This window comes from Streptomyces sp. Root1304, from assembly GCF_001426405.1.
In the GTDB taxonomy this organism is placed as follows: domain Bacteria; phylum Actinomycetota; class Actinomycetes; order Streptomycetales; family Streptomycetaceae; genus Streptomyces.
The window spans coordinates 112,579-227,240 of sequence record NZ_LMEP01000002.1; the positions used below are offsets into that span (position 1 = coordinate 112,579).

The window sequence follows — 114,662 nt, forward strand, 5'->3', positions numbered from 1 at the left end:
CGTGACCTTCGAGCCGGACGCGGTGATCCTGCCGGGCACCCAGCTCCTGGGCGCCACGCACATCGGCGAGGACGCCGAGGTCGGCCCCAACACGCGTCTGACGGACACCACCGTGGGCAAGGGGGCCCGTGTGGACAACACCGTGGCCTTCTCCGCCGTCATCGGCGACAGCGCCTCCGTGGGCCCCTTCGCGTACCTCCGTCCGGGCACGAACCTCGGCAGGAAGGCCAAGGCCGGCACGTACGTCGAGATGAAGAACGCGACGATCGGCGAGGGCACCAAGGTCCCCCACCTGTCGTACGTGGGCGACGCGACGATCGGCGAGTACTCGAACATCGGCGCCGCCAGTGTCTTCGTGAACTACGACGGCGAGGCGAAGCACCACACCACGATCGGGTCCCACTGCCGGACCGGTTCGGACAACATGTTTGTGGCTCCCATCACGATCGGGGACGGCGCCTACACCGCCGCCGGGTCCGTGATCACGAAGGACGTACCGGCCGGCTCGCTCGCCGTGGCCCGGGGCCAGCAGCGGAATATCGAGGGTTGGGTGGCCAGGAAGCGGCCCGGAAGCGCCGCCGCGCAGGCCGCCCAGGCCGCGACCGAGGACTCCGCCGGCGAGAGCTGACCGGAAACAGGTACGCCGAACTCGGCGTACCGTGATACGTGCACACAAATTCGGCTGGCTCGCACACGCGCACGACAGCTCGTGGAACGCGGCCAGACAACACGTCTGAGGAGACAGTGCTGTGACCGGGATCAAGACGACCGGCGAGAAGAAGCTGATGCTCTTCTCCGGCCGCGCCCACCCCGAGCTGGCCGAGGAGGTCGCGCACCAGCTGGGCGTCGGTCTCGTTCCCACCAAGGCCTTCGACTTCGCCAACGGTGAGATCTACGTCCGCTTCCAGGAGTCGGCCCGTGGCGCGGACTGCTTCCTGATCCAGAGCCACACGGCTCCGATCAACAAGTGGATCATGGAACAGCTGATCATGATCGACGCTCTGAAGCGGGCCTCCGCCCGGAGCATCACCGTGATCATCCCGTCGTACGGCTACGCCCGTCAGGACAAGAAGCACCGCGGCCGCGAGCCGATCTCGGCGCGTCTGGTGGCGGACCTGCTGAAGACCGCGGGCGCCGACCGCATCCTGACGGTCGACCTGCACACGGACCAGATCCAGGGCTTCTTCGACGGCCCGGTCGACCACCTGTCGGCGCTGCCGGTCCTCGCGGACTACGTGGGCGCCAAGGTCGACCGCGACAAGCTGACGATCGTCTCCCCGGACGCCGGCCGCGTGCGCGTCGCCGACCGCTGGTGCGACCGCCTGGACGCCCCCCTGGCGATCGTGCACAAGCGCCGCGACAAGGACGTCGCCAACCAGGTCACCGTGCACGAGGTCGTCGGTGACGTGAAGGGCCGCGTCTGCGTCCTGGTGGACGACATGGTCGACACCGGTGGCACGATCGTCGCCGCCGCCGACGCCCTGTTCGCGCACGGCGCGGAGGACGTCATCGTGACGGCCACGCACGGCATCCTGTCGGGCCCGGCCGCGGACCGCCTGAAGAACTCCAAGGTCAGCGAGTTCGTGTTCACGGACACGCTGCCGGTTCCCGGCGCCCTGGAGCTCGACAAGATCACGGTGCTGTCGATCGCGCCGACGATCGCGCGCGCGGTGCGCGAGGTGTTCGAGGACGGTTCGGTGACGAGCCTCTTCGAGGAGCACTGAGCCGTAGCGCCACAGCGGACCCGAGGGCCGCTTCCCCGTTCGGGGGAGCGGCCCTCGGTCGTGTTTCGGTGATCGAATTGGGTGGTAGGGCGGTGGGCCGGTAGACTGCCGTAGTTGCTCGGCGAGGGAGGCCGTACCCGTACGGATGTACAGGGTCACGGCGGTCCGTTATCGACGCGCTCTTCGTAGCAGGCCATCGCCAGTCGTGGCCGGGTGACCCAAGTCTTTCGTCACCTTTCCACGAGGAGTGCACCATGTCCGAGGTCAAGCTCGCCGCTGCCGTCCGTACCGAGTTCGGCAAGGGCGCCGCCCGTGCGATCCGCCGCAACAACCAGGTTCCCGCGGTCGTCTACGGCCACGGCTCCGAGCCGGCGCACGTGACCCTCCCGGCCCACGACCTTGCCCTGGCGCTGCGCACGCCGAACGTCCTGCTCTCCCTGGACGTGGACGGCAAGAACGAGCTGGCGATCCCGAAGGCGATCCAGCGCGACGCCATCAAGGGCTTCCTGGTCCACGTCGACCTGCTGCTCGTCAAGCGCGGCGAGAAGGTCACGGTCGAGATCCCGGTCCAGGCCGAGGGCGAGCTCGCCGCCGGTGGCAACCTGCTGGAGCACGTGCTGAGCACCCTCTCCATCGAGGCCGAGGCCACCCACCTCCCCGAGGCCGTCACGGTCTCCGTCGAGGGCCTGGCGGCCGGCGCCTCCGTCCTCGCCAAGGACATCACCCTGCCGAAGGGCGCCACCCTGGTCACCGACGGCGACGCCGTCGTCCTCCAGGTCCTGGGCGCGCAGGCCGAGGAGCCGGCCGCCGAGGCCGAGGCCACCGAGGGTGCCGAGGCCTGAGCCGTAGGCTCTGCCTGACGTGACGGGGTGACGGGCCACGCGGCCCGTCACCCCGTTTCCCTTGTACGGGTACGGAAGTACGCACGCGCGTGGACGGATACGAGGAGACCTGACGCAGATGACGGACGACGCGAACGCCCCCTGGCTGATCGTCGGCCTCGGCAACCCGGGGCCCGAGTACGCGGCCAACCGGCACAACATCGGCTTCATGACGGTGGATCTGCTCGCCGAGCGGATGCGCGGTTCGTTCAAGCGCGCGCAGAAGGCGCAGGCGCAGGTCGTCGAGGGCCGGATGGGCCCGCCGGGACCCGCGAGCCGCCGGGTGATCCTGGCGAAGCCGATGTCGTACATGAACCTGTCGGGCGGTCCGGTGACGGCGCTGCGGGACTTCTACAAGGTGCCGACGGCGAACATCGTGGCGATCCACGACGAGCTGGACATCGACTACGGGGTGCTGCGGCTGAAGATCGGCGGCGGGGACAACGGTCACAACGGCCTGAAGTCGATGACGAAGGCGATGGGTCCCGAGTACCACCGGGTCCGGTGCGGGATCGGGCGCCCGCCGGGCCGGATGCAGGTGGCGGACTTCGTCCTGAAGGACTTCTCGTCGACGGAGCGCAAGGACCTGGACTGGTTCGTGGACCGGGCTGCGGACTCGGTGGAGTGCCTGGTGGCGGAGGGCCTGGAGCGGGCCCAGTCGGCGTACAACTCCTAGGAGCGGTCCGACGGGTCCGGCCCCCTGGCGGTCGGAACGTACGACTGTACGATCGCGGGTCATGACGCACGTCCGTAACGCCGCCATGGCCCTGGTCGCCCTTCTTCTGCTCGTCGCGGGTGGGTGGGCCTCCTGGAACTCGGCCCAGCACGTCCTGCTCGGCAAGGGGCGGGAGCACGGGACGCTGACCGTGACGGGCTGTACGGAGGAGAGGTGCAGCGGCCGGTTCGCCCCTGACGACCCGTCGTCGACGCGACGGACGCTGACGATCGAGCGTTCGGTGGCGGCGGAGCCGGGGGTGACGATCCCGGTGGTCGTGAAGCCCGGTACGGACGAGGGCGTACGGACGGGCTGGGGCGGTGGTCTGCACGCGTGGCTGCCGTTGGGCGGGGCGCTGCTGCTCGCGGCGCCGCTGGTCGGCGGCGGGCTGCGGCTGCCGAGGACGGCGTGGTCGATGGCCGGTGCGGGTGGGTCGCTGCTGGTGGCCGCGTTCTTCGCGCTCTGATCCAGCTTGTTCACAGTTCCGGCCCGTTGACACGGGTTTCCTGGTGCGATCGTTACCGACCTCTGGCTCAAGGCCCGCTCAAAGCGACGGATAGGCTGCCCCCGCCACCTCCCACGGCATCCCTCATCCCACAGATGGACGACTGCACATGCGACGCTCCTTCATACCCGCCGCCGCGCTCGTCGCGGCCATGGCGGGTTCCCTCGCCCTCGCGCCGGTTGCTTCCGCGTCGGAGGGCCCGAAGCCGCTTCCGCTGCACCAGGCCGACAAGCTGCCCCTGACCGCCTCGGACTGGAAGGAGACCGAGAAGGTCTGCGGGAACGTCCCGACCGACCAGGACGGTTGGCACTTCGTGCTGCCGGGCCGCAGCGCCACCTTCTCGAAGCTGACGGTGGAGTTCCAGCCGGGTGGCGTCCAGACCGTCACGGTCTTCGGTCCGCCGGACGCGAAGCACGCGTACGTCGGGTCCGAGCCGGGCGCGAAGCTGATCTCCGCCTCGGCCGAGATCAACGGCACCGTCACGCAGGGCTGGTTCAACCTGTCCCACACCTGCCCGACGGCCGTGAAGCCCACCCCGACCGGCACCCCGAGCACCACCGCGCCGACGCCGACGGACACGCCGACGACCGAGGCGCCCACGGGCACCCCGTCGGGCACCCCCTCCCAGACCCCGTCGTCGACCGTCTCCCCGACGGACAGCCCCTCGTCGAGCGTCTCCCCGACGGACAGCCCCTCGTCGAGCGTCTCGCCGACGGCGACCAACAGCGCGGGCCAGCCCGTGCCGAGCGCCTCCGGTTCGTCGTCGACCGGTGGTGACCTGGCCGAGACCGGCTCCAGCACCCCCGTCGGCCTCCTCGCCGCCGTGGCCCTCGCCCTCGCGGGTGCGGGTGCGTACCTGGTGACGCGTCGTCGCAAGGCGCAGCAGCACTGACGTACCCCCGTCATGACGGAAGCCCCCGCCGGAGACCGGCGGGGGCTTCTGTCGTACGGGCGGGGTGTCAGCCGGTGTTGCGCAGGCCGGCCGCCACGCCGTTGACGGTGAGGAGCAGGGCCCGTGCGAGCAGCGGGTCGGGCTCCGCGCCGGCCTCGGCGTCCGCGCGCTGGCGGGCCAGCAGGGCGACCTGGAGGTAGGAGATCGGGTCCAGGTAGGCGTCGCGGATGGCGAAGGTCTGCTGGAGCACGGGGTTGGAGTCGAGGAGCTTCTCGCCTCCGGTGATCTTGAGGACCTCGGCGACGGTCAGCGCGTGCTCGGCCTCGATGGCGTCGAAGACGTGCTTGAGGTCGTCGGGGACGAGGGTGTCGACGTAGTGGCGGGCGATCCGCAGGTCCGTCTTCGCGAGCGTCATCTCGACGTTGGAGAGGAAGTTGCGGAAGAAGTGCCAGCGGTCGTACATCTCGCCGAGGACGGGGTCGAGGCCGGCCTCGCGGAGGGCCTTGAGGCCGGAGCCGACGCCGAACCAGCCGGGGACGATCTGGCGGGACTGGGTCCAGCCGAACACCCAGGGGATGGCGCGGAGTCCGTCGAGGGAGACGCCGGAGCCGGGGCGGCGGGAGGGCCGTGAGCCCAGGTGCAGGTCGGCGAGCTGGTCGACGGGGGTGGAGGCGAGGAAGTACGCCGGCAGGCCGGGGTCCTCGACGAGCTTGCGGTACGCGGTGTGGGCGGCGTCCGAGACGGTGTCCATGGCCGCGTCCCAGCGGGCGAGGGCCTCGTCGGACTGGCGCGGCGCGGTGTGCAGGGCGGAGGCCTGCAGGGTGGCGGCGACGGTCAGTTCGAGGTTCTCGCGGGCGAGGGACGGGATCAGGTACTTGTCGGAGATGACCTCGCCCTGCTCGGTCACCTTGATCTCGCCCTCCAGGGTTCCCCAGGGCTGGGCGAGGATCGCGTCGTGCGAGGGGCCGCCGCCGCGGCCGACGGTGCCGCCGCGGCCGTGGAAGAGGCGCAGCCGCACGCCGTAGCGGTGGGCGACGTCGCGCAGCCGGCGCTGGGCGCGGTGGATCTCCCACTGGGAGGTGGTGATGCCGCCGAACTTGGAGGAGTCGGAGTAGCCGAGCATGACCTCCTGGACGTCGCCGCGGAGCGAGACGAGGCGCCGGTAGGAGGGGTCGGCGAGCATGCCGTCGAGGATGACGTCGGCGGCCTTGAGCTCGTCGGTGGTCTCCAGGAGGGGCACGATGCCGATCTTGGCCCAGCCGCCGTGGAGGTCGATCAGTCCGGCCTCGCGGGCGAGGACGGCGGCGGCGAAGACGTCGTCGGCGCCCTGGCACATCGAGATGATGTAGGACTCGATGACCTCGGGGCCGAAGCGCTCGAAGGCCTCCTTGACGGTGTGGAAGACGCCGAGGGTCTTCTGCCCGGCCGCGTCGAGCGGGGCGGGGGTGGGCGCGAGGGGGCGGCGCGAGCGCAGCTCCTTGGCGAGCAGCTTCTGCCGGTAGTCGCGCGGCATGTCGGCGTAGCGCCAGGACTCCTCGCCGAGGCGGTCGAAGAGCTGCCCGAGGGCGTGGTGGTGGGCGTCGGCGTGCTCGCGTACGTCCATGGTGGCGAGCTGGAGGCCGAAGGCCGAGAGGGTGCGGATGGTGCGGTCCATCCGGCCGTCGGCGAAGAGGCCGCCGCGGTGCTCGCGCAGCGAGGTCTGGATCAGGGTGAGGTCGTGGACGAGTTCGGCGGTGCCGAGGTAGTCGCGGCCGTCCTGGTGGGGGGTGCCGGAGGCGAGGCGCTCGCGGGTGTTGAGGAGCTTCTGCCGGATGCAGGTGGCCTTGAGCCGGTAGGGCTCCTCGGCGTTGAGGCGCTTGTAGCGGGGGCTGATCTCCGGGAGGAGTTCCAGGTCGCGCTGGAGGGAGTCCAGGAGTTCCTGGGTGGCTCCGGTGTAGCGGATGGAGTTGGAGAGGAGTCCGCGGAGGTAGTCGACGAGTTCGAGGGCGTCGGTGATGCCGTGCTCGTGCTGGAGGATCAGGACGTCCCTGGTCACCTGGGGGGTGACGTTGGGGTTGCCGTCGCGGTCGCCGCCGATCCAGGTGCCGAAGGTGAGCGGGCGGGTGCCGGCGGGCAGTTCGACGCCGACGCGCTCCAGCTCGGCGGCGAGGTCCTCCAGGACGTCGCCGACGGCGTTGGCGTGCAGTTCGTCGAGGTAGTAGATGGCGTTGCGGGCCTCGTCGGCGGGCTCGGGGCGGACGACCCGGAGTTCGTCGGTCTGCCAGATGAGGTCGATGTTCTCGGCGAGCCTCAGGTCGTGGCGGCGCCGGTCGGCCTCGATGACCGGGGTCTCCAGGAGGACGGCGATCCGGCGGAGCTTGTTGAGGACGGAACGGCGGGCGGCTTCGGTGGGGTGCGCGGTGAAGACGGGCCGGACGTTGAGGTTCTTGACCGTCTCGCGGACGTGCTCGGGGTCTCCGTCCTTGAGCATGTCGGCGGTGCGGGCGAGGAGGCTGCCCTCGGCGGCGCGCTTCTCGCGCATCTCGCGGCCGCGGTGGACCTGCTCGGTGACGTTCGCGAGGTGGAAGTAGGTGGAGAAGGCGCGTACGAGCTTGGCGGCTGTCTCCAGCTCGACGCCGCTCAGCAGCTCGGCGGCGGCCTCTCCGTTCTCGCGGGTGAGGCTGCGGACCCGCTCGACGAGGTCGAGGAGTTCGTGGCCCTCCTGGCGGACGAGGGTCTCGCCCAGCAGGTCGCCCAGTCGGCGGATGTCGGCGCGCAGCTCGGCGCTGGCGGTGGGGGTCTGGTCGGCACTGCTCACAGGTGCGGCTCCTTGCAGTGTTTGAGCACGTCTGGAGGGGTTCTGGAGGCTTGCGGACCGCGCTGTCCGACGCACCCAGGATAGGTGTCCGTCTTCTCGGTGACGGCCCTGCCCCTGTTGTGCCCTCTTGCCGCGCGCCCCGGCGCTGCCATACTTACGACGCCGTAGGTTACGGAGGCGTAGCCACGGCCGTGTCTGCGCGTACTTTTTCGCGTCTTTCCCGCAGTTTTCCCCCACCCTCACCCTCACCCCCAGGGGACATCCATGACCATGAGCCCCGAGGTGACCTCGCCCGAGGCACCCGAGCTGTCCGACGGCGACCCCGTCCTGCCCTCCGCCACGCTCGGCGGGGACAGCAAGGGTTCGGTCGAGCAGGTCGCGCTGCTGCTGTTCATCACGGTGCCGTTCGTGGCGCTGCTCGCGGCGGTGCCGCTGGCCTGGGGCTGGGGGGTGAGCTGGCTGGATCTCGGGCTGATGGTGGCGATGTACTTCATCGGCTGCCACGGGATCACGATCGGTTTCCACCGGTACTTCACGCACGGTTCCTTCAAGGCGAAGCGGCCGCTGCGGATCGCGCTGGCGATCATGGGCTCGCTCGCGGTGGAGGGTCCGGTGGTGCGCTGGGTGGCGGACCACCGCAAGCACCACAAGTTCTCGGACGCGGAGGGTGACCCGCACTCGCCGTGGCGGTTCGGCGAGACGGTCCCGGCCCTGATGAAGGGCCTGTGGTGGGCGCACATCGGGTGGATGTTCGACGAGGAGCGGACCCCGCAGCACAAGTACGCCCCCGATCTGATCAAGGACCCGGCGATCCGGGCGATCTCCCGCCAGTTCGTGCTGTGGACGGTGCTGTCGCTGGCGATCCCGCCGCTGGTGGGCGGTCTGGTCACGATGTCGTGGTGGGGCGCGTTCACCGCGTTCTTCTGGGGCTCGCTGGTCCGGGTGGCGCTGCTGCACCACGTGACGTGGTCGATCAACTCGATCTGTCACGCGGTGGGCAAGCGTCCGTTCAAGTCGCGGGACCGCTCGGGCAACGTGTGGTGGCTGGCGGTGCTGTCCTGTGGTGAGTCCTGGCACAACCTGCACCACGCGGACCCGACCTCGGCCCGGCACGGGGTGCTGCGCGGGCAGGTCGACTCCAGTGCGCGGCTGATCCGCTGGTTCGAGCTGGCGGGCTGGGCGTCCGACGTGCGCTGGCCGGCGCAGGCCCGCATCGAAGCCCGCCGCCAGAGCGCGTCCGCAGACGCGGCATGATGGAAGACGTGGCGAACGACGGCAGGACCAGTGGCACCGGCAGCGGCGAGCAGAAGCCCCGGCGCGGGCGCCGGGTGCGGATGACGGGCGCGGAGCGCCGGGAACAGCTGCTGGACATCGGCCGCACGCTCTTCGCCGCGAAGGGTTTCGAGGGCACGTCGGTGGAGGAGATCGCGGCGAAGGCCGGGGTCTCCAAGCCGGTGGTGTACGAGCACTTCGGCGGCAAGGAGGGGCTGTACGCGGTGGTCGTCGACCGCGAGATGCGGCAGCTCCTGGACGGGGTGACGGGGGCGCTGACGGCGGGGCATCCGCGGGAACTCCTGGAGCAGGCGGCGTTCGCGCTGCTCGACTACATCGAGAACTACACGGACGGTTTCCGGATTCTCGTACGGGACTCCCCGGTGGCGCAGTCGACGGGCACGTTCGCGTCGCTGATCAGCGACATCGCCACGCAGGTGGAGGACATCCTGGGTCTTGAGTTCAAGGCCCGCGGCTTCGATCCGAAGCTGGCGCCGCTGTACGCGCAGGCGCTGGTGGGCAGTGTGGCGCTGACGGGTCAGTGGTGGCTGGACGTCCGGAAGCCGAAGAAGGCGGAGGTCGCGGCGCATCTGGTGAACCTGGCGTGGCACGGTCTGGACGGTCTGGAGCCGAAGCCGCGGTTGATAGGGCACCGGAAGAGCTGAGGGCCGCGCCGGAGGAACGGACCGGACGGTCCGGTTCTCCGGGTCGGAGGGGGGTTAACCCCTGGCGTCCGGCCGGGGCACGAGTAGGATCGGCTTCAACATCCGTGGGGGTGTTCCCGTTGTCGGGCGAAGCCGTTCGCGTGCCCTGTGGCCTGCGCTGATGCCGTTCGACGCCGCTGTGAACCCCCCGTGCTCGGATTCCTTTGGACCTCTGATCCCTGGGGGGGATCTTTTTGTCTTTCCTGCGTTCCACGCGCGCACGTCGTGTGGTCACCTGCACCGCCCTGCTGCTCTCCACGGGCATGCTGCTCAGCCGGCCGGCCATGGCCGGTACGCCCGCCCCGCCGCTCTCGGCCGCGAAGCCCGCGCCGGCGGCCGGCCCGAAGCTGCTGATGCCGTCCCTGCCCGCGTCGGGTGCCCGTGCGGCGGGCGCCGAGGGCGCCGCGGCCGCGGGTTCCGCGCCGCGCGCCGACTTCGACGGCGACGGCCGGAGCGACCTGGTCTACCGGGAGCTCGACGGCTCCCTCACGCTCTCGACGCAGACGACGGCGGTCGAGTTCTCGCGGACCGGCGGCTCGAAGGACTTCGTCAAGGACATCATCCCGGTCGGTGACCAGGACCTGAACGGCGGCAGGCCCGAGGTCCTGACGCTGACGACGCTGGGCCGCCTCGAACTGTACGGAAACGCCTCGACGACGGCCTCGGCGAACCTGCGCTGGTACGGCAACGGCTGGAACATCTACAACAAGGTGTTCTCGCCGGGCGACGTGGACGGCGACGGCCGCGCGGACCTGATGGGCCGCACGCCCGAGGGCGACCTGTACCTGTACCTGGCCTCCGGCACGCCGGCCACGCCCTTCCAGGGCCGGACGAAGGTCGGCTACGGCTGGCAGGTGTACGACCAGATCGTCGGCATCGGCGACAACGACGGCGACGGCAAGGGCGATGTCATCGCCCGCAAGCCCGACGGCTCCCTCGACTTCTTCGGCAGCACCGGTGACCCGGGGGCGCCGTTCAAGCAGGCCACCGGCATCGGCGCCATGTGGGACGTCTTCAACCAGATCCTGGGTGTGGACGACCAGGACGGCGACGGTGACACCGAGGTCTACGCGCGCCGGAAGAACGGCACGCTGATGGTCTACACGGGCTCGGGCACCGGCGGCTACGACACCCGGGAGACGCTCGGCGCGACCGGCGAGTGGGCGCCCGTCGCCCAGTTCGGCGGCGCCGGCAACCTCCCCGCCCACGGCAAGGAGGAGCTGCTCGCGATCGACAAGCGCGGCGCGCTCTACTGGTACCACGCGGTCAACAACGGTGGTCTCAGCGCCCGTCAGTGGATCGCCAACGGCTGGGGCGGGGTGAACCTCACCAACGTCTCCTCGGTCGACCCGAACGGCGAGTCGGACGTCGTGGAGATCTACAACAACCGCCTCTACATCGAGAGCAAGGACATGGGAGGCGGCTGGAACGCCTTCAACCTGCTCGCGGGCCCCGGTGACCTGAACGGCGACGGCTCGGGCGACCTGCTGGCGCGGGACCGCTCCGGCAACCTGTACCTGTACCCGACCACGGTGACCGGTTCGGCGCTCCGCGCCCGGACCCTGGTGAGCGGTGGCTGGCAGACGTACAACTGGTTCTTCGGCGCGGGTGACTACACCAACGACGGCCGGAACGACCTGCTGGCGCGCACCACGACCGGCACGCTCTACCTCTTCCCGGGCACGGGTTCGGCGACCAAGCCGTTCCAGGGCCGGATCAAGCTGGGCGAGGGCTTCAACGCGTACGCGAAGCTGGTCGCCACGGGTGACCTGACGGGTGACGGCAAGGGCGACTTCGTCGCCGCGACGCCCGGCGGCGACCTGTACCGCTTCGACGGCGGCGCCGCGAAGAACTACTTCGGCCCGCGCGCCAAGATCGGCTACGGCTACCAGACGTACAGCGGCATGTACTAGTCGCACCGCGGCCCCTACGGGTCGCGGCGCGCGGGGCGCCCCGCACCGGAGTTCCGGTGCGGGGCGTCCGTGCGTCACGGGCCCGTGCGAGGTCAGGAGGGCTTGCGGGCGAGGGCGAAGATGCGGCGGAACGGGAAGACGGTGCCGTGCGGGCCCGGGGGGTAGGCCTCGCGGAGGAGGGCGCGGTACTGCCCGAGGAAGGCGTCGGCCGCCTCCCGGTCGTCGGCCAGGGTCGTGAGGACGGGCCGCAGGGCGGTGCCCTTGACCCAGTCGAGGACGGGGTCCTCGCCCTGGAGCAGCTGGCAGTACGTGGTCTCCCAGACGTCCACCTCGCAGCCGAGGTCGGTGAGGCGGGTGAGGTAGTCGGCGGAGTCGAGGATGTGGACGAAGCGGCGGCCCTGGTCGCCGAGGCGGGCGCGCCATTCGGGGGTGTCGCAGAGTTCGCCGAGCAGGGCGTGGCTGGGCGAGGTGAAGTTGCCGGGGACCTGGAAGGCGAAGGTGCCGCCGGGGTGGAGTCCGTCGATCCATCCCGCGAAGGACTCGGGGTGGTTGGGCACCCACTGGAGGGCGGCGTTGGAGACGATGAGGTCGTAGGGCTCGGTGGGGGTCCAGTGGGCGGCGTCGGCGGGCCGGAAGTCGATCCAGCCGCCGCCGCGGGTGGTGCCGGCCCAGTCCTTCTCGGCCCGCTCCAGCATGTCGGGCGAGAGGTCGTAGCCGGTGATGTGGGCGTCGGACCACCGGTCGGCGAGGAGGGCCGTGACGTTGCCGGGGCCGCAGCCGAGGTCGGCGATGCGGGCCGGGCGGTCCTCGGCCGGGAGATGCGGTATTCGGGCGAGCAGGTCGAGGAAGGGCCGGGTGCGATGGCCGGAGTGTCGGAGGTACTGCTGTGGGTCCCAGGTCGGTGCGGTGGGTACGACGGTTTCCACGGAATGCATGTTCGAAGCCCCCTTGCTGGCACGAGTTGCCGAAGCGGAACGTAGTTCCGGCCGGGTCCCTTCCCCATAGTCCAGGGAAATATATCTTGACTCCAAGATACTCGATATCGAGAAACTTGACCCCAAGAGACTTTATGTCAACAGACCCTCTACACTGATCGTCATGGAGGACGAGGTCGACCGACTGGTCGCAGCATGGCGCCGCGAGCGCCCCGACCTCGACGTGGAACCGCTCGAGGTGCTCAGCCGCGTCTCGCGGCTCGCCCGGCACCTCGACCGCGCCCGTCGGCTCGCCTTCTCCGAGCACCAGCTGGAGCCCTGGGAGTTCGACGTCCTCACCTCCCTGCGCCGCGCCGGAGCGCCGTACCAGCTCTCCCCCGGCCAGCTCCTCACCCAGACCCTGGTCACCTCGGGCACCATGACCAACCGCATCGACCGGCTCACCAAGAAGGGCCTCGTCGAGCGGCTGCCCGACCCCAGCGACCGGCGCGGGGTCCTCGTCCGGCTCACCCCCGAGGGCCGCGACCGCGCCGACGAGGCGCTCGCCGGACTCCTCGCCCAGGAGCGGGCCATCCTGGCCCAGCTCTCCCGCGCCCAGCGCGGCGAACTGGCCGGACTGCTACGCCGGCTGACCGCCCCGTTCGACAACGTCCCCGGCTAGTCCGGACCCCGGCACCCCGACCGGCTGCGCGGGACCCACGCCCGCCCGGCGGGCCAGCGCCACCGCCGCCAGGGTCGAGTGCACGCCCAGCTTCCCCAGCACGTTCTGCATGTGCGTACGGACCGTGTGCGGCGACAGGAACAGCCGCTCCGCGACCGCCTTGCGGCCGAGACCCGCGACCATGCAGCGCAGCACCTCCCGCTCGCGCGGGGTCAGCGACTCCACCAGCCGCTCGCTGTCCGTCCGGTGCTTGCGCACCTCCGTCAGCTCCCGCAGCACCCCGGTGAGCAGCGCGGGCGGCAGATGCGTCTCGTCCCGCAGCACCCCGCGCACCACGGCCAGCAGCCGTTGCAGCGAACAGTCCTTCGCCACCCAGCCGGAGGCCCCGGCCTGGAGGGCGAGCGCCGCCCGCCGCGGGTCGTCCCTCTCCGCGAGGACGACGGTGCGGACCGCGGGCTGCGCCCGGCGCACCCCGGCCACCAGCGAGAGCCCGTCGACGGCACCGACAGCACCGACGGCGCCCTCGGCGTCGTCCGGGACGGCGCGGGCCGCGGCCGCGCCCGGCGGGCCCGCGCCCAGCTCGGCGTCGACGAGCAGCACGTCGAACCTGCGTCCCTCCGCCGCACCGCGCTCCAGGCAGCGCAGGGCGGCCGGGCCGCTTCCCGCGGCCGCGACGTCGACGTCGGGCTCCGCCGCGAGTGCGGCGGCCAGCGATTCGGCGAAGACGCGGTGGTCGTCCACCACCAGGACACGGATACGTGCCACGGACACCCCCAAGTGTCGAGGAACGGAACCGACGCGGGCACGGCGCCGGAGGCGGGTCCGTCGGATGCGCGGCCGCCGCCGTGCGTTGACTGTTACCCCGCTTCCGGCGCCGTACCCGACCGGGTCACGCCCCCTGAACAGCACCGGCCCCCACCGGCGCCGCCCCTCAGCGTAGGGGCGGGGCGTCACGGTGGGGGCCGATTCGCGGAACTGTCCGAAGTCGCGCGTGCGCGCGGCGGGTTCAGAGCCTGCGCGCGCCTGCCGAGGGGACGGCCGGGAAGATCCCCGGAGGGGCGTACCCGGCCCCGGCGAAGGCCTTCTCCACGGCGGCGGCGACCGCGTCCGCCCGGTCGGCCCCGACCAGGACGACGGCCGAGCCGCCGAAGCCGCCGCCGGTCATCCGGGCACCCAGCGCGCCTGCGGCGTTCGCCGCCTCGACGGCGAGGTCCAGCTCGGGGCAGGAGACCCGGAGGTCGTCCCGGAGGGAGGCGTGCCCCTCGGTGAGCACCGGGCCGACGGCCCGGGTGTCGCCGGCGTCGAGCAGCGCGAGGGTCCGCTCCACGCGCGCGTTGTCGGTGACGACGTGCCGGACGTACCGCCGCACCGTCTCGTCGCTCAGGCGTGCGAGGGTTTCGGGTAGGTGTACGGCGCTCACGTCGCGCAGGGCACGGGCGCCGAGCGCCCGCGCACCCGCTTCACACCCGGCGCGCCGCTCCGCGTACGCGCCGTCCCCGAGCGCGTGCTTCACGCGGGTGTCGACGACGAGCAGCCGCAGCCCCTCGCGGGCGAGGTCGAAGGGGACCTGACGGTACGAGAGGTCCCGGGTGTCCAGATGGAGGGCGTGGCCCTCCTCGGCGCACGCGGAGGCCATCTGGTCCATGACCCCGCAGGGCACGCCGACGAAGGCGTTCTCGGCGCGCTGCGCGAGCCGGGCGAGCTCGGGCCGGGTGAGCCCGAGCCCGAACAGGTCGTTCAGGGCGAGCGCGGTGACGACCTCCAGGGCCGCCGAGGAGGAGAGCCCGGCACCGGTCGGCACGGTCGAGGCGAGGTGCACGTCCGCGCCCGTCACCGGGTGGCCGGCCTCCCTCAGCGCCCAGACCACACCGGCCGGATAGGCCGCCCAGCCGCCGCCCGAGAGCGGCTCCAGGGTGTCGGCCGCGAGCTGGACGACACCGCCTCCGACGTCGGCGGAGTGCAGGCGCAGCACGCCGTCGTCACGGCGGGAGACGGCGGCGACGGCGGTGTGCGGCAGCGCGAGCGGCAGCACGAAGCCCTCGTTGAAGTCGGTGTACTCCCCGATGAGGTTGACCCGCCCGGGGGCCGCCCAGACACCGTCGGGCGCGGCGCCGTACAGCGCCTCGAAGTCCTCGGCGACGCTCACGCGGAACCCTCCTCGCGGCGGAGCCGGGCGAAGGCCCAGGCGTCGGCGACGACGGCCGCCAGGTCCGGCCGGGACGGCGTCCAGCCGAGCCGCTCGCGGGCCGCGTCGGCGGAGGCGACCAGGACGGCCGGGTCGCCGGGGCGGCGCGCGGCGGTGATCTCGGGGACCGGGTGCCCGGTGACCTTCCGCACGGTCTCGACGACCTCGCGGACGGAGAATCCGTTGCCGTTGCCGAGGTTGCAGACGAGGTGCTCCCCGGCCGGCACGGAACCGGCCGTCATCGCGTCGAGCGCCAGCACATGGGCCTCGGCCAGGTCGGCGACGTGGATGTAGTCGCGGACGCAGGTGCCGTCCGGGGTCGGGTAGTCCTCGCCGTACACGGATATCGCCTCGCGCTCGCCCACGGCGACCTGGAGGACGAGCGGGATCAGGTGCGACTCGGGTGCGTGGCGCTCGCCGAGCGGGCCGTACGCCCCCGCCACGTTGAAGTAGCGCAGCGACACGGCGGCCAGGCCGTGGGCGGCGCACTCGCCGGCGATCATGTGGTCGACGGCCAGCTTGCTCGCCCCGTAGGGGCTGGTGGGCGCGGTCGGCGCGGTCTCGGTGATCGGCACGGTCTCCGGCTCGCCGTAGGTCGCGGCGGTGGAGGAGAAGACGAGCCTGCGCACTCCCGTGGAGCGCATGGCCGCCAGCAGGGCCATGGTGCCGCCGACGTTGTTCTCCCAGTACTTCTCCGGCCTGGCGACGGATTCGCCGACCTGGGAGAAGGCGGCGAAGTGCAGGACGCCGTCGTAGGAGTCGTCCAGCCACTTCGCGGCGTCCTGGACGCGGCCCTCGACGAACGCGGCGCCCGCCGGGACCGCCTCGGCGAAGCCGGTGGAGAGGTCGTCGAGGACGGTGACCCGGTGGCCCCGCTCCAGGAGGTGGGCGGCGACGACGCTGCCCACGTATCCGGCCCCACCCGTCACCAGGTACTTCTTCGTGTCCGCGCTCACTCGGCGGTCGCCACCTCTCGCAGTCGTCGGGCCGCGTCCTCCGGCCGTACGTCGTTCATGAACGCGCCCATGCCGGACTCGGTGCCCGCGAGGAACTTCAGCTTGCCGGAGGCCCGTCGGACGGTGAAGAGCTCCAGGTGCAGTCCGAAGTCCTCCCGCCGGGCGTCCGTGAACGGCGCCTGGTGCCAGGCGGAGATGTAGGGCGTCGGCGGCTCGTCCGGGCCGAAGATCCGGTCGAAGCGCCTCAAGAGTTCCAGGTACACCTGTGCGCACTCTGTGCGGGCCGCCCCTTCGAGGGCGAGGAGGTCCGGCACCCGGCGCTTGGGGTGCAGGTGCACCTCGTACGGCCAGTGGGCGGCGTACGGCACGAAGGCGATCCAGTGCTCGGTCTCCAGGACCACCCGCTCGCCGTCGGTCCTTTCCCGCTCGACCACGTCGTCGAAGAGGTTCCGGCCGGTCTCGGCGCGGTGCTCGTCGAGGCGGCGCCGCATGGCCGCCGTCCGGGGCGTCACGTAGGGGAAGGCGTAGATCTGGCCGTGCGCGTGGGGCAGGGTGACGCCGATCTCCGCGCCCCGGTTCTCGAAGCAGTAGACCTGCTCGACGCCGGGCAGCGCGGAGAGTTCGGCGGTGCGGTCGGTCCAGGCGTCGAGGACGAGGGCGGCCCGCTCCTCGGTGAGGTCGGCGAAGGAGTCCGTGTGGTCGTCGGTGAAGCAGACGACCTCGCAGCGGCCGACGCCGCCGGAGAGCGAGGGGAAGCGGTTCTCGAAGACCACCACCTCGTAGCTCTCCTCGGGGACCTCGCTCTCGCGTCCGTCCCTGGCGGGGCAGAGCGGGCAGGCGTCGGCCGGCGGGAGGTAGGTGCGGGACTGCCGGTGCGAGGCGACGGCGACCGCGTCGCCGGTGAGGGCGTCGTACCGGATCTCGGAGCGGGAGACGACGGGGGTGAGGGGGCGCGGGTCGACGGCGGTGCGGACGGTGTCGTCGCGCGTGTCGTAGTAGATCAGTTCGCGCCCGTCGGCCAGCGTGGTGACGGTCTTCTTCACGGGGGTGCCCTCCGGGGCGGATCAAACAGAACCACACACAAGGAAGCACATTCCAACATCACCGTCAACGGTGAAGCCCGGTCCCGCACATGAACGGAACCGGACGGAACGAAGAAGCACCGCGCCAGGCCTTCGCGCCCCGGCGCGTCAGGCGCCCGTCACCCCGGGCCCGCGCGGCCCCGGCAGCGCCCGGTCCAGCAGCCCCGTACGGGCCGCCAGCGCCGCCGCCTCCAGGCGCGAGCCGACCCCCAGCTTCATCAGGACCCGCTGCACGTGCGTCCGCGCCGTGCTCGACGCGATCCCCATCCCCGCCGCGATCAGCCGGGTGTCCTCCCCCTCCGCGACCCGGACGAGGACCTCCACCTCCCGCTGCGTCAGCAGCCGCAGCAGCCGCTGCCCCTCGTCGTCCGGCTGCGCCGAAGGGTTCAGCAACTCCTCGAAGGCCGATCTGAGCAGTTGCGGCGCCACCGCCGACTCCCCCGCCCTGGCCTTCACCAGGGCGCGTTCCACGCCCTCGATCCGCTCGTCGTGCCGGACGTACCCGGAGGCGCCGGCCGCGAACGCCGCCGCGATCCCGCGCGGCGAGGGCACCGGGCCGAGCACCACGACCGCCACCTGCGGCCGCTCCCGCTTGATCCGCACGACCGGGTCGAAGACCCCCGGCAGGTCCGGCGTCGCCGTGCCCAGCAGACAGACCTCCGGCGCCCGGCCCACCACCAGCTCCGCCGCGCCCGCCACCGGCGCCGCCGCCGCGAGCACCCGGTGCCCGCGCAGTTTGAGCGCCGAGGCCAGCGCCTCCGCGAGCAGACGGTGGTCGTCCACCACCACCAGGCGTACGCCCATCCCGGTCATCCCCCTCGTCCGCGCCCGCCGTCCCCCGGCACGCCTGACCCGGCAAGGTACACGCTCCCCCGCCCCCCATCGCCCCAACCGCGGGCAGGAGACCCGTCCCGGTGCGGAATTCCCCCCTTCCCGGTGACGGTCACGGCCGGGGCGGGACGCGCGTGGGCCCCTCCGGATCACCGGAGGGGCCCACGACGGTCGTGCGTCGGTCGGTACCGCCGTCAGCGCGGGACGGCGAAGGAGACCACCAGGTACTTCTTGTCCGTGGCGCCCTCCCTGGCCTTGCTCACCAGCGTCTGCGCGATGAACAGCCGGCCGTCCCCGTAGAGGACCTCCGCACCGGTGAGGCTGGTGTTGGTCTCCATCGCGCGGATCGAGCGCTCCCCCGGGTTCTCCAGGAGCAGCGTCTCCTTCATCGTGCCGGCGTTGATCGACACGATCCGGCCGCCCTTGTCGTACGGCGGCTCCTTGTACGCGATGAGGTCGCCGCCGTCCATGCGGAGCGGGACCAGGGTGTAGCGGTCGCCCGCGTCCGCCTTCTCCGGCACCATCTTCCCGGTGGCCAGCTCGAAGGCGATGATCTCGTTCGTCTCGTCGCCGTACTCGCCGGTGGAGCCCTCGTGCTCCTCGGTCGGCACGTAGAGCCGGTTGTTGCCGACGAGCACCTGCTGGCAGGACTCGACCTTGGTCGAGCGGCAGCGGCCCGCGTACTGGTCGGCGTCGGCCGTGATCTTCGCCTTGAGCTTCCCGGTCTTCTCGTCGATCGAGAAGAAGTCCGAGATGCCGCTGCCGTCACCGGCGGTGTCGCCGACGTCGGCCGCGACGACCAGCGGCTTGGAGGAGACCACCGACGCGTACTTCACACCGGTCGGCATCTTGTACTGCGAGACCGGGGCGCCCGTCATCGGGTCGAGGTTCTGAATCAGCACGTACTGGCTGTCGTACGAACCGCACTTGCGGACCGCGACCAGGCCCTCGCCGCCGCCGTAGCCCAGGTCGTAGCAGTTCTGGTCGTTGGCCTGCGGCTTCCAGCGCGCGTTGCCGTTGGCCAGGTCGAAGGCGGCGCCGCCGTCGGTGCCGCCGGCCGCGACCGTCTTCCCGCTGAGGGTGACCTCGGAGAAGCGGACCTTCTGGTCGCCGCCGGTGCCGCCGGTGACCGAGGAGGTCCACAGCAGCTTGCCGGTGTTCAGGTCGACCAGGCCGACCTCGGTGCACTGCTGGTAGTAGCGCGGGGCGACCCTCTTCTTGGCCTCGAAGAGGACCGGCACCTTGTTGTCGGCGGTCTTGTGCCGGGAGGCACCGCAGACCTGACCGGCCAGCGGCAGGGTCCACAGGACCGTGCCCTTGTCCAGGTCGTGCGCGACGATCGAGTTGACCCCGGTCTTCACGTACGCCTTGTCGGTGATCCAGGAACCGGAGACGTCGGTGACGTCCGGGACCTTCGGCTCGTCGATCGAGAAGGCCAGCTTCGCCTGCGTGTTCGCGGACGCCTTCTCCTTGCCGTCACCGCCCAGACCGCTGGTGCCGCCGGTCTTCCCGCCGTCGCCGCCGGTGCCCTGCGAGGTGCCGGCCGAGCCCTTGGCCTCGTCGTCCTTGCCGCCGCCCTCGGAACCGGCGTACCAGATGCCGACGCCGACGATCAGCACGACGGCGACGACCGCCGCGATGATGATCTGGAGCTGCGCCGACAGCTTCTTGCCGCCGCCGGGCGCCGGCGGCGGGGTGGGCTGCTGGTACCCGCCGTAGGCCTGCTGCGGCTGCGTCGGGTAGCCGTACGGGGGCTGCACCGGCTGCTGCTGCGGCTGGGTGCCGTACGGGGGCTGCTGCGGCGGCTGCTGCGGCTGGGCGCCGGGGTAGCCGTACGGCTGCTGCGGCTGCTGCCCGTAGCCCTGGCCGGGCTGCTGCGGCGGATAGCCGTACGACTGGTCCGGGGCCGGGGCGTGCTGCGGGTAGCCGTAGCCCGGCTCCGGCTGCTGCGGCGGGGGCGTCGGGGCCCCGAAGCCGCCCTGCGGATCCGGCGGCTGGTTCGGCGGCGGGGGTGGCTGCGTCATCGGTCCTCGTACCTCACTTGCTGAACGCCATCATCGTCTTGACCAACTTCTCTTCCTTGTCGTTCGAGGCGGAGACGCGTCCGCTCGCCACGACGAAGGTGCCACCGCCGTAGGCGTAGCCGGGGCTGTAGAAGCTGTTCTCGATCTCGGACGTCGACGCCGGGTGCTGGAGCAGGATCTTCGGCGCACCACCGGTCGGGGCGATCGTCGCGACCGCGCCGCCCTTGTCGTACGAGGAGTCCACGTACACCAGGACCTCGGAGCCCTCCATGCGCAGCGGCGTCATGGACTGGCCCTCGGGGGCCTTGGAGCGCCACTTGGCCTTGCCGGTCTTCAGGTCGAAGGCGACGACCTCGTTGGACTTGCCGTAGCCGACCTCGGTCGCCATGTAGAAGTTGTTCGCGTCGGCCGCGACACCCGTGCAGCCCTCCAGGTTGCGCCCGAAGATGACGAACCCGCCGCCGCAGGACGGGGCGAACTTGTCCTTGCCGCCCTGGATCTGGGAGCGGAGCGTGCCGTTGGGGTTGAGCGTGAAGATGGTCCACTTCTTCGGCTCGCGCTGGGTGGCGGAGACGACCAGCGGGTCGACCGAGTAGACCTTGTCGACCTCCCAGCCCGCCTCCAGCTTGAAGCTGTACTTGGGCTTGCCGGTGGCCGGGTCGACCGGGCCGACGGCCTGGACCTTCTTGGAGCCGCTGCCCGAGCCGCAGTCCATGGCGGCGATCAGCCTGCTGCCGCCGGCGAACGCGAAGGGCTTGCAGCCGCTCGTCGGACCGGTGAACAGCTGCTTGCCGTCGGCGAGGGAGAAGCCGTAGGCGCTGCTGGTGCCGGCCACGGTCAGCGTGTTGCCGCTGATGGCCAGGGTGTTGTCCGAGAACGCGAAGAGGCCCTTGGGCTTCGGCACGGACTTCTTCCAGCCCGCCTTGCCGGTCTTCAGGTCGACCTGCTGGAGCTCGCTGCACTTGGCGCCGTCCTTGGCGCTCTCGGCGTAGCCGAAGACCATGACGCCGGTCGCCGAGGGGTTCGCGGGGGCCGCGCACAGCTCGAAGGGCACGTCGACGTGCCACTTCGGCGAGCCGTCCGTGAGGCTGTAGCCGTCGATGCCCTTGTACATGGCCTTGACGACGGTGTCGCCGACGATCCAGGGGCCGTACACGTCGGCGCCGTTGCGGGGCAGGTCGACGTCGTTCTTCAGCAGCCAGTTGACCTTGGCCTCGCCGTCCTTGCGGCCGGCGTTGAGGTCCTCCTCGCCGTTGGATCCGTCACCGGAGCCGTCGCCCTTGTCGACCGACTCGGTCGGCTTGGGGATGCCCGACGAGGACGAGGCGCTGGTGGTCGGCGCGGCGATCGGTTCCTCGTCGTCGCCACCTCCGACGACCGCCCAGGTGGTGACGGCGGCCACCAGGACGGCGGCGGCGGCCACGGCCGCGACGACACCGGTCCGGCCCTTGAGGGGCCCGCCGCCACCGGCCGGCGGCGGGGTCGGGGCGCCCTGGTACATCGGCTGGGTGGGGTAGCCACCGCCGCCGTACGGGTTCTGCTGCTGGCCGTACGGGCCGGGCTGCTGCGGCTGCTGCTGCTGCCCGTAACCGGGCTGCTGCCCCTGCTGGGGGTAGCCGTACGGGGGCTGCTGGCCGTACGGGCCGGGCTGGCCCTGCTGCGGGTAGCCGTAGCCGGGCTGCGGCTGCTGCCCGTACGGTCCGGGCGCGGCCGGAGGCGCGGTCGGCGGCATCCCGGGCGGACCGGCCGGCGGCGGCGGGGTCTGCGGTGCCTGCGGCGGGACGGGCGGCGTGCCCGGGGCCTTGTCCAGGTTCGGGCTGCCCTGGTTCTGGCCCGGGGCCTGGTTCGGATCCTGGGGAGCTCCGAAGCCCCCCGGCGGCTGGTTGCTGGGCGGCTGGGTCATCAGCGGTTCCCCCTTGACGTGAGCGGCTTTTCTTTCTACCACTCGCGTGATGGCGCAAAAGCGACCGGTCCGCCCCTTGTACCCAAGGGAGGACCGGCCTGTGATGCCCTCGTTATGCGTCCTCGGCCAGTTCGAGCCAGCGCATCTCCAGTTCCTCGCGCTCCCCGGCGAGTTCGCGGAGTTCCGCGTCGAGCTTCGCCACCAGCTCGAAATCGGTGGCGTTGTCGGCGATCCGGGTGTGCAGCTTGGCCTCCTTGTCGGAGACCTTGTCGAGCTGCCGCTCGACCTTCTGCAGCTCCTTCTTCGCGGCGCGGGCGTCGGCGGCGGAGACGCCCGGCTTGGCCTGCGCGGGCGCGGCGGCGGGCGTCGGGACGGACGCCTCGATCATCGCCCGGCGGCGCTCCAGGTACTCGTCGATGCCGCGCGGCAGCATCCGCAGGGTCCGGTCGCCGAGCAGCGCGAGCGTCTTGTCGGTGGTGCGCTCGATGAAGAACCGGTCGTGGGAGATGACGACCATGGAGCCCGGCCAGCCGTCGAGGAGGTCCTCCAGCTGGGTCAGGGTCTCGATGTCGAGGTCGTTGGTGGGCTCGTCGAGGAAGAGCACGTTCGGCTCGTCCATCAGCAGGCGCAGCAGCTGGAGGCGGCGGCGCTCACCGCCGGAGAGGTCGCCGACCGGCGTCCACTGCTTCTCCTTGGTGAAGCCGAACTGCTCGCAGAGCTGGCCGGCCGTCATCTCGCGGCCCTTGCCGAGGTCGACGCGGTCGCGGATCTGCTGGACGGCCTCCAGGACCCGCAGGGTGCCGGGGAGTTCGGTGACGTCCTGGGAGAGGTAGGCGAGCCGGACGGTCTTGCCGACCGTGACGGAGCCGGCGGCGGGCTGGATCTCGCCCTGGCTGACGGCGGCGTCCGCGAGTGCGCGCAGGAGTGAGGTCTTGCCCGCGCCGTTGACGCCGACGAGACCGATGCGGTCGCCGGGGCCCAGCTGCCAGGTGAGGTGCTGGAGCAGGGTCTTGGGTCCGGCGGTGACGGTCACGTCCTCCAGGTCGAAGACCGTCTTGCCGAGCCGGGCGTTGGCGAACTTCATCAGCTCGGAGGTGTCGCGCGGCGGCGGCACGTCGGCGATCAGCTCGTTGGCGGCCTCGATGCGGTAGCGGGGCTTGGAGGTGCGGGCGGGGGCGCCGCGCCGCAGCCAGGCCAGCTCCTTGCGCATCAGGTTCTGCCGCTTGGTCTCCTCGGTGGCGGCGATGCGCTCGCGCTCGGCACGGGCGAAGACGTAGTCGGAGTAGCCGCCCTCGTACTCGTGGACGGCCCCGCGCTGCACGTCCCACATGCGGGTGCAGACCTGGTCGAGGAACCAGCGGTCGTGGGTGACGCAGACGAGCGCGGAGCGGCGCTCCTGGAGGTGCTTGGCGAGCCAGGCAATGCCCTCGACGTCGAGGTGGTTGGTGGGCTCGTCGAGGACGAGGAGGTCCTGGTCCTCGATGAGCAGCTTGGCGAGCGCGATGCGGCGGCGCTCACCGCCGGAGAGCGGGCCGATGACGGTGTCGAGGCCGTTCTCGAAGCCGGGCAGGTCGAGCCCGCCGAAGAGCCCGGTGAGCACGTCGCGGATCTTGGCGCTGCCCGCCCACTCGTGGTCGGCCATGACGCCGATGACCTCGTGCCGGATGGTGGCCTTCGGGTCGAGCGAGTCGTGCTGGGTCAGCACGCCGAGGCGCAGCCCGCCGCTGTGGGTGACGCGGCCGGTGTCGGCCTCCTCCAGCTTGGCGAGCATCCGGATGAGGGTGGTCTTGCCGTCGCCGTTGCGGCCCACGACCCCGATCCGCTCCCCTTCGGAGACGCCGAGCGAGACCCCGTCGAGGAGGGCACGGGTGCCGTAGACCTTGGTGACGGCCTCGACATTGACCAGATTGACGGCCACGTTGACTCCTGTACGGGGTGATCGATCGACGTCCCAGGGTACGTCCCCGCGCGGACCGGCCCCGGCCCCGGCGTCAGGCCCCCGGGCGGCGCCCGGCCCTCTCCACCAGCAGCCAGCCCGCCAGGGCCAGGGCGACGGCCGCCGGGGCGGTGACCGGAACGGCGATCAGGGTGGCCGAGTGGCCGGTCAGGAGACCGCCGAAACCGGTCAGGGAGAGCCCGAGGACGCCGAGCAGGGCGAGGGTGATGCCGACGGCGGCGGCCGGGCCGCCGGTGCCGTTCGCCGGGGCGGCCGGGCCGGGGGACTCGAAGCGGCGGAACACGGCGACGAGGACGGCGGTGAGCAGGCCCGCCGCCGCGAACCGGAGCGGCACCTGCGCCCACCACGCCCCGGTCGCCGGGGCGGGCAGCTCGACGCCGAGGCCGAGCATCGCCCCGTACACCCCGAGCATCGCCGTCAGGTGCCAGAGGAACGCGGTCATCGCGATCCCGTTGGCGGCGACCACCCCGCGCCACACCCCGGCGCGGGCGACGAGGCGGGTCCCCGGCCTCTTCAGCAGCTCGACCGCGCCGACCAGCCACAGGCCGTGGCAGAGCAGGGCCAGGGTCGGCGGGGCCATGTTGGAGACCTTCTCGCCGGGCATCCCCACCATGGACAGCGGGTACGGCCCGAGGGCGACGAGCGCGGTCGCACCGAGCAGGCCCGCGCCGGCGAGCAGGGCCGGACGGCGGATCATGCCGTCGGCGCGGAGGAAGCCGAGCTGGTGGACGGCCAGCCAGACGAACGCGAAGTTCAGGAACTCGACGTACGGCACGTGCGCCGCGAACCGCAGGACGTCCACGGCGACCGCGCCGCCCACGAGCGCGGCGAAGGCGCCCCAGCCCCAGCGCTCGTGCAGCCGCAGCAGCGGCGGGGTGAAGGCGACCATCGCGAGGTAGATCCCGATGAACCAGAGCGGCTGGGTGACGAGCCGCAGCGCGACGCCGGTGAGCCCGCCGTCCGCGCCGGACAGCTGGAGCACCAGCGCGGCCGCGCCCCAGACCCCGACGAAGACCATCGTCGGCCGCAGCAGCCGCTGGAGCCGGGCCCGCAGGAAGGCCGCGTACTGCGGGCGCGAGCGGTGGGCGAGGGCGTGCGAGAAGCCGCCGACGAAGAAGAACACCGGCATGACCTGGAACGCCCAGGTCACCACCTGGAGCTCCGGCACGACGGCGAGCAGGTTGCCGACCTGTCCGTCGGCGGTGACGGCCGCCATCAGCCAGTGGCCGAGGACGACGACGGCGAGCGAGGCGACCCGGAGCAGGTCGACGTACCGGTCCCGCGTCGCCGGTGTGGCGGCGGCGAGTTCACGCGCGCTGATTCCCATGCTCGTACGGTCCCGCGACGGCCCGGTGCGGCGTCAGCGCGCGGATACTCAACCGGCGGCTGAGTACGGCGCCGGCGCCGGTCCTCCGGTCGGCACCCACAGGACCGTCCTCACCGCGGCGGACGGCCTCGAGAACCCGACCTCGGTGGCGGTGCGCGCCAAGTCCGTCCACATCCCCGGCGCGGCCTGCTTCACCACCCCGGACCCGGACCCGAACCTGCTCCTGGCGCGGATCTCGAAGAACAAGCGCCAGGTCGCGTTCAGAGGACGGTCGCGCCTGCCGCCGGTGAGGTCGCCACCCTCGCCGTGCGGCAGGTGCCGGAGGCGATCAGGGCGGCGGCGACGGCGGCCGCCGTCTCCGGGTCCTTCACCAGGAACGCCGTCGTCGGGCCCGAGCCGGAGACCAGGGCCGCGAGGGCGCCCGCCCCGGTGCCGGCGGCCAGGGTCGCGGCGAGCGAGGGGCGCAGGGAGAGCGCGGGGGCCTGGAGGTCGTTGGCGAGGGCGCCCGCGAGGGCGGCGGTGTCACCGGTCCGCAGGGCTTCCAGGAGGGCCGGGGACGCGGCCGGCTCGGGGACGTCCACGCCCTCGGCGAGGCGGTCGAACTCGCCGTACACCGCCGGGGTCGAAAGACCGCCGTCGGCGACGGCGAACACCCAGTGGAAGGTGCCGCCGACCGGCAGCCCGTCGAGCTTCTCGCCGCGCCCGGTGCCGAGCGCCGCCCCGCCGACCAGGCTGAACGGCACGTCGGAGCCGAGTTCGGCGCAGATCTCCAGGAGGACGTCGCGGGGGGTGTCCAGGCCCCACAGCGCGTCGCAGGCGAGCAGGGCGCCCGCCCCGTCCGCGCTGCCGCCGGCCATGCCGCCGGCGACCGGGATGTCCTTCCTGATGTGCAGGTGCACGTCCGGTGCGATGCCGTGCCGGGCGGCGAGCAGTTCGGCGGCGCGCGCGGCCAGGTTGGTGCGGTCGAGCGGCACCTTGTCGGCGTCGGGGCCCTCGCAGGTGACCGTCAGCGCCTCGGCGGGGGTCGCCGTGACCTCGTCGTACAGGGAGACGGCGAGGAAGACGTTGGCCAGGTCGTGGAAGCCGTCGGGGCGGGCCGCGCCGACCGCGAGCTGGGCGTTGACCTTGGCGGGGACGCGGACGGTGACGTCTCGGGGAGCGCTCACGCCTTCGCCTCCGCGATCCGGGCGAACTCCTCCACCGTCAGCGCCTCGCCGCGCGCCTGCGGCGAGATCCCGGCCGTCACGAGGGCCTCCTCGGCCGCCGCGGGCGAGCCCGCCCAGGTCGCGAGGGCGGCGCGCAGGGTCTTGCGGCGCTGCGCGAAGGCCGCGTCGACGACGGCGAAGACCTCCTGGCGGCTCGCGGTGGTCGCGAGGGGCTCGGTGCGGCGGACCAGGGAGACGAGGCCGGAGTCGACGTTCGGCGCGGGCCAGAAGACGTTGCGGCCGATGGAGCCGGCCCGCTTGACCTCCGCGTACCAGTTGGCCTTCACCGACGGTACGCCGTAGACCTTGTTCCCCGGCTTGGCGGCGAGGCGGTCGGCGACCTCCGCCTGGACCATGACGAGGGTCCGCTCGATGCTCGGGAACCGCTCCAGCATGTGGAGCAGGACCGGCACGGCGACGTTGTACGGCAGGTTGGCGACGAGCGCGGTCGGCGCCGGGCCCGGCAGCTCCTGGACCTGCATGGCGTCCGAGTGGACGAGCGCGAAGCGGTCGGCGCGGGCCGGCATGCGGGCGGCGATCGTGGCGGGCAGCGCGGCGGCGAGGACGTCGTCGATCTCGACGGCCGTCACCCGGTCCGCGGCCTCCAGGAGGGCCAGGGTGAGGGAGCCGAGTCCGGGCCCCACCTCCACGACCACGTCGTCGGGCCGCACCTCGGCCGTGCGGACGATCCGCCGGACGGTGTTGGCGTCGATGACGAAGTTCTGGCCCTTCTGCTTCGTGGGGCGCACGCCGAGGGCGGCGGCCAGCTCACGGATGTCGGCGGGGCCGAGGAGGGCGTCGGGGCTTTCGGGGCCGGTGGTGGTGCTCACCGGTACAGCCTAGGGCCTGCGCGACCGGGTCTCACCGGCACGAGCCGGGGGCTGCGCAGCGGAGCCCGCGTCGAGCCCGGGGCTGCGCGGCAGGACCCGCCCCTCACCCCGACGGGCCGGGGCCGCGCGGCGGAGCCCGTACCGCCCCGCCTCACCCGTACAGCCTTCGGCCGCAGTGGGGCCACGGGCTCGCGCCCCGCTGCACGTACAGCTTCTTCGCCCGGAAGGTCTGCTCGGCGGCGGGCGCGTTCTGCGCGACGCCGCTGCCGCCGAGCGCCCGCCAGGTGCCGGGGTCGAACTGGTAGAGCCCGCCGTACGTCCCCGACGGGTCGACCGCGCCCGGCCGGCCGCCGGACTCGCAGGCGGCGAGCGCGCCCCAGTCGAGGCCGTCGGCCCCGGCGACGGAGCTGGGCAGCGGCCGGGTGCCGACCCGGACCGTGCGGCTGACGGGCTCGCGGACGATCTCCTCCCCGGTGCGGCGGGGCCGCTGCCGGACGCCGTTGACCGTTCGGAGGCTGTACGTGACCCGGCGGACCCCGGGAACCCCCTGCCGTTCGACGACCTCGGAGCCCGCGAACAGCTCCGGGTCGCGGACCGTCTCCACCGCGTACGGGATCGCCTCCTCCCGCACCTGCCGGGAGCCGGTGATCCGCAGCACGTTGACCGTCTGGCCGTCGCGCGGGAAGGAGCCGGGGGCGACGGAGGTGACGTCCTGCCCGGTGAGGGTGATCCCCGCCTCGGCCAGGGCCTCCCCGACGGTCGCGGCGTTCGTCCGGACGGTCCGCTCGCGCCCGTCGGCGAGGAAGGTGATGCTCCGCTCGGTGCGCACGTCGAGGGCGAGGCCCTGCCGGGAGATCGCGGCCCCCCGCGAGACCGAGAGGAACGCGCCCTCCGCGCGGACGCCGAGCTGCCGCAGCGCCCCCTCGACGGTGTGGGCGGTCGTCCACACCTGGCGGCGCTGCCCGTCGAGGGTGAGGGCGACCGGCCGGCCGTACCGGACGACGATCTCGTCGCCGCTGGCCAGGGCCGCCGCGGGGGCGGGCGCGACGATGTCGTGCGTGCCGACGGCCACGCCCTCGTCGGCGAGGAGTTCGCCGATGTCGTCGGCGAAGGTGTGCAGGGTGCGGGGCACGCCGTCCACGGTGAGCCGGACGGCCTTGTCGTCGGCGACGAAGGCGCTGGTGCCGCCGGCGAGGAAGGCGACGACGAGGGCCTGCGGGACGAGCCTGCGCAGCCCCTCCCCGGCGGGCCCGGAGGCCCTGCGGCGGCGGGCGGCGCGCCGGGACCCGGCCCGGGAGCCCTGCCCGGGGACGGCCGCCCCGGGCCCGGGGGCGGTCTCCGGGGCGGGCGCCACGAGGGGCGCCGCCATCGTCGGCTGCTCGTGCACGGGCAGCGTCGCGGCCGCGCCCCGCCGTCCCGCTCGGTGACTGCCCTGGGAAGTGCTCACGAGGCCGGGACCCTAGCCCCGGTCGTCGTCACTCAGCCGGACGACCCGACCACGAAACGTAATCGTTATGGAGCGCCGGGCGGCGGCCGGGTCAGTAGTCGAACGCGCGGGCCGTGTTCACGGCGATGGCCTCGGCCAGCTCGTTCTCCCCGATCCCCCGCACCTGCGCCATCGCCCGGAGCGTGACCGGGATCAGGTACGGGGCGTTCGGGCGGCCCCGGTAGGGCGCCGGGGTGAGGAAGGGGGCGTCGGTCTCGACGAGGACCAGGTCCAGCGGGGCGACGGCGAGCGCGTCCCGCAGGTGCTGGGCGTTCTTGAAGGTGACGTTGCCGGCGAAGGACATGTAGTAGCCCTTGGCGGCGCAGATCTCGGCCATGGCGGCGTCGCCTGAGTAGCAGTGGAAGACGGTCCGCTCGGGGGCGCCCTCCTCGTCCAGGACCCGCAGCACGTCGGCGTGGGCCTCCCGGTCGTGGATGACGAGCGCCTTGCCGTGCCGCTTGGCGATCTCGATGTGGGCGCGGAAGGAACGCTCCTGCGCGGCGATGCCCTCGGGGCCGGTACGGAAGAAGTCGAGGCCGGTCTCGCCCACGCCGCGGACGTACGGCAGGGCGGCGAGGCGGTCGATCTCGGCGAGCGCGTCGTCCAGGGCGGCGTCCCCGCCGCCCTCCCTGGCCCCCTGCCGGGACCAGCCGTCGGGGTCCCCGAGGACGATCCGGGGCGCTTCGTTGGGGTGCAGGGCGACGGCCGCGTGGACGTGTTCGTGTGCGGCGGCCGTCTCCGCGGCCCACTGCGAGCCCTTCACGTCGCAGCCCACCTGGACGACCGTGGTCACGCCGACGGCGGCGGCCTTGACGAGGGCCTCCTCGACGGTCCCGGACTGGAGGTCCAGATGGGTGTGCGAGTCCGCGACCTCCACCAGGAGGGGTTCGGGCAGCGGCGGCGGGGCGTCCTTGGCACTCATGGCCCCGATCGTACGAGGCTCATGAGCGCCCGCGCGCATGGTTACCCGTGCCGTCGGCAGCCGTTCACTGATGGCGCCGGAACGGGTGCAGGAGGTCCGAGAGGTGCCAGTGGTGCGGCACCGGAGGCTGCTCCGGGCCGCCCTCGGTCAGCTCCTGGCCGATGGGTCCGGCCGGTCCCACGGGCCTCGTCTCCTTGGATCCCTGCCGGTGCTTCTCGGTCGCGGCGATCAGGTCGAGCACCGACGACACCTGCCCCGCGCGCATGATGCGGACGACGTGTCCGCCGCAGTTCATGCAGGTGGGGCTGGACAGCGGGGAAGGCACCCGCTCCCCGTCGGCCTTGTAGACGACGAATTCGTGGCCGGCGGCGTCGACGTGGTGTTCGATGTCGTACGCCTGCTCCCAGCCGTATCCACAGCGCATGCAGGCGAAGGCGTACGCCTCATGGGCGACGGAAATGCCGGTGCCGGTGATCTCGCTCATGCCAGCTCCTCTCCACTGATCAGTGGACGCCTTTTCGGGCCGGAGCGCATCAGCGCGGAAGGAACCATGGAAGGCTTTTGGCTCTTCCCTTGCCAAGCACCCTGCGGAGTGTCCCGGCACCGGTTTCGGCTTTGCCTTTCAGGTTAGTCCTTTACCGTTTCCGGGGACCGGACCAGCCGCATTCTTTGCCGCCACGACGGCATCGAACACCTCCCGCTTGGGAAGTCCCGCGTCCGCCGCGACGGCCGCGATGGCCTCCTTGCGGCGCTCCCCCGCCTCCTCGCGCACCCGCACCCTGCGCACCAGCTCCTCGGCGTCGAGTTCGGCCGGGCCGGTCTCCGGGGCGCCCTCGACGACGACCGTGATCTCGCCGCGGACCCCCTCGGCCGCCCAGGCGGCGAGCTCGGCCAGCGGGCCGCGCTTGACCTCCTCGTACGTCTTGGTCAGCTCGCGGCAGACGGCGGCCCGGCGCTCGGCGCCGAAGACCTCGGCCATCGCGGCGAGCGTGTCGTCCAGGCGGTGCGGGGCCTCGAAGTAGACGAGGGTCCGCTTCTCGTCCGCGACCTCGCGGAGCTTCCCGAGGCGCTCGCCGGCCTTCCTCGGCAGGAAGCCCTCGAAGCAGAAGCGGTCCACGGGCAGCCCGGAGAGGGCCAGCGCGGTGAGCACGGCGGACGGGCCGGGGACGGCCGTCACCTTGATGTCCTGCTCGACGGCGGCGGCGACCAGCCGGTAGCCGGGGTCCGACACGGACGGCATGCCCGCGTCGGTCACCAGCAGCACCCGGGCGCCGCCGACCAGCGCCTCGACCAGTTCGGGCGTACGGGCGGACTCGTTCCCCTCGAAGTAGGAGACGACCCGGCCCGAGGTGTGGATGCCCAGCGCGCGGGTCAGTCCGCGCAGCCTCCGGGTGTCCTCGGCGGCCACGATGTCCGCGTTCTCCAGTTCGGTGGCGAGTCGGGGCGGAGCGTCCGCGATGTCACCGATGGGGGTCCCTGCGAGTACCAGCGTTCCTGTCACACGGACCATCCTCCCAGCCCGGACAGGCGACGCGCACAGGCGCGTTCCCTACGATGGCGCGGTGACCAGTACCGCACCCGAGGCCCTGGAGGGCCGGCACGCCGTGGCAGAGCCCTCTTCGTGGCAGAAGCGGCTCCGTCGTTTCGGCTACGCGCCGCCCACCGGAAGCGCCGCGCCCATCGGGCTGCGCGAGCGGCTCGTCCCCCCGTTCGTCCGCCCGTCCGAGCGCCTCATGTCGCTGATCGGCATCGGCCCCGACCGGTCCGAGCGGCTGTGGCGGCTGATGGCCTGGGGCGGTCCGCTCCTGGTCACGGCGGTCGCCGGGCTGCTGAGGTTCTGGAACCTCGGCAAGCCGCACGCGGTGATATTCGACGAGACGTACTACGCCAAGGACTCCTGGGCCCTGATCAACCAGGGGTACGAGGGGGCCTGGCCGAAGGACATCGACAAGACGATCCTGACGGACCCGGGCGCGGTGCTCGTGCCGACCGAGCACGGGTACGTCGTCCATCCCCCGATGGGCAAGTGGGTCATCGGCGTCGGCGAGAAGATCTTCGGCTTCGAGCCCTTCGGCTGGCGCTTCATGGTGGCGCTGCTCGGCACCCTGTCGGTGCTGATGCTGTGCCGGATCGGGCGGCGGCTGTTCCGCTCGACGTTCCTGGGCTGTCTGGCGGGCCTGCTGCTCGCCGTCGACGGGCTGCACTTCGTGATGAGCCGCACCGCGCTGCTCGACCAGGTGCTGATGTTCTTCGTGCTCGCCGCCTTCGGCTGCCTCGTCCTGGACCGGGACCGGACCAGGAAACGGCTCGCGGGGGCGCTCCCCGAGGACGAGGAGGGGGTGCTGCGGCCCGACGCGGAGATCGCGGAGACCCTGCGCCTGGGGTGGCGGCCGTGGCGGATCGCGGCCGGTGTGATGCTGGGCCTGGCGGCGGCCACGAAGTGGAACGGCCTGTACGTGATGGTCGGCTTCGGCCTGATGACGGTCCTGTGGGACGTCGGCGGGCGCCGTACGGCCGGCGCGGTCCGCCCGTACCTCGCGGTGATCAAGAAGGACCTGGTCCCGGCCTTCGTGTCGGTGGTGCCGGTGGCGATCGTCACGTACCTGGCGACCTGGACCGGCTGGCTCGTCACCGACAAGGGTTACTTCCGCGACTGGGCCGCCCAGCAGGACAAGATCGGCGGCGGCGGGACCTGGGGCTGGGTGCCGCAGTGGCTGCGCAGCCTGTGGCACTACGAGTCCGAGGTGTACTCGTTCCACGTGGGCCTGACCTCGCCGCACACCTACGAGTCGAACCCCTGGTCCTGGATCGTCCTCGGCCGCCCGGTCTCGTACTTCTACGAGTCCCCCGCGCCGGGCGTCAACGGCTGCCCGGCCACGACGAAGGCGAAGTGCGCCCAGGAGGTCCTGGCCCTCGGCACCCCGCTGCTGTGGTGGGCCGCCTGTTTCGCCCTGCTGTACGTCCTGTGGCGCTGGGCGTTCCGCCGCGACTGGCGCGCGGGCGCCATCGCCTGCGGCGTCGCGGCCGGCTGGGTTCCCTGGTTCCTCTATCAGGAACGCACCATCTTCCTTTTCTACGCGGTGGTGTTCGTGCCTTTCCTGTGTCTGGCGGTGGCCATGATGCTGGGCGCGATCATCGGCCCCGCGGGTTCATCGGAAAGACGCCGCACATTCGGCGCGGTGACGGCGGGATGTCTCGTCCTTCTCATCGTCTGGAATTTCATCTACTTCTGGCCCATCTACACGGGCACGCCCATTCCGATAGAGCAATGGCGCAACCGGATGTGGCTGGACACCTGGGTGTGAGGCGGCGGGTCCGGCCCCCGGCCGGCCCGCGCCCCTCCGCCCGGCCCTTCCCGCGCCTCCTCTCCCCGCCCCGAATGACAGATGTGACGGAAGTTGCTCGACACAACTCCCGTGACACTGCTTGACTCATGGGTCCACCTGGGGAGGGGAGGCGCAGTCATGCGCAGTGGAGCCAAGACCGCGATAGTGGCGACGGTGTTCGTCGTCGTGGCGGGCGGGGTCGGGTACGGGGGACTGAACCTCTGGAACGGGATCACCGGCGGTGATGCGTCCGTGGGGACGAGATCCGACGACGCGCCGAGAACGGGGCCCGTCACGAACGACGAGGTCACGTCCACCTCGAAGGACTTCCTCGCCGCCTGGGCCGCCGGGGAATCGGACAAGGCGGCCCAGCTGACGAACGACCCGGTCACGGCGGGCCCCGCCGTCCTCGGTTTCCGCGAGGGCGCCAAGGTGTCGAAGGCGGTCATCACGCCGGGGACGCCGGTCGGCGCGACGGTGCCGTTCACGGTCGAGGCGACCGTCACGTACGAGGGCGTGTCGAAGGACTGGTCGTACGCCTCCGAACTGACCGTGGTGCGCGGGCAGACCACCGGCCGGCCGCTGGTGAAGTGGCTGCCGACCGTGCTCCACCCCAAGCTGACCGCGAACGGCACCCTGCGCACGGGCGTCTCGAAGACCGCGGCCGTCAAGGCGGTCGACCACAACGGCGTCGAGCTGACGGCTGAGAAGTACCCCTCGCTCGGACCGGTCCTGGACGAGCTGCGCAAGCGGTACGGCGCGAAGGTGGACGGCACCAGCGGGGTCGAGACCTGGATCGACTCGGGCAGCGAGTCCGTCGCCGACACCACCCTCCTCGTCCTGAAGAAGGGCAAGGCGGGCACGCTCAAGACCACCATCGACGCGGACGTGCAGGCGGCGGCCGAGAAGGCCGTGAAGTCCTACGGGAAGGCTGCGGTGGCGGCGATAGAGCCGTCGACGGGGGCGATACGGGCGGTCGCCAACAGCCCTGCCGGCGGCTTCAACACGGCCTTCCTGGGGCAGCAGGCGCCCGGCTCGACGATGAAGATCGTCACGGCGACGATGATGATGCAGCACGGGCTGGCGACGCCCGGCAGCCGGGTCGAGTGTCCTTCCGAAGTGGTGTCGCGGAGCGCGACCTTCCACAATCTGAAGGATTTCAAGATCGACAACGGCACCCTCACCGACGCCTTCCGCCGCTCCTGCAACACCGCCTTCATCAAGGCGATCGGCAAGCTCAGCGACAAGGGCGTCGCGGACACCGCCCTCGGCGAGACCGCCCGCGACTCCTTCGGCATCGGCCAGGAGTGGAACATCGGCGTCCCGGCGGTGGACGGCTCCGTGCCCGAGTCCGCGGGCTCCGAGACGCCCGCCTCGTACATCGGCCAGGGCAAGATCACGATGAGCGCCCTGAACGTCGCCTCGCTCTCCGCGACGGCGAAGAACGGCGGCTTCCTCCAGCCGTATCTGGTGGCGCGGGAACTCGACGACCGGCAGTTCGCCACCGCCGACCCGCTCTCCGACGACATCGCCAAGGGGCTGCGCGCGATGATGAAGGCGACGACGACGGGCGAGGGCACCGCGACGAAGGCGATGTCGGGCGTTCCCTCCCCCAAGGGCGCGAAGACCGGCTCTGCGGAGGTCGACGGCCAGTCCACCTCGAACAGCTGGTTCACCGCCTACTCGGGCGATCTGGCGGCGGCTGCGGTCGTGCAGTCGGGCGGCCACGGCGGGGACGCGGCGGGGCCGGTGGTGGCGCAGGTGCTGAAGGCGGGCTGAGACGGGGCGGGCGGCGGGCGCGTCCATGCACCGGAACCCGGTCGCGTGCCCCGTACACCGGCCGCTAGCGTGCGGCGCATGACCGCTGAGAACGCCACCACGGCATCCGCGTCCGCCGCCTCCCACGCCCACCCCCAGTTCGCCGCAGCGCTCGAAGAGCTGGGGCTCGACGTCGAGGTCCGGCGCTTCCCGGACGAGACGCGGACCGCGCAGCAGGCCGCCGAGGCCATCGGCTGCGAGGTCTCCGAGATCGTGAAGTCGCTGATCTTCGCGGCGGACGGGGTTCCGGTGCTGGTCCTGATGGACGGCGCGTCGCGGGTGGACGTCGAGCGGGTGCGGGTGGAGCTGGGCGCGGGGAAGGTGACGCGGGCGGACGCGAAGGTGGTGCGGGAGACCACGGGGTACGCGATCGGGGGCGTCCCGCCGTTCGGGCACCGCACGCGGACACGGGTGCTCGCGGACCGGGGCCTGCTCGACCACGCGCTGGTGTGGGCGGCGGCGGGCACTCCGCACACGGTGTTCGCGCTGGACCCGAAGACGCTGGTCGCGCAGGCGGGCGCCACGCTGGTGGACGTACGCGAGCCGTCGGAGTGACTCCGCTCGTCACGTTCGCGGTGCTGGTCGCCGCCGTCACGCACGCGGGCTGGAACGCCCTCGCGCACCACATCAAGGACCAGTTGCTGTCGTTCACGCTGATCTCGGGCGGCGGGGCGCTGCTGGGCCTGGCGGCGGCGGTGTTCGTACCGTTGCCGGCGGCGGGCGCGTGGCCGTACCTGGTGACGTCGGCGCTGCTGCACGTGGGCTACATGGTGCTGCTGATGCGCTCGTTCACGCTCGGCGACTTCGGGCAGATGTACCCGATCGCGCGCGGGACGGCGCCGCTGGCCGTGACGGTCCTGGCGGCGGTCCTCCTCCACGAGGTGCCGGGCGGCGGGCAGTTGCTGGGCGTGGCGGTGGCGTGCGCGGGCCTGACGGGCCTTGCGCTGTGGGGCATCCGGGGGAAGGGTGCGAAGCCGCACTGGCCGGCGCTGGCGGCGGCGGGGGCCACGGGGCTCTCGATCGCCCTGTACACGGTCGTCGACGGCGTGGGCGTCCGCGCCTCGGGCACGTCCCTCGGCTACATCGCGTGGCTGATGGTCCTGGAGGGCCTGGCGATCCCGGCGTACGCCCTGTGGACCCGCCGCGCGGCCCTCCTCCCCCAACTCCGCCCGTACGCGGCCCGGGGCCTGCTGGGCGCGGCGCTCTCGGTGACGGCGTACGCCCTGGTCCTCTGGGCCCAGACGAAGGCCCCCCTGGCCCCGGTCGCGGCCCTCCGCGAGTCGTCGATCATCGTGGGCGCGGCGATCGGAGCCGTCTTCTTCAAGGAACGCTTCGGCACCCCGAGAATCGCGGCGGCGGGCCTGATGGTGGCGGGCATCGGACTGATGCTGCACGCGGGGTGAGGGACCGCATGACCCCGCGGTGGAGACCCGTTCCCCGGCTCACCACGGCTCGCCGCTCAGGGTCAGTTCGGCCCAGACCAGCTTGCCGGGCCCGGGGCGGTCGCCGACGCCCCAGTTCGCGGCGAGGGTGTCCACCAGCGGCAGACCCCACCCTCCCTCGCCCCCACCGGCCGGCAGGGCCATCAGCGGGCGGCGCTCCGAGGCGTCATGGACCTCGATGCGAAGCCGCTCGTCCGTCAGCCGGGTGAAGCGGGTCTCGATCTCCCGCCCGGGTACGCGACCGTGACGTACGGCGTTCGTCAGCAGCTCCGAGAGCACGAGGGAGGCGGCGTCCTCGACGGCGTCCCAGTCCCACCGCCGCAGCGTCCGCCGCAGCTCACGCCGCGCCAGGGGCACGCTCCTGGCGGCCTGCCGCCAGCGCAGGACGACGGTGTCCCCGACGGGGCAGCCGATAGGGTCGTTCACGTTGACGCTCCTTCGAAGCGTTGGCCATGCCCCTGGACCGGTCGCTCGGTCGCGGGGGTCCGTTCATTCACAACTCACCCTCCCGCTGTCCTGGGACTGCGGGATCGATGAGCAACAGTGGCGCACAGTCCCAGGACTGTCAACAGTCCTGGGACTGTGTTTGACTGAAGTGTCGAAAGGAGCGGGCGTGGCACCCAAGTGGCGGGAACTCGCGGACAAGCTGGCTGAGCGCATCAGGACCGGCGAGTACGCGGCCGGGCAGCAGCTGCCGCACATCCGGGACCTCGTCGAGGCCGGCGAGGGATCGAAGTCCACCGTCCACGCGGCCTACAAGGCACTGGAGGCCGAAGGCCTCGTGACCTCCTCCCGAGGGCACGGCACCGTCGTACGGCGGCAGCCGCCGCTGAAGCGGCTCGGCATCACCCGTTACGACAAGGCGAAGTGGCGCGACGGCGACGAGGTCGCGTTCATCGCTGACCGCGTCGCCTCCGGGCGCACCCACCAGCGCGGGGAGCAGACGCAGACGGTGAGTCGCATGGCAGCTCCCGCGATCGTCGCTTCCGCGTTCGACTTGGCCGAGGACGCCCCCGTCTACGCGAGGGTGCGACTGATCAAGGAAGGCAGCCGGCCGACACACACCCTGACCAGCTACTACCGACCCGAGCACGTGGAGGGAACGCGGCTGGTCGACCCGACGCCGGGGCCCGCCGGGCGTGGTGGCGGCTTTCGCGTGCTCTACGACGCGGGGTACGAGATCGACCACATGCGCGAGGAACTGCGTGCCCGGGTGGCCACGCCGGAGGAGACCGCACTGCTCCAACTCGGTGCGGGAGAGTGGGTGGTGGAGTTGCACCGGACCGTGTACACCGCCGACGGCACCGTCGTGGAGTTCGCCGTCGGCGTCCACGCGGCCACGCGGTTCGCCTGGAGCTACGACTTCGCCGTGCCCGACAGCGCACAGGAGGACCCCCGGTGATCTCCGCCCATGTCTGGTCCGACGCGCGGCTGCTCTGGGAGTTCCAGCGGATGGGGCACGTGCCCCGGGCCTGCTCCGTGGGGGTCGGACTCGGGAGTCATGATCTCGGGGTGGCCGACGTGGCCATCGGGCTGTACCGGCGGGGGCTGGTGCCCCTGCTCGTCTTCACCGGGGCCACCAGTCGTACGACGCGGGAGCGGATGCCCCGGGGCGAGGCCGAGCACTACCGGGAGCGGGCACTGGAGTCGGGGGTCCCGGAGGACGCCGTGCTCGTCGAGCCCCGGGCCCGGAACACCGGCGAGAACATCCGCTTCTCGCGGGAGCTGCTCGCGGAGCGGGGCGTCGACGTGTCCTCCGTACTGCTCGTCAGCAAGCCGTACGAGGAGCGCCGGGCGTACGCGACCGCCCGCAAGCTCTGGCCAGGGGTGGAGATCGTCAGCGCGTCCTCCCCGATGACCCTGCCGGAGTACGTGGACTCCATCGGGGACGACCGGCTCGTGCTCGACATGCTCGTCGGGGCCGTCCAGCGGCTGATCATCTACCCGAAGCAAGGGTTCATGATCGAGCAGCCGATCCCCGCACCCGTCACCACCGCCTACGAACGGCTGCGCGACCGGGGGTTCACCGGTCGGATCGTCGGAAACTAGGCCGGCCCCAAGGACCTACTCCCCCGGCTCCCCCAGTACCTCCGCGAAGTGGGTGTTCACCGCCAGGAGGCCGCCGTCCACCCTGAGGGTGGTACCGGTGATCCAGGACGCGTCCTTCGAGGCCAGGAAGGCGACCGCCGCCGCCACGTCCTCCGGGGTGCCCACCCGGGACAGGGGGTACACGCGGTTCGCCAGGGCCGCCAGTCGGGGTTCCTTGCCCTGCCAGGCCGTCGTCGCGATCGTGCCCGGGTTGATCTGGTTGACGCGGACCCCGCGCTTCGCCGCGTCGCCCGCCAGCGTGCGGGTCAGGGACGCCAGGGCCGCCTTCTGCGCGCTGTACGCGTGACCGCCGAAGTCCGCCTCCGCGTTGACCGAGCCGATCATCACGATCGCCCCCCGCCCGCCCGCCGCCAGGTGCGGCAGCGCCGCGCGCGAGCAGCGGACCGCGCCCATGAACGTGACGTCGTGCTGGACCCTCCAGACCTCGTCCGGCTCGTCCTCGAAGCGGTCCCGGTCCGGCGCGACCGGGCCGAGCGCGTTGTTGACGAGGACGTCCAGGCGGCCGAAGACGCGGAGCGCGTACGCCACCGCCGCCTCGACCGACTCCCGGTCCGCCACGTCGCAGCGCAGGGACTCCGCGCCGTCGATCCCCGCCGCCGTCCGGGCCGCCTCCTCCTCGTCGATGTCCGTGACGAGGACCCGCGCCCCCTCCGACGCCAGGCGCCGCGCCGTGGCCGCGCCGATCCCCCGGGCCGCGCCCGTGATCAGTACCGCGTACCCGCCGAAGCGTCGCCCCGGGTCCGTGCGGTCCGTGTCCTGCCCGTCGCCCATGCCGTCCACGCTCTCCATGGCCCCGATCCCAGCATCCCGGGCCCGTTCCGCGCCACCCCTCCTCGTACGGAAATACACGCACCCACCGCAATTCGGCCACAGCCGAAAGTCTTTGACACACCCCTGGCGCGAATACCACGATCTACTCCGCCGACGATCACTTGTTCATCAGGGGGAATCATGTCTTCGCCGTCCTCACAGTCCTCGCTCTATCTCTCCGGCGTGGAGGAAATGGCCGAGGCCCTTTCCTCCCGGAGTTACGACCTGATATCCGGCGACAAGGTGAAGCAGCTTCTCCTGCACCGTTCCGAGAACGCCCTCGACGACCTCGAACCCTTCCGCGACAGCTGGTCCCGGATGCCGCTCGACAGCTACATGGCGGACGGCGGCCGCTACCGTCGCCGCCGCCACGCCACGCTCAGCGCGCCCCGGGCGGGCGCCGGTTACCGGGTCGAGCCGCACCAGCCGCACTACCAGGGCCTCGACTACAACAACCTCAACGGCGGTGTGGCCCGGCACTACGAGCCGTTCGAGGACGAGATCCTGCGCGGCCGCACCATGGACAGCCTGCTGACCCTCGGCTGCGACGTCTTCGGGCGGCTCGCCCCGTACTCCGGCTGGCACGTCGAGGCCCACCAGTTCCGCATCGAGGTCGACGGCGAGGAGGTCGGTCTGCCCACGCCGGAGGGGGTGCACCGGGACGGCGTCACCTTCGTCCTGATGGCGATGATCGGCCGCGCGAACGCCACCGGCGGCGAGAGCACCGTCTTCGACCTGGACAAGCAGCCGGTCGAGAAGTTCGCCCTGACCGACCTCCTGGACGTGGCCCTCGTCAACGACGAGCGGGTCTACCACGGCGTCACGCCCATCGAGCAGATCGATCCCGCCGCCCCGGCCTCGCGCGACGTCCTGGTCATCACCTACCGTCACAAGCCCTGATGTCAGACGCGGGCGGGGGGCCGGCGTCCACGAAGGCGCCCGCCCCCCGCCCGCGCACCCCTTCGAGCAGGAAGACGGGAAGACCGGAAAATGGGTCAGCTCATCGCCGTGGCGGTCATCACCGTCCTGGCCGTCATCAGCCCCGGCGCGGATTTCGCGATGACGGTCCGGAACAGTTATCTGTACGGACGGACGGCCGGAGTTCTCGCGGCCGTCGGAATTTCCCTGGGCGTTCTCGTCCACGTCACCTACACCATGCTGGGCGTGGGACTTCTGGTCTCCCGTACTCCGCTGCTTTTCACGGCGATGAAACTGATCGGCGCCGCGTATCTCGTCTACATCGGATACAAGACGTTCGTCACCAAGGCGCAGGTGGACATCGACCTGTCGGACGACGCCGGCCTGTCGAAGGCGGGGGCGCTGCGGACCGGATTCCTCACGAACGCGCTGAACCCGAAGACCATGCTGTTCGTGCTGAGCACGTACACGCAGGTCGTCAGCGCCGACACCCCCGTCTTCCAGCAGGTCGGCTACGGCCTGTTCATGTCGGTCGCCCACCTCGTCTGGTTCTCGCTGGCCGCGCTCCTCTTCTCCAACCAGAGCCTGCGCGCCCGGCTGTTGCAGCGGCAGACCGTGCTCAACAAGGTCATCGGGACCGTCCTCGTCGGGCTGGGGATGGTGCTCGCGCTGACGCCGTCCATGGCGTGAGCGCGGCCCGGAGGGGTCAGACGGCCGAGACGCGCTCCACGCGCGGCTCGGCGATCGACCGGTAGTCCGCCGCCGACAGGGCGAGCGAGCGGTCGAGCCGGGCCGCGTTGAAGTAGAACTCCTCGTGCGTCAGCAGGTCGGGGTCCACGAGCAGTTCGAGGCGCTCGTCGAAGGCGAACGGCAGGATCGTGCCGCTCGGGGAGCCCGCGAGCTCCTCGGCGATCTCCGGGGAGGCGAAGGAGACGTACGTGCCTCCGTACAGCGCCTTCACCGCGTTGAGGTCGATGCGCCGGTCACCGGGGACGACGACCAGCGCGAAGCGCTTCTCCTTCTTGCCGATCTTCACCATGGCGATGATGCACTTGGCCGCTTCGGCGAGGGTGTGGCCCCGCAGCGCGCTGACCGCCTCGGTGCCGCCCTCCGGCGCGTGCTCGATCACCCGGTAGGCGGCCCCGCGCTCGTCGAGCAGGGCGAGCAGCTTCTCGTACGCGGCGTGGGTCGCCCCGGCGTCCGTGCCGGCCCCGACAGCCTTCTCGGCGTCCGTGGTCATGCGGTTCCTCCTTGTTGCGGCGTGTTTCAACTACTTGTGGCCTACGGCTGGTTGACCCTACGCCCGTGATCGAGGTGCCTCAGCAGCTCGACTCCCGAGCCGTCGAGTTCGTACAGCACCCGTACGCCCGCCCGCCGCCGCCGGACCACCCCGGCGGCCACCAGCGAGGTCAGGTGCTCGGAGACGGTGCTCGGGGCGAGGCCGAGCGTGGTCGCCAGGTCCGAGGTGGTGGTCGGCGCGACGAGGCCGCGCACGACGCCCGCCCGGCTGCGGCCGAGCAGGATCTCCAGGCGGTCCCCGCGCGCGGGTTCACCGGTCCGCCCGCCGTGGGAGCGCACTCCGCCGGCCAGTACGGCGGCCCCTTCGGCCTGGTAGGACACGGCCGTGACGCTGTTCGGGGCGCGGACGAGGAGGGATGTTCCGCGTCCGAACACCAGCGGAACGAGGACGAGTCGTCCGGTCTCGGGCACCCGGAGCCCGTTCCCGCGCAGCGTGCCGAGGAGGCGGTCCGGGCCCTGGGTGGCGAGGATGCGGGCGCGGAGCAGGATGTCCTCCTCCGTGGCGGCCCGCAGGGAGTCCTCGAACGGGGCCAGGGCGGCCCGCCGGTAGCGGGGCAGGAAGGCGCGGAGTTCCGCCATCCGCGCCTCGGGGTCCGCGTGCAGCGGGCGCACCTCTGCGGGGACGCCCTGCGGGAACCGGCGTTCCAGTTCCTCGCGGATCCGGGCCGGGGTCACGGCGCCCAGTGCGGCGATCTCCGCCGCCGGGTCGGGCGTTCCGGCCGAGGAGGGGACCGTGAGGAGGAAGGACGGCAGGGTGCCGCCGCCGGTCCGGTGGAGGTGGAGGAGCCAGCCGGGGACGGTCACGTCGGCCCGTGCGAGCGAACGGCGGGCCGCTCTCCCCCAGTTGGTGTACGGCCAGGGTGTGAGCCCCGGGTACGAGGACAGCAGCCCGATGCTGCCGTACGTCTCCCAGAGCCTGCTGTCGGCGATCCGAACCGTCCCGCGTCCGGATGTCCTCGACGGAATCTCGATCACATGCGCCCCCGTGCGCCTGGTCCACCGGGCGGTGGAGCGGGCACACGTTACCGGCCGGTTGATCATGTACCCGCCAGGTTGCCGCTCAGAATGTCAGGTCCGCGCCCGCACCCCGGACGCCGGCGCCGCGACCGCCCGCGGCGCGCTCAGGACGTCAGGTCGGCGACCGCCCGTATCGCCCGGACGAGGGACTGGGCGCGCGGGTCCGCGGTGACCGTCCTGCGCATGCCGTTGGTGACGTATCCGAAGGCGATCCCGGTGTCGGGGTCCGCGAAGCCGAGCGAGCCGCCGCGCCCCGGGTGCCCGAAGGAGGAGGGGCCGAGGAGCGGGGACGCCGCGCCGTGCAGCATGTGGCCGAGGCCGAACCGGGTGCCGACCATCAGTACCTCGTCCGGGCCCGCCGACTGCTCGGTCCGCGCGAGCGCGAGGCTCTCGGGGGTGAGGAGACGGGCGCCGCCGTCCACGGGGCCGAGGGTGGCGGCGTAGAAGCGGGCGAGGGCGCGGGCGGTGGCGACGCCGGCCGAGCCGGGGAGTTCGGCGGCCCGGTAGACCGGGTCGTTCTCGTCGGGCTTGGGGTCGATGACCCCGAAGGCGCGCCGGGTGAGGGAGTCCGGGTTCTGGTAGGCCTCGGTGACGGAGCGCTTGGGGCGGAGCCTGAGGGCGCCGCCGCCGGACGGTTCGATCTCCTCGACGGGGCCGATCCTGCCGACCCGGTGGGCCTCCGCCTCGGGGAGGCCGATCCACAGGTCGAGGCCGAGGGGGCCGGTGATCTCCTCGGCGGCCCAGTGGCCGATGGTGCGGCCGGTGACCCGGTGGACCAGGCCGGAGAGCAGCCAGCTGAAGGTGTGGGCGTGGTAGCCGTGCGCGGTGCCGGGCTCCCAGACGGGGGCCTGGGCGGCTATGGCGGCGGTCGCGGTCTCCAGGTCGGCGGCCTCGGCGAGGGTCAGCGGGCGGTCCAGTACGGGGACCCCCGCCCGGTGCGCGAGGAGCTGTCGTACGGTCACCCGGTCCTTGCCCGCGGCCTTGAACTCGGGCCAGTACGCGGCGACCGGGGCGTCCAGGTCGAGCAGTCCGCGCTGGTGCAGGAGGAGGGGGACGACGGCGGCGACGCCCTTGGTGGCCGAGCGGACGACCTGCGCGGTGTCGGCCGTCCACGGGTCCGTACCGTCCACGTCACGGCTGCCCGCCCACAGGTCGACGACCCGCGCGCCGTCGCGGTGGACGGCGACGGCCGCGCCCCGCTCACCGCGCTGTTCGAAGTTGCGCAGGAACGCGTCCCTGACGGGCTCCCAGCCCGCCGCCACCGTGCCCTGGACGTCCACCTGTGCCACCACTCCCTGCTCGTGAATCCGGCTTCCCATGGTGCAACGCGGGCGGCCGGGGTCCGATTCCGGGGGGTCAGGCGACCGACTGCGGGACGAAGCCGAACGGCAGCTCCAGGCGGTGCCGGGCCATCAGCTCCTCGTCGGCGAGGATCTCGCCGGTCCGCCCGTCGGCGGCGAGGACGCCCTCGCTGAGGATCACCGCGCGCGGGCAGAGCTCCAGGGCGTACGGCAGGTCGTGGGTGACCATGAGGACGGTGACGTCGAGGGCGCGCAGGACGTCGGCGAGCTCGCGGCGGGAGGCCGGGTCCAGGTTGGAGGACGGCTCGTCGAGGACGAGGATCTCCGGCTCCATCGCGAGGACGGTCGCGACGGCGACCCGGCGGCGCTGCCCGAAGGAGAGGTGGTGCGGCGGCCGGTCCGCGTACTCCGCCATCCCGACCCGTTCGAGGGCCTTGTGGACGACGGCTTCGAGCGCGGCGCCCCGGACGCCCGCCGCCGCCGGGCCGAAGGCCACGTCCTCGCGCACGGTCGGCATGAACAGCTGGTCGTCGGGGTCCTGGAAGACGATGCCGACCTTGCGCCTGATCTCGGCCATGTGCTTCTTGCCGACGGGCAGCCCGGCCACGGTGACCGTCCCCGCGCCGCCGGTGAGGATGCCGTTGAGGTGGAGGACCAGGGTGGTCTTGCCCGCGCCGTTGGGGCCGAGCAGGGCGACCCGTTCGCCGCGCGCGACGGTCAGGTTCACGCCGAAGAGGGCCTGGTGGCCGTCGGGGTAGGCGTACGCGAGGCCGGTGACCTCGAGCGAGGGGGCGGTCATAGGGTCCATCCCAGGAGGCAGATCAGGAGGGCGGTGAGCGGGAGCGCGGCGGCGTACGCCCACTGGGCGCGGGTCGCGGTGACCTCGTCGATGACCGGCATGCTGCCGGTGTAGCCGCGGCTGACCATGGCGAGGTGGACCCGCTCCCCGCGCTCGTACGAGCGGATGAAGAGCGCGCCGGCGGACTTCGCGAGGACGCCCCAGTGGCGGACGCCCTTCGCCTCGAAGCCGCGCGAGCGGCGGGCGACGGACATCCGGCGCATCTCGTCGGTGATGACGTCGCCGTACCGGATCATGAACGAGGCGATCTGGACGAGCAGCGGCGGCAGTTTCAGCCGCTGGAGGCCGAGGATCAGCTCCCGCAGTTCGGTGGTGGAGGCCAGGAGGACGGAGGCGGCGACGCCGAGGGTGCCCTTGGCGAGGACGTTCCAGGCGCCCCAGAGTCCGGGGACGCTCAGCGACACCCCGAGGACGGTGGTCTGCGCGCCGGGCACGACGAACGGCATGAGCAGCGCGAACGCGACGAACGGCACCTCGATCAGCAGCCGCTTCAGCAGGAAGCCGGCCGGGACGCGGGCCTTCGCGGCGACGGCCGCGAGGAGGACGGCGTAGAGAGCGAAGGCCCAGACGGCCTCGCGAGGCGTCGAGACGACGACCACGACGAAGCCGAGGACGGCGGCGAGCTTGGTGTGCGGGGGCAGCTCGTGGACCGGCGAGTGTGCGTGCCGGTAGAGCTTGTGGGCGTGCCCCGCTCCCATGTCACGCCTCCAGCGCGGCGGTCTTGCGGCGGCGTACGACCCAGAAGGCGCCGGTGCCGGCGGCGAGGGTCGCGCCCACGCCGATCACGCCGGCCAGGCCGCCGGAGAGGCGGGGGGCCTCGATGCCCTTGACGCCGTAGTCGGCGAGCGGGGAGCCGGCGGCGGCGTGGTCCTCGGCCTTGGCGTCGATGCCCTTGTCGGCGGCGACCTTCTCCAGGCCGTCGGGGCTGGCGGAGGCATAGAAGGAGACGAAGCCGGCGAGGACGAGGGCGGTGACGACGCCGCCGATCCAGAGCTTCTTCGGGGAGCGGGTGGCCGCCGGGGCGGCGGCGGGGGCCGCGTCGACCAGTTCCCCGTCGACGCGGAGCTTGAGCGGGGCGGTGAGGCCGCGGGCGCCGTGGACCAGGTCGGGGCGGACGGCGATCACCGCGCCGACGGTCAGCATGGTGATGACGGCCTCGCCGACGCCGATGAGGACGTGCACGCCGACCATGGCCGTGAGGACCTTGCCGACGGGTACGTCGGTGGTGCCGCCGATCGCGTAGATGAGCGTGAAGGCGGCGGCGGCCGCCGGTACGGAGACCAGCGCGGCGACGAAGGAGGCCGCGGTCACCGAGGCGCGGGTGCGGGGCAGCAGCAGGACGAGGCCGCGGAAGAGCGCGTACGCGACGACGACGGTGACGACGCCCATGACGGTGATGTTCACGCCGAGGGCGGTGAGGCCGCCGTCGGCGAAGAGGATGCCCTGCATCAGCAGGACGACGGCGATGCACAGGACGCCGGTCCACGGTCCGACGAGGATCGCGGCGAGCGCGCCCCCGAGCAGGTGTCCGCTGGTCCCGGCGGCGACCGGGAAGTTCAGCATCTGTACGGCGAAGACGAAGGCGGCGACGAGACCGGCGAGCGGCGCGGTCTTCTCGTCCAGTTCGCGCCGCGCCCCGCGCAGGCCGATCGCGACGGCGCCGGCGGCGACGACACCGGCGGCGGCCGATACGGGGGCGTTGATGAATCCGTCAGGTACATGCACGTTCCGAATGATAGGGCGCTCCTGCAAAGAGCTTGCAACAGCGCACGGGTCACAGAACGGCGGCGCACGGTCGCACGTGACCCCGCGCACACCCGTACCCGTCCACGCATGCGCCGCGCACCCACCGGGAAGGAGTGCAAGAGTGAGTCGATAAGAGGACAAACCGTGAGGAGCCCCCCGATGGCCGCCGCGCACGACCGCGAAGTCGACGACCATGCCAAGGGACGGATCATCAGCGACGCCCCGCTCTCCCGCCCCGTGCCGGTGTCCCTCCGGTACGACCCCGGCTTCTCCCCCGCGACCGTCCGCTTCGGCTTCCCCGGCGCGGTCGAGTGGTCCTTCCCGCGGGCCCTCCTGGAGACCGGGCTGCGCGCCCCGACCCGCCGCGGCGACATCGGGGTCTGGCCCTGCGGCCGGGTCCAGACGGTGGTCGAGCTGCACACGGACGAGGGGGTCACGGTCGTCCAGTTCGACACCACCGCCCTGCTCCGCTTCCTCAGGCACACGTACGCCGCCGGCACGTCGATGTCGACGCGCTGACGGCGTACGGATCGAGCAGACCCGGATCCCGACGCGCTGACGGCGTACGGACCGGGCGAACCCCCGATCAGACCTTCACGAGGTCCGGCTTCGCGCTCCCACCCGGGGCCCCGTCGGTGTGCCGGGCGAGCGCCTCGCCCTCCACGTCGACGTTCGGCAGGATCCGGTCCAGCCACTTCGGCAGCCACCAGGCCTTGTGGCCGAGCAGCGCGAGGACGGCCGGGACGATCGCCATCCGGACCACGAAGGCGTCGAAGAGAACCGCGACGGCCAGACCGAAGCCGATCATCTTGATCATCTGGTCGTCCATGCCGATGAAGCCGGAGAAGACCGCGATCATGATCACGGCGGCGGCGGTGACCACCCGGGCGCTGTGCCGGAAGCCGGTCACGATCGCCTCGCCGGGCCGCTCCCCGTGGACGTACGCCTCACGCATCCGGGTGACGAGGAAGACCTCGTAGTCCATCGCGAGACCGAAGACGACACCCACCATGAAGATCGGCATCATCGACATGATCGGGCCGGTCTGCTCGACCCCGAAGAGGCTCCCGAGCCAGCCCCACTGGTAGACCGCGACGACCGCGCCGAGCGCCGCGACCACCGAGAGCAGGAAGCCGAGGGCCGCCTTCAGGGGGACGAGGACCGAGCGGAAGACCAGGGTCAGGAGCAGGAAGGCCAGGCCGACGACGAGCGCCAGGTACGGAACCAGGGCGTCGTTCATCTTCTGCGAGAAGTCGATGTTCATCGCGGTGGCGCCGGTGACGAGGACGTCGTCGCCGGTGGCGTTCCGGATGTCGTGGACGAGGTTCTCGGTGGCGGCCGAGGACGGCCGGTCCTTCGGGACCACCGTGATCATGGCGGCGTCGCCGGCCTTGTTCGGCGTCGCCGGGGTGACGGCCGCCCAGCCTTCGAGGCCCTTGATGGTGGAGACGGTCCGGTCGGCGGTCGCCTTGTCGCCGTCCACGACGACGAGCAGCGGGCCGTTGAAGCCGGGGCCGAAGCCGTCGGAGAGCGCGTCGTACGCCCGGCGCTCGGAGGTCGAGGTCGGCTTGACGCCGTCGTCGGGCAGGCCCATCTCCAGGGAGGCGGCGGGCAGCGCGACGGCGCCGAGGCCGAGGACGCCGATCACCAGCACCATGACGGGGCGGCGGATGACGAAGCGGGCCCAGCGGGTGCCGCCGTTGGGCTTGTCGCTCTTCTTCGGAGCGGCGGCCTCGCCGGCCTTCCCCGCCTTGCGCTGCTTGCGGCCGACGACCTTGTCGCCGGCGAAGCCGAGCAGCGCCGGGATCAGGGTCAGCGCGATCAGTACGGCGATCACGACCGTGCCGGCGGCGGCGAAGCCCATCTTCGTCAGCATCGGGATGTTGACGACGGCCAGACCGACCAGGGCGATGACGACGGTGAGTCCGGCGAAGACGACGGCCGATCCCGCCGTGCCGACCGCGCGGCCCGCCGCCTCCTCCTTCTCGCGGCCCTCGGCCAGCTCCGCGCGGTAGCGGGAGACGATGAAGAGGGCGTAGTCGATGCCGACGGCGAGGCCGATCATCGACGCCAGGATGGAGGTGGTGGAGCCCAGGTCCAGGGCGTACGCGAGCGCGGTGACCGTCGAGACGCCGATGCCGACGCCGATGACCGCCGTGAGCAGCGGGAGTCCGGCGGCGACGAGCGAGCCGAAGGTGAGGGCGAGCACGACGCCCGCGAGGACGACGCCGATGGCCTCGCTCATGCCCTGCTCGGGCATGCTCTGGAGCGCGTCGCCGCCGATCTCGACGGTCAGCCCCTTGCCCTGCGCGTTCTGGCCGGTGTCCTTGAGGGCCTCGCGGGTCTCCTCGGTCAGCTCCATCGCGTTGACCTTGTAGGCGACGGAGACGTAGGCGGTGGAGCCGTCCTGGGAGACGGCCTGCGCGGTGTACGGGTCGGCGACCGAGACGATCTGGTCCGAGCCGGACTTCAGCGCGGCGACGGTCTCCTCGACGACGGCCTTGTGCGCCGGGTCGGTCACCTTCTGGCCCTCGGGGGCCTTGAAGACGACGCGGGCGGTGGCCCCGTCGGCGCCGGCGCCCGGGAAGCGCTCTTCGAGCAGGTCGAAGGCGCGCTGGGCCTCGGTGCCGGGGATCGAGAAGGAGCTGGAAGTCGCCGCGGGTGCGGTGGCGGCGCCGATCCCGGCGACCGCCAGGAGGGCCACCCAGAGGAGGGCGACGAGCCGTCGGCGCCGGAAGGCGGAACGGCCCAACTTGTAGAGGAACGTGGCCACGGGGGCGTCTCCCGGTGTGGGGTGGGTCAGGGCGTGGGGAGCCGGCCCGACGGCGTGAGCGGTGCGACGTCAGGTGGAGAGGGTGGAGCGGTGAAGAGGGGTGGAGCGGGTCAGACGCCGAGTGAGGGGAGCACGACGGCGTCGATGTACGCGCTGAGGAAGGCGCGGTCCACCGGCTGATCGTCGATCAGCGGGCGGGCGACGAACGCACCGATCAGCATGTGCGGGACGAGCTTCAGCGCCGGGTTCCCGGCCTCGACCTCGCCCCTGCGGACCGCTCGGCGCAGCACTTCGTCGAGGCCGTTCATCTCGGGTTCGATGAGCAGCTCGCGCAGCGCCCGGTGCAGTTCGGGGTTGGTGTGGACGGCATGGGCCAGACCCCGCATCAGCGCGGAGTCCTTCTCCATCTGGCAGTCGTCGGTCCGCAGGATCAGCTCGTGGAAGTCGCCGCGCAGCGAGCCGGTGTCGATCTCGGAGAGGTCGGCCGGCTTGTTGTCGCGCAGCGCCCTGGCGACCAGTTCGGGCTTGCTCCCCCACTGGCGGTAGAGGGTGGCCTTGCTGGAGTGGGTGCGGGCGGCGACGGCGTCCATGGTGAGGGCGTCGTAGCCGACTTCGCGGAGGAGGTCGAGAACGGCCGCGTACAGCTCGGACTCCCGCTCGGGAGTGAGTCTGCTGCGGGCCATGCCGACCTCCGGACCGAACGAAACGGTTTCGTACAGTACGAAGATACCCCCGCCCCCAACGAAACGAAACCGTTTCGTACGTGTCCTGGGCCACACGGGAATCCCCGCAGGACGGGAAACCCGCAAGCACGTACGAGTTGCCACACCCCCTCCGCGCGGAAAGCATGAGGGCGTGAGTGACGACGTCGCGTATCTCCGTTTTCCGCACCTCCACGACGACCTCCTGTGCTTCGCCGCCGAGGACGACCTGTGGATCGCCCCGCTCGTCCCCGAGGGCCACCGCCCCGGCCGGGCCTGGCGGCTCACCGTCGACCGGACCCGGGTCGGCCACCCGCGCTTCTCGCCGGACGGGCGCCACATCGCGTACACGAACTGGCGCAGCCTCGACCCCGAGATCCACCTCGTCCCCATAGACGGCGGCGCGGCCCGGCGGCTCAGCTACTGGGGGTCCACCGACACCCGGGTCTGCGGCTGGACACCGCCCGACCAGGAGGGCCGCTCCGAGATCCTCGCCGTCTCCTCGCACGGCCAGCCCTTCTCGTACTACTCCTGGGCCTACACCGTCCCCACCGACGGCTCCCCCGGCCGCCGGCTGCCCTGGGGCCCGGTCTCCGACATCAGCGTCACCGACGCCGAGGGGGAGCGCCGCACCCTGCTCCTCACCGGCAAGCCGCCGCACGAACCCGCCTCCTGGAAGCGCTACCTCGGCGGCGCCACCGGCCGCCTCTGGCTGCACGGCGAACGGCTGCTCCCCGACATCGGCGGCCACCTCGACTGCCCCATGGCCGTCGACGGCCGGGTCGCCTTCCTCTCCGACCACGAGGGCGTCGGCAACCTCTACTCCTGCCTGCCCGACGGCACCGACCTGCGCCGCCACACCGACCACGACGAGTTCTACGCCCGGCACGCCTCCAGCGACGGCCGCCGCGTCGTCTACCAGTGCGCCGGCGACCTCTGGATCGTCGACGCGCTCACCGCCGACTCCCGCCCCCGCAGGCTGGAGGTCCGGCTCGGCGGGCAGCGGGTCGGCCGGCGCGCCTACCAGGCGCCCGCCGCCCACCACATCGACGCGCTCTCCGTCGACGAGACCGGCCGCGCCAGCGCCGTGTCCGTACGCGGCAGCCTGTACTGGCTGACGCACCGCGACGGCCCGGCCCGGACCATCGTCGACACCCCGGGCGTCCGGGTCAGGCTGCCCGAGATGCTCGGCAGCCTCGGGCAGGTCGCGTACGTCACCGACGCCGAGGGCGAGGACGCCGTCGAGGTCGCCTATCTGCCGCGTGCCAGCGGCGACCGGCCCCCGCGCCGCCTCGCCTCCGGCGACCTCGGCCGGGTCGAGGAACTGATCGCCGACCCGGACGGCGAGCGCCTCGCCATCGCCTCCCACGACGGCCGGCTCCTCCTCCTCGACGCGACCGAGGACTCCAACGGCGAGGTCACCGAGCTGATCAGGTCCGTCAACGGGCCCGTCCGCGACCTCGCCTTCTCCCCCGACGGCGACTGGCTCACCTGGTCCCACCCGGGCATCGGCCGCTCCCTGCGCTCCATCAAGATGGCCCGGATCTCCGGGCCCGGCGCCCGGACCGTCGTCGACGTCACCAACGGGCGCTTCGAGGACGAGAACCCCGTTTTCACCCGGGACGGCCGCTACCTCGCCTTCCTGTCCTGGCGCGGCTTCGACCCGGTGTACGACGTGCACACCGGCGACCTGTCCTTCCCGCTCGGCTGCCGCCCCTATCTCGTGCCGCTCTCCTCCGCGACGCCCTCGCCGTTCGCGCTGCTGCCCGACGGGCGCCCGGCGGCCGGAGGTCTCGACCCCGCCGACGACGACACGGACACCGGGGACGGCACGGTCACCGTGGAGATCGAGGGGCTGGCGGAGCGGGTGACCCCGTTCCCCGTCGCCGCCTCCAAGTACTCGGCCCTGCACCCGGTCGGCGGCGGCGGTCTCGTCTGGCTGCGCTGGCCGATCTCGGGCGCGCTCGGCGAGACCTTCGCCAACCCGGCCGACACCTCGGGGAAGCCGACCCTGGAGCACTTCTCCATCACCCGGGCCCGCAAGAGCGAACTCGCCAAGGACCTCGACTGGTTCGCGGTCAGCGGCGACGGCACCCGGCTGGTCGTCGCCGACGACGGCGAGCTGCGGGCGGTGCCCGCGACCGAGTCCGGGGACGGCGACTCCACCGTCTATCTGGACCTGCGGCGCATCCTGCACGAGATCGACCCGGGCGCCGAGTGGCGGCAGGCCTTCGACGAGGCCGGGCGGATCGTCCGCGCCTACTTCTGGGAGCCCGGGATGGGCGGGGTCGACTGGACGGCCGTCCTCGACCAGTACCGGCCGCTCGTGGAACGGGTCGCCTCCCCCGACGAGTTCGCCGACCTGCTGCGCGAGGTGATGGGCGAACTGGGCACCTCGCACGCATACGTCACCCCCGCCCGCCGCAACGAGGGACCCCCGCACTACCAGCGGCCCATGGGCCTCCTCGGCGCCAACCTGGTGCTCCGCGAGGCCGGATGGACGGTGAAGCGCATCCTGCCCGGCGAGTCCTCCGACTCCAAGGCCCGCTCCCCGCTGGCCGGCACCGGCATCCGCGAGGGCGCCGTCCTCACCCATGTCGACGGCCGGCCCGTGGACCCCGTCGCCGGCCCGTACCCGCTGTTCTCCGGCACCGGCGGCACCACCGTCGAGCTGACCTTCACCCCCGCCGAGGGCGAGGGCCCGGCCCGCCGCGTCGCCGTCGTCCCGCTCGTCGACGAACGCCCGCTGCGCTACCAGGACTGGGTCGCCAAACGCCGTGCGGTGGTACGGGAACTCAGCGGCGGCCGCTGCGGCTACCTCCACATCCCCGACATGGGCGGCTCGGGCTGGGCCCAGTTCAACCGGGACCTGCGGATGGAGGTCTCCCGGCCCGCGCTGATCGTCGACGTGCGCGGCAACGCGGGCGGCAACATCAGCGAGCTCGTCATCGAGAAGCTGACCCGCAGGATCATCGGCTGGGACCTCACCCGCAACGCCCAGCCCGTCGCGTACGCCTCCAACGCCCCGCGCGGCCCCGTCGTCGCGCTCGCGGACGAGGCGACCTCCTCCGACGGCGACATGATCACCGCCGCGTTCAAGCTGCTCGGCCTGGGTCCGGTCGTCGGCCAGCGCACCTGGGGCGGGGTGGTCGGCATGACCGGCCGCCACCGGCTCGGGGACGGCACCCAGATCACCGTCCCGATGAACGCGGCCTGGTTCCCCGAGTACGGCTGGTCCCTGGAGAACCACGGCGTCGAACCGGACCTCGCGGTGCTCCGTACGCCACTGGACTGGGCGGAGGGCCGGTACGGACAGCTCGACGACGCGGTCAACCTGGCCCTCGCGCTCCTCACGGAGAGCCCGGCGGCGAGTCCGCCGGGATACGAGGCACTGCCGGACCGCTCCCGCCCGAAGCTGCCGCCCCGGGCGACGAGCTAGGGGCTGATCCAGAAGGCAGGCCCTGGTCGAAGGCCAGCTCCCCGAGGTCCAGCTCGTACGCCGCCCCCGCCCGACCGTCGAGCGTCACGCTCCCGACCACACCGAAGCCGACCCGCCCGAGCACGGCCCTCGACCCCGCGTTGTCGAGGGTCGTGACGGCGGTCAGCCGGCTCAGCCCGTACGTCTCGCGCGCCAGCCGGCACACCTCCCGCACCCCGGCGGTCGCCACTCCGCGCCCGGTCGCCCTCTCGGCCACCCGGTAGCCCAGCTCGGCCTCCCCGTCGACGAGGTCGACCAGGTTGAACCGCCCGAGGATCTCCCCGCCCTCCCCCACCAGCACGTGGAACCGGATCGCCCCGGTCTCCTGCTCGTCGAGCAGGGCCCGGTGGCGTTCCGCGAAGTCGGCGAAGTACGCGTCCCCCCGGTCGGGCACGGACGCGGCGAAGTACGCCCGGTTCTCGCGCTCGAAGGCGAGGAGGGCGGTGGCGTGATCGGATCGCAGTCGCTCAAGTACGGCCATGGGCGCCACCGTACGAAGATCCGCCGCCGGACACGTACAACTTTTCGGCCTGTGACGGGTCTGACCGGGTGTGGCGCATGGCGCGCCAGTGCTCCGGGAGGAATTCGAACGTGCTTCACGCCCGCACGACGCGACGCCGGCTGGTCGTCGCCGTCACCACCGTTCTCGCCGTCACCCTCGGCGCGGGCGCACTCGCCGTCCCGGCGAACGCCGCCCCCGCCGGCTCCGCGGCGGCCGTCACGGCGGTCACCGCCGACGCCCCGATCCCGTTCCCGAAGGGACAGAAGCTGGCCGACGCCGGCGTGAAGGGCTTCCTCACCCGGTCCGCGGACGGGCTCCAGACCCGATTCGCCTGGTACGCGGGCGGCACCGCGGCCGGCTACGGAAGCCGCACGTATCTGCGGTCCACCCGGACCAACGACTTCCTGGTCTTCGCCGAGCACTACAAGGTCACGCTCCGGGACCTGACGACGATGGCGATCCGCGAGGTCCCCCTCGACCCCCTGACGAACACGTCCGCGTACGTCGGCTCCGCCGCGGACGCCGTGTTCACCACCGACGGCACGGACCTGCTCAAGCACACCATCGCGGGCGGCACGGGATACGTGGCGGGCCTGCCGACCGGCGCCACCGCCGTCACGATCCAGCCGGGCACCCCCGACGACGCCCTGGTCCAGTTCACCGCGGACGGCGTGCGGAAGTGGGCGCTGCTCGACCTCACCACCGACACCGTCGGCAAGAGCTTCGACCTCCCGGCGGGCGCCACGATCAGCGCCGTCTCCGCGACGCACGTCGCCTGGGCCAGGGGCGATGCCAACACCCGTGCGGCGGTCTTCGTCATGGACCGGGCCACGGAGGCCGTCCAGGAAGTCCCCGTCCCCCAGCCGGTGCAGGGCGAGTTCCTGGTCCGCCTGGTCGGCGGCTGGGTCGTGTACGGCGCCGGGGGCGCCTTCGAGGACTACACCCCGCTGGGCCCCGTCACCGCGTACCACCTGGCCACGAAGACGACGGCGAAGCTGCTCGACCACATGACCTCGGCCGCCGCGGCCGGCGACGGCAGCCTGTACGTGCGGGGCGGCAGCGTCGAACAGGGCGAGGGCATGTACCGGGTCACGGCGACGGGGGACGACACCCCCGCCGTCACCCTGGTGGCGAGCACCGGCGAGCCCACCGCGCTGCAGATCACGGGCGACGACGTCCCCGCCAAGGTCGACCTCGACAGGAACGGCGGGAAGGCGACGTTCAGCTGGACCCTGTCCAGGCCCGGCGCGAACGTGCAGCTCCGGGTGTGGCACACCCGGACCGGGGCGGACTTCCGGGCCTACGACTACCCGCGGGACACCGCGAAGGCGACCTTCGAGTGGCAGGGCTCGTACAACGGCGACTACACGTGGGAACTGACCGCCCAGCCCGACAACTACATCGGCCCGCCTGCGGTCGCGACCGGTTCGTTCACGGCCACCCGCACGCCCAAGCCGCACGACTTCGACGACGACGGCGCCCCCGACGTCTTCCTGAGGGACACCTCCGGCCGGCTGTGGCGGGCGAACACCACGTACGGCGAACAGCTCAAGGCCTACACCCACCAGCTGATCGGACCGGGCTGGCAGATCTACGACCGGATCGAGGTCACCGGGGACGTCGCCGGCTCGCCCGTCGCCGACCTCGTGTCCCGGGACAAGGCGGGCGTCCTCTGGCTGCACCAGGGCGACGGGCGCGGCGGCTTCGCCCCCCGGGTCGGCCTGGGCGGCGGCTGGCAGGTCTACCAGCAGCTCGCGGGCGGCAGCGACCTGACCGGCGACGGCCGGGCCGACCTGGTCGGCCTCGACAAGGCCGGCGACCTGTGGCTGCACAAGGGCACGGGCTCCGCCACGACCCCCTTCGCCCCGCGCAAGAAGATCGGCTACGGCTGGGGCATCTACAACCAGCTGGCCGCCGTCGGCAACGTCGCGGGCGGACCGGCCGGCGACCTGGTCGCCCGGGACACGGCCGGCGTGCTCTGGCTCTACCTCGGCAAGGGTGACGGCACCTTCGCGGCCCGCACCAGGATCAGCGGAGGCTGGGGCCCCTACCAGCACCTGGTCGGCGTCGGTGACGCGAACCGGGACGGCCGCCCCGACCTGGTCGGCGTCGGCGCGCAGGGCCAGTACCTCTACCGCGGTACGGGCGACTGGAAGACCCCGCTGCTCGGCCCGCAGGCCGCGACCCTGACCAACGTCTACGGCGGTCCGTACGACAGCGTCGCCTGAGCCCGACGGGACTCGCGGTCAGCGAGCACACGCACAGGGGAGGGCGCACCCGGGATGACCCGGGTGCGCCCTCCCCGCGCGACCGACACGATCGCAGGCGAAGCGCGACGCGTCAGGCGTCGTAGTCCTGGTCGAGACGGTCCTGGGCCTCCTGCTGGGCCCGGCGCGTCTCGTCCTCGGGACGGCCACGGCCCTGGGAGGCGCGCTCGGACGCCTCGTCCTTCGCCTTGCCCATGGCCTGCTTGGCCTTGTCCGCGGCCTGCTTGCCCTTGTCCTTGAACTGGTCCTGCATACCCATGGAAGTTCACTCCTAGAAGGGTGTGTGCGGGGGCCGGGGGCTGCTTGCCCCTCGGGCCTCGACCAGCGTTGCACGAGCGAACACTCCACGCATGTCGATCGGTTACGGACCGCTACCGGGCGGCGGGCCCGTCCGCCCTGGCCTCCTCGTCGGCCGCCCCGCCCGCACCCACGAGCCCCTTGGGCACCGAGCCGAGCCGGGGCTCGAAGCGCTTCATCTCGCGCTGTCCGACGGTCGCGATGATCCCGGGCAGATAGCCCCGGACCGACTGCATCCCGCGCAGCCACCACTGCGCGTACACATGGGGGGAGCGCCGCTCGATGCCCGCGACGATCCGGTCGACGGCCGGGCCGAGGGGGTACGTACGGTTCGCCGGCCACGGCAGCCGCTGCCGCAACTCCCGCATCACGTCGTCCTCGTCGGCGCCCCGCACCATGTCCGTGTCGGTCCAGGAGAGGTAGCCGACGCCGACCTTCACGCCCTTGTACGCGACCTCGGCGCGCAGGCTGTGCGCGAAGGCCTCGACACCCGACTTGGAGGCGCAGTACGCCGACATCATCGGGGCCGGGGTGAGCGCCGCGAGCGAGGCGATCTGGAGGAAGTACCCCCGGGACTCCATGAGGACGGGCAGGAACGCCCGGCCCGTCACGGCGCCGCCGATCAGATTGACCTCGATGACCCGGCGCCAGGCGACCGGGTCGGACTCGGCGAACGGACCGCCCGCCGCGACACCGGCGTTGGCGACGACGATGTCGACCTTCCCGAAGCGTTCCTTCACCTCGGCCGCGACCCTGGCCATCGCCTCGTGGTCGGTGACGTCGGCGTGCCACCAGTCGGCCTCGGTGTGCAGCCGCCCGGCGACCTCCTTGAGCTGCTCCGGCTCCAGGCCGACCAGCGCGATCTTCGCCCCGCGCGCGGACAGCTTGCGGGCGAGGAGTTCCCCGACGCCGCGGGCACCTCCGGTGACGACCGCGACCTGTCCTTCCAGGCTCACCCGGCTCATGCCTTCTCCTTCACTTCCAGGTACGTGTCGGTCAGTTCACGGATCCGCGCGGTGACGGCCTCGGGGGCCTCCACCGGCGTCATGTGGCCCATGCCCGCGAGTTCGAGCAGGCCCACGCACTGCGGGAGCGCCTCGGCCATCGCCCGCGAGTGGACGGGCGGGGTGAGCCGGTCGGCGGTGCCGACGAGGACCGCGACCGGCAGGTCGAGGGCCCGTACGCCCGCTTCGAGGTCGAGCTCGGAGAGCACCCGGGACCAGCCGACACGGGCGCCGCGCGGGCAGGCGTGCACGATCCTGGCACAGGCGTCGACCCGGTCCGGGGCGGAACCCGGTCCCATCGTCGCGTACTTGAGGATCTTCTTCGAGACGGCGTTGACCGGTCCGAGGGGCGCCTTGGCGCCGAGGACGCCCCGGGTCAGCCGGGTGCGCCGCCCGCTGGGACGGCCCGGGACGACGGTGGCCTCGGCGGTCAGCCGGGACGGTCCGGTGGAGCAGAGCAGCAGGGCCGCCGCGTGCTCCCGGAAGCCCGGCCGGCCGGCCGCCGCCATCAGCGTCATGCCGCCCATGGAGTGCCCGGCGACGACGGCCTTCTCACCGGGGGCGAGGGTGGCCGCGAGGACCGCTTCGAGGTCGTCGGCGAGCGCGCGGGTCGCGTACCCGGAGGGCCCGGCGGGGGCCGGGGACCGGCCGTGGCCGCGCTGGTCGTAGGCGATGACCCGGTGGTCGGCGGCGAGGGCCCGTATCTGCTCGGCCCAGAAGGCGATCGAGCAGGTCCAGCCGTGGGCGAGGACGACGGCGGGCGCGCCCTCGGGGCCGTACACCTCGACGTGGATCCGGGAGCCGTCGGCGGAGACGGCGGTGAGTTCGCGGGACGGGGGCAGCGAGGTCAGGTGCCGGCTCACTGGGCGGCCTCCTTCTTGCGGGAGGTGGTGCCGCGGCTCTTCGCGGCGGCGGCGGGCTCGGTGGACTCGACGGACTCGGTGGGCTCGGCGGGTACGGCCGCCTCGGCGGACTCGACCGGCTCGGTGGACGTGACCGGCTCGGCGGACTCGACCGCCTCCGCGGGCCTGGCCGCCTCCGCGGTCCTGATCGGCTTCGGCGCGCGGATGACCTCGTACTCCGAGAGGTCGACCTGCCGGGTCTCGCGCCGGAACTCGCCGGTCGTGCCCGGCCAGAGCGTGGTGTTGCGGCCGTTGGCGTCGAGGTACCAGCTCTCGCAGCCGCCGGCCTTCCAGACGGTCCGCTCCATCCGGGCCTGCACCTTGCGGTTCCAGGCGCCGACGGCGGAGGGCCGGGCGGCGAGGGCGGCGCGCCCGCCGAGGACGTTCAGCTGGCGCAGGTAGTCGGCCAGGTAGTTCAGCTGGGACTCGATCATCAGGATCATCGAGGAGTTGCCGAGGCCCGTGTTGGGGCCGATGACCGTCATGAAGTTGGGGAAGCCGGCGGCGGTGGCGCCGCGCAGCGCCTCCACCCCGCCCTTCCAGGACTCGGCGAGGGTCTGCCCGCCTTCACCGACGACCCGTTCCGCGATCGGCATGTCGGTGACGTGGAAGCCGGTGCCGAAGACGATCGCGTCGACCTCGGTCTCGGTGCCGTCGGCGGCGACCACGGTGGAGCCGCGGATCTCACGGAGCCCGGAGGCGACGACGTCGACGTTGGGCTGCGCGAGCGCCGGGTAGTAGGCGTTGGAGAGCAGGATGCGCTTGCAGCCGATGCGGTACGAGGGCGTCAGCTTGGCCCGCAGCACCGGGTCCTTGATGGACTTGGCGATGTTGGCCCTGGCGAGCTTCTCGACCAGGCCGAGTTCGTTCGGGTGCTTGGTGAAGGCGCCGACCTGGAGTTCGCGGATGCCCCAGAGGATGCCCCGGCGCAGGGTGCCGGTGACGGGCAGGGCGCGGTGGAGCCAGCGCTCGGGGCCGGTGATGGCCCGGTCCATGCGGCGCATGACCCAGGGGGGCGTGCGCTGGAAGAGGGTCAGCTTCCCGACCCGCGGCTGGATGGCGGGCACGATCTGGATGGCGGAGGCGCCGGTGCCGACCATGGCGACGCGCTTGCCGGTGAGGTCGTAGTCGTGGTCCCAGCAGGCCGAGTGGAAGACCTTGCCGGGGAAGTCGGCGATACCGGGGATGTCCGGGATCTTGGGGTCGGAGAGCGGTCCGGTCGCGGAGACGACGACCTCGGCGCTGAAGCTGCCGCGGCTGGTCTCGATCTCCCAGCGGAGCGTCTCGGCGTCCCACACCATGCGCAGCACCTCGTGGTCGAGGCGGAGGTGGGGGCGGATGCCGAAGGTGTCCGTGACGTGTTCGAGGTACGCCCGGATGTGCCGCTGCCCGGAGAAGGTCCGGGGCCAGTCGGGGTTGGGCGCGAAGGAGAAGGAGTAGAGGTGGGACGGGACGTCGCAGGCGCAGCCGGGGTAGCTGTTGTCCCGCCAGGTGCCGCCCACGGAGTCGGCCCGTTCCAGGACCACGAAGTCGGTGATCCCCTCGCGGCGCAGCCGGACCGCGGCGCCGAGGCCACCGAATCCGGATCCGATCACCGCCACCCGTACGTGCTCGTGCTTCGCCATGCCGCCTCCCGCGCGCCCGGTCGATCGCGCCAGCAATCACTGGCACAGTCGGGACTGTAGAGCAGCTCCATACCGAGCGGTAGGGGTACGACGAGGGAAAGTTACCGGCGGTACAACATAGGCTGGCGGACGTGGCAGAAGGATCGGGCAAGGGACCGGGAACCGAGACCGTGACGGACGAGGGCGAACGCGAGTACCGCATGGAGGAGCTGGCGGCCGCCGCCGGCATCACCGTGCGCACCCTGCGCTTCTACCGCGAGCGCGGACTGATCCCGCCGCCCCGCAGGGAGGGCCGGATCGCCTGGTACGACACCCGGCACCTGGCCCGGCTGCGGACCATAGCCGCCCTCCTGGAGCGCGGTCACACCCTCAACGGCATCGCCGACCTCACCACCGCCTTCGAGAGCGGCCGGAACGTCCGCGAGGTCCTCGCCCTCCCCGCCCCCTCCGAGGAGGAGCCGGTCCGCCTGACCCCCGAGGAGCTGGCCGACCACTTCGCCGGCGAGGTCACCGCCGAGAACTTCGCCGCCGCGCTCGACCTCGGCTATCTCGTCACCGACGGCGAGGAGATCATCCACATCAGCCGCCGGCTGCTCGACGTCTCCGCCGCCCTGGTCCGGGAGGGCATCCCGCTCGCCGAGGTGCTCAAGGCGGGCTCCCGCGTCCGCGAGCACGCCGACGCCCTCGCGGAGCTCTTCACCGAGGTGCTGCGCGCCCACGCGGGCGAGGACGACGTGTGGCGGCTGCGGCCGCTCGCGAAGAGCGTGGTGGAGGCGGAGCTGTCGCTGGCCCTCGACCGCCGGCTCCGCGCGGGCGGAGCGACGGAACCGGACGCGTAGACGCCCGGCCCGCCCCTCGCCACCGGACAGGCCGGCCAAGGGCCCCGCAGGCGGCCCGCCACCGGGCAGGGCCGGTCAACGGCCCACAGGCGGCCTACAGGTCGTAGACGGCGGTCACGGGGGCGTGGTCGCTCCAGCGCTCCTCGTGGGTGGCGGCCCGCTCCACGTACGCCTTGACGGCCTTGGCGGCGAGACCGGCGGTGGCCATCTGGTAGTCGATGCGCCAGCCGGAGTCGTTGTCGAAGGCCCGCCCCCGGTAGGACCACCAGGAGTAGGGGCCCTCCTGCTCGGGATGGAGCTCCCGCACGACGTCGACATAGGCCCCGTCCGCCGCGTCGAGCACCCGGCCGAGCCACTCCCGCTCCTCGGGCAGGAAGCCGGCGTTCTTCTTGTTGGCCTTCCAGTTCTTGAGGTCGGCCTCGCGGTGGGCGATGTTCCAGTCGCCGCAGACGACGACCTCGCGCCCGTCGGCGGCGGCCTTCTCGCGCAGCTCCTTGAGGTAGGGCAGGAAGGCGTCCATGAACCGGTACTTCTCGTCCTGGCGCTCGGTGCCGACCTCGCCGGAGGGCAGGTAGAGGCTGGCGACGGTGACGCCGGGCAGGTCGGCCTCGACGTACCGGCCGCTGCCGTCGAACTCGCTCGAACCGAAGCCGACGCGGACCCGGTCGGGCTCGCGGCGGGTGTAGAGGGAGACGCCGGCGCGGCCCTTGGCGGCGGCGGGCGCGTGGACGGTGAACCAGCCCTCGGGCGCCCGCACCTCCTCGGGCAGCTGCGCCTCCTCGGCGCGCACCTCCTGGAGGCAGACGGCATCGGCGGAGGTCCCGCCCAGCCACTCGACGAACCCCTTCTTGGCGGCGGCGCGGAGCCCGTTCACATTCACGCTGGTCACAGTGAGCATCCCGGGAGAATACCGACACCCGAGGTCCGCATACATGTACGATACTCCGCATGAACATCCAGCCCACGCCCTATGACCACCCGGACGCCGTCGCTCTGGACGCCGCCGTCCAGGCGGAGTACGCCGCCCGCTACGACGACGAGGGCGATGTCACACCGCTGGCGGCCTGGATGTTCGCCCCGCCCCAGGGCCTCTACCTCCTCGCCTACGACCCGGCGGGCCGCCCCGTCGCCACCGGCGGCTGGCGCACCCAGGACAAGAACGACGAGGGCTACGAGAACGGCGACGCCGAACTCAAGCGCATGTACGTCACCCCGGAGGCCCGCGGCCTGGGCCTGGCCCGCCGCATCCTGGCGGACCTGGAATCCGACGCCCGCACCACCGGCCGCACCCGCATGGTCCTGGAGACCGGCACGGCCCAGCCGGAGGCGATAGCCCTCTACCTCTCCAGCGGCTACGAACCCTGCGCCAGGTTCGGCCACTACCGCAACCACCCCACAAGCCGCTGCTTCGCCAAGCCACTGCTCTGAGGCGTCACCCCGGGGGTTGTCCCGCACAACGGGACGACCCCCGAAACGACGGAGATCCCGTCCGATCTTTCGATCGGACGGGATCTCCGTTTGTCTGTGGACCTGTGGGGATTTGAACCCCAGACCCCCTCGATGCGAACGAGGTGCGCTACCAGACTGCGCCACAGGCCCTTGCGACGTGTGAAACATTAGCATCCCGACCGGCTCAGGCAAAAATCCGTTCCTCCGCAGGTCAGCCCGGGGGGTTCGGGGGGAGCGTCGACACGCGCGCCGGACTCCCCGGCCGGCCTGGAATGGCCGGTCAGGGAGGGGGCCGCGTCATTCGTTGGCGGCCCGGGGGCGGTCGTCGTCCGCGTACTGGTCGAAGAGCGGGGTGCGGCCGTTGTCGCGGCCTCGGCGGGGCTGGGTGGTGCGCTGGCGCGGGGCCGGGGACGGCGCGGGGGCCGGGTCGGCCGCCGTGGAGGAGCGCGCCGCGCTCCAGGTCTCCGGGTCCGTGATGTCGATGCCGCTGGTGGCGCGCGGGGCGACCGGCGCGGTGACGTACGTGGGCAGCGGCACCGGGACCGGGTCCCAGCTGTCGCCCCGGGCCGGGCCGCGCTCGCGCTGCTGGTCGACCCACTCCGCGTGGTCGGTCTGTTCGACCAGGGCCCGCCGGTCCGCCTCCTGCGGGGAGGGGGCCTCCTCGGGGGACGGCTCGGGCGTGGGCGCCGGGCGCCGGCTCTCGCGCAGCCGGGCCGCGGCCGCTTCGGCGCGCCGCCGGTCCATCACGTACACGAAGCGGCGCCGCTCCTGGACGCGCAGATGCACGATGTACGAGCTCAGCAGCAGCGCGGGGACGGCCGGCGCCCACAGGAAGGGCACTCCGCCGACGGCCGCGACGACCGCGCCGAGGGTGAACCCGGCGAAGAGGAGTGTCGTGGTCCGGCGGCGGCGCGCGAGCACCTTGCCGCGACGGGCGCGCTCGGCCGCGGAACCGGCGGAACCCGAGGCGCCGGGGGCTCCCGCGGCGGGGCGGGCCTGGGCGGGGTGCGAAGCCGGCGCCTGGGCATGGACCCGTTCCGGCTCCGGCGCCGGGACCTCCAGGCGCGCTTCCGTTCTGGCCGCGGGCGCGGAGAAGGCCCGGACGTCGACCGAGCTGAGATGCTCGGTCTCCACGTCCGGGTCCACGTCGGGCGTCGGACCCTCCGCCGTACGGTCCCGCTCCTTGAGCTCCTTGGCGTACCGACGCTCCATGCCCGCCCGTCCGGAAAGCAGCCGGATGGCGGTGCTGAAGCGTTCCGTCGGACGGGCTTCGTTCAGCTCGTCCTGCCTGCGGAGCCACATCGGCACCAAGTAGGCGGCCCAGGCCCCGACGATGACTGCGTAGATGAGGCCGCTGCTGCTCACGCCTCACACGGTAGAGGGGTTCCGTAACACGCATCGGCCAATTGGCCCGGTGTGTCGCACGATCTGGCTGATATCACTGAACTTTTTTGTGATTGTTCAGATCGATTGACCGCCAACTACCGATTAAATTCGAACACTTATTTTATTCTCGCCTGGTGCCAGCGTCGGAGCAGCCCCTCCGGGACTTCCTCCGCCGTCAGCGCGAAGACCAGATGGTCCCGCCAGGCGCCGTCGATGTGGAGGTACCGGGGCCGCAGCCCCTCCTCGCGGAAGCCGAGCTTCTCCACGACCCGCCGCGAAGGCCCGTTCTCCGGGCGGATGCAGACCTCCATCCGGTGCAGGCCCACCGTGCGGAAGCAGTGGTCGACGGCGAGCGCGACCGCCGTCGGCATGACCCCGCGCCCGGCGACCTCGCTGTCCACCCAGTAGCCCACGTGCCCCGAGCACATCGAGCCCCAGGTGATCCCGGCGACGGTCAACTGACCGACGAGCCGCCCCCGGTACTCGATCACGAAGGGCAGCATCCGGCCGGCGTTCGCCTCCGACCGCAGATGGCGGACCATCTGACGGTACGTGGGGCGCTGCGCGACCGGCGCGCCCGGAGGCGCCGGCGGGACCGTCGCCTCCCAGGGCCGCAGCCACTCGCGGTTGCGCCGGTTCACCTCGCGCCAGGCGGCGTGGTCGCGCGTCCTTATCGGACGGAGCAGCACCTCGCCGTCCACGAGGACCACCGGCCAGGACGGGATCACGACGGTCTCGGGTGGTCGCCGCCGCGGATCTGGTCGACGGCGTGCCGCAGGACCGGCTCCAGGACGGTGAGCCCGTCCCGTACCCCGCCGGTGGACCCCGGCAGGTTCACGATCAGGGTGCCGCCCGCGACCCCGGCGAGGCCCCGGGAGAGCGCCGCCGTGGGCACCTTCTCCCGGCCGTACGCCCGGATCGCCTCCGGGATGCCGGGGATCTCCCGCTCCAGGACCCGGCGGGTCACCTCGGGCGTCTCGTCGGTGGGCGAGATGCCCGTGCCGCCGGTGGTGACGATCGCGTCGTACCCGGCGGCGATCCCGGCCCGCAGCGCGGCCTCGACCGGCGCCCCGTCCGGGACGACCCGCGGGCCGTCGACGGCGAAGCCCATCCGGGTGAGGCCCTCGGCGATCAGCGGTCCGCCCTTGTCCTCGTAGACGCCCGCGGCCGCCCGGTTGGAGGCGGTGACGACCAGCGCGGAGTACGGGGCAGGCAGGGCGCCCCCGGCGTCCGCCTCGGGCGCCGCCGGCGGGTCCTCGTGCTCGTGGTCATGGGTCCCCGCCACCCGGCCCCCGCGCGTCACGAGCCGCTCCGCGTCCAGTGGCCCGACTTGCCGCCCGTCTTCTCCTCCACCCGTACGTCGGAGATGACCGCGCCCTTGTCGACCGCCTTCACCATGTCGACCACGGTGAGGGCGGCCACGGAGACCGCCGTCAGGGCCTCCATCTCGACGCCCGTCCGGTCGGTTGTCCTCACCGTCGCCAGGATCTCGACCGCGTCGTCGGTGACCGCCAGGTCCAGCGTCACGCCGGAGACGGCGAGCGGGTGGCAGAGCGGGATGAGGTCGGGGGTGCGCTTGGCGCCCATGATCCCGGCGATCCGGGCGGTCGCCAGCGCGTCGCCCTTCGGGACGCCCTCGCCGCGCAGCAGCTCGATCACGCGCGGCGAGACGAGGACCCGCCCGCTGGCGCTGGCGGTGCGGGACGTGACGTCCTTCGCCGATACGTCGACCATGCGGGCGGCGCCCGCCTCGTCGATGTGGGTGAGACCTTGCTGCGTGCTCATGGCCGTGACACTCCCGGTCGCTGTGTGGGACGACACCGTACCCCCACCCTCGCCCCCTCAGCCGAGGAGGACCACTTCCAGCTCGGTGCCCGGTTCCACGCTCACCGTCTCCTCCGGGACCACGAGCAGGCAGTCCGCGTGCGCGAGGGCCGCGATCAGATGGGAGCCGGCGCCGCCCACGGGGGTGACCGTGCCCGCCTCCGGGTCGTACGTCCCCCGGAGGAACTGCCGGCGCCCGGCCGGCGAGGACAGCGCCCCGTCCGCGGCCAGCTCCGCCCGCACCCGGGGCCGGTGCAGGTCCTCGACGCCCATCAGGGCACGGATCGCGGGGCGGACGAACAACTCGAAGGAGACGTACGAGGAGACCGGGTTGCCCGGGAGCGCGAGCAGCGGGATCTGCTCCTCGCCGATCGCGCCGAAGCCCTGCGGCTTGCCCGGCTGCATGGCCAGCTTGCGGAAGTCGACCTGCCCGTCCGCGCTCAGCGCCTCCTTCACCACGTCGTACGCGCCGACGCTCACCCCGCCCGTGGTCACGATGAGGTCGGCCCGGATGAGCTGGTCCTCGACGGTGGCGCGCAGCGACTCCGCGTCGTCGGCGACGGCGCCCACCCGGTACGCGAGCGCGCCCGCGTCCCGGGCGGCGGCGGCGAGCGCGAAGCTGTTGGAGTCGTGGATCTGGCCCTCGCCCAGCGGCTCGCCGGGCTGGACCAGCTCGCTGCCCGTGGACATGACGACCACGCGGGGGCGGGGCCGCACCCGGACGGAGCCGCGCCCGATCGCGGCGAGCAGCCCGATCTGCGGCGGCCCGAGGACGGTGCCGGCCGCGAGGGCCAGCTCGCCCGCGCGGACGTCGCTGCCCTGGGCGCGGACATGGGCGCGGGCCTCGGCGGCGCGGTGCACCCGGACCTCGCCGGCCGCGCCCTCGGGGGCGGTGCTCGCGGCGGTCATGCCGGTGGCGGCGCCGCAGCCCGTACCGCCGTCGGTCCACTCCACGGGGACGACGGCCTCGGCGCCGGGCGGCAGCGGGGCGCCGGTCATGATGCGGGCGGCCTGGCCGGGGCCGACCTCGGGCAGGCCGCCGGCGCCCGCGGCGACGTCGCCGATGACGGTGAGGACGGCGGGGAACTCCTCGGTGGCACCGGCGACATCGGCGACCCGGACCGCGTACCCGTCCATGGAGCTGTTGTCGAAGGGCGGCAGCGCGGCCGGCACCGTCACGTCCTCGACGAGGACGCAGCCCTGGGCGTCGAGGAGTTGCAGCTCGATGGGTTCGAGCGGGCCGACGGTCGCGAGGATGTCGGCCAGGTGCTCGTCCACCGACCACAGACCGCGCGCGGGGCCCGCGCAGGGGTCGGCAGGCTTCCGCTCGTCGTCAGGGCCGTGCTCGTGGTCGTCGTGGGACGGCGACGGTGCCGTGCTGCTGCTCAAGGTGCTACATCTCCTCGCTGACGTATCTCCGGAGCCAGGCCCGGAAGTCCGGTCCCAGATCTTCACGTTCGCACGCGAGTCTGACAATGGCACGCAGATAGTCCCCGCGGTCGCCGGTGTCATAGCGGCGCCCCTTGAACACGACGCCGTGCACCGGTCCGCCGATCTTCTCGTCGGAGGCGAGCTTCTGCAGGGCGTCGGTCAGCTGGATCTCGCCGCCGCGCCCCGGCTCGGTCTCCCGCAGCATCCCGAAGACGGCCGGGTCCAGGACGTACCGGCCGATGATCGCGTAGTTGCTGGGCGCCTCGCCCGCCTCGGGCTTCTCGACCAGGTCCGTCACCTTCACCACGTCGGAGTCGACGGTCGCCTCGACCGCCGCGCAGCCGTACAGGTGGATCTGCGAGGGCTCGACCTCCATGAGGGCGATCACGCTGCCGCCCTCCCGCTCCTGGATCTCCACCATCCGCGCGAGCAGCGGGTCGCGCGGGTCGATCAGGTCGTCGCCGAGGAGGACCGCGAAGGGCTGGTCGCCGACGTGCGGGGCGGCGCACAGGACGGCGTGGCCGAGGCCGCGCGGGGCGCCCTGGCGGACGTAGTGCATGGTGGCGAGGTCGCTGGACTCCTGGACCTTGGAGAGGCGTTCGGCGTCGCCCTTCCGGCTCAGGGCCTCCTCCAGCTCGTAGTTCCGGTCGAAGTGGTCCTCCAGGGGACGCTTGTTCCGGCCGGTGATCATCAGCACGTCGGAGAGACCGGCCGCGACGGCCTCCTCCACGACGTACTGGATGGCCGGCTTGTCGACGACCGGCAGCATCTCCTTGGGCGTCGCCTTGGTCGCCGGGAGGAAGCGGGTGCCGAGGCCGGCGGCCGGGATGACAGCCTTGCTGATCCGGCCGAGCCTGGGGAGCGACTGATTCATGCGGTGCACCTTAGCCGTTCGAAATGAGAAGAAGATGTGCCTTTGATTAACTTCCTCCACATCACGCCAGTTACGAGAATTCCACGGATCCCCATGAGGCCGTCATGACACCTGAGATGTCCGAAAAGACCGCGCTGCGCAGTCGACTTCTGGCCGCCCGCGCCGCCCTGGACGCCGATTCCCTGGCGCACACGGCCGATTCCCTCGCCCGCCAGGGACTCGAACTGGCCGAACTTTCCGAGGCCTCCACCGTCGCCGCCTATGTGTCGGTCGGCCGCGAACCGGGCACGCGCGCGTTGCTCGACGCGCTCCACGCACGCGGAGTACGGGTCCTGCTCCCCGTCCTGCTCCCCGACAACGACCTGGACTGGGCCGCGTACGACGGTCCCGGGCGGCTCGTGAAGGCCGGCCGGGGACTGCTCGAACCGCTCGGCCCCCGGCTCGGCCCCGAGGCCGTGTGCGCCACCGACGCCGTCCTGCTGCCGGGCCTCGCGGTCGACGGGCGCGGGATGCGTCTCGGCCGCGGCGGCGGCTCGTACGACCGGGTGCTCGCCCGGCTCGCACGCGCGGGCGTGGATCCGGCCCTGGTGGTGCTCCTGTACGCGGACGAGGTGGTCACCCGGGTCCCGGAGGAACCGCACGACCACCCCGTTCACGCGGTGGTGACCCCGGAGGGGGTCACCCGCTTCCGCACCGCTACGGCTTGAGGACCAGCGTGTCCTTCGTCGACGCGTCGACGGCCGCCTTCCCGTACGCCCAGTCGTAGAGCTCGCCCTTCGCCCAGGCGTCCGTCTGGTCGGTGTAGTTCGAGTGGAAGGCGTGCCCGGAGGCACCGGTCAGGTTGATCCACCGGGACTTGTCCCAGTCGCCGACGTTGACGACCATCCGCATCGACGGCACCCAGATCACGTCGTAGCCGCCGGCCGCGTTCCAGCCGGTGGCGTCGACGGCCGCCTCGCCGCCGCCCAGGTTCCACGGGCCGCGGTTGAGGAGCTGCTGCACGACGCCGGGTCCGGCGGTGCCGAGGGTCTGGTTCTTCAGGGTCAGCTGGTGCAGCCGGCCCCAGCTCCAGGTGGAGACGTCCTTTCCGAGCTTGGCGGTCAGCTCCCAGCGCGCGTCCTTCATGGCGCGGGCGAGCAGCTGGTCACGGGTCTCGGTGGCCGGGTCCAGGCGGTTGCCGGGGGTGGTCCACCACTCGCTCTTCTCCTGCTTCAGGAGCGGGCGGACGACCTCGTACCAGCGGTCGCCGCCGTCCGGCTGCGCCGAGTCGGGGTCGCGCTCGCCGCATTCCCGTACGAGCTTGTTCTGCTCGTCGACCGGGCCGGTGGCCTCGGCCGGGCGGACGTTGATGCAGTCGCCCTCGGCGCGCAGTTCCTTGGGCAGCTTGTTGCCGAAGGACAGCTTGAGGACGTTGCGCCAGACCGCGTTGAAGTAGGCGGCGGCGGCCGAGTCGGGCTCCTGGGTGTAGTCCCAGCCCTCCAGGAGCTTCTGCGCCTCGCGGACGTACGGGTCGGAGATGTCGATCTTCAGCAGCAGCGGGTTGAGCAGGGTCGCGATCTCGCTGCGGTTGTCGGTCTGCATGGTCCGCATGTCGTCCGGCGAGATCTTTCCGCCGTCCTTGGTCTTCGACTCGATGAGGTCGTTGATCCGCTGGCTGCGCGAACCGTAGCCCCAGTCCTTGGTGAGCAGGTCGGGGTAGGCCTTCTCGTCGATGACGGCCTGGTTGGCGGTGACGATGTAGCCGCGCTCGGGGTTGTACTCGTAGGGCAGCTGCGCGAAGGGGATGTAGCCCTTCCAGCGGTACCTGGAGTCCCAGCCGGGCGCCGGGAGGGTGCCGTCGCCGGTGCCGCGCTGCGGGATCTTGCCCGGGGACTGGTAGCCGATGTTGCCCGCGGTGTCGGCGTAGATCAGGTTCTGCGAGGGGACCTCGAAGTTCTTCGCGGCGGCCCGGAAGGAGTCGAAGTCCTTGGCGCGGTCGAGGGCGAAGATCGCGTCCATCGACCGGCCCGGCTGGAGGGCGGTCCACTGGAGGGAGACGCCGTAGCCGGTGCCGCGGTCGGGGGCGGCGTTGCCGACGGGGGCCTTCTGGCCGACCTTCTCCAGTTCGGAGGAGCGGTCGGAGACCAGGGGGCCGTGGCCGGTGGAGCGGACGGTGATCTTGCGGTCCTCCCCGCCGGCGACCTTGATGGTCTCCTCACGGCTGGTGAAGGGCTTGACCTTGCCGTCGACGAGGTAGCCGTCCGGGCCGATCTTCTCCAGGTAGAGGTCGGTCACGTCGGCGCCGAGGTTGGTGAGACCCCAGGCGATCTTGTCGTTGTGTCCGATGATCACACCGGGCATGCCGGAAAACGTGTACCCGGCGACGTCGTAGCGGCAGGTCGCCGAGACCGAGCGGCAGTGCAGACCCATCTGGTACCAGAGGGACGGCAGCTGGGGCGCGAGGTGCGGGTCGTTGGCGAGCAGCGGCTTGCCGGAGGTCGTCAGCTTCCCGCCGACGACCCAGGAGTTCGAGCCGATGCCGTTGCCGTTGGGGCCGAGCAGGGCCGGGATGGTGTCCAGGACCTCGGAGAGCGCCCCGAGCTGGGCCTGCGCGCCGGGGCCGTCGCCCTGGGTGTCACCGGTGGTGACCCCGTCGCCCTCGCCGGCGCCGGCCTTCGGGTCGAACTTCCCGGTCGACTCGTCGACCCCGCCCCGGTCCACGATCGGCTGGTGGAGCGCGTACGGGTACTCCGGGTACAGCTGCTTGATCTGGCGTGCGCTCAGCCGGCTCGTCATCAGCGAGCGGTCGATCTCGTCCTGCATGTTGCCGCGCAGGTCCCAGGCCATCGCCTTGAGCCAGGCCACCGAGTCCACCGGCGTCCACGGCTCGATCGCGTAGTCGTTGGTGAGGGCCAGGGCCGCGTACTCGACGGAGATGTCGGCCGGGTCCCGGTCCTTCAGATAGGCGTTGACGCCCTCCGCGTACGCCTGGAGGTACTTCTTCGTCTCCGGCGAGAGGACCGAGTCGTACTCCTGCTGCGCGACCCGGCGCCAGCCGAGCGTGCGCAGGAAGGAGTCGGTCTCGACCTGGCTCTCGCCGAACATCTCGGAGAGCCGGCCCGCGGTCACGTGCCGCCGGACGTCCATCTCGTAGAAGCGGTCCTGCGCCTGGACGTAGCCCTGGGCGCGGAACAGGTCCGTCTCGTTGTCGGCGTAGATCTGCGGAACGCCGTTCGCGTCCCGCTTCACCTCGACCTCGCCGGAGAGCGCGTCGAGCCGGATCTCGCCCGTGGTCTGCGGGAACGAGGCCCGGACGGTGCTCACACCCCAGTACCCGCCGTATCCGACGCCCGCGACCAGGGCGAGGACCAGGACGAGGAGGATCAGGCGGGCGCGCCGCCCTTTCTTCTTGACGGGAGGCGGGGTCGTGTTGGAGGGCATCGCTGTCCTTCGAGGGGCAGGGTGGTCCTGGAGTACGGGAGCAACCTTAGGCGCAGCGTCCGGACGACCCGGACGCGGTGTCAGGAAGAGAACCGTACTGACGAGCGAGGAGATGCAAAGAGCGCGTCAAGAAAGCGTTAAAGATTAGGTAAGGTAACGAAGTACCGGCCGCTGGAGGAACGATCCAGCTGCATGTGAGGGGAAGGACCGGCCACTGACTGTCCACGAGCTCAACGAACTCCTGCTCATCAGCTCCCTCGTGCTGCTGATCGCGGTCGCGGCCGTACGGATCTCGTCCCGGAGCGGGCTCCCCAGCCTGCTGCTCTACCTCGGCATCGGCATCGCCATGGGCCAGGACGGGATCGGCAACGTCGCCTTCGACAACGCGGAACTCACCCAGGTCATCGGCTACGCCGCCCTCGTCGTGATCCTCGCCGAGGGCGGTCTCGGCACGAAGTGGAAGGAGATCAGGCCGGCCCTGCCCGCCGCGGTCGTCCTCTCCACCATCGGCGTCGCCGTCAGCGTGGGCATCACGGCCTCGGCCGCCCACTACCTCGTCGGCCTCGACTGGCGCCAGGCGCTCATCATCGGCGCCGTCGTCTCCTCGACCGACGCCGCGGCCGTCTTCTCCGTCCTGCGCAAGGTGCCCCTGCCGTCCCGGGTCACCGGCGTCCTGGAGGCCGAGTCCGGCTTCAACGACGCCCCCGTCGTGATCCTCGTCGTCGCCTTCTCCACCGCCGGACCCGTCGACCACTGGTACGTCCTGGTCGGCACGATCGCCCTCGAACTCGCCATCGGCGTCGCCGTCGGCCTCGCCGTCGGATTCCTCGGCGCCTACGGGCTGCGCCACGTCGCGCTGCCCGCCTCCGGCCTCTATCCGATCGCCGTCATGGCCATCGCCGTCGTCGCCTACGCGGCCGGCGCCATGGCCCACGGCTCCGGGTTCCTCGCCGTCTACCTGGCCTCGATGGTCCTCGGCAACGCCAAGCTGCCGCACGCGCCCGCGAACCGCGGCTTCGCCGAGGGACTCGGCTGGATCGCCCAGATCGGCATGTTCGTCCTGCTCGGCCTGCTCGTCACCCCGCACGAGCTCGTCCACGACTTCTGGCCCGCCGTCGTCATCGGCCTGGTCCTGACCGTGGTCGCCCGGCCCATGGAAGTCCTGGTCAGCCTGCTGCCCTTCCGCATCCCCTGGCAGGAACAGGCCCTGATGTCCTGGGCGGGCCTGCGCGGCGCCGTCCCCATCATCCTCGCCACCATCCCGATGGTGTCCGGGATCGAGGGCAGCGAGCGGATCTTCAACATCGTCTTCGTGCTCGTCGTCGTCTACACCCTCGTCCAGGGCCCGACCCTGCCCTGGCTGGCGAAGGCACTGAAGCTCGGCGCCTCCGGCGAGGCCGCCGACCTCGGCGTCGAGTCCGCACCCCTGGAACGGCTCCGCGGCCACCTCCTCTCCGTCGCCATCCCGGAGCACTCCCGGATGCACGGCGTCGAGGTCGCCGAACTGCGCCTCCCCGCCGGAGCGGCCGTCACCCTCGTCGTACGCGACGGGACCAGCTTCGTACCGGGCCCCGCGACCGTCCTGCGGCACGGCGACGAACTCCTCGTCGTCGCGACCGACCCGGTGCGCGACGCCACCGAGCGGCGGCTGCGCGCGGTCGGCCAGGGCGGCAAACTGGCCGGCTGGCTGGGCACCGGCGGGGCCACCGCGGCCTCGGCCCCCTCGGGCACGGCACCGCGCTTCCACCGGCACAGCGAACAGCACAGACGAACATCCGGTTAATCCCAGGCATTATTTCAAGGGCGGGAGCGTTTTCCCAGGCGGGAAGACGCTCTTCCCTGTACCATGAAGGCACACCTGATCGAACCAACTCTGCCTGACGCAGAGCTGGCGCGACCGTATGGCGGCCGTGGCGCCCCTCCACAGTGGGGCCGGCCCGGTATCTACCGCAGTAACGCGCATGAGGACAGCTCTCGGCGACACCCGCACCACCGTGCCGGGGCGCGCTACCAGGCGGCAGAAAGGCCAGGACCGTGGCGTCCACGGTCATCTCCGACAAGCGGCCCGGCTACGGGCAGCTGCTGCGCACCCCCGGTGCGCTGTCCTTCCTGCTTCCCGGCTTCGCCGCCCGGCAGCCCTTCGCGATGCTGACCATCGGCATCGTGCTGCTCGTCCAGCACACCACCGGCTCCTTCGGCAGCGCCGGCGCGGTCGCCGCCGTCACCGGCGTCTCGATGGCGCTGTTCGCCCCGCAGAGCGGCAAGCTCGCCGACCGCTTCGGCCAGCGGGCCGTCCTGATCCCCGGCGTCCTCGTCCACACCGCGTCCGTCATCCTGCTCGTGGTGCTCGCACTGAGCGGCGCCCCGCTCTGGGCCCTGTTCCTCGCGGCCGTCCCCGCCGGCGCCTCCGTGCCGCAGGTCGGACCGATGGTCCGGGCCCGCTGGGCCGCCAAGCTCGACGGCACCCCGCTGATGCCGACGGCCGCCGCCTTCGAGTCCGTGACCGACGAGTTCACCTTCGTCGTCGGCCCGGTCCTCGCCACCGCCCTGTGCACCGGCGTCCACCCGGCCGCCGGTCTGATCGCCGAGGCCGCCCTCACCCTCGTCGGCGGGCTCTTCTTCGCCGCCCAGCGCGCCACCCAGCCCGCCTTCGGCGCCTCCTCGGCCCACGCCGCCGAGCCCCACCGCTCGGCGCTCTCCATCCCCGGCGTCCGGGTCCTGATCGTCGCCTTCCTCGGCATCGGCTCCGTCTTCGGCGGCATGCAGGTCTCCCTCACCGCCTTCACCGAGGAGATCGGCAACCCCGGCGCCAACGGCCTGCTCTACGGCGTCTTCGCCGCGGGCAACATGCTCGCGGGCATCGCCATGGGTGCCGTGGCCTGGAAGACCGGCCCCCGCCGCCGGCTGATCCTCGGCTACGCCGGGCTCACCGTCGCCGCGTCCCTGCTGTGGACCACCCACTCGGTGCTGCTCCTCGGCGCCCTGGGCCTGGTCGTGGGTCTCTTCATCGCCCCCGCCCTGATCACCGGCTACACCATCGTCGAGACCCTGATCCCGGCGTCCGCCCGTACCGAGGCCTTCACCTGGCTCACCGGCGCCGTCGCGCTCGGCCAGGCCGCGGCCGTCACCGTCGCCGGCCGCCTCGCCGACGCCCACGGCGCGAGCACCGGATTCCTGGTCCCGATGGTGGGCACCGCGCTCGCCCTGGCAACGCTCCTCGCCCTGCGGTCGCGGCTCAGGCCGCGCGAGACGAGCCGCGTCGCGGCGCGTGGTGTCGGTCACCGCGTGCCGGTGGCGGTGGACTGAACCCGCGGAATACGTCAGTATGGATCGTCGTTAGCACTCGATGAGTGTGAGTGCCAGGAGGAAGACAAGTGCCGACCTACCAGTACCAGTGCACCGAGTGCGGCGAAGGCCTCGAGGCGGTGCAGAAGTTCACCGATGACGCGCTGACCGAGTGCCCCCAGTGCAAGGGCCGCCTGAAGAAGGTGTTCTCGGCCGTCGGCATCGTCTTCAAGGGATCCGGCTTCTACCGGAACGACAGCCGCGGCTCGTCGTCCAGCAGCTCGCCGGCCGCCTCGAAGTCCTCGACCTCGTCGACGTCCTCTTCGGACGCGAAGCCCGCCGCTTCGAGCTCGTCGTCGTCCGGTTCCTCTTCGACGGCGTCCACGTCGTCGTCGAGCGGCTCGTCGTCGAGTGCCGGAAGCTCGACCTCGGCCGCCTGATCCAGGCCGGATTCTTACGGTTCCCGTACGAGGCCCCGTCGTTCGCGACGGGGCCTCGGCGTTTCCCGGTGCCGCGCATAGGGTGGCCGCCATGGCGACCCAAGACACGTACGCGGACATCGGTGTGATCGGCGGATCCGGCTTCTACTCCTTCCTGGAGGACGTCACGGAGGTGTCCGTCGGCACCCCCTACGGCAGCCCCAGCGACTCCCTCTTCCTCGGCGAGATCGCCGGCCGCCGGGTCGCCTTCCTCCCCCGCCACGGCCGCGGCCACACGGTCCCGCCGCACCGCATCAACTACCGCGCCAACCTCTGGGCCCTGCGCTCCGTCGGCGTGCGGCAGATCCTCGGGCCCTGTGCCGTGGGCGGACTGAGCGAGGAGTACGGGCCGGGCACCCTCGTCGTCCCCGACCAGCTGGTCGACCGTACGAAGCACCGCGAGCAGACCTACTTCGACGGGGTGCGCCGGGCCGACGGCGTCGTGCCCCGGGTCGTCCACGTCACCTTCGCCGACCCGTACTGCCCGGACGGGCGGCGGGCCGCCGTCAAGGCCGCGCGGGGGCGGGGCTGGGATCCCGTCGACGGCGGCACGATGGTCGTGATCGAGGGGCCGCGCTTCTCCACCCGGGCCGAGTCCCGGTGGCACGCGGCGGCCGGCTGGTCGGTGGTGGGCATGACCGGGCACCCCGAGGCCGTCCTCGCCCGCGAACTGGGCCTCTGCTACACCTCCCTCGCGCTCGTCACCGACCTGGACGCGGGCGCCGAGACCGGCGACGGCGTCTCCCACACCGAGGTGCTGCGGGTGTTCGGCGAGAACGTGGGCCGGCTGCGGGAGGTGCTCTTCGACGCGGTGGGCGCCCTGCCTGCGACGCTGGACCGGGACTGCCTGTGCACCCACGCGCACGACGGCTGGGACCTGGGGATCGAACTGCCGTAAACCCCCCTGGAGGGTGAGGGAGTTGTCCACAGGCACGGGGTGGTCCCCAGGCCGGAGCGGGCGGGCGGCGGGGCGGGGAGAGTGGGGGGCGATCCCACTCCCGACCAGGACGGCGGCGGCCACGATGACGACTCCCCTTTCCCCTCCTCCCACTTCTCCTTCCTCCCCTTCTCATTGCTCCTCGTCCGGCGTCTCCTCCGGCTTTCCGTCGCCCGTGCCGGCGCCGTGCGTGGTGCCGTTCTTCGAGCCGCTACGGGTGCGGGGCGCCCGGCACCGGCTGCGCGGGGCACTGCGGCGGGGCCGCCATCTGCCCGCCGTGCTGCTGGCCCTGGTGGCCGCCGCGCTGGCCGTCGCGGGCGGCGGTCCACGGCCGGAGCCACCCCCGGCGACCGCCGTCGCCACCGCTCGCGCCCGGCCGCCCGTCGTCGTCCGGCCGGTGTCCGTGCCGGTGCGGATCGCCGACGCCGCGACCGTACGGCTGCTGCGCCCCGGTGACCGGGTCGACGTGATCGCCGCACCCAACTCGGCGCTCGGCGCGGCGGGTGAGGCGCGGGTGGTCGCGACGGGCGCCCGAGTGGCCGAAGTTCCGCACCCGGGTGAGACTCGTTCGGACGGAGGGGCGCTCGTCGTCCTGTCCGTGCCACGGGCGACGGCGGCGGCCCTCGCAGGTGCCGGTGTCACATCCCAACTGGCGGTGACGGTGTGCTGATTCGCACTGACACACTGTCAAGTCACCGTTACGTGTGTACGGATTGGACGCCTCTGTGCCCTTCACGGCCTAATGGCTCCGCACCCCGCAACACACGCGACGAAAGGCACCTCGGTGGCCGAGAAGAAGGAAAGTTTGCTGGGAGGCTTCAAGGCCTTCCTGATGCGCGGCAACGTGATCGACCTGGCGGTGGCCGTCGTCATCGGTGCCGCGTTCACGAACATCGTGAACTCGGTGGTCAAGGGCCTCATCAACCCGATCGTCGGCGCCTTCGGCACCAAGGACCTGGAGAGCTACTCGTCCTGCATCAAGGGCACCTGCAAGGTGGTGAACGGCGAGATCGAGGGCGTCCAGCTCCAGTGGGGCCTGGTGCTCAGCGCGGTGCTGAGCTTCCTGATCACCGCGGCCGTCGTCTACTTCCTGATGGTCCTGCCGATGGCGAAGATCCTCGCGAAGCGCGCCGCGCACGACAAGGCGAAGGAGGGCGTCGCGGAGACCATGGAGATCAGCGAGCTGGAGGTACTCAAGGAGATCCGCGACCACCTGGTCGCGCAGCGCGGCCCGTCGACGGGCACGGGAACGGGCGCCGGTTCGGGCGCGGGCGGCGGATCGGGGTCGCACCCCACCTCCTGACCGGCACCCCGTGCCGGGATCAGAGGTGGTGCGGCGGCTTCTCGTCGAGGAAGCGCGCGAGGTCGGCGGCGCTGCTGCCGCCGGCCGGAGGCCGCTCGCCCCATCCACGGTCCGTGTCGTCCGCGGACTGCCGGTCCAGCGGATCGTCGAAGACGAGTACCGGCTTCGGACTGTTCTCGGGGCTGGGACTTGCGCCGGGCCGCTTCGCGTCTCGCGGTCCGTGGGCGGGGGCGGTGCTCATACCTCCAGGGTACGCCCGCGGGAGGGCGGGTCGGCGGCCCTTCCGGCCAGCGGTCCTCAGGTCGACGGCACTCCGGCGTCAGCGGTCCTTCGGGTCGACGGCACTCTGGCGTCAGCGGTCCTTCGGGTCGACGAGCCAGAGGCCCAGGACCACCAGGAACGACAGGACGAGGAAGCCCGCACCCCACCACGCGGTGCCGGTGTCGCCGGTCATCGACTCGTCCACCACGATGGTCAGCCCCCACAGCTGGCCGATGACCACCGTGAGCGCCAGCGTCAGCCGGGCCGTCAGCTTCGCGGAGCGCTCCGGTTCCTGCTCCGTTCCGGCCCCCGGTCCCGGCCCGGTGCGGGTGATCCGGGGGTCGCTGTACCCGCTGGTGGGGCGGATCTGCGGATACCGCTCGTGCACGGGACGGTTCAGGCGCGGCTGCGCACTGCCGGGGGTGTACACGGGGCGCGGGGGCGCGGGTTCCGCGGGCGCCGCCGCTTCCTCCGGGGTCCGGGGGGCTTCCGGGTCCCTGGGGAACGGGCTCTCGGTCATGTGCGCTCACTCCTCTCCGGTCCCGCGGCGCTCCGGCAGATGCGGAGGGCGTCGCCCTGCTCGCGGCAGAGGCCGTCCCTGGCGCTCTCGCCCGAGCGGGCGGTGCCGATCGCCCACACGCTGCCGTCGGCCTGCTCCAGGAGCAGCACCTTCGGCAGGGGCCGGGGCGGTGGTCCCGCGGTGACCGCGCCCGTCCGCGCGTCGAAGATCCCCTCGTGGCAGGGGCAGTACAGCTCGCCCTCGCTGCCCCGTTCCTTGCGCCACAGCACGGCGCAGGCGAGGTGGGTGCAGACGGCGGAGTAGCCGGCGAGGGTGCCGTCCTCCAGGCGGACGGCGACCGCGCGGTCCTCGTCTCCGGGGTAGCGGAAGGCGAGGGACTCGCCGGGTTCGATCCGGTCGGCGATCCTCTTCGGCTCGGGGGCCCCGTCGCTGTCGCCGTGCCGGTGCAGGATGCCGGAGGCGACGGCGACGCCGCCGACGGCGAGGCCGCCGGAGACGGTGGCGACGATCCGCAGGTAGTCGCGGCGGGTGGTGAGCGAGTCGGCGGCGATCCGGTCGTGGAGCGCTTCCTGGGCCGCGTCGGAGTGGGGGTCCGAGGCAGGTGGCTGGGGGTCGGTGACGCTCAACGGACATCCCTTCCATTGATCTCGACGACGGGGAGCCCCCCGGGCACCGGCCACTGGACGCGGTCGGCGGGGACGACCATCGCCACGCCGGTGGAGACGGTGGTGGTGCCGAAGGTGAAGGAGTCGGCCACCTGGACGCCGGGGCGTTCGGCCTGGAGCTCTTCGAGGGTTCCGTAGAAGAGGGCGCCGGTGGGGCAGACGGTGGCGCACATCGGGGCGAGGCCGTAGGCGGTGCGGTCGTAACAGAGGTTGCACTTCATCTGCAGCTTCGCCTGGAGGTCGATCTTCGGTACGCCGAAGGGGCAGGCGTTGACGCAGTTGGCGCAGCCGATGCAGCGGGTGGTGTCGGCCTGCTGCACGACGCCGTCGGCGGTGACGAGGATCGCGTCGGCGGGGCAGACCTCGGCGCAGGGGGCGACGGGGTCCTCGCAGTGCATGCAGACGGTGGGGAGGGAGGCGACGGAGTGGCCCTCGTCGGGGTAGTCGAGGTGGATCATCGACTTGCCGCGGTGGGAGTCGCATTCGCGGCAGGCGGAGACGCAGGCCTGGCAGCCGATGCAGCGGCCCGGGTCGATGAAGATCGTGCGGCCCATCATGTGCGGGTCAGCTCCTCTCCGCGGTGCCGCGGCCCTGGGGGGAGGTGGGGGGCAGCGGGTCGGTGCGGGAGACCTGGGTCTCCGGGTAGGCCCGGTGGCCGGGGGCGGTGGGCGGGGCGGGGACCTCGTCGATGTGCGCGGCGGCCTCGATGCGGGCGGCGCAGACCTTGTACTCCGGGATCTTGGAGCGGGGGTCGAGGGCGTCGATGGTGAGGGCGTTGGCCGCGGTGGGGACGGGCCAGTGGTAGGGGATGAAGACGGTGTCGGGGCGGATGGCCTCGGTGACCAGGGCCGGGAAGACCTCGCTGCCCCGGCGGGTGACGACGCGGACGGGGTCGCCGTTGCGGAAGCCGTGGGAGGGGTGGACCTCGACCCAGGGGCGGGGGGTCTGTTCGACGAGGGCGCCGAGCCGGCGGGTCTGGTTGCCGGAGAGGAAGTGGGCGACGGTGCGGCCGGTGGTGAGCGAGAGGGGGTACTCCTCGCTGTACGGGTCCATCGGCGGGTGCCATTCGACGACCTGGAGGTGGATCTTGCCGTCGGGGTGGTAGCTGCGGCCGTCCTCGAAGAGGCGGGGGGTGCCGGGGTGCTCGGTGGTCGGGCAGGGCCAGGCGATGCCGCCGGTCTCCTCCAGGCGTTCGTAGGTGATGCCGTAGTAGTCGTTGACGGTTCCGGCGGAGGCGATACGGAGTTCCTCGAAGACGGAGCGGGAGTCGGGGAACTCGAACTTGTCGCCGGCGCCGAGCCGTTTGGCCAGCTCGCACATGACCCAGGTGTCGGTGCGGACGCCGGCCGGGGGTTCCTGGGCCTTGTTGTGCTTGACGACCCGGGCCTCGGCGTTGGCCATGACGCCCTCGTCCTCGGCCCAGACGGTGACGGGGAAGACCACGTGCGCGTTGGCGGCGGTCTCGGAGAGGAAGAAGTCGAACTGGGCGTGGAACTGGAGGGTGTCGTAGCCGTCCTTGACGGTGGCGTAGTTGGGGAGCGAGACGAAGGGGTTGTTGCAGATGCCGACGAGGCCGCGGATCTCCTCGCGCTGCATCTGCCAGACCATCTCCATCATGGAGGTGCCGGCGGGCGGGAGTTCGGCCTCGTCGATGCCCCAGATCTCGCAGATCTGGCGGCGGTGCTCGGGGTTGGTGATGGAGCGGCCGCCGGGGAGGAGGTCGGACTTCTGGCCGTGTTCACGGCCGCCCTGGCCGTTGCCCTGGCCGGTGATGGTGCCGTAGCCGGCGCCGGGCCTGCCGATGTTCCCGGTGGCGACGCAGAGGTTGATGATGCTGAGGCAGTTCTCGACGCCCTGGGAGTGGTGCTCGACGCCGCGGGCGTGCCAGGCCATGGCCTTGCCCGCGCCGGCGAACATGCGGGCGACCTGGACGATCTGCTCCTCGGGGACGCCGCAGATCTCGGCCGACCTGGCGGGCGGGTAGGCGGCGACGGTCGCCTTGACCTCGGCCCAGCCGGTGGTGTGGGCGGCGAGGTAGGCCTCGTCGGTGAGTCCCTCGGCGACGACGACGTGGAGGACGGCGTTGAAGAAGGCGGAGTCGGTGCCGGGCTTGAGGGCGACGTGGATGTCGGCGGTGCGGGCGACGGCGGTCTCGCGCGGGTCGACGACGATCATGGTGGCGCCCCGGTCGCGGGCTCCCCACAGGTACTGGGTCATGACGGGGAAGCACTCGCCGACGTTGGAGCCCGCGATGAGGAGGCAGTCGGTGAGGAGGATGTCGGAGAAGGGGTTGCCGGCGCGGTCGATGCCGAAGGCGAGTTTGTTGGCCCCGGCGGCGGAGACCATGCAGAGGCGGCCGTTGTAGTCGACGTGCCGGGACTTCAGGGCGACCCGGGCGAACTTGCCGACGAGGTAGGTCTTCTCGGAGTAGAGGCTCGCGCCGCCGAGGAGGCCGAAGGCGTCGTTGCCGTACGCGGCCTGGATGCGGCGGATCTCGGAGACGGTGTGGTCGAGGGCCTCGTCCCAGCTGACCTCGCGGAACTCCTCGTCGCGGTTCAGGCGCATCAGCGGGGCGGTGAGCCGGTCGGGGTGGTTGACCTGCTGGTAGGCGTTGATGCCCTTGGGGCAGAGCCGCATCCGGTTGATGTCGTGGTTGCGGGGCTCGACGCCGAAGACCTTGCCGCCGTGGTCGACGCGGAGGTACATGCCGCACTGGACGCCGCAGAAGCAGCAGTGGGTGGGGACGAGGGTCTCGCCGTTCTGGTCGGCGCGCCAGCGGTCGGCGGGGATGCCGCCGGCGTCCCGGAAGTTGCGGGTGCCGGGCGGGGCGAGGGAGGGGTCGAGCGGCAGCGCCCGGGAGGGGTCGGTCGCGGTCACTTGAAGCCCTTCTTCACGTGGTCGAGGTAGGCGCCGCCGCGCAGGACGCGCTTGCAGCGGGGGCAGTACTCGGCCCATTCGGCGAAGCCGAGGTCGAGGTCGCGCATGGTGCCCTGGAGGTTCTGCACGTACGGGGCGGTGTCGATGGGCTCGTGGCAGCGGCGGCAGGCGAGGACTTCCTCGTCCTTGCGGCGGGAGGTGTACTTGAAGAGCTGCATGCCGACGGCGGCGGGCCGCTGCACGATGTGGAAGAACTTCCCGAACGGGATGTAGATGAGGGTGAAGACCACCGACACCATGTGGAGGATCGCGAGGAACTCGTAGCCTCCGCCGTGCAGGAAGATCGACGAGAAGGTGAGCAGGAGCCCGGTCACGGAGATGACGACGAGGGCGATCAGCGGCACCAGGTCGTAGGCGAAGCGCTGGCCGGTGACGGCTCCGCGGTCCTTCATGCGGCGCCAGAGGAAGTAGGCGGCGCCGGAGATGACGAGGACGGCGGCGATGTCGAGGCCGTGGAACATCAGCCAGCCGAGGACGCTGAGCGAGTCGAAGCCGATGATCTTGAAGCCCCAGATCCGCATCTCGTAGCCGGGGCCCGAGCCGGTGGAGGAGGTGAAGGTGAACCAGCCCCAGGTCAGCGGGAAGGTGATCGCGGCGGCGAGCAGACAGCCCCAGAAGACGAGCTGGTGGGCGGCCCAGCGGGCGTGGGAGCGGGCGCCGAGGAACTTCTGGAAGCCGAGGTAGGTGGCGATCATCTTCGGCAGCGCGGTGGGCGCCCTGCGGAAGTTCGCCGCGGAGAGGAAGGAGCCCCAGCCCTTGCGGAAGAGGCGGCGGGCGCCGGGGGCGGAGATCCAGACGGTGTAGCGGTAGGCGACGCCGAAGGCGAGGAAGACGGTGGCGACGGCGTAGGGCAGGAGGGCCGAGTCGAAGTCGCGGAGCAGACGGCTGCCGAGGACGATCGCGAGGATCAGCAGGACCGAGACGGCGGTCCCGGCGAGGGTGGCGCGGCGGCGGACGGCGGCCGGGGTCTGGGGCGGGGGGCCCGCCGCCGGGTCGCGCGGGCTCCCCCGGCCGGGGGCGTCCGCGACGGTGGCTCCGGTGGCCGGGTCGTCCGGCGGGGGTGTCGGCTCGGCGGTCTGCGGTGGCTCGGTCACGCGGCCACGGTAAGGCTGTACGTGATCTTTTGCCCTGTTTTGGGGGCTTATGGGGTGAGGCATCGCCCGGACGGCGTCCGTGGCGTCGCCGGGGGTCGTCGCGGTGGGGCCCGCCCTCGGACCGCCGCCCTCGTACTGCGGCCCCGGGCCCCGGTCCTCAGATCGCGTTCAGGCCGTGGGCGCGGAAGACCTCGCGGACCTCGGCGACCCGCTCGGGGCTCGGGGACGGGGTGTCGTGCAGGGTGAACGGCTTGGCGAGTGCTTGCCACTTCGCTTCGCCGAGCTTGTGGAAGGGCAGGATGTCCACGCGGGAGACGTTGCCGAGGCCCCCGGCGAAGGCGGCGACGCCCTCCACGTTGGCCGGGTCGTCGGTGAGACCCGGCACGAGGACGAAGCGGACATGGACCTCCTGGCCGAGGTCCGCGAGCCGCCTTGCGAAGTCGAGGGTGGGCCCGAGGGGCCGGCCGGTGACCTTCCGGTACGTCTCGGGGTCCCAGGACTTGATGTCGAGCAGCACCAGGTCGGTGTCGCGCAGCAGGGCGTCGGTGGCGCGGACGCCCAGGAATCCCGAGGTGTCGAGCGCGGTGTGGAAGCCGAGTTCGTGCTTCATGCGGTGGAGGAGTTCACCGGTGAAGGCGGGCTGGAGCAGTGGTTCACCACCGGAGACGGTGGCGCCGCCGCCGGAGGCGGAGATGAAGCGGACGTATTTGCCCGCCTCGGCGATCACGTCGTCGGCGGAGGTGCGCTTGCCGTCGCGCATCTTCCAGGTGTCGGGGTTGTGGCAGTAGAGGCAGGTCAGGGGGCAGCCGGAGAGGAAGGTGACGAAGCGGGTGCCGGGGCCGTCGACGCCGGTGGACAGGTCCCAGGAGTGGACCGAGCCCTCGGAGGGCCGCCGGGTGGCCGCGGCGGCCGGGGTGGCGGGCAGGACCGGGACGTCGGGTCCGAGGAGTACGGCCATGGCGGGGCCTCCGGGAAGGGGTGGAGCGAGGATGTGGGGGTCGGGGCGATGCGCGCGGCTCCGGGGCCCGGGTGAGGGTCGAGGGACCGGGGCCCGGGGCCGCGCGGTTCAGGAACTCGTCGTGACCGGGTGGGTCAGAGCGAGCCGTGGAAGGTGCGGTTCAGGACGTCGAGCTGCTGCTCGCGGGTGAGCCGGACGAAGTTGACCGCGTACCCGGAGACCCGGATGGTCAGCTGCGGGTGGTTCTCCGGGTGCTCCATGGCGTCCGTCAGCACGTCGCGGTTGAGGACGTTGACGTTCATGTGGAAGCCGTCGCCGGCCATGTAGCCGTCGAGGACGCCCGCGAGGTTCCTGATCCGCTCCTCGGGGGTGCGGCCCAGGCCGTCGGGGGTGACGGTGTTGGTCAGCGAGATGCCGTCCTCGGCGTCCTCGTACGGGAGCTTGGCGACCGAGAGGGCCGAGGCCACGTAGCCGTGGGTGTCGCGGCCGTTCATCGGGTTGGCGCCCGGCGAGAAGGGCTCGCCGGCCCGGCGCCCGTCGGGGGTGTTGCCGGTCTTCTTGCCGCAGACGACGTTGGAGGTGATCGTCAGGACGGACTGGGTGTGCTCGGCGTTCCGGTACGTGGGGTGCTTGCGGACCTTCCGCATGAACTCCTCGACCAGCCGGACCGCGATCTCGTCGACGCGCTCGTCGTTGTTGCCGTAGGCCGGGTAGTCGCCCTCGATGACGTAGTCGGTGGCGAGACCGGTCTCGTCGCGGACCGGGCTGACCCTGGCGTACTTCACGGCGGAGAGGGAGTCGGCGGCGACCGAGAGGCCGGCGATGCCGCAGGCCATGGTGCGGCGCACGTCGCGGTCGTGGAGCGCCATCTCGATGCGCTCGTAGGCGTACCGGTCGTGCATGTAGTGGATGACGTTCAGGGCGTGGACGTAGACGCTCGCGAGCCATTCCATCTGCTCGTCGAACCTGGCCATGACCTCGTCGTAGTCGAGGACCTCGGAGGTGAGGGCGCCGGTGGAGGGGCCGACCTGGGCGCCGGACTTCTCGTCCCGGCCGCCGTTGATCGCGTAGAGGAGGGTCTTGGCGAGGTTCACCCGGGCGCCGAAGAACTGCATCTGCTTGCCGACGGGCATCGCCGAGACGCAGCAGGCGATGGCGGTGTCGTCGCCGAAGCGGGGGCGCATCAGCTCGTCCGACTCGTACTGCACGGAGGAGGTGTCGATGGAGACCTTCGCGCAGAACTCCTTGAAGCCCTGGGGCAGCCGCGGCGACCAGAAGACCGTCATGTTCGGCTCGGGGGCCGGGCCGAGGTTGTAGAGGGTCTGGAGGTAGCGGAAGGAGGTCCGGGTGACCAGCGGGCGGCCGTCCTCGCCCATGCCGGCGATGGACTCGGTGACCCAGGTGGGGTCGCCGGAGAACAGCTCGTCGTACTCGGGGGTGCGCAGGAAGCGGACGATGCGGAGCTTGATGATGAAGTCGTCGACGAGTTCCTGGGCCTGTTCCTCGGTGAGGAGACCGGCGTCGATGTCGCGCTGGAGGTAGACGTCGAGGAAGGTGGAGGTGCGGCCGAGGGACATCGCGGCGCCGTTCTGCTCCTTCACGGCGGCGAGGTAGGCGAAGTACAGCCACTGGATCGCCTCGCGGCCCGTGGTGGCGGGGCCGGAGATGTCGTGCCCGTAGGAGGCGGCCATCGCCTTGAGTTCGCCGAGGGCGCGGATCTGCTCCGACAGCTCCTCGCGGAGCCGGATCGTCTCTTCGAGCGAACGGTTCCCGGCGGGGAGGGAGTTGAGTTCCTCCTTCTCCTCCTTCTTCACCTCGACGAGGCGGTCGACGCCGTAGAGGGCGACCCGGCGGTAGTCGCCGATGATGCGGCCGCGGCCGTAGGCGTCGGGGAGTCCGGTGACGATGCCTGCCTTGCGGGCGGCGCGGATCTCGGGGGTGTACGCGTCGAAGACACCGGCGTTGTGGGTCTTGCGGTACTCGGTGAAGACCTTCTCCAGCTCCTGGGAGACCGGGTAGCCGTAGGTCTCCAGGGCGCCGGCGACCATGCGCCAGCCCCCGTAGGGCATGATCGCCCGCTTGAGCGGGGCGTCGGTCTGGAGGCCGACGATCAGGTCCTTCTCGCGGTCGACGTAGCCGGGGGCGTGGGCGGTGATGGTCGAGGGCACGTCGTACGAGACGTCGTAGACGCCCTTCGCGCGCTCCTCGGGGAACTTGTCCGTGATGGCCTTCCACACGGCGGTGGTCCGCTCGGTGGGGCCGGCGAGGAAGGAGGCGTCGCCCTCGTACGGGGTGTAGTTCTGCTGGATGAAGTCGCGGACGTCGATGGCGTCGCGCCAGAGTCCGCCCTTGAAGCCCTTCCGGGCCCGCTCGGTCACCGTTGCCTCAGCAGGAGTCGCAGTCACTGCCCGCACCGCCTTCTTCGAGTCATTCGATCGCGTCGTTGCCTACCTCCATTGCACTCCGTTTGATCGATCATTCCGGTCGGCATTGGTCACCGGCCGACGGCCTTTGGTCCCCTTCCGGGAACGCCGGAAGGCCCCGCCGCGGCGGGACCTTCCTGGAGGGTGCGGCGCGGGGCTCAGCTGGGCGCCTCGGCGTTCTTACGGGCGTAGAACCACCAGGTCACGACCATGCAGCTGACGTAGAAGGCGACGAAGCCCCACATCGCGCTGGTCACCGCCACCGAGCCGAACAGGGCCGGGATGAAGAAGAAGCCGTAGGCGGCGATGGCCGAGGTGAAGCCGGTGACCGCGCCGGACTCCATCTCCGCCTGCTTCAGCGCCCTGGCGTGCTCCGGGGTGCCTTCCTCCAGGCCCTTGAGGTGGGTGCCGCGGAAGATCACCGGGATCTGGCGGAAGGTGGAGCCGTTGCCGATGCCGGAGAAGAAGAACGCGGCGAGGAAGCAGAAGAAGAAGCCGTAGAACGAGCCGCCGTCACCGCCCGAGGGCAGGAAGTCGATCACGCCGACGATCGAGACGGCCATGCCCACGAAGGACAGGATGGTGACCCGGGCGCCGCCCCACTTGTCGGCGATCCAGCCGCCGCCCCAGCGGGCGAGCGCGCCCACGGCGGGGCCCATCCAGGCGTAGGTGGCGACCGAGTAGTCCGGGAACGTGGTCTTGATCAGCATCGGCAGGGCGGCGGCGAAGCCGATGAAGGAGCCGAAGGTGCCGACGTACAGCCAGGTCATCAGCCAGTTGTGCTTGCGCTTGAAGATGATCTTCTGCCGGCTGAAGGGGGTCGACGCGACCTTCAGGTCGTTCTGCCCGAACCAGGCGACGGCGGCGAGGATCAGCAGGATCGGGACCCAGAGGAACGCGGCGTTCTGCAGGTGGACGGGGGTGCCGTCGGCCTTGTGCTGGGCGGAACCGATCGCGATGGTCGACCAGGTGATGACGATCGGGGTGAGCAGCTGGACGACGGAGACGCCGAGGTTGCCGAGACCGCCGTTGATGCCGGTCGCGCTGCCTTTCTTCGCCTTCGGGAAGAAGAAGCCGATGTTGGCGAGGGAGGAGGCGAAGTTCGCGCCGCCGATGCCGCAGAGGGCGGCGATGGCGACCATCACGCCGTACGGGGTCGTCGGGTCCTGGATGGCGATGCCGAGCCAGATCAGCGGCACGACCAGGACGGCCGTCGACAGCGCGGTGAAGCGGCGCTGGCCGACCATCGGGCCGAGGAAGGTGTAGAAGATCCGGGCCGTGCCGCCGGTCAGGCCGGGGATCGCCGTCAGCCAGAACAGCTGGGAGGTCGAGAAGCCGAACCCGACGTCCTTGAGGTTGGTCGCGGTGACCGACCACACCTGCCAGACGACGAAGGCCACCAGGAGCGCGGGCACGGCGATCCACAGGTTGCGGGTGGCGACCTTCTTGCCGATCGACTTCCAGAAGAGCTCGTTCTCGGGCTCCCAGTCGGTGATCGGCCTGCCGGGGCGGTACTGCTCCGTGTCGTACGAGGCGGTCGTCCCGCCCGTCGTTCTGCTGTCCTGGACTACGGAACTCATGGCGCTTCCCTGACTTCCCTGACGTTCTCGAGGCTTCGAGGCTTCGACGTTCCCGCTGCTTCGACGATCTCCCGAGGCTTCGCTTGCCCTTCCAGGCTGCGCGGCGGGACAGGGAGTTCGTGAGTGCCGATGGTCGCCGGGCGGGCGGGCGTCGGTCGCCCGTCCGGCGGACTTAGGGCCTGTCAGTGACGGGACGGAGGGACGGGCAGCACCGGCAGGGAGACCGCCTGGGTCGTCGAGGCAGGCGCCGTCCGCCCGAAGCCCGAGCCCGCCCACGCCCGAGCCTCCCGAGATCCACACCGCCCGGTGTCCCTACCACGCGCGGCGCCGGGCCGTCGCGCGTGGCACGTGCGTGGGAGGGCCTTCCGCTCTGGTGTGCTGGGGTCATGACACAACCGTTCCTCCCCCTCACCGCGCGCTCCCGCGAGGAGTCGCACCGGGCGTCCACGCCCCTGGAGCTCTTCTTCGACCTCTGTTTCGTCGTGGCCGTCGCCCAGGCGGGCGCCGAACTCGTCCACGCGGTCGCCGAGGGCCACGCCGGAGAGGGGATCATCAACTACGCGATGATCTTCTTCGCGATCTGGTGGGCGTGGATGAACTTCACCTGGTTCGCCTCCGCCTACGACAACGACGACGTCCTGTACCGCGTCATCACCCTCCTCCAGATCGCCGGCGTGCTCGTCCTCGCCGCCGGGGTCTCGCGGGCCTTCGAGGAGCACGACTTCCTCGTCGTCTACCTCGGCTACCTCGTGATGCGGCTCGCGCTCGCCTCGCAGTGGCTGCGCGCCGCGTACCACGCCACCGACCCCGTCGAGCGGACGATGTGCCTGCGCTACGCGGGCGGGGTCGTCACCGTCCAGATCGGCTGGCTCGCCCTGCTCCTCGCGCCGGAACCGGCCCGCCCGTGGGTCTTCCTGGTCATGGCGCTGGCCGAGATGGCCGTGCCCCTGTACGCGGAGAAGGACGAGCCCAGCACCTGGCACCCGCACCACATCGCCGAGCGGTACGGCCTGTTCACCATCATCGTGCTGGGCGAGACCGTCGCCGCCGCGACGGTCGCCGTGAAGACCGGCATCGCCGAGAACGACGCCCTCGGCGAGGTCCTCCCGATCGCCGCCGGCGGTCTGCTGCTCGTGTTCGCCGCCTGGTGGATCTACTTCGTCGCCCCCGCCCACGACCGGCTCACCTCCAGCCGCCAGGGCTTCCTGTGGGGCTACGGCCACTACGTGATCTTCGCGTCGGCCGCCGCGGTCGGCGCGGGCCTGGAGATCGCCGTCGAACAGGCCGTGGGCAAGGCGCACATCTCCGCGCTCGCCGCCGCGTCGTCGGTGACGATCCCGTCCGCGGTGTTCCTGATGTCGGTGTGGCTGCTCCACGCGCGCTACTTCAAGATCGGCCTGGCCCAGCAGCTGGTGCTGCCCGTCACGGCGCTCGCGATCCTGCTGTGCTCCTTCGCGGGCCGCTGGGCGGTCCTGGCGGCGGGCCTGGTGGCGGCGGTCTCGGTCGCGATCGGAGTGACGCTGACGGCGTCGAACCCGGCGACGCGGGGGGACGGCGGAAGCACGGGAGCGGATACGGATACGGGTACGGGTACGGGTACGGGTACGGGCGCTGGTACGGACACCGGCACCGGCACCGGTTCCGCCCCGGGGGCCACGCGCTCCTGAACCGCCGCTCCCTGCGCGACAATCCGGCCCATGGTCTTCCGTATCCTCGGCCCGCTCGCCGTGTCCGACACCACCGGCACCCCGATACCCCTCGCCGGCGGCCCCAAGGTGCGCGCACTGCTCGTCCTGCTGCTCCTCGACGCGGGCCGGACGGCACCCGTGGAGCGGCTCGTCGACGGCCTGTACGGGGAGACTCCGCCGGCCGGGGCCGCGGGCGCCCTCCAGGCCCAGGTCTCCCGGCTCCGCCGGGTGCTCCCGCCGGACGCGACGGTCGAGTTCTCCCCCGCCGGATACCGGCTGCGCCTCGCGGACCCGGCGGAGGCGGTCGACGCGCTCCGGTTCGAGCGGCTGGCGCGGGAGGGCGCGCGGGCGCGGGCGGCGGGGGACCCCGTACGCGCGCGTGTACTGCTGCGCGAGGCGCTCGGGCTGTGGCGGGGGCCGGCGCTCGCGGACGTACGGGACGCGCCCTTCGCCGGGGGCGCGGCGGCGCGGCTCGAAGGGCTGCGCCTGGACGCGGTGGAGGAGTGTGCGGCGGCCGAGCTGGCGGTCGGCGGTGACCCGGCCGTACTCGCCGGGGAGTTGGACGGGGCGGCCCGGGAGCATCCGCTGCGGGAGCGGCTCCGGGGGCTCCAGATGCGGGCGCTGGCCGCGTCGGGGCGGCAGGCGGAGGCGCTGGCGGTGTACGAGGAGGTACGGGCGGCGCTCGCCGGGGAGCTGGGGGCGGATCCGTCGCCCGAGCTGTCCGCCGTCCACCTGGACCTGCTGCGGGGCGGCGGCTAGATGGCCGGACGGACCACAGCGTCACCGCGGACGGTTCCGCTGCTCCCGGCGCCGCTGACCGACTTCGTCGGCCGGGAACGGGAACGGGAGCGGCTGGCCTCGCTGGTGACGGCCGCGCGGCTGGTGACCCTGGTGGGTCCGGGCGGCGCGGGCAAGACGCGGCTGGCGCTGGAGGTGGGCGCGGAACTCCCGGGCGAGGTCGGGTTCGTGGACCTGGGGGCGGTCGCGGGGGCGGGCGGGGGAACCGCGGGAGGGGCGTCCACGGGAGAGGGGTCCGGGGACGTGTCCGCCGCGTTCGCCGCGGCGCTCGGGCTGCGGGGCGAGGCCCGGCCGGAGACGGCGCTGGCCGGACGGCCGGTGCTGCTGATCGTGGACAACTGCGAGCACGTCGTCGCCGAGGCCGCCGTCCTCGTACGGCGGCTGCTCGCCGCCTGTCCGTCCCTCCGGGTCCTCACGACGAGCCGGGAGGCGCTCGGCATCACCGGCGAGTCGCTCCTGCCGCTCGGGGCGCTCGCCCCGGAGGCGGCGCAGGAACTGTTCGTCCGCCGGGCGGCGGCCGTACGGCCCGGATTCACGGGGCACGCGCGCGTGGCGGAACTCTGCGCGGGGCTCGACGGGCTCCCGCTGGCCGTCGAACTCGCGGCGGCGCGGCTGCGGTCGCTGTCCGTGGAGGAACTCGCGGACGGCCTCGGCGAGCGTTTCGAGCTGCTGTCGCGCGGTGACCGCACCGCCCCGGAACGGCACCGTACGCTCCGCGCGGTGGTCGACTGGAGCTGGTCGCTGCTGGAGCCGGAGGAACGGGAACTGGCCGCCCGCCTCTCGGTGTTCCGGGGCGGCGCCACGGCGGAGGCGGTGGCCGCGGTGTGCGGGGCGGGGCGCGGGGCGCTCGCGTCGCTCGTGGAGAAGTCGCTCGTGGAGGTGCGGGACGGCCGCTACCGGATGCTGGAGACGATCCGCGCGCACGCGGCGGAGCGGCTCCCGGAGGGGGACCCGGCGGTCGCCGCGCATCACGCGTACTACCGGGCGCTCGCGGAGACGGCCGACCCCGAGCTACGGGGTCCGGCCCAACTGGAGTGGCTGACCCGCCTGGACGAGGAGGACGCGAACCTCCGGGCGGCCCTGCGCAGCTCCACCCCGGAGGAGGGCCTGCGCCTGGTGGCCACGCTGACCCCGTACTGGTGGCTCCGCGGCCTCAGGGCGCGGGTGGCGCCCCTGGCAGCGGATCTTCTGGACCGTTTGGCGGGCTCGGAGGGCGCGGTCCCGAGGCCCGGCCCGGGCGCGAGGACGCAGGCCCGGCCACGCGCCGACGCCGACCCGGCGGCCGGGGTCGGCGCGGCGGCCGGCGTCGGCGCGGCAGTCCTCGGCCCTCTCGCCGAGGAGTACGCGCTCTGCGTGCTCGCCGCCGGGCTGCGGGACGGCGTCCACGTCGAGCGGGCCCGGGAGCTCCTCCTCGCCCGGCCCTCCCCGCTCCGTCAGCCCTACACCGCCTTCCTCTGGTCGACCGCCATCGGTCCCCTCGACGGGATCCGGCTCGCCGGCGACCCCTGGTCCCGGTCCCTGGGGCTCGTCGGGCGCGCCCACCTGGCCGCCGTACCCGCCGAGGCCGAGGTGCTGCTCACCGACGCCCTCGCCGGGTTCCGCGCGCTCGGTGAGCGCTGGGGGACGGCCACCGCCCTCGAAGGGCTCGCCGCGCTCTCGGAGCGGCCCCTGCCGCTCCTCGCGGAGGCCCTCGCGCTCTTCGAGTCGCTGGGTGTCGCCGAGGACGTCGTCGACCTCCTCCTGCGGCGCGCGGACCTCCACGAAGCCGCGGGCGACCCGGAGTCGGCGGCATCCGACCGCACGCGCGCGCGGGACACCGCCCGCCGCGCCGGTCTCTCCGACCCGACCGCCCCACCGTCCCCGTGACCGCCACAGACCGCCCCACCGCTCCCGTGACCGCCACCGGCCGCACCACCGTCCCCGTGGCCACCACCGACCGCCCCACCGTCCCCGTGACCGCCACCGGCCGGGCCTTCGTCGTCGTCTCCGGGCTGCCCGCGAGCGGGAAGAGCACCCTCGCCCGCGGGCTCGCCGCCCGCCTCGGTCTCCCCCTCCTCGACAAGGACGTGATCCTGGAGGCCCTGTACGACTCCCTCGGCGTCGGCGACCAGGGCTGGCGGCACCGGTTGAGCCGGGCCGCCGACGACGTCCTGTACGCCCTCGCCGCCGACGCCGGGCGCGCCGTCCTCGTCAACTGGTGGCACCGCGACACCGCCCCCGACCGCCTCCGCGCACTCGGCGGCACCCTCGTCGAGGTGCACTGCGCCTGCGACCCCACCCTGGTCACCGAGCGGTTCCGCACGCGCGCACGGCATCCCGGCCATCTCGACCACGAACTCGGCCCCCAGCAGCTCCGCGACCGCGTCGCCGCCTGGGCCGCCCGCCCCGGACCCCTCGGACTCGGCCCGGACGGTACGCCCGGCGCCCGGCCCCTCGTCGTCGACACCAACCGGCCCGTCGGCGCCGACGCCCTCGCCCGGCTCGCCCGCGAGGTCCGTCTCGCCCTCCCCGCGACGACGCCAGGGGCCGGGACCCGTCCCACCGGCCACGGCTGACGGCCACCGGCCCCGCCCCGGCCGACGACCGCCCGCCCGCCCGCCCGGACGCCCGGACGCGCCGTCAGCGCCCGTCAGCCGGCCGTCAGTCCCTCGTCAGCGGTCCCCGCGAAGGTTCACCCGTGCCCCGGGAGAGCCCGGGGAGACGAAACCGAGGAGACCACCATGACGCAGCACTCCACCACCGGCACCACCCCCCGCACCGCCCTCGTCACCGGCTCCTCCCGCGGTATCGGGCGGGCCGTCGCGCGGCGGCTCGCCGCCGACGGGATGGTCGTCGCCGTGCACTACGGGCACGACGCCGCCGCCGCTCAGGAGACCGTCGACCTGATCCTGCGGGACGGCGGCCGGGCCTTCTCCGTCGGTGCCGACCTGGCCTCGCACGAGGGCGTGCTCGCGCTCGTCGAGGGCGTACGGGCCGGGCTCGCCGCCCACACGGGGGAGGCCGCGCTCGACGTCCTCGTCAACAACGCCGCCGCGACGACCTCGGGCGGGCACCTCGCGGACGAGACCCCGGAGGCCTTCGACCGCGTCTTCGCCGTCAACGTTCGGGCGCCGTACTTCCTCGTGCAGGGACTGCTGCCCGTGCTCAGGGACGGTGGCCGGATCGTCAACATCGGCTCGGCCGTCACCCGGATCGCACTCGCCGACGAGCTGGCGTACGCGATGTCGAAGGGGGCGATGGAGACCTTCACCCGTACCCTCGCCAACGTCGTCGGGGAGCGCCGGATCACCGTCAACACGGTCGCCCCCGGCCCGACGCAGACCGCGAACCTCACCGCCGCCATGGCGGCGATGCCCGCGCTGGAGGGGATGCTGATCGCCGGTCAGGCGCTGCCGTGGGTCGGGCAGCCCGAGGACGTCGCCGACCCGGTCTCCTTCCTCGCCTCGGAGGACGGCCGGTGGATCACGGGCACGGTGATCGACGCCTCGGGCGGTACGTACCTCGGCCCCAAGCGCTGACCCGGTCCCCGTGGTAGGCAAGGGACATGACAGAGCCCGAGCAGACGCGCGGACGGCACGACGGGGTCGACGGGATCACCGGGACCGACGGGATCACCGATGTGGGCGGGCTGCGCGTGGGGCACGCGCGCGTGGCCGGGCCCCGGGCGCTCAGCGGCACCACCGTGGTGCTGGCCCCGGCGGGCGGGATGGTCGCCGCCGTGGACGTACGGGGCGGCGGACCGGGGACGCGGGAGACGGACGCGCTCGACCCGAGGAACGTCGTCCAGCGCATCGACGCGGTCGTCCTGACCGGCGGCAGCGCGTACGGCCTGGACTCCGCCGCCGGGGTGATGGCCTGGCTGGAGGAGCGTCACCGGGGCGTGCGCGTGGGCCCCGACCCCGCCCATGTGGTGCCGGTGGTACCCGCGGCGTGCGTCTTCGACCTGGGCAGGGGCGGCGACTTCGCGGCCCGCCCGGACGCGGCCACGGGGCGGGCCGCGGTCGCGGCGGCCGACGCGAGCGGTGACCACGCGCGCGTGGAGACGGGCGCGGTCGGCGCGGGCACCGGCGCCGTCGTCGGCGGGCTGCGGGGCGGTGTGGGGACGGCGAGCACGGTCCTGGAGTCGGGGATCACGGTCGGCGCGCTGGTGGTGGTGAACGCGGTGGGCTCGGCCCTCGACCCGGCCACCGGCGTCCTGTACGGGAGTTGCTTCACGGGCGACGGGCCGCCGGTCTTCCCCGGGGCCGAGGTGCACGAGGCGGCCGTACGGCGGCTCGCCGAGGCGCGGGCCGCCGCGGCCCCGCCCCCGCTGAACACCACGCTCGCCGTCGTCGCGACGGACGCCGTGCTCACGCGCGCGCAGGCGCAGAAGGTGGCCGGCACCGCGCACGACGGCATCGCGCGCGCGGTGCGCCCGGTGCACCTGATGAACGACGGCGACACCGTCTTCGCGCTCGCCACCGGACGGCGCGAACTGCCGGAGGGACCGGGTCCGCTCGCCCTGAACGAGATCCTCGCGGCGGGCGCGGACCTGGTGACCCGGGCGATCGTCCGGGCGGTGCTCGCGGCCCCCGGCGGGCTGCGCGGGCCGGGCGGCGACTTCCCCTCGTACGGCGAGCTGTACGCGCCCGGGGGTGGTCCGTACTCCCCTGTGAACCAAGGGAGTTGAAAGAAAAGGGAAAGGGAGGCGAAAAGGAGCGGACGGGGACGGGCCGGGAACTTCCGTCGCACGCCCTTCGTTTTCCGGAACCCCGGACACGATGTCAGACCCAGGGACTACGTTAAGCAAGCACCAAGTGACATGCGGCGACGGCCTGGAGACCCTCTTGAACGATCCGCAGGATCCTCACGATCCCTACGAGACGACCGAGACGCACCTTGAGCGGCTCCTCGGCCGGGCGCTCAACTCCTTCGACCTGCCCGACTCGACCGTCGAGCGCCTCGGCACGGCGCTCGCGCACTCCACCGCGCTGCACTCCTCGCACCACAGCGCGTCGCTGCACCGCTCCACCTACCGCCATACGTACCTGCTCGGCGACGGCAGCGCGCTCTCCCTCTGGGAGATCACGCACAACGCCGGGCGGGACGGCGCCGAGCAGCACGAGCTGTACGCGGAGGAGGCCGAGGCCCGGCTCGCCGCCTCCCGGCTCCCGACCGGACCGCTGCCCGGCTGGACCGCCGAGCGCTCCGACGGCCGCGCCCTCGACGAGGACGACGACATGGAGCTGCTGAGCGCCCTGCTCGCCCGCCCGATACCCGCCCAGCCCCGGATGTACGTGCCGGACAACTCCGCCGACCACGCGCGCCGCGTCCTGCGGCGCGCGGAGAACGCGGACCGGCCGGGTGAGCGGACGGCCCGCCGGCTCCGGCTGGCCTTCGCGCACCACATCACCCAGGCCTTCGGGCGCCACTGCCCGGTGGAGGGCGGCCGGGACGCCGGGTTCACCCTCTACGAGCACCAGTTCCTGCTGCTGGACGGCAGCGAGATCAGCCTCTGGGAGGTCGAGCACACGGCGACGCCGGACGGCCGGCACATGTGCGAGGTGTACGAGAGCGAGCGCGCGGCCCGCGAGGCGATGGAGTCCCGCTCCCGCGTCCGCTGACGCGACCGGCCTCAGGAAGCGGCCGGACAGCCGCGAGGGGCCCCGTCCCCGGGACGCATCCCGGGGGCGGGGCCCCTCCGCCGCCTCACCGCGCTCAGTGCGCTCAGTGCGTGAGCGCCGGCTCCTTCTCGACCACGGTCCCCGTCCCGGTCCCGGTCTCCGTCTCGGCGTCGTCGCCGCCCTCCAGGTGCTGCTTCGGCTTCGCCGGAAGCGCGAACATCACCAGGAAGATCACGGCGAGCACAGCCGCGACCCAGCCCATCGCGTTCTGGAAGGCGTCCGCGAACGCCGCCCCCGCCTCGGCCGGGGACTTCGGGGCCGGCTTGCCGTCGATCACACCGAAGAAGACCACCGACACCAGGCCGAGACCCAGCGCGTTGCCCATCTGACCGGTCGTGTTGATCAGGCCCGAGGCCGAACCCGCGTGCTCCTTCGGCACCTCCGAGAGCACCGCGTCCGTCAGCGGCGCCACGATCAGGCCCATGCCCAGACCCATGACCACCAGCGGCGGGATCATCTGCCAGGGCTCGATCCCGGTGCCGTAGCGCCCGGCCTCGAAGAGGTAGAGCAGCACGCCCGCGATCATCGTCAGCGCGCCCGTCTGGAGCACCTTCCGGCCGAAGCGCGGCACCAGCTTCTGCACCGACATGCCCGCCGCCACCGACACGGCGATCGAGAACGGCACGCCCGTCAGACCCGCCTTCAGCGGGCTCCAGCCCAGGCCGATCTGCATGTACAGCGTCCAGACCAGGAAGAAGATGCCGAGCACGACGCCGAAGGTCAGCTGTACGGCGATGCCGGCGGCGAAGCTCTTCACCTTGAACAGCGACAGCTCGACGAGCGGCGAGCCGTCCTTCTTCGTCTTGTACTTCTCGTACGCCACGAGCGCCCCGAAGACGAGCACGCTGCCGGCCATCATCAGGTGGCCCCACAGCGGCCAGTCCAGCTCACGGCCGCGCGTCAGCGGGTAGACCAGCATCAGCAGCGCGGCCGTCACCAGGAGCACGCCCACCATGTCGAGCTTGAGCGCCTTCGGCGCCTTCGACTCGGTGATGAACTTCCGGCCCAGGACCAGCGCGGCGACGCCGACCGGCAGGTTGATCAGGAAGATCGGGCGCCACTCCAGGCCCGCGATGTTCCACTGGGTGAGCAGCGCGCCGAGCAGCGGGCCGGAGACCGCGCCGAGGCCGATGATCGCGCCGAACATCCCGAAGACCTTGCCGCGCTCGTGCGCCGGGAAGGTGACGTGGATGATCGAAAGGACCTGCGGCACCATCATCGCGGCGGCCGCGCCCTGGAGCAGGCGGGAGCCGACCAGCATCTCCTGGTTGGCCGCGAAGCCGCAGAGCGCCGAGGCGAGGGTGAAGCCGGCGGTGCCGAGCAGGAAGAGGCGCTTGCGGCCGTAGATGTCACCGAGCCGTCCGCCGGTGATCAGACCGGCGGCGAACGCGAGCGCGTACCCGGCGGTGATCCACTGGATGGCCCCGAACGAGGCGCCGAGGTCCTTCTCGATGCTGGGGATCGCGATGTTGACGATCGTGGCGTCGACCAGGTCCATGAAGGCGGCGGTCATGACGATGGCGAGGGCGATCCAGCGCCTCTTGTCGCTGGCCGCGGCGGCTTCCGTGGCGGCGTCGTGTGAACTCATACGAAGAAGATAAGAGCCAACTAGGTCAGGTCATGTCCTAGATGAGCCGCATCCTGGGTGACATGACGGACACCCCGGCACGACTCCTGAATCTGCTCTCGCTCCTCCAGACCCCGCGCGAGTGGCCCGGAAGCGAACTCGCCGAACGGCTCTCGGTCTCTCCGCGCACCATCCGCCGGGACATCGACCGGCTCCGTGACCTCGGCTATCCCGTCGAGGCGACGCTCGGCGCCGTCGGGGGTTACCGGCTCGTCGCCGGTACGGCCATGCCGCCGCTCCTCCTCGACGACGAGGAGGCGGTCGCCATCGCGGTGGGGCTGCGGGCGGGTGCCGGGCACGCGATCGAGGGCGTCGAGGAGGCGTCCGTACGGGCCCTGGCGAAGCTGGAGCAGGTCCTGCCGGCGCGGCTGCGGCACCGGGTCTCCACGCTCCAGAACGCGACGATCCCGCTCACCCGGGGGGACGGGGCGACGGTCGCGCCCGCCACGCTCACCGCGCTCGCGGGGGCGGTGACGGGGCACGAGCGGCTGCGGTTCGGCTACCGGGCCGGGGACGGGACGGAGACCAAGCGGCTCGTGGAGCCGTATCGGCTGGTCTCCACGGGGCACCGCTGGTACCTCGTTGCATACGACCTCGGGCGCGAGGACTGGCGGACGTTCCGGGTGGACCGGGTGAGCGAGCCGTTCGCGACGGGGGCGCGGTTCGCTCCGCGGGAGCTGCCTTCGGGTGACGCCGCGACGTACATGGCGCGGTCGATGGCGCGGGCGCAGGGGGAGGTCGATCTCGATGTGGAGTTCGCGGCGCCGGCGGAGTTCGTCGTCGCCCGCCTCCCGTCCCACCTCGTGCCGACGGCGACGGCCCCGGACCGCTGCCGGCTGCGCGCCCGCGTCGCGGACTCGGTGGAATGGCTGGCGCTGCGGCTCGCACTGATGGACGTCGACTTCAAGGTCCACGGCCCGGAGCCGCTGATCACGTACATGAGGGACTTGTCGACGAGGCTGACGGCGGCGGCGGGCTGAGGCTCCTCAGGGACGTATGCGCCTCGTTGGTGGGGGGAAGGGGCGGAACCCGCCCCTTCCCCCCTGGCTGCCGGGCGCTCTAGGCCACCGCGTCGAAGCCCGTGTCGTGGGCCATCTTCTTCAGTTCCAGCAGTGCGTGCTTCTCGATCTGGCGGATGCGCTCGCGCGTCAGGCCGTGCTGCTTGCCGACCTCCGTCAGCGTGCGCTCGCGGCCGTCCTCGATGCCGTACCGCATGCGGATGATCGACGCGGTCCGGTGGTCGAGCTTGGCGATGAGGTCGTCGAGCTCCTCGCTGCGCAGCAGCGTGAGCACCGACTGCTCCGGCGAGACCGCCGACGTGTCCTCCAGGAGGTCGCCGAACTGCGTCTCGCCCGCGTCGTCCACCGACATGTTCAGCGAGACCGGGTCCCGCGCCCAGTCGAGGACGTCGACGACGCGCTCGGGCTTCGTGTCCAGCTCCGCCGCGATCTCCGCAGGCTCCGGCTCGCGGCCGTGCTCCCGGTTGAACTCGCGCTGCACCCGGCGGATCCGGCCCAGCTCCTCCACCAGGTGGACGGGAAGCCGGATCGTGCGCGACTGGTCCGCGATGGACCGCGTGATGGCCTGACGGATCCACCACGTCGCGTACGTGGAGAACTTGAAGCCCTTCGCGTAGTCGAACTTCTCGACCGCGCGCACCAGGCCCGCGTTCCCCTCCTGGATCAGGTCCAGCAGCGGCAGCCCGCTGCGCGGGTAGCGCCGGGCCACGGCCACCACGAGCCGCAGGTTGGACTTGATGAAGAGGTCCTTGGCACGCTCGCCCTCGGCGTAGAGCGCCTCGAGCTCCTCGCGGGTCGCGCCCCCCGCCTCGCTCTCCACCTCGCCGTCGAGTATCTGCCGGGCGTACACCCCGGCCTCGATCGTCTGGGAGAGCTCGACCTCCTTGGCGGCGTCGAGCAGAGGCGTGCGCGCGATCTCGTCGAGGTACATGCCGACCAGGTCGCGGTCGGCGATCTCCCCGCCCACGGCGCGAACGCTGCTTGCCCGTGCGGCCCCGCTCTTGGCGGAGGTCTGACGACGGGCGACGGCACGGGTTGCCATGCGTGCTCCCTTGCTGAGTAGGTCGCGACACCTTTTCGGGTGCCCTGCATCCGACGGAAACAACGACTGGAATCAGGACAGAATTCCCACCCGGCACATGGATTTTCGCGATCATGCAGTATCCTGCGCCGCCGTCGCCCCTGCGGGCATGCCCCTGAAACCCGCGGAGGTGCAGGTCAGAGCAGGCACGGAGGGTGATCCGGCGCCGCTCGCGGGGGAATCGACCACACCGTCGGTGAGACCGCGATCACATGCTGCGCCGTCCTTCAAGACGCCGGGGCGGGCCATCGGGTTGCCCCCCGCCCGGACCGGACACGAGTGGCGGACCTACGCCCACCACCCCTCCCCCGGCCCGGTCCCGGTCCCGGTCCCCCTCGGCCTCCCGGCCTAGGTCTCCCGCCCGTTCCGTACCGCCCCTCCCCCGCCCTAGCGTCTTCGCCATGAGCGATCCCACCGGAACCCTCGACGAAGCCCTCGAACGTCTTCACACCACCGGCCCCGAGCGCAACGGCTGGCTCACCAATCACGCCCCGATGGCCGTCGAGGCCCTGGTCCGGCACGGACAGGCCCCGGCGGTGCACCGCTGGCTCGACCACTACGCGCCCAAGCTGGAGGAACCGCCTCCGGCGTCCCGCCGCGTCACCGCCGAGAACTGGGCCGAGGCGCTCGGCGACCCGGCCCGGATCACGGACTGGACCCTGTTCTTCGGACGCGAGCTCGACGGGCGCCCCTGGCGGGAGGTGCTCGCCGTGTGGTGGCCCCGGCTGCTGCCCGGGATCGCGGGCGGGGCGACGCACCCGGTGATCCGTACCGGCCACGCCGTACGGACCCTCCTCGGCGATCCCGCCGGCGAGACGGCCCCCCGGCGCGCCGAGCTGGCGCACGCCCTCGGCTACTGGGCGGCCCGCCACCAGCCGCTGCCCGCGCTCGCCCCGCTGGCCGCCGCGCCCTCGGCGGCGGCCGCGCTGGACGCCGTACCGCCGGTTCCGGACCAGGACGGCGGGATCAGAACCCGGCTCGCGCAGCTGACGGCGTTCCCGGTCTGGGGCGCGGCCCCGGACCCCGACACCGCGAAGGCGCGGCTCACCGAGCTGGTGACGGCGGCGACCCACCGGTACGCGACCCACGGCCACGGCGAGCCGATCATGCTGGTGCACGCGGCGACCGCGCCGAACGCCGTCCTGCGCACCCTGCCCGCGCTCCCGCGCGAGCTGTGGGCGCCGAGCCTGGCGGCCTCGTGGGCGGCGGCGGCCGCGGTGACCGCCGCGTACACCCCGGCGGAGGCCGCCCCGTACACGGGCACGGGTCTCGCCCCCGAGGAGGTCTTCGCGCGGGCGGCGGCGCACGGCGACGACCACACGATCAAGTTCACCGATACCGCGCTCGACGTGGGCGACCCGCTCGCGCTGGCCGCCGCCGTCCGCTCGATCGACCTCAACCCGCCCGCCCTGTAGCGGATCGGCCGCACCGGGCGCGGCCCGCGCGCCCGCCCTTCGGCGACTCAGCCGAACTGCACCGACCTCTTCGCCAGTCCCATCCAGAAGCCGTCGATCACCGAGCGTTCCTCGTCCAGGTCGCCCGCCGCGTCCGCCGCGCCCATCGTGACGAACAGCGGGGCGAAGTGCTCCGTGCGCGGGTGTGCGAGGCGCCCGGCCGGCGACTTGTGCTCGAAGTCGAGGAGGGCGTCGACGTCCTGCGCGGCGAGGGCCTCGTGCCCCCACGCGTCGAACTCGGCGGACCAGCCCGGCACCCCGCCGCCGGTGTGCCGGAGGGCGGCGAGGTTGTGGGTGAAGAAGCCGCTGCCGACGATCAGGACGCCCTCGTCGCGCAGCGGGGCGAGCCTGCGCCCGATGTCCATGAGGCGGCGCGGGTCGAGGGTGGGCATGGAGATCTGGAGTACGGGGATGTCGGCGTCCGGGAACATCTCGACGAGCGGCACGTACGCGCCGTGGTCGAGTCCCCGGTCGGGGATGTCCTGTACGGGGTGGCCGGGCCCGTGGAGCAGCTTGCGGACGGACTCGGCGAGCCGCGGGGCGCCGGGGGCGGCGTACTGGACGCGGTAATAGTGCTCGGGGAAGCCCCAGAAGTCGTGGACGAGGGGGACGGTCTCGGTGGCGCCGAGGGCGAGCGGGGCCTCCTCCCAGTGGGCGGAGACCATGAGGATCGCCTTGGGGCGCGGGAGTCCCGCGGACCAGGCGGCGAGTTCGCCGGGCCAGATCGGGTCGTCGGCGAGCGGCGGGGCGCCGTGGGACAGGTAGAGCGCGGGCATCCGTTCCAGCGTGGCGTCCATGGCGAAGGCCTCCGGCTTCCTCGTGGTCCTGGGTGGAGTGCTCGAAGCTCGCATGCTTGAAACTTCAAGCTCAATACCTGCAGAGTAAACGTATGTAGTTCAACTTTCAAGAATGAGTCGTACGATGGGACCCATGGGAGACATGACCGAACCCCGCTGGCTCAGCGACGAGGAACAGCACGTCTGGCGCTCGTACCTGCACGCCACCACGCTCCTGGAGGACCACCTCGACCGCCAGTTGCAGCGCGACGCCGGAATGCCGCACGTCTACTACGGGCTGCTCGTCCAGCTCTCCCAGGCGCCCCGCCGCCGGCTCCGGATGACCGAGCTGGCCAAGAGCGCCAAGATCACCCGCTCCCGGCTCTCCCACGCCATCGCCCGCCTGGAGACGAACGGCTGGGTGCTGCGCGAGAACTGCCCCTCCGACAAGCGCGGCCAGTTCGCCCGGCTGACGGACGAGGGCGTCGAGGTGCTGCGGCGCAACGCCCCCGGCCATGTGACGGCCGTCCGCCAGGCCCTGTTCGACCGGCTGTCCCCCGAACAGGTGAAGCAGCTCGGCGCGATCATGCGCGTGATGGCCGAGGGCCTCGAACCCACGGACCCGGACGCGGACCTGCCCTGGCTCCGCTGACCCGGACCCGGACGCGGACCTGCCCCGGCTCCGCTGAGCGGAACCAGGGCAGGTGGTGTGCGGGCGAACGATCGTCAGTGGGCGACGACCGGGATCTTCACCTCGTCGTCCGCGCCCGCGCCCGAGCCGGCGACCGCACCGGTGTCCGGCTTCCCGGTGTTGATCAGGACGAAGGCGATCGTGGCCGCGACGACCAGGATGCCGACCGCCCACCAGATGGCCGCGGTGTAGCCCTCGACCATGCTCTGGAGCTGGACCAGCTTCTGCGCGGCCGGGGTGGTCGCGCCCGCCGCGTGGTCCGTCAGGTACGCGGTGGTCGCCGAGGCGGCGATCGTGTTCAGCAGCGCCGTACCGATGGCGCCGCCGACCTGCTGCGAGGTGTTGACCATCGCGGAGGCCACACCGGCGTCCCGCGGGTCCACGCCGAGCGTCGCCAGGGACATGGCCGGCATGAACGCCGTGCCCATGCCCAGGCCGAGCAGCAGCTGCGCGGGCAGGATCAGACCGGCGTACGAGGTGCCGACCTCCAGCTGCGTGAGCAGCAGCATGCCGAGACCGGCGGTCAGGAAGCCCGGGGCCATCAGCAGCCGCGGCGGGACGCGGGTCATCAGGCGGGTGCCGATCTGCGTCGAGCCGATGATCATGCCCGCGATCATCGGGAGGAACGCGAAGCCCGTCATGACCGGCGAGTAGCCCTTCACGACCTGGAGGTAGTAGGTCAGGAAGAGGAACAGGCCGAACATCGCGATGACGGCGAGACCCAGCGACAGGTAGACACCGCCGCGGTTGCGGTCGGTCAGGACGCGCAGCGGCAGCAGCGGGGACTTCACCTTCGCCTCGGTGAGCACGAAGGCGAGGAGCAGCACCGCGGAGCCGACGAACAGGCCGATCGTGCCGGCGTCGCTCCAGCCCTCGGACTCGGCGCGGGTGAAGCCGTAGACGAGCGAGACCAGGCCCAGGGTGGACAGGATCACGCCGGGGATGTCGAGCGTGGAGCGGTTGCGGCCGCCCGCGGGCTCGCGGACCACGAGGTACGCGCCGACGGCGGCGACGATGGCGAACGGGATGTTGACGAAGAACGTCCAGCGCCAGTTCAGGTACTCGGTGAGGAAGCCGCCGAGGATCAGACCCACGGCGCCGCCGCCACCGGCGATGGCACCGTAGATGCCGAAGGCCTTGGCGCGCTCCTTGGCGTCGGTGAAGGTCACGGCGAGCAGCGAGAGCGCGGCGGGCGCGAGGAGCGCGCCGAAGGCGCCCTGGAGCGCGCGGGCGCCGAGCATCATGGCCTCGCCGTTCGCGGCGCCGCCGAGGGCGGAGGCGGCCGCGAAGCCGATCAGGCCGACCACGAAGGTCCGCTTGCGGCCCCACATGTCGGCGATCCGGCCGCCGAAGAGCAGCAGGCCGCCGAAGGCGAGGGCGTAGGCCGTGATGACCCACTGCCGGTTGCCGTCCGATATCCCGAGGTCCTGCTGGGCGGAGGGCAGGGCGATGTTCACGATCGTCGCGTCGAGCACGACCATCAGCTGGGCGAGGGCGATGAAGACGAGAGCTTTCCAGCGGCCGGGGTCGGCCTGGGTCGCGGTGGAGTCGGGGATTTTCGGCATGGGTGGGGCCACCTCTTGGCGCGTACTGGTGGAAAAAGGGCGTAGGTAACGGCGAAGTGCGGGGTGTGTCAGGCCGCCGGCGCCGTCCGCCGGGTCACGACGGGCGGGGGCGGGTCACGACGCGCAGGAATCGCGTCTCAGGTCCTCCAGGGTCACGGCCCTCCCCGGCAGTACGGAGCGGGCGGGCGCTTCCAGACCGTCGAGGAACAGCTGCAGATGGCGATGGACGAAGGGATCGAAGGCACCGCCGCAGGCCGTTCCCGGCAGCGGGCGGGTCAGCTGGGAGAGCGCCACCATCAGGTCGCCGACGCCGATGTCGGCGCGGAGCCGGCCGGCCCGCTGCGCGCTGTCGACGAGGCCCTGGACGGCTTCCTCCAGGCGCTGCCGTTCGGCGATCAGGTCGGGGTGGTCCTTGTCGAAGGCGCCGTCGAGCATCGGACACAGGGCGCCGATGCGCTCGTCGGCGGCGCCGTGGGTGAAGCGGCGGAGGGCGGCGAACGGGTCGCTCTCGTCCTCGGCGGACCGCTCGGCCAGTTCGGTGACGCGGGCCATGATCGAGAGGACGACCTCGTGGACGAGCTCGGCCCGCTCGGGGAAGTTCCGGTAGAGCGTGGCGTTCCCGACGCCGGCCCGGCGCGCGATCTCGTCGTACGGCACCTGGGGCCCGAACTCGACGAACATCTCGCGGGCCGCCGTGACGATCCGCTCGCGGTTGCGCAGGGCGTCGGCCCGCGGACGGGGGACGCGACGGGCGGGCGCCTCCCCGGCGGCGGCGGGGGTCCCGGTGGTCCCGGCCACGTCGGTGGTCCCGGTGGTCCCGGCCACGTCGGTGGCCCCGGCGGTCCCGGTGGTCCCGGCTGCGTCGGCACTGGTGGTCACGCTGCGGCCTCCTCGCTTCTCCACGCCCCCGGCTGCCCGGGGGATCCGGGGACGGACTCCCCACTTCGCTCAACACAGTCCTAAACGGGGAGCCAGTCCCCGGTTATTTCCCGCGCCTCCTGTGACCTGGGTCACATCCATCCCTCGGGGCGGAATACCCACGATCGGTCCACCCGGCGCGCGCGCCGGAACCTCCCGCCACAGGCTGATCGCACGGCGCGGCCTCGCGAGTACCGGAAGGGGCCGTGCCGCCGACCTGCCCCCACCGGAGAGGCGTCCGTATGCAGCACCCCCGCCGACGGATACGCAGACCCGCCGCGCTGGCCGCGACCACGGCGCTCTCCCTGACGCTGCTCGCGTCCGCGAGCACCACCCTCCCGGGCCCCGCCCCGGCCTCGGCGGGCCCCGTGGCCGCCGCGCCGAACAGCGCCCAGCTGGGACCGTGCCGCATCGCCACCACGATGGGCGTGCAGATGTCGGAGGGGCTGCCCACCGCCCCCGGGTACGTGCGCTCCACGGGCCGGATCAGGGCCCTCAACCTGATGGTCGACTTCCCCGACGCGCCCGGCGACGGCACCGCGATGGGCCGCTTCCGCGAGTTCTTCCCGCAGACCGCCGACTGGTTCCGGACCAGCTCGTACGGGCGGCTGCACTACCGCGCGGAGGCCCCGATACCGGACTGGCTGCGGATGCCGAAGGCGTTCTCCGCGTACGGGATCGAGCGCGGCTCACCGTACGAACCGGGCTACCGCTCCCTCGTCGAGGACATCGTGAAGGCCGCCGACCCGAAGGTCGACTTCAGCGCGTACGACCTGGTCAACATCCTCGTCACGCCGAACGCCGGGCCCTCCGCCCTCGACACCGTCCTGTCCGTGACCTTCTCCGGCAACGACGACGCCCCCTACGCGGACGGCGTGCCGCTGGCCAACACGTCCTTCGTCTACAGCCGCCAGGACGACGGCTCCGGCAGCTTCGCGGAGACCGGCTACCGGGTGCTGCCGCACGAGAACGGGCACGTCTTCGGGCTGCCCGACCTCTACACCTCGGACGGCGGCGGCACCGTCGGGCACTGGGACATCATGTCCGAGGACTGGGGCGCCAACAACGACCTGCTCGGCTGGCACAAGTGGAAGCTGGGCTGGCTCGACAACGACCAGGTCAGCTGCGCCTCCGGGCCCGGCAGCGGCGACTACACGCTCACCCCGCTGGCTGTCCCCGGCGGCCCCAAGCTCGCGTTCGTCCCGCTCTCCGGCACCTCGGGGTACGCGGTCGAGGTCCGCAGCAAGGACGGCAACGACGAGGCCGTCTGCGAGGACGGCGTCCTCGTCTACCGGGTCGAGTCCGACGTGGACACCGGCCACGGTCCGGTGACCGTCGCCGACAGCGAGCGGGCGAGCGGCGGCTGCACCCGCAGGGCCAACGTCCACGCGGAGCTGTCGGACGCCCCCTACCGCCCCGGCGAGACGTTCACGGACCGGGCGAACGGCATCCGCATCAGCGTCCTCGACGAGGACGGGGACGGCGCCTACCGGGTCAGGATCACCCGCAGCTGACCCGCCGGGCGCCGACCGGGGTCACCCGCCCTCGACCGGGTTCGCCCGCCGTCGGCCGAGGTCACCCGCCGTCGGCCGAGGTCACCCGCCGTCGGCCAGCCCCTCCGACCCCCGCAGTTCCCGCTTCAGGAGCTTCCCCGTCGGGTTCCTGGGCAGCTCCTCCTCCCGTACGACGACCCGGGCGGGGACCTTGAAGGCGGCGAGGCGCCCGCCCACGTACGTACGGAGGTCCTCGGCGTCCGTGGTGGCGCCGGGCCGCAGCCGGACGACCGCCGCGACCTCCTCGCCGAGCAGCGGGTGCGGGACGCCGAGGACGGCGGCGTCCAGGACGTCCGGGTGGCCCTGGAGCACGCCCTCGACCTCCACGCAGTACACGTTCTCGCCGCCCCGGATCACCATGTCGGTGAGCCGGTCGACGACGGTGACGCGGCCGTCCGCGTCCACGCGCGCGAGGTCCCCCGTACGGAACCAGCCGTCCTCGGAGAACGCGGCGCGGGTCGCCTCCTCGTTCCCCCAGTACCCCCGGACCAGCGCCTGCCCGCGCAGCCACAGCTCGCCCACGCCCTCCGCGTCGGGGGCCTCGATCCGCACCTCGGTGGTCGGCGTGGGGCGGCCGACGCTGCCGGGGTGGGCGCGGTACTCGGCGCCGACGTTCGACAGGACGCCGCCGCAGGTCTCGGTGAGCCCGTAGCCGTTGCGGGGCTCGACGCGCTCCCCGTACCCCTCGGTGATCCCGGCGACGATGCCGGGCGGGGCGGCGGCGCCGCCGGTGCTGAGGAGGGTGAGGGTCGCCAGGTCGTCCCCGGCGGCGCGGGCCGCTTCGAGCAGCTGGAGCGCGGTCGTCGGCACGCCCGCGTAGTGGGTGACGCCGTGGGCCCGGATCAGTTCGAGGGCGCGGTCCGCGTCCCACTTCCGCATCATGACGAGGGTCCCGCCGGCCGCCATCACCGCGTAGAACGAGGTGAACGCGGCCACGTGGAAGAACGGGAAGGTGGTCAGCGACACGGGCGCGGGACCGGTCCCCGGCACGTCCCCGCGCGCGAGGGCCGCGGCGGCGGCGAAGTACCGGGGGTTCATGGCCGCCCCGGCCTGCGCGAGGTGGGTGGCGACGGCGCCCTTGGGGCGGCCGGTGGTCCCCGAGGTGTAGATGACGGTGGCGTCCTGCTCGGGCAGCACGTCGACGTCGGGCGGCCCGAGGAACGGATCGGTGTCGGGGACGTACGCCAGGAAGCCGTCCTCGGCCTCCCCGCGGAAGACGATCCCGGGCACCTTCCGCTCGCGGGCCCAGGCGCGCACCCGCGCGACCCGCTCCCCGTCGACGAGGAGCACGCCCGGCGCGCAGTCGTCCAGCGCGTACGCGAACTCGTCCTCGGTCCACCAGGCGTTGAGGGGGACGGCGACGAGTCCGGCGAGCTGGGCGGCCCAGAACGCGGTCTGCCACTCCGGGAGGTTCCGCATGGCGACGACGGCCCGGTCGCCCGGCCGCAGGCCGTACTCCCCGGCCAGCCGCCGTGCGAGCCCGCAGGCGGCGTCGAAGAACTCCCGGTAGGTGGTGGCGCCGTCCTCGGAGACCAGGAACACCCGGTCGCCGTAGGCCCAGGTGGCCTCCACGAACTCCCGGAGGGTGCGGGGCCCGGAGGCGTACACCCCCTCGCTCACCGCGAAGGGGGCGCCGGGGGCGGTGAGGCGCGCCTCGGGTGCCTCCCCGCCGGGTTCCGTCGGTCGTGCGTCCGCCACCACAAACCTCCCGAGCGTCTGCTCACTTCGCGCGGCGACGCTATGCCCGCCCCCCGACCGGGTCAACCCCGGCCGGACCCGCCCCGGCACCCGCCCCGACCAGGCCGGCCCCGAGCAGCTCCGCCGCGTCCGTGTGGACGTCGAGGACCACGGACCGCGCGCCGGTCACCGCGAGCGCGCCGTGGCAGTCGCCGATCCTGGGCAGGTCCGCCAGGGCGATCCGGGCGCGGCTGGCGGCGTCCCGGCCGTGCCAGGCGAGGAGTTCGGGCGGGGCGGACGCCGGGGACACCGTGAAGGACTCCATCGAGGTGTTCAGGCCCTCGCCGGTCGCCTTCAGGACGGCCTCCTTGCGCGTCCACAGCGTGAGGCACGCGGCGGCCCGCCGCTCCGCGGGCAGGGCGTCGACGACCGCGCGCTCCCCGGGGGTGAGCACCAGTTCGAACTCGACGGGGACACCCGGCTGCGCGGGCGGTACGAAGTACTCGACGTCCACCCCCACCGGGTGTCCGTGGGCCACCGCGACCGCCACCATGTCCCGTGAGTGGGAGAGCGACAGTTCCCAGCCCGCCGCCTCCCCCTCGACCCACGGTTTGCCGTGCGGGCCGCCGCAGTCGGGGCACAGGGCGCGCAGGACGACCTCCTCGGGGGCGACGCCGGCAAGCCGCCCCACGGCCGTCTTGGCGAGGGCCCGGCCGGTGACGAACAGGGCGAGGTCCCGTCCGTTCAGGAACCGCGAGCAGCGGGCCCGTTCCGTCTCGTCGAGCAGCTCGAAACGGAGCGTCGGGTTCTCGGGTACGCGGGTGAGCCAGACGTGGCAGTCGACCGCCTGCGCCTCCCGCGCACCGGCGCGGCCGGCGAAGGGCGGGTTCATCGGTTTCATGGGGATCCTCAACTCCTCAGTTGACGGAAGCGAGCGCTCCGGGCGCTCTTCCAACGCTGTCGATAGGGCTGAAAGACCAGGTCAGAGGCGGTCCCATGGACCGTCTATCCGCCTCGGGAGTGCATCGATAGTGACCCGATGGCCGCCGCTGACAAGCTTCAGTCATTCCTCAAGGAGCAGCCGCTCGGGCCGCACTCACGGACTTGGAGTCAGTAGAAGATGATCAAGAACATCGCGCTCCGCATCGCCGGTCTCGCCCTTCTCGTCGCCGCCGCCGCGTCCGTCACGACGACCGCCTACGCCGAGGACGTCACCACCCCGCAGACCGAGTCCACGCCGACGGTCGTCGTCACCGAGACCCCGGACCCGCACAACCCGTGGGGCTGAACCGGCCCGGCACCCGCCGCGTCTCCCAGCGCCTGTTCCTCCGTCTGCGCCGGCGGCTCTCCCAGCGCCTGTTCCCGCGCCTGACACCCAGCCCGTCCGATCGGCCCTGGCCGTGTTCACCGCTCCCGGAATCCCGGGGCATCCGGTGAGCACGGCCAAGGCCGTTCGGCCGTACGGGCCTCAGCCCGCGACGCCGGCGTCCTCGAACACCTCACCCACCTCTTCCTCGTCCTCCAGGGCGATCAGTTCCAGCAGCCGGGCCGCCAGTGAGGCCACCGTCGGCGCCGCGAAGAACTCCTTCAGGGAGATCTCCAGACCGGTGAGCAGATCGACCTTGTTGACCACCCGGGTCGCCAGCAGCGAGTGCCCGCCCAGCTCGAAGAAGCTGTCGTGGATGCCGACGTGGTCGACGCCGAGCACGTCCTTCCAGACCTCCGCGAGCGCCGCCTCGATCTCGTTGCGCGGGGCGCTGTAGTCGCTCGCCAGGTGCTCGCGCTCGGCCGCCGGCGCGGGCAGCGCCTTCCGGTCGATCTTCCCGCTGGTGGTGAGCGGCAGCTCCTCCATGACCACGAACGCGCCCGGGATCATGTACTCCGGCAGGGCGTCCTTGCAGCGCAGCCGTACCGCGGGCACGTCCACGGTCCGCCCCTGCGCGGGCACGGTGTAGGCCACCAGCCGGGTGTCGCCCGGCTCGTCCTCGCGGACCAGGACGACCGCCGAGGCGATCTCCTCCTGGGCGACGAGCGCCGCCTCGATCTCTCCGAGCTCGATCCGCAGACCGCGCAGCTTGACCTGGTGGTCGATGCGGCCGAGGAACTCCAGGTTGCCGTCGGGCAGCCAGCGCACCAGGTCACCGGTCCGGTAGAGCCGGGCCTCCGGGTCGGCCGAGAAGGGGTGCGGGACGAAGACCCCCGCCGTCAGCTCGGGCCGCTCCCAGTAGCCGCGGGCGACGCCGACGCCGCCGAGCCACAGCTCGCCGGGGACACCGGCCGGGGCGAGGCCGCCGCCGGGGTCCATCACGTACGCCTCGGTGTTGCCGATGGGCCGGCCGATCGGCACCCGGTCGACGGGGCCGGTCAGCGTGTACGCCGTCGCGGAGATGGTCGTCTCGGTCGGGCCGTACGTGTTGCAGATGGGCACCGTCGTGGCACCGAACCACTGCGCGACCAGGTTCACCGGGACCGCCTCGCCGCCGAGGACGAGGAGCCGGAAGGAGTCGCCGTGGGTGTCGCCCGCCTCCAGGCGCGCGACCACCTGCTGCCACATCGCCGGGGTGAACTCGGCGACGGTGACGCCCTCTTCGCGGATCACCCGGAGGCTCTGCGCGGGCGTCCAGGTCTCGCCGTCGCGGAGCACGATCCGCCCGCCGGCCATCAGCGTCGGGAAGATCTGCTCGGCCGCCGCGTCGAAGCTGATCGACGCGAACTGGAGCGTCCGGTCGGCCGGTCCGAGCCCGTACCGCTGCCGCATCTCCTGGAGCCGGTTGCTCATCGAGCGGTGCTCGATCATGACGCCCTTGGGGGTGCCCGTGGAGCCGGAGGTGTAGATGACGTACGCCAGCGAGGAGGGGTCGACCGGGACCGCCGGGTCGGTGCCGTCGAGGGCGTCGAGCAGCGGGCGGTCGCGGTCCATCAGGAGCAGTTCCCTGCCGGGCGCCGCGGGCAGCCGGCCCGCGACGGACTCCTGGGTGACGACCAGCGGCGTCCGGGTCTCGTCGAGCATGAACTGCAGGCGCTGGACGGGGTTGGCCGGGTCGAGCGGGACGTACCCGGCGCCCGCCTTGAGGATGCCGAGCATCGCCACGATCATGTCGGGCCCGCGTTCCAGGCAGATCGCGACCGGGACCTCGGGTCCCGCGCCCCGCGCGATCAGGTGGCGGGCGACCTGCCCGGCGCGCACGTCGAGCTCCCGGTAGGTGAGCCGGACGTCCCCGCAGACGACGGCGACGGCGTCCGGGGTCTCGGCGGCGCGGGCCGCGAACAGCCGGTGGACGGGCTGCTCGTCCGCGTGGTCGACGCGGGTGTCGCCGCCGGTGCGGAGCAGGGCCGCGCGCTCCTCGTCGCCGAGGACGTCGAGGGCGCCGATGCGCCGGTCGGGGTCGGCGGCGACGGCTTCGAGGAGCCGGACCAGCCGGTCGCCGATCGAGACGACCGTGTCGTGGTCGAAGAGGTCGGAGAGGTACTCGATGTGGGCGTCGATGCCGGCCGGCTCCCGGTCGGCGGTGTGCCGCTCGGTCATGCCGAAGTCGAGGTCGAACTTGGCGGTGTGGGTGACCACGTCGTGCCAGCTCGTCGCCAGTCCGGGCATCGCCAGCTGGTCGCCGTCGGTCGCCTGGAGGAAGGCCAGCATGACCTGGAAGAGCGGGTGGTGGGCGGTCGAGCGGACCGGGTTCAGCTCCTCGACCAGACGGTCGAAGGGGATGTCCTGGTGGCCGTACGCCTCCAGGTCGGTGGCCCGGACCCGCTCCAGCAGCTCGCGGAAGGTGGGGTCCTCCGAGGTGTCGGTCCGCAGCACGACGGTGTTCACGAAGAAGCCGACGAGGTCGTCGAGCCCGTCCTCGGTACGGCCCGCCAGCGGCGCGCCGATCGGGATGTCGGTACCCGCGCCGAGCCGGGTCAGCAGGGCGGCGACGGCGGCCTGGACGACCATGAACAGGGTCGACTGGTTGTCCCTGGCCAGCTCGGAGAGCCGGCCGTGCAGAGCGGCCGGCACGCCGAAGCGGTGGATGCCGCCCCGGGGCGAGGCCACCTGCGGGCGGGTGCGGTCGACCGGCAGGGCGAGTTCCTGCGGGAGTTCGGCCAACTGCTCGCGCCAGTAGGCGAGCTGGCGGGCGTCCAGGCTTCCCGGGTCGTCGGGGGCGCCGAGCAGCTTCCGCTGCCAGACCGCGTAGTCGGCGTACTGCACGGCCGGCGGCTGCCAGACGGGCGCGCCGCCCGCGAGCCGCGCGCCGTACGCGGTGCTCAGGTCGCGGCCCAGCGGGCCGACGGACCAGCCGTCGCTGGCGATGTGGTGCAGGAGCAGCAGCAGGTAGTGCTCCTCGTCCGACACCCGGAACACCCGGGCACGCACGGGGATCTCGGTCGACAGGTCGAAGGGGGTGCGCGAGGCGGCGGAGACGGCCTCGTCGATGCCGCCGGGCGCCACGTCCTCGCGCTCCAGGGTCACCCGGGCCTCCGCGGCCGGCCGGATCGACTGCAGGGGCTCGCCGCCCACCGAGGGGAACACCGTACGCAGCGCCTCGTGCCGCCCGACCACGTCGTTCACGGCCGCGCCGAGTGCGTCCACGTCGAGGCGCCCGGCGAGCCGGATCAGCCAGGGCACGTTGTACGTGGAGCTCGGGCCCTCCAGCTGTCCCAGGAACCACAGCCGGCGCTGCGCGAACGACACCGGGACCTCGGCGGCCCGCTCCACCGGACCCAGCACCGGGCGCTCACCGCCGGCCGCCGACGAGGCCAGGCGCCGGGCGAACTCCCGTACCGACGGGGCACGGAACAGGTCCCGGACCCCGACCTCGTACCCGAGCACCGCGCGCACCCGGCTCACCAGGCGGGTCGCGAGGAGGGAGTGGCCGCCGAGGGCGAAGAAGTTGTCGTCGGGCTCGACCCGCCCGACCTTCAGGATCTCGCCGAAGATCCCGCAGAGGATCTCCTCCTGGGCGGTCAGGGAGGCACGGACCGGGGCGGCGGCCGGAGCGGCAGGTGCGGTGGCCGGGGCGGGGCCGCCGTCGCGGACGACGAAGGCACCCGGGAGGAGGGCGGCGGGCAGGACGGCCGCCAGGTGCGCGCGTACGGCGGTCTCGTCGAAGGCGGCGCCGGGGGCGGACACGACATGGGCGACGATCCGCGCCGCCGCTCCCCCGGAGTCCCCGGACCGCTCGCCGCTCGCGGCCTCCTCGTTCCTGACCAGGACGACGGCGGAGGCGACCTGCTCGTGGGTGCGCAGGGCGTCCTCGATCGCGGCGGTGTCGATCACGGTCGTGCCGGTGCCGGCGGTGACGGCGGGTGCGTCGGACAGGGTGCCGATGCGCCGGTCGGGGTCGGTGGTGACGGCTTCGAGGAGCCGGACCAGCCGGGCGCCGAGGGCGGCGACGGTCTCCTCGTCGAACAGGTCCTTCGCGTAGTTCCACTCCAGGGTCAGACCCGCCGGGCCGCCGTCCGCCGCGTGGCGCTCGGCGACCGAGACGGCGAGGTCGAACTTGGCGGTGCCGCTGGGCACGTCCGTCCAGGTGACCTCGGCGCCGGGGATCTCGATCCGGCCCTCGTAGCTGTGCTGGAAGGCCAGCATGACCTGGAAGAGCGGGTGGTGGGCGGTCGAGCGGACCGGGTTCAGCTCCTCGACCAGCCGCTCGAAGGGGATGTCCTGGTGGCCGTACGCCTCCAGGTCGGTGGCCCGCACCCGCTCCAGCAGCTCACGGAACGAGGGGTCCTCCGAGGTGTCCGTGCGGAGCACGACCGTGTTCACGAAGAAGCCGACGAGGTCGTCGAGCCCGTCCTCGGTACGGCCCGCCAGCGGCGCGCCGATCGGGATGTCGGTGCCCGCGCCGAGCCGGGTCAGCAGGGCGGCCATCGCCGCCTGCATCACCATGAACAGGGTGGACTGGTTGCCCCGGGCCAGCTCGGAGAGCCGGCCGTGCAGAGCGGCCGGCACGCCGAGGCGGTGGATGCCGCCCCGGTACGAGGCCACCTGCGGGCGCGGGCGGTCCGACGGAAGGTCGAGGACCTCGGGCAGTTCGCTCAACTGGCCGCGCCAGTACGACAGTTGCCGTGCTTCCAGGCTCTCCGGGTCCTGGACGTCGCCGAGCAGGCCCCGCTGCCAGACCGCGTAGTCGGCGTACTGCACCGGCAGCGGCTCCCACGCCGGGGCGAAGCCGGCGAGCCGCGCGCCGTACGCCGTGCTCAGGTCACGGCCCAGCGGGCCGACCGACCAGCCGTCGCTCGCGATGTGGTGCAGCAGCAGGAGCAGGACGTGCTCGTCCTCCGAAACCCGGAACACCCACGCGCGCACCGGAATCTCGGACGACAGGTCGAACACCCGCTCCGACGCGGCGGCCACCGCGTCGTCCACACCTTCGGCGGTGACGTCCACCCGCTCCACGGGCACCCGCACCTCCCCGGCCGGCAGCACCGACTGCAGCGGTTCGCCGTCCACCGAGGGGAACACCGTCCGCAGCGCCTCGTGCCGCCCGACCACGTCGTTCACGGCCGCGTCGAGGGCGTCCACGTCCACCGGGCCCGAGAGCCGGATCAGCCACGGCACGTTGTACGTCGCGCTCGGCCCCTCCATCTCGCCCAGGAACCA

At 72.4% G+C, this 114,662-nt stretch carries 99 protein-coding genes and 1 tRNA gene (2 of these 100 only partly in view); 42 read left to right on the forward strand and 58 right to left on the reverse strand.

Annotated features, from left to right (window positions below; all coding sequences use genetic code 11):
* The 6 genes from glmU to ASD33_RS05515 all read left to right on the forward strand — a co-directional run.
* Positions 1-628, forward strand: partial view of a bifunctional UDP-N-acetylglucosamine diphosphorylase/glucosamine-1-phosphate N-acetyltransferase GlmU gene (gene glmU, locus ASD33_RS05490; protein ID WP_056554221.1) — the 3' portion only. 818 nt of this gene lie to the left of the window's left edge; only the last 628 of its 1,446 coding nucleotides appear in the window; the start codon falls outside the window, past its left edge; its stop codon occupies positions 626-628.
* 121 nt (positions 629-749) lie between these two features.
* Positions 750-1,724 (forward strand): ribose-phosphate diphosphokinase, encoded by a 975-nt coding sequence (locus ASD33_RS05495; protein WP_056554223.1) that lies wholly within the window; start codon positions 750-752, stop codon positions 1,722-1,724.
* A gap of 254 nt (positions 1,725-1,978) precedes the next feature.
* On the forward strand, positions 1,979-2,566 hold the full coding sequence (locus tag ASD33_RS05500; protein WP_056554226.1) for a 50S ribosomal protein L25/general stress protein Ctc: 588 nt from the start codon (positions 1,979-1,981) through the stop codon (positions 2,564-2,566).
* A 118-nt stretch (positions 2,567-2,684) separates the two neighbouring features.
* Positions 2,685-3,281, forward strand: coding sequence for an aminoacyl-tRNA hydrolase (gene pth / locus ASD33_RS05505; RefSeq protein ID WP_056554229.1), 597 nt, complete (start codon positions 2,685-2,687; stop codon positions 3,279-3,281).
* A 61-nt stretch (positions 3,282-3,342) separates the two neighbouring features.
* Positions 3,343-3,786 carry a hypothetical protein gene (locus ASD33_RS05510; protein WP_056554232.1) on the forward strand — a complete coding sequence of 148 codons (444 nt, stop codon included), beginning with the start codon at positions 3,343-3,345 and terminating at the stop codon, positions 3,784-3,786.
* Positions 3,787-3,934: 148 nt separating this feature from the next.
* A complete protein-coding gene (locus ASD33_RS05515) occupies positions 3,935-4,717 on the forward strand; it encodes an LPXTG cell wall anchor domain-containing protein (RefSeq protein WP_056554235.1) in 783 nt (260 codons plus the stop codon).
* A 67-nt stretch (positions 4,718-4,784) separates the two neighbouring features.
* Here ASD33_RS05515 and ppc read toward each other — a convergent pair whose 3' ends face one another.
* Positions 4,785-7,514, reverse strand: coding sequence for a phosphoenolpyruvate carboxylase (gene ppc, locus ASD33_RS05520; RefSeq protein WP_056554238.1), 2,730 nt, complete (start codon positions 7,512-7,514; stop codon positions 4,785-4,787).
* 270 nt (positions 7,515-7,784) lie between these two features.
* Between ppc and ASD33_RS05525 the strand changes: the two genes are divergently transcribed.
* The 3 genes from ASD33_RS05525 (at position 7,785) to ASD33_RS05535 (ending at position 11,403) form a co-directional block, all read left to right on the forward strand.
* Entirely contained in the window at positions 7,785-8,768 is a 984-nt protein-coding gene (locus ASD33_RS05525; protein ID WP_056554921.1) for a fatty acid desaturase, read from the forward strand.
* Complete coding sequence (locus ASD33_RS05530; protein ID WP_056554924.1) at positions 8,768-9,451, forward strand: TetR/AcrR family transcriptional regulator; 684 nt, start codon at positions 8,768-8,770, stop codon at positions 9,449-9,451. The genes ASD33_RS05525 and ASD33_RS05530 overlap by 1 nt, the downstream gene beginning before the upstream one ends.
* Before the next feature lie 266 nt (positions 9,452-9,717).
* Positions 9,718-11,403, forward strand: coding sequence for a VCBS repeat-containing protein (locus ASD33_RS05535; RefSeq protein ID WP_056554242.1), 1,686 nt, complete (start codon positions 9,718-9,720; stop codon positions 11,401-11,403).
* A 92-nt stretch (positions 11,404-11,495) separates the two neighbouring features.
* Here ASD33_RS05535 and ASD33_RS05540 read toward each other — a convergent pair whose 3' ends face one another.
* Complete coding sequence (locus tag ASD33_RS05540) at positions 11,496-12,338, reverse strand: trans-aconitate 2-methyltransferase (RefSeq protein WP_056554245.1); 843 nt, start codon at positions 12,336-12,338, stop codon at positions 11,496-11,498.
* A gap of 163 nt (positions 12,339-12,501) precedes the next feature.
* Here ASD33_RS05540 and ASD33_RS05545 point away from each other — a divergent pair, with 163 nt between their 5' ends.
* Positions 12,502-12,999 carry a MarR family transcriptional regulator gene (locus ASD33_RS05545; RefSeq protein WP_056554248.1) on the forward strand — a complete coding sequence of 166 codons (498 nt, stop codon included), beginning with the start codon at positions 12,502-12,504 and terminating at the stop codon, positions 12,997-12,999.
* Here the strand turns inward: ASD33_RS05545 and ASD33_RS05550 are convergent.
* The 15 genes from ASD33_RS05550 to rsmI all read right to left on the reverse strand — a co-directional run bounded on the left by ASD33_RS05550 (position 12,958) and on the right by rsmI (position 31,217).
* Positions 12,958-13,764, reverse strand: a complete 807-nt coding sequence (locus tag ASD33_RS05550) for a response regulator transcription factor (RefSeq protein WP_056554927.1) — start codon at positions 13,762-13,764, stop codon at positions 12,958-12,960. The genes ASD33_RS05545 and ASD33_RS05550 overlap by 42 nt on opposite strands.
* Positions 13,765-14,005: 241 nt before the next feature.
* Entirely contained in the window at positions 14,006-15,145 is a 1,140-nt protein-coding gene (galK, locus tag ASD33_RS05555; RefSeq protein WP_056554250.1) for a galactokinase, read from the reverse strand.
* Entirely contained in the window at positions 15,142-16,140 is a 999-nt protein-coding gene (gene galE / locus ASD33_RS05560; protein ID WP_056554253.1) for a UDP-glucose 4-epimerase GalE, read from the reverse strand. Before galE ends, galK begins: the two co-directional genes overlap by 4 nt.
* On the reverse strand, positions 16,137-17,183 hold the full coding sequence (gene galT, locus ASD33_RS05565) for a galactose-1-phosphate uridylyltransferase (RefSeq protein WP_056554256.1): 1,047 nt from the start codon (positions 17,181-17,183) through the stop codon (positions 16,137-16,139). Before galT ends, galE begins: the two co-directional genes overlap by 4 nt.
* Positions 17,184-17,330: 147 nt before the next feature.
* A complete protein-coding gene (locus tag ASD33_RS05570) occupies positions 17,331-18,026 on the reverse strand; it encodes a LuxR C-terminal-related transcriptional regulator (protein WP_056554931.1) in 696 nt (231 codons plus the stop codon).
* A gap of 221 nt (positions 18,027-18,247) precedes the next feature.
* Positions 18,248-20,077, reverse strand: coding sequence for a PQQ-binding-like beta-propeller repeat protein (locus ASD33_RS05575; protein ID WP_056554258.1), 1,830 nt, complete (start codon positions 20,075-20,077; stop codon positions 18,248-18,250).
* 13 nt (positions 20,078-20,090) lie between these two features.
* Positions 20,091-21,980 carry a PQQ-binding-like beta-propeller repeat protein gene (locus tag ASD33_RS05580; protein ID WP_056554261.1) on the reverse strand — a complete coding sequence of 630 codons (1,890 nt, stop codon included), beginning with the start codon at positions 21,978-21,980 and terminating at the stop codon, positions 20,091-20,093.
* Positions 21,981-22,092: 112 nt separating this feature from the next.
* Positions 22,093-23,898 (reverse strand): ABC-F family ATP-binding cassette domain-containing protein, encoded by a 1,806-nt coding sequence (locus tag ASD33_RS05585; protein WP_056554266.1) that lies wholly within the window; start codon positions 23,896-23,898, stop codon positions 22,093-22,095.
* Positions 23,899-23,971: 73 nt separating this feature from the next.
* Entirely contained in the window at positions 23,972-25,264 is a 1,293-nt protein-coding gene (locus ASD33_RS05590; RefSeq protein ID WP_056554268.1) for an acyltransferase, read from the reverse strand.
* A 260-nt stretch (positions 25,265-25,524) separates the two neighbouring features.
* Positions 25,525-26,430 (reverse strand): 4-(cytidine 5'-diphospho)-2-C-methyl-D-erythritol kinase, encoded by a 906-nt coding sequence (locus ASD33_RS05600; RefSeq protein WP_056554274.1) that lies wholly within the window; start codon positions 26,428-26,430, stop codon positions 25,525-25,527.
* A complete protein-coding gene (gene rsmA, locus ASD33_RS05605) occupies positions 26,427-27,299 on the reverse strand; it encodes a 16S rRNA (adenine(1518)-N(6)/adenine(1519)-N(6))-dimethyltransferase RsmA (RefSeq protein WP_056554277.1) in 873 nt (290 codons plus the stop codon). The genes ASD33_RS05600 and rsmA overlap by 4 nt, the downstream gene beginning before the upstream one ends.
* A gap of 151 nt (positions 27,300-27,450) precedes the next feature.
* Positions 27,451-28,746, reverse strand: coding sequence for a resuscitation-promoting factor (locus tag ASD33_RS05610; RefSeq protein WP_056554280.1), 1,296 nt, complete (start codon positions 28,744-28,746; stop codon positions 27,451-27,453).
* A gap of 91 nt (positions 28,747-28,837) precedes the next feature.
* Positions 28,838-29,707, reverse strand: a complete 870-nt coding sequence (locus tag ASD33_RS05615; protein WP_056554283.1) for a TatD family hydrolase — start codon at positions 29,705-29,707, stop codon at positions 28,838-28,840.
* 64 nt (positions 29,708-29,771) lie between these two features.
* A complete protein-coding gene (locus tag ASD33_RS05620) occupies positions 29,772-30,191 on the reverse strand; it encodes a hypothetical protein (protein WP_056554286.1) in 420 nt (139 codons plus the stop codon).
* A gap of 138 nt (positions 30,192-30,329) precedes the next feature.
* A complete protein-coding gene (rsmI, locus tag ASD33_RS05625) occupies positions 30,330-31,217 on the reverse strand; it encodes a 16S rRNA (cytidine(1402)-2'-O)-methyltransferase (protein WP_199863454.1) in 888 nt (295 codons plus the stop codon).
* Between the two features lie 52 nt (positions 31,218-31,269).
* On the opposite strand from rsmI, the gene ASD33_RS05630 reads away from it, so the two are divergent.
* The 4 genes from ASD33_RS05630 to ASD33_RS05645 all read left to right on the forward strand — a co-directional run bounded on the left by ASD33_RS05630 (position 31,270) and on the right by ASD33_RS05645 (position 36,254).
* On the forward strand, positions 31,270-33,012 hold the full coding sequence (locus ASD33_RS05630) for a phospholipid carrier-dependent glycosyltransferase (protein ID WP_056554292.1): 1,743 nt from the start codon (positions 31,270-31,272) through the stop codon (positions 33,010-33,012).
* A 159-nt stretch (positions 33,013-33,171) separates the two neighbouring features.
* Positions 33,172-34,812, forward strand: a complete 1,641-nt coding sequence (locus ASD33_RS05635) for a penicillin-binding transpeptidase domain-containing protein (protein ID WP_079044576.1) — start codon at positions 33,172-33,174, stop codon at positions 34,810-34,812.
* 78 nt (positions 34,813-34,890) lie between these two features.
* Positions 34,891-35,406: a YbaK/EbsC family protein gene (locus ASD33_RS05640; RefSeq protein WP_056554936.1), complete on the forward strand. Its 516-nt coding sequence runs from the start codon at positions 34,891-34,893 to the stop codon at positions 35,404-35,406.
* Complete coding sequence (locus tag ASD33_RS05645; protein ID WP_056554295.1) at positions 35,403-36,254, forward strand: EamA family transporter; 852 nt, start codon at positions 35,403-35,405, stop codon at positions 36,252-36,254. Before ASD33_RS05640 ends, ASD33_RS05645 begins: the two co-directional genes overlap by 4 nt.
* 39 nt (positions 36,255-36,293) lie before the next feature.
* Here ASD33_RS05645 and ASD33_RS05650 read toward each other — a convergent pair whose 3' ends face one another.
* Positions 36,294-36,719, reverse strand: a complete 426-nt coding sequence (locus tag ASD33_RS05650) for an ATP-binding protein (RefSeq protein WP_079044577.1) — start codon at positions 36,717-36,719, stop codon at positions 36,294-36,296.
* A 187-nt stretch (positions 36,720-36,906) separates the two neighbouring features.
* Between ASD33_RS05650 and ASD33_RS05655 the strand changes: the two genes are divergently transcribed.
* A complete protein-coding gene (locus tag ASD33_RS05655; RefSeq protein ID WP_056554298.1) occupies positions 36,907-37,695 on the forward strand; it encodes a GntR family transcriptional regulator in 789 nt (262 codons plus the stop codon).
* Complete coding sequence (locus ASD33_RS05660; RefSeq protein ID WP_056554301.1) at positions 37,692-38,342, forward strand: YdcF family protein; 651 nt, start codon at positions 37,692-37,694, stop codon at positions 38,340-38,342. Before ASD33_RS05655 ends, ASD33_RS05660 begins: the two co-directional genes overlap by 4 nt.
* Before the next feature lie 15 nt (positions 38,343-38,357).
* On the opposite strand, the gene ASD33_RS05665 is transcribed toward ASD33_RS05660, so the two are convergent.
* Complete coding sequence (locus tag ASD33_RS05665) at positions 38,358-39,191, reverse strand: SDR family oxidoreductase (RefSeq protein ID WP_242426929.1); 834 nt, start codon at positions 39,189-39,191, stop codon at positions 38,358-38,360.
* A gap of 162 nt (positions 39,192-39,353) precedes the next feature.
* Here ASD33_RS05665 and ASD33_RS05670 point away from each other — a divergent pair, with 162 nt between their 5' ends.
* A complete protein-coding gene (locus ASD33_RS05670) occupies positions 39,354-40,112 on the forward strand; it encodes a 2OG-Fe dioxygenase family protein (protein WP_056554303.1) in 759 nt (252 codons plus the stop codon).
* A gap of 90 nt (positions 40,113-40,202) precedes the next feature.
* Positions 40,203-40,820 carry a LysE family transporter gene (locus ASD33_RS05675; RefSeq protein WP_056554306.1) on the forward strand — a complete coding sequence of 206 codons (618 nt, stop codon included), beginning with the start codon at positions 40,203-40,205 and terminating at the stop codon, positions 40,818-40,820.
* 16 nt (positions 40,821-40,836) lie between these two features.
* Here the strand turns inward: ASD33_RS05675 and ASD33_RS05680 are convergent, their stop codons facing one another.
* From ASD33_RS05680 to ASD33_RS05705, 6 genes are all read right to left on the reverse strand, one after another.
* Positions 40,837-41,370, reverse strand: coding sequence for a YbaK/EbsC family protein (locus ASD33_RS05680; protein ID WP_056554309.1), 534 nt, complete (start codon positions 41,368-41,370; stop codon positions 40,837-40,839).
* A 41-nt stretch (positions 41,371-41,411) separates the two neighbouring features.
* Positions 41,412-42,404 (reverse strand): ArsR family transcriptional regulator, encoded by a 993-nt coding sequence (locus tag ASD33_RS05685; RefSeq protein WP_056554312.1) that lies wholly within the window; start codon positions 42,402-42,404, stop codon positions 41,412-41,414.
* A gap of 146 nt (positions 42,405-42,550) precedes the next feature.
* A complete protein-coding gene (locus ASD33_RS05690; protein ID WP_056554315.1) occupies positions 42,551-43,765 on the reverse strand; it encodes a serine hydrolase domain-containing protein in 1,215 nt (404 codons plus the stop codon).
* A gap of 37 nt (positions 43,766-43,802) precedes the next feature.
* A complete protein-coding gene (locus tag ASD33_RS05695) occupies positions 43,803-44,546 on the reverse strand; it encodes an ABC transporter ATP-binding protein (protein ID WP_056554318.1) in 744 nt (247 codons plus the stop codon).
* Positions 44,543-45,304 carry a cobalt ECF transporter T component CbiQ gene (gene cbiQ, locus ASD33_RS05700; protein WP_056554321.1) on the reverse strand — a complete coding sequence of 254 codons (762 nt, stop codon included), beginning with the start codon at positions 45,302-45,304 and terminating at the stop codon, positions 44,543-44,545. The genes ASD33_RS05695 and cbiQ overlap by 4 nt, the downstream gene beginning before the upstream one ends.
* Position 45,305: 1 nt before the next feature.
* A complete protein-coding gene (locus tag ASD33_RS05705; RefSeq protein WP_056554324.1) occupies positions 45,306-46,331 on the reverse strand; it encodes an energy-coupling factor ABC transporter permease in 1,026 nt (341 codons plus the stop codon).
* A gap of 180 nt (positions 46,332-46,511) precedes the next feature.
* On the opposite strand from ASD33_RS05705, the gene ASD33_RS05710 reads away from it, so the two are divergent.
* Entirely contained in the window at positions 46,512-46,871 is a 360-nt protein-coding gene (locus ASD33_RS05710) for an SsgA family sporulation/cell division regulator (protein ID WP_056554327.1), read from the forward strand.
* Positions 46,872-46,938: 67 nt separating this feature from the next.
* Here ASD33_RS05710 and ASD33_RS05715 read toward each other — a convergent pair whose 3' ends face one another.
* Both ASD33_RS05715 and ASD33_RS05720 read right to left on the reverse strand, forming a co-directional pair.
* Positions 46,939-49,125 (reverse strand): MMPL family transporter, encoded by a 2,187-nt coding sequence (locus ASD33_RS05715; protein WP_056554330.1) that lies wholly within the window; start codon positions 49,123-49,125, stop codon positions 46,939-46,941.
* A gap of 110 nt (positions 49,126-49,235) precedes the next feature.
* Entirely contained in the window at positions 49,236-49,808 is a 573-nt protein-coding gene (locus tag ASD33_RS05720; RefSeq protein ID WP_056554333.1) for a TetR/AcrR family transcriptional regulator, read from the reverse strand.
* A gap of 172 nt (positions 49,809-49,980) precedes the next feature.
* Between ASD33_RS05720 and ASD33_RS05725 the strand changes: the two genes are divergently transcribed.
* Positions 49,981-53,265: a S41 family peptidase gene (locus ASD33_RS05725; RefSeq protein WP_056554336.1), complete on the forward strand. Its 3,285-nt coding sequence runs from the start codon at positions 49,981-49,983 to the stop codon at positions 53,263-53,265.
* On the opposite strand, the gene ASD33_RS05730 is transcribed toward ASD33_RS05725, so the two are convergent.
* Positions 53,177-53,785, reverse strand: coding sequence for a GNAT family N-acetyltransferase (locus ASD33_RS05730; protein WP_079044611.1), 609 nt, complete (start codon positions 53,783-53,785; stop codon positions 53,177-53,179). The genes ASD33_RS05725 and ASD33_RS05730 overlap by 89 nt on opposite strands.
* 110 nt (positions 53,786-53,895) lie before the next feature.
* Between ASD33_RS05730 and ASD33_RS05735 the strand changes: the two genes are divergently transcribed.
* Complete coding sequence (locus ASD33_RS05735; protein ID WP_079044579.1) at positions 53,896-56,034, forward strand: VCBS repeat-containing protein; 2,139 nt, start codon at positions 53,896-53,898, stop codon at positions 56,032-56,034.
* Positions 56,035-56,146: 112 nt separating this feature from the next.
* On the opposite strand, the gene ASD33_RS05740 is transcribed toward ASD33_RS05735, so the two are convergent.
* The 4 genes from ASD33_RS05740 to ASD33_RS05755 all read right to left on the reverse strand — a co-directional run bounded on the left by ASD33_RS05740 (position 56,147) and on the right by ASD33_RS05755 (position 59,901).
* The gene (locus ASD33_RS05740) at positions 56,147-56,332 is read right to left on the reverse strand and encodes a hypothetical protein (protein ID WP_056554342.1); all 186 of its coding nucleotides are present in this window, start codon (positions 56,330-56,332) and stop codon (positions 56,147-56,149) included.
* 112 nt (positions 56,333-56,444) lie between these two features.
* Entirely contained in the window at positions 56,445-57,335 is an 891-nt protein-coding gene (locus ASD33_RS05745) for an SDR family oxidoreductase (protein ID WP_056554344.1), read from the reverse strand.
* A complete protein-coding gene (locus ASD33_RS05750; RefSeq protein ID WP_056554347.1) occupies positions 57,332-58,237 on the reverse strand; it encodes an alpha/beta hydrolase in 906 nt (301 codons plus the stop codon). Before ASD33_RS05750 ends, ASD33_RS05745 begins: the two co-directional genes overlap by 4 nt.
* The gene (locus tag ASD33_RS05755) at positions 58,234-59,901 is read right to left on the reverse strand and encodes an NAD(P)/FAD-dependent oxidoreductase (RefSeq protein ID WP_056554350.1); all 1,668 of its coding nucleotides are present in this window, start codon (positions 59,899-59,901) and stop codon (positions 58,234-58,236) included. Before ASD33_RS05755 ends, ASD33_RS05750 begins: the two co-directional genes overlap by 4 nt.
* Positions 59,902-60,101: 200 nt before the next feature.
* Between ASD33_RS05755 and ASD33_RS05760 the strand changes: the two genes are divergently transcribed.
* Positions 60,102-60,740, forward strand: a complete 639-nt coding sequence (locus ASD33_RS05760; RefSeq protein ID WP_056554945.1) for a MerR family transcriptional regulator — start codon at positions 60,102-60,104, stop codon at positions 60,738-60,740.
* 94 nt (positions 60,741-60,834) lie between these two features.
* Here ASD33_RS05760 and ASD33_RS05765 read toward each other — a convergent pair whose 3' ends face one another.
* Positions 60,835-61,638: an exodeoxyribonuclease III gene (locus tag ASD33_RS05765; protein ID WP_056554353.1), complete on the reverse strand. Its 804-nt coding sequence runs from the start codon at positions 61,636-61,638 to the stop codon at positions 60,835-60,837.
* Positions 61,639-61,688: 50 nt separating this feature from the next.
* Between ASD33_RS05765 and ASD33_RS05770 the strand changes: the two genes are divergently transcribed.
* Entirely contained in the window at positions 61,689-62,168 is a 480-nt protein-coding gene (locus tag ASD33_RS05770) for a GNAT family N-acetyltransferase (protein WP_056554356.1), read from the forward strand.
* 97 nt (positions 62,169-62,265) lie between these two features.
* Here ASD33_RS05770 and ASD33_RS05775 read toward each other — a convergent pair.
* From ASD33_RS05775 to galU, 7 genes are all read right to left on the reverse strand, one after another.
* Positions 62,266-62,339: transfer RNA gene (locus tag ASD33_RS05775), tRNA-Ala, on the reverse strand.
* Between the two features lie 147 nt (positions 62,340-62,486).
* Positions 62,487-63,554 carry a gephyrin-like molybdotransferase receptor GlpR gene (glpR, locus tag ASD33_RS05780; protein WP_056554359.1) on the reverse strand — a complete coding sequence of 356 codons (1,068 nt, stop codon included), beginning with the start codon at positions 63,552-63,554 and terminating at the stop codon, positions 62,487-62,489.
* Positions 63,555-63,691: 137 nt separating this feature from the next.
* The gene (locus ASD33_RS05785) at positions 63,692-64,303 is read right to left on the reverse strand and encodes a GNAT family protein (protein ID WP_056554362.1); all 612 of its coding nucleotides are present in this window, start codon (positions 64,301-64,303) and stop codon (positions 63,692-63,694) included.
* Positions 64,300-64,791: a MogA/MoaB family molybdenum cofactor biosynthesis protein gene (locus ASD33_RS05790; protein ID WP_056554949.1), complete on the reverse strand. Its 492-nt coding sequence runs from the start codon at positions 64,789-64,791 to the stop codon at positions 64,300-64,302. The genes ASD33_RS05785 and ASD33_RS05790 overlap by 4 nt, the downstream gene beginning before the upstream one ends.
* Before the next feature lie 83 nt (positions 64,792-64,874).
* The gene (gene moaC / locus ASD33_RS05795) at positions 64,875-65,360 is read right to left on the reverse strand and encodes a cyclic pyranopterin monophosphate synthase MoaC (RefSeq protein WP_056554365.1); all 486 of its coding nucleotides are present in this window, start codon (positions 65,358-65,360) and stop codon (positions 64,875-64,877) included.
* Positions 65,361-65,417: 57 nt separating this feature from the next.
* Positions 65,418-66,686, reverse strand: a complete 1,269-nt coding sequence (gene glp / locus ASD33_RS05800; protein WP_056554952.1) for a gephyrin-like molybdotransferase Glp — start codon at positions 66,684-66,686, stop codon at positions 65,418-65,420.
* Between the two features lie 106 nt (positions 66,687-66,792).
* The gene (galU, locus tag ASD33_RS05805; protein ID WP_056554368.1) at positions 66,793-67,704 is read right to left on the reverse strand and encodes a UTP--glucose-1-phosphate uridylyltransferase GalU; all 912 of its coding nucleotides are present in this window, start codon (positions 67,702-67,704) and stop codon (positions 66,793-66,795) included.
* A 104-nt stretch (positions 67,705-67,808) separates the two neighbouring features.
* Between galU and ASD33_RS05810 the strand changes: the two genes are divergently transcribed.
* On the forward strand, positions 67,809-68,411 hold the full coding sequence (locus ASD33_RS05810; RefSeq protein WP_056554371.1) for a 5-formyltetrahydrofolate cyclo-ligase: 603 nt from the start codon (positions 67,809-67,811) through the stop codon (positions 68,409-68,411).
* On the opposite strand, the gene ASD33_RS05815 is transcribed toward ASD33_RS05810, so the two are convergent.
* Entirely contained in the window at positions 68,401-71,124 is a 2,724-nt protein-coding gene (locus ASD33_RS05815; RefSeq protein WP_056554374.1) for a penicillin acylase family protein, read from the reverse strand. The genes ASD33_RS05810 and ASD33_RS05815 overlap by 11 nt on opposite strands.
* Before the next feature lie 259 nt (positions 71,125-71,383).
* On the opposite strand from ASD33_RS05815, the gene ASD33_RS05820 reads away from it, so the two are divergent.
* The 6 genes from ASD33_RS05820 to mscL all read left to right on the forward strand — a co-directional run bounded on the left by ASD33_RS05820 (position 71,384) and on the right by mscL (position 77,128).
* Entirely contained in the window at positions 71,384-72,907 is a 1,524-nt protein-coding gene (locus tag ASD33_RS05820) for a potassium/proton antiporter (protein WP_056554378.1), read from the forward strand.
* Positions 72,908-73,158: 251 nt separating this feature from the next.
* Positions 73,159-74,430 (forward strand): MFS transporter, encoded by a 1,272-nt coding sequence (locus ASD33_RS05825; protein ID WP_056554381.1) that lies wholly within the window; start codon positions 73,159-73,161, stop codon positions 74,428-74,430.
* 68 nt (positions 74,431-74,498) lie between these two features.
* Positions 74,499-74,849: an FmdB family zinc ribbon protein gene (locus ASD33_RS33865; protein WP_079044582.1), complete on the forward strand. Its 351-nt coding sequence runs from the start codon at positions 74,499-74,501 to the stop codon at positions 74,847-74,849.
* Positions 74,850-74,940: 91 nt separating this feature from the next.
* Positions 74,941-75,786 carry an S-methyl-5'-thioadenosine phosphorylase gene (locus ASD33_RS05835; protein ID WP_056554387.1) on the forward strand — a complete coding sequence of 282 codons (846 nt, stop codon included), beginning with the start codon at positions 74,941-74,943 and terminating at the stop codon, positions 75,784-75,786.
* Between the two features lie 214 nt (positions 75,787-76,000).
* Complete coding sequence (locus tag ASD33_RS36075) at positions 76,001-76,495, forward strand: hypothetical protein (RefSeq protein ID WP_063992046.1); 495 nt, start codon at positions 76,001-76,003, stop codon at positions 76,493-76,495.
* Positions 76,496-76,609: 114 nt separating this feature from the next.
* A complete protein-coding gene (mscL, locus tag ASD33_RS05845) occupies positions 76,610-77,128 on the forward strand; it encodes a large conductance mechanosensitive channel protein MscL (protein ID WP_056554393.1) in 519 nt (172 codons plus the stop codon).
* Positions 77,129-77,147: 19 nt separating this feature from the next.
* Here the strand turns inward: mscL and ASD33_RS05850 are convergent, their stop codons facing one another.
* From ASD33_RS05850 to ASD33_RS05890, 9 genes are all read right to left on the reverse strand, one after another.
* Positions 77,148-77,369 (reverse strand): hypothetical protein, encoded by a 222-nt coding sequence (locus tag ASD33_RS05850; RefSeq protein WP_056554396.1) that lies wholly within the window; start codon positions 77,367-77,369, stop codon positions 77,148-77,150.
* A gap of 111 nt (positions 77,370-77,480) precedes the next feature.
* Positions 77,481-77,909 (reverse strand): hypothetical protein, encoded by a 429-nt coding sequence (locus ASD33_RS05855; RefSeq protein ID WP_242426936.1) that lies wholly within the window; start codon positions 77,907-77,909, stop codon positions 77,481-77,483.
* A complete protein-coding gene (locus ASD33_RS05860; RefSeq protein ID WP_056554399.1) occupies positions 77,906-78,535 on the reverse strand; it encodes a Rieske (2Fe-2S) protein in 630 nt (209 codons plus the stop codon). The genes ASD33_RS05855 and ASD33_RS05860 overlap by 4 nt, the downstream gene beginning before the upstream one ends.
* On the reverse strand, positions 78,532-79,131 hold the full coding sequence (locus ASD33_RS05865; RefSeq protein WP_056554403.1) for a 4Fe-4S dicluster domain-containing protein: 600 nt from the start codon (positions 79,129-79,131) through the stop codon (positions 78,532-78,534). The genes ASD33_RS05860 and ASD33_RS05865 overlap by 4 nt, the downstream gene beginning before the upstream one ends.
* A gap of 7 nt (positions 79,132-79,138) precedes the next feature.
* On the reverse strand, positions 79,139-81,451 hold the full coding sequence (locus tag ASD33_RS05870) for a molybdopterin oxidoreductase family protein (RefSeq protein ID WP_056554406.1): 2,313 nt from the start codon (positions 81,449-81,451) through the stop codon (positions 79,139-79,141).
* Positions 81,448-82,425 carry an MFS transporter gene (locus ASD33_RS05875; RefSeq protein ID WP_242426958.1) on the reverse strand — a complete coding sequence of 326 codons (978 nt, stop codon included), beginning with the start codon at positions 82,423-82,425 and terminating at the stop codon, positions 81,448-81,450. Before ASD33_RS05875 ends, ASD33_RS05870 begins: the two co-directional genes overlap by 4 nt.
* A 337-nt stretch (positions 82,426-82,762) precedes the next feature.
* The gene (gene pflA, locus ASD33_RS05880) at positions 82,763-83,563 is read right to left on the reverse strand and encodes a pyruvate formate-lyase-activating protein (protein WP_056554412.1); all 801 of its coding nucleotides are present in this window, start codon (positions 83,561-83,563) and stop codon (positions 82,763-82,765) included.
* A 134-nt stretch (positions 83,564-83,697) separates the two neighbouring features.
* Complete coding sequence (pflB, locus tag ASD33_RS05885) at positions 83,698-85,941, reverse strand: formate C-acetyltransferase (protein ID WP_242426939.1); 2,244 nt, start codon at positions 85,939-85,941, stop codon at positions 83,698-83,700.
* A gap of 203 nt (positions 85,942-86,144) precedes the next feature.
* Positions 86,145-87,566, reverse strand: coding sequence for an MFS transporter (locus tag ASD33_RS05890; RefSeq protein ID WP_242426941.1), 1,422 nt, complete (start codon positions 87,564-87,566; stop codon positions 86,145-86,147).
* Between the two features lie 386 nt (positions 87,567-87,952).
* On the opposite strand from ASD33_RS05890, the gene ASD33_RS05895 reads away from it, so the two are divergent.
* From ASD33_RS05895 to ASD33_RS05925, 7 genes are all read left to right on the forward strand, one after another.
* Positions 87,953-89,233: a low temperature requirement protein A gene (locus tag ASD33_RS05895; RefSeq protein ID WP_079044584.1), complete on the forward strand. Its 1,281-nt coding sequence runs from the start codon at positions 87,953-87,955 to the stop codon at positions 89,231-89,233.
* A 30-nt stretch (positions 89,234-89,263) separates the two neighbouring features.
* Positions 89,264-90,013: an AfsR/SARP family transcriptional regulator gene (locus ASD33_RS35695; protein WP_056554420.1), complete on the forward strand. Its 750-nt coding sequence runs from the start codon at positions 89,264-89,266 to the stop codon at positions 90,011-90,013.
* Complete coding sequence (locus ASD33_RS35390; protein WP_056554423.1) at positions 90,014-91,918, forward strand: hypothetical protein; 1,905 nt, start codon at positions 90,014-90,016, stop codon at positions 91,916-91,918.
* Positions 91,915-92,607 (forward strand): AAA family ATPase, encoded by a 693-nt coding sequence (locus ASD33_RS05910; RefSeq protein ID WP_157869996.1) that lies wholly within the window; start codon positions 91,915-91,917, stop codon positions 92,605-92,607. Before ASD33_RS35390 ends, ASD33_RS05910 begins: the two co-directional genes overlap by 4 nt.
* Before the next feature lie 165 nt (positions 92,608-92,772).
* A complete protein-coding gene (locus ASD33_RS05915) occupies positions 92,773-93,570 on the forward strand; it encodes an SDR family oxidoreductase (protein ID WP_056554429.1) in 798 nt (265 codons plus the stop codon).
* 26 nt (positions 93,571-93,596) lie between these two features.
* Complete coding sequence (locus tag ASD33_RS05920) at positions 93,597-94,721, forward strand: P1 family peptidase (protein ID WP_056554433.1); 1,125 nt, start codon at positions 93,597-93,599, stop codon at positions 94,719-94,721.
* 91 nt (positions 94,722-94,812) lie between these two features.
* Positions 94,813-95,655 (forward strand): DUF6227 family protein, encoded by an 843-nt coding sequence (locus tag ASD33_RS05925; RefSeq protein ID WP_242426945.1) that lies wholly within the window; start codon positions 94,813-94,815, stop codon positions 95,653-95,655.
* 103 nt (positions 95,656-95,758) lie between these two features.
* Here the strand turns inward: ASD33_RS05925 and ASD33_RS05930 are convergent, their stop codons facing one another.
* Positions 95,759-97,303, reverse strand: a complete 1,545-nt coding sequence (locus ASD33_RS05930) for an MFS transporter (protein ID WP_056554439.1) — start codon at positions 97,301-97,303, stop codon at positions 95,759-95,761.
* A gap of 62 nt (positions 97,304-97,365) precedes the next feature.
* Between ASD33_RS05930 and ASD33_RS05935 the strand changes: the two genes are divergently transcribed.
* The gene (locus ASD33_RS05935; RefSeq protein ID WP_056554443.1) at positions 97,366-98,322 is read left to right on the forward strand and encodes a YafY family protein; all 957 of its coding nucleotides are present in this window, start codon (positions 97,366-97,368) and stop codon (positions 98,320-98,322) included.
* Positions 98,323-98,401: 79 nt separating this feature from the next.
* Here the strand turns inward: ASD33_RS05935 and ASD33_RS05940 are convergent, their stop codons facing one another.
* Entirely contained in the window at positions 98,402-99,403 is a 1,002-nt protein-coding gene (locus tag ASD33_RS05940; protein ID WP_056554446.1) for a sigma-70 family RNA polymerase sigma factor, read from the reverse strand.
* Between the two features lie 440 nt (positions 99,404-99,843).
* Between ASD33_RS05940 and ASD33_RS05945 the strand changes: the two genes are divergently transcribed.
* On the forward strand, positions 99,844-100,857 hold the full coding sequence (locus ASD33_RS05945) for a questin oxidase family protein (RefSeq protein ID WP_056554449.1): 1,014 nt from the start codon (positions 99,844-99,846) through the stop codon (positions 100,855-100,857).
* A 47-nt stretch (positions 100,858-100,904) separates the two neighbouring features.
* Here the strand turns inward: ASD33_RS05945 and ASD33_RS05950 are convergent, their stop codons facing one another.
* Positions 100,905-101,693, reverse strand: coding sequence for a class III extradiol ring-cleavage dioxygenase (locus ASD33_RS05950; RefSeq protein ID WP_056554452.1), 789 nt, complete (start codon positions 101,691-101,693; stop codon positions 100,905-100,907).
* 124 nt (positions 101,694-101,817) lie between these two features.
* Here ASD33_RS05950 and ASD33_RS05955 point away from each other — a divergent pair, with 124 nt between their 5' ends.
* Positions 101,818-102,324, forward strand: a complete 507-nt coding sequence (locus tag ASD33_RS05955) for a MarR family transcriptional regulator (RefSeq protein WP_107103852.1) — start codon at positions 101,818-101,820, stop codon at positions 102,322-102,324.
* A 74-nt stretch (positions 102,325-102,398) separates the two neighbouring features.
* Here ASD33_RS05955 and ASD33_RS05960 read toward each other — a convergent pair whose 3' ends face one another.
* Positions 102,399-103,928: an MFS transporter gene (locus ASD33_RS05960; protein WP_056554457.1), complete on the reverse strand. Its 1,530-nt coding sequence runs from the start codon at positions 103,926-103,928 to the stop codon at positions 102,399-102,401.
* A gap of 114 nt (positions 103,929-104,042) precedes the next feature.
* Entirely contained in the window at positions 104,043-104,726 is a 684-nt protein-coding gene (locus ASD33_RS05965; RefSeq protein WP_056554962.1) for a TetR/AcrR family transcriptional regulator, read from the reverse strand.
* 362 nt (positions 104,727-105,088) lie between these two features.
* On the opposite strand from ASD33_RS05965, the gene ASD33_RS05970 reads away from it, so the two are divergent.
* The gene (locus tag ASD33_RS05970) at positions 105,089-106,360 is read left to right on the forward strand and encodes a M6 family metalloprotease domain-containing protein (RefSeq protein ID WP_056554460.1); all 1,272 of its coding nucleotides are present in this window, start codon (positions 105,089-105,091) and stop codon (positions 106,358-106,360) included.
* Between the two features lie 81 nt (positions 106,361-106,441).
* Here ASD33_RS05970 and ASD33_RS05975 read toward each other — a convergent pair whose 3' ends face one another.
* A complete protein-coding gene (locus tag ASD33_RS05975; protein ID WP_056554464.1) occupies positions 106,442-108,097 on the reverse strand; it encodes a class I adenylate-forming enzyme family protein in 1,656 nt (551 codons plus the stop codon).
* A 40-nt stretch (positions 108,098-108,137) separates the two neighbouring features.
* Entirely contained in the window at positions 108,138-108,977 is an 840-nt protein-coding gene (locus ASD33_RS05980) for a 4'-phosphopantetheinyl transferase superfamily protein (RefSeq protein WP_056554466.1), read from the reverse strand.
* Between the two features lie 219 nt (positions 108,978-109,196).
* Between ASD33_RS05980 and ASD33_RS35395 the strand changes: the two genes are divergently transcribed.
* The gene (locus tag ASD33_RS35395; RefSeq protein WP_157869997.1) at positions 109,197-109,364 is read left to right on the forward strand and encodes a hypothetical protein; all 168 of its coding nucleotides are present in this window, start codon (positions 109,197-109,199) and stop codon (positions 109,362-109,364) included.
* 180 nt (positions 109,365-109,544) lie between these two features.
* Here ASD33_RS35395 and ASD33_RS05985 read toward each other — a convergent pair whose 3' ends face one another.
* Positions 109,545-114,662 carry the 3' portion of a non-ribosomal peptide synthetase gene (locus ASD33_RS05985; protein WP_199863457.1) on the reverse strand. 294 nt of this gene lie beyond the right edge of the window, so the window shows 5,118 of its 5,412 coding nt (coding positions 295-5,412); the start codon falls outside the window, past its right edge — the gene reads right to left on this strand; it ends in the stop codon at positions 109,545-109,547.

What these genes read in the sequence shown, in the direction of transcription:
- ASD33_RS05500 (WP_056554226.1), top strand. Translation starts at nt 1,979, where the DNA reads ATGTCCGAGGTCAAGCTCGCCGCTGCCGTCCGTACCGAGTTCGGCAAG.
- pth (WP_056554229.1), top strand. Translation starts at nt 2,685, where the DNA reads ATGACGGACGACGCGAACGCCCCCTGGCTGATCGTCGGCCTCGGCAAC.
- ASD33_RS05510 (WP_056554232.1), top strand. Translation starts at nt 3,343, where the DNA reads ATGACGCACGTCCGTAACGCCGCCATGGCCCTGGTCGCCCTTCTTCTG.
- ASD33_RS05515 (WP_056554235.1), top strand. Translation starts at nt 3,935, where the DNA reads ATGCGACGCTCCTTCATACCCGCCGCCGCGCTCGTCGCGGCCATGGCG.
- ASD33_RS05525 (WP_056554921.1), top strand. Translation starts at nt 7,785, where the DNA reads ATGAGCCCCGAGGTGACCTCGCCCGAGGCACCCGAGCTGTCCGACGGC.
- ASD33_RS05530 (WP_056554924.1), top strand. Translation starts at nt 8,768, where the DNA reads ATGGAAGACGTGGCGAACGACGGCAGGACCAGTGGCACCGGCAGCGGC.
- ASD33_RS05540 (WP_056554245.1), bottom strand. Translation starts at nt 12,338, where the DNA reads ATGCATTCCGTGGAAACCGTCGTACCCACCGCACCGACCTGGGACCCA.
- ASD33_RS05545 (WP_056554248.1), top strand. Translation starts at nt 12,502, where the DNA reads ATGGAGGACGAGGTCGACCGACTGGTCGCAGCATGGCGCCGCGAGCGC.
- ASD33_RS05570 (WP_056554931.1), bottom strand. Translation starts at nt 18,026, where the DNA reads ATGGGCGTACGCCTGGTGGTGGTGGACGACCACCGTCTGCTCGCGGAG.
- ASD33_RS05575 (WP_056554258.1), bottom strand. Translation starts at nt 20,077, where the DNA reads ATGACGCAGCCACCCCCGCCGCCGAACCAGCCGCCGGATCCGCAGGGC.
- ASD33_RS05580 (WP_056554261.1), bottom strand. Translation starts at nt 21,980, where the DNA reads ATGACCCAGCCGCCCAGCAACCAGCCGCCGGGGGGCTTCGGAGCTCCC.
- ASD33_RS05590 (WP_056554268.1), bottom strand. Translation starts at nt 25,264, where the DNA reads ATGGGAATCAGCGCGCGTGAACTCGCCGCCGCCACACCGGCGACGCGG.
- ASD33_RS05615 (WP_056554283.1), bottom strand. Translation starts at nt 29,707, where the DNA reads ATGAGTGCCAAGGACGCCCCGCCGCCGCTGCCCGAACCCCTCCTGGTG.
- ASD33_RS05620 (WP_056554286.1), bottom strand. Translation starts at nt 30,191, where the DNA reads ATGAGCGAGATCACCGGCACCGGCATTTCCGTCGCCCATGAGGCGTAC.
- rsmI (WP_199863454.1), bottom strand. Translation starts at nt 31,217, where the DNA reads ATGGTCCGTGTGACAGGAACGCTGGTACTCGCAGGGACCCCCATCGGT.
- ASD33_RS05635 (WP_079044576.1), top strand. Translation starts at nt 33,172, where the DNA reads ATGCGCAGTGGAGCCAAGACCGCGATAGTGGCGACGGTGTTCGTCGTC.
- ASD33_RS05640 (WP_056554936.1), top strand. Translation starts at nt 34,891, where the DNA reads ATGACCGCTGAGAACGCCACCACGGCATCCGCGTCCGCCGCCTCCCAC.
- ASD33_RS05665 (WP_242426929.1), bottom strand. Translation starts at nt 39,191, where the DNA reads ATGGAGAGCGTGGACGGCATGGGCGACGGGCAGGACACGGACCGCACG.
- ASD33_RS05670 (WP_056554303.1), top strand. Translation starts at nt 39,354, where the DNA reads ATGTCTTCGCCGTCCTCACAGTCCTCGCTCTATCTCTCCGGCGTGGAG.
- ASD33_RS05675 (WP_056554306.1), top strand. Translation starts at nt 40,203, where the DNA reads ATGGGTCAGCTCATCGCCGTGGCGGTCATCACCGTCCTGGCCGTCATC.
- ASD33_RS05680 (WP_056554309.1), bottom strand. Translation starts at nt 41,370, where the DNA reads ATGACCACGGACGCCGAGAAGGCTGTCGGGGCCGGCACGGACGCCGGG.
- ASD33_RS05690 (WP_056554315.1), bottom strand. Translation starts at nt 43,765, where the DNA reads ATGGGAAGCCGGATTCACGAGCAGGGAGTGGTGGCACAGGTGGACGTC.
- ASD33_RS05695 (WP_056554318.1), bottom strand. Translation starts at nt 44,546, where the DNA reads ATGACCGCCCCCTCGCTCGAGGTCACCGGCCTCGCGTACGCCTACCCC.
- cbiQ (WP_056554321.1), bottom strand. Translation starts at nt 45,304, where the DNA reads ATGGGAGCGGGGCACGCCCACAAGCTCTACCGGCACGCACACTCGCCG.
- ASD33_RS05710 (WP_056554327.1), top strand. Translation starts at nt 46,512, where the DNA reads ATGGCCGCCGCGCACGACCGCGAAGTCGACGACCATGCCAAGGGACGG.
- ASD33_RS05720 (WP_056554333.1), bottom strand. Translation starts at nt 49,808, where the DNA reads ATGGCCCGCAGCAGACTCACTCCCGAGCGGGAGTCCGAGCTGTACGCG.
- ASD33_RS05730 (WP_079044611.1), bottom strand. Translation starts at nt 53,785, where the DNA reads ATGGCCGTACTTGAGCGACTGCGATCCGATCACGCCACCGCCCTCCTC.
- ASD33_RS05740 (WP_056554342.1), bottom strand. Translation starts at nt 56,332, where the DNA reads ATGGGTATGCAGGACCAGTTCAAGGACAAGGGCAAGCAGGCCGCGGAC.
- ASD33_RS05745 (WP_056554344.1), bottom strand. Translation starts at nt 57,335, where the DNA reads ATGAGCCGGGTGAGCCTGGAAGGACAGGTCGCGGTCGTCACCGGAGGT.
- ASD33_RS05755 (WP_056554350.1), bottom strand. Translation starts at nt 59,901, where the DNA reads ATGGCGAAGCACGAGCACGTACGGGTGGCGGTGATCGGATCCGGATTC.
- ASD33_RS05760 (WP_056554945.1), top strand. Translation starts at nt 60,102, where the DNA reads ATGGAGGAGCTGGCGGCCGCCGCCGGCATCACCGTGCGCACCCTGCGC.
- ASD33_RS05765 (WP_056554353.1), bottom strand. Translation starts at nt 61,638, where the DNA reads ATGCTCACTGTGACCAGCGTGAATGTGAACGGGCTCCGCGCCGCCGCC.
- ASD33_RS05770 (WP_056554356.1), top strand. Translation starts at nt 61,689, where the DNA reads ATGAACATCCAGCCCACGCCCTATGACCACCCGGACGCCGTCGCTCTG.
- moaC (WP_056554365.1), bottom strand. Translation starts at nt 65,360, where the DNA reads ATGAGCACGCAGCAAGGTCTCACCCACATCGACGAGGCGGGCGCCGCC.
- galU (WP_056554368.1), bottom strand. Translation starts at nt 67,704, where the DNA reads ATGAATCAGTCGCTCCCCAGGCTCGGCCGGATCAGCAAGGCTGTCATC.
- ASD33_RS05810 (WP_056554371.1), top strand. Translation starts at nt 67,809, where the DNA reads ATGACACCTGAGATGTCCGAAAAGACCGCGCTGCGCAGTCGACTTCTG.
- ASD33_RS05815 (WP_056554374.1), bottom strand. Translation starts at nt 71,124, where the DNA reads ATGCCCTCCAACACGACCCCGCCTCCCGTCAAGAAGAAAGGGCGGCGC.
- ASD33_RS05835 (WP_056554387.1), top strand. Translation starts at nt 74,941, where the DNA reads ATGGCGACCCAAGACACGTACGCGGACATCGGTGTGATCGGCGGATCC.
- ASD33_RS05850 (WP_056554396.1), bottom strand. Translation starts at nt 77,369, where the DNA reads ATGAGCACCGCCCCCGCCCACGGACCGCGAGACGCGAAGCGGCCCGGC.
- ASD33_RS05855 (WP_242426936.1), bottom strand. Translation starts at nt 77,909, where the DNA reads ATGACCGAGAGCCCGTTCCCCAGGGACCCGGAAGCCCCCCGGACCCCG.
- ASD33_RS05865 (WP_056554403.1), bottom strand. Translation starts at nt 79,131, where the DNA reads ATGATGGGCCGCACGATCTTCATCGACCCGGGCCGCTGCATCGGCTGC.
- pflA (WP_056554412.1), bottom strand. Translation starts at nt 83,563, where the DNA reads ATGGCCGTACTCCTCGGACCCGACGTCCCGGTCCTGCCCGCCACCCCG.
- ASD33_RS05890 (WP_242426941.1), bottom strand. Translation starts at nt 87,566, where the DNA reads ATGAGTTCCGTAGTCCAGGACAGCAGAACGACGGGCGGGACGACCGCC.
- ASD33_RS05895 (WP_079044584.1), top strand. Translation starts at nt 87,953, where the DNA reads ATGACACAACCGTTCCTCCCCCTCACCGCGCGCTCCCGCGAGGAGTCG.
- ASD33_RS35695 (WP_056554420.1), top strand. Translation starts at nt 89,264, where the DNA reads ATGGTCTTCCGTATCCTCGGCCCGCTCGCCGTGTCCGACACCACCGGC.
- ASD33_RS35390 (WP_056554423.1), top strand. Translation starts at nt 90,014, where the DNA reads ATGGCCGGACGGACCACAGCGTCACCGCGGACGGTTCCGCTGCTCCCG.
- ASD33_RS05915 (WP_056554429.1), top strand. Translation starts at nt 92,773, where the DNA reads ATGACGCAGCACTCCACCACCGGCACCACCCCCCGCACCGCCCTCGTC.
- ASD33_RS05920 (WP_056554433.1), top strand. Translation starts at nt 93,597, where the DNA reads ATGACAGAGCCCGAGCAGACGCGCGGACGGCACGACGGGGTCGACGGG.
- ASD33_RS05925 (WP_242426945.1), top strand. Translation starts at nt 94,813, where the DNA reads ATGTCAGACCCAGGGACTACGTTAAGCAAGCACCAAGTGACATGCGGC.
- ASD33_RS05930 (WP_056554439.1), bottom strand. Translation starts at nt 97,303, where the DNA reads ATGAGTTCACACGACGCCGCCACGGAAGCCGCCGCGGCCAGCGACAAG.
- ASD33_RS05935 (WP_056554443.1), top strand. Translation starts at nt 97,366, where the DNA reads ATGACGGACACCCCGGCACGACTCCTGAATCTGCTCTCGCTCCTCCAG.
- ASD33_RS05940 (WP_056554446.1), bottom strand. Translation starts at nt 99,403, where the DNA reads ATGGCAACCCGTGCCGTCGCCCGTCGTCAGACCTCCGCCAAGAGCGGG.
- ASD33_RS05945 (WP_056554449.1), top strand. Translation starts at nt 99,844, where the DNA reads ATGAGCGATCCCACCGGAACCCTCGACGAAGCCCTCGAACGTCTTCAC.
- ASD33_RS05950 (WP_056554452.1), bottom strand. Translation starts at nt 101,693, where the DNA reads ATGGACGCCACGCTGGAACGGATGCCCGCGCTCTACCTGTCCCACGGC.
- ASD33_RS05955 (WP_107103852.1), top strand. Translation starts at nt 101,818, where the DNA reads ATGGGACCCATGGGAGACATGACCGAACCCCGCTGGCTCAGCGACGAG.
- ASD33_RS05960 (WP_056554457.1), bottom strand. Translation starts at nt 103,928, where the DNA reads ATGCCGAAAATCCCCGACTCCACCGCGACCCAGGCCGACCCCGGCCGC.
- ASD33_RS05970 (WP_056554460.1), top strand. Translation starts at nt 105,089, where the DNA reads ATGCAGCACCCCCGCCGACGGATACGCAGACCCGCCGCGCTGGCCGCG.
- ASD33_RS05980 (WP_056554466.1), bottom strand. Translation starts at nt 108,977, where the DNA reads ATGAAACCGATGAACCCGCCCTTCGCCGGCCGCGCCGGTGCGCGGGAG.
- ASD33_RS35395 (WP_157869997.1), top strand. Translation starts at nt 109,197, where the DNA reads ATGATCAAGAACATCGCGCTCCGCATCGCCGGTCTCGCCCTTCTCGTC.